The organism is Pseudomonas koreensis (genome assembly GCF_036668835.1).
GTDB classification, from domain to species: Bacteria; Pseudomonadota; Gammaproteobacteria; order Pseudomonadales; family Pseudomonadaceae; genus Aquipseudomonas; species Aquipseudomonas koreensis_I.
This window is the reverse complement of the sequence record NZ_JAZEVW010000001.1, coordinates 114,888-230,230: the sequence shown is the minus strand read 5'-3', so window position 1 is coordinate 230,230 and position 115,343 is coordinate 114,888. Positions and strand designations below refer to the sequence as shown.

At 60.6% G+C, this 115,343-nt stretch carries 72 protein-coding genes and 1 other RNA gene (2 of these 73 cut by a window edge); 34 read left to right on the top strand and 39 right to left on the bottom strand.

The genetic code is table 11. The features are described from left to right. The 5 genes from ligA to V6F91_RS00900 all read left to right on the top strand — a co-directional run. A protein-coding gene (ligA, locus tag V6F91_RS00920) for an NAD-dependent DNA ligase LigA (RefSeq protein WP_332761654.1) crosses the window boundary here: on the top strand, positions 1–278 show its end. 2,080 nt of this gene lie to the left of the window's left edge; 278 of the gene's 2,358 nt are visible here — the last part of the coding sequence; its start codon lies beyond the left edge, outside the window; the stop codon is at positions 276–278. 185 nt (positions 279–463) lie between these two features. Beyond that, a complete protein-coding gene (locus tag V6F91_RS00915; RefSeq protein ID WP_332761653.1) occupies positions 464–1,630 on the top strand; it encodes a zinc-binding metallopeptidase family protein in 1,167 nt (388 codons plus the stop codon). Positions 1,631–1,740: 110 nt separating this feature from the next. Further along, an RNA gene (gene ffs, locus V6F91_RS00910) (signal recognition particle sRNA small type) lies at positions 1,741–1,837 on the top strand. Positions 1,838–1,956: 119 nt separating this feature from the next. Then, entirely contained in the window at positions 1,957–2,454 is a 498-nt protein-coding gene (locus tag V6F91_RS00905) for a hypothetical protein (RefSeq protein WP_332761651.1), read from the top strand. Positions 2,455–2,620: 166 nt separating this feature from the next. Then, complete coding sequence (locus V6F91_RS00900; RefSeq protein ID WP_332761649.1) at positions 2,621–3,160, top strand: OB-fold protein; 540 nt, start codon at positions 2,621–2,623, stop codon at positions 3,158–3,160. A 23-nt stretch (positions 3,161–3,183) separates the two neighbouring features. Here V6F91_RS00900 and V6F91_RS00895 read toward each other — a convergent pair whose 3' ends face one another. Further along, the gene (locus tag V6F91_RS00895; RefSeq protein WP_332761647.1) at positions 3,184–3,960 is read right to left on the bottom strand and encodes a substrate-binding periplasmic protein; all 777 of its coding nucleotides are present in this window, start codon (positions 3,958–3,960) and stop codon (positions 3,184–3,186) included. 145 nt (positions 3,961–4,105) lie between these two features. On the opposite strand from V6F91_RS00895, the gene dnaX reads away from it, so the two are divergent. The 5 genes from dnaX (at position 4,106) to V6F91_RS00870 (ending at position 9,893) form a co-directional block, all read left to right on the top strand. After that, a complete protein-coding gene (gene dnaX / locus V6F91_RS00890) occupies positions 4,106–6,193 on the top strand; it encodes a DNA polymerase III subunit gamma/tau (RefSeq protein ID WP_332761646.1) in 2,088 nt (695 codons plus the stop codon). A gap of 67 nt (positions 6,194–6,260) precedes the next feature. Next, on the top strand, positions 6,261–6,599 hold the full coding sequence (locus tag V6F91_RS00885) for a YbaB/EbfC family nucleoid-associated protein (RefSeq protein WP_093103000.1): 339 nt from the start codon (positions 6,261–6,263) through the stop codon (positions 6,597–6,599). A gap of 259 nt (positions 6,600–6,858) precedes the next feature. After that, positions 6,859–7,893 (top strand): NADP-dependent oxidoreductase, encoded by a 1,035-nt coding sequence (locus V6F91_RS00880; RefSeq protein WP_332761643.1) that lies wholly within the window; start codon positions 6,859–6,861, stop codon positions 7,891–7,893. 65 nt (positions 7,894–7,958) lie between these two features. After that, on the top strand, positions 7,959–8,561 hold the full coding sequence (recR, locus tag V6F91_RS00875; protein ID WP_332761641.1) for a recombination mediator RecR: 603 nt from the start codon (positions 7,959–7,961) through the stop codon (positions 8,559–8,561). A gap of 183 nt (positions 8,562–8,744) precedes the next feature. Next, positions 8,745–9,893 carry an acyl-CoA dehydrogenase family protein gene (locus tag V6F91_RS00870; RefSeq protein WP_332761639.1) on the top strand — a complete coding sequence of 383 codons (1,149 nt, stop codon included), beginning with the start codon at positions 8,745–8,747 and terminating at the stop codon, positions 9,891–9,893. A gap of 127 nt (positions 9,894–10,020) precedes the next feature. Here the strand turns inward: V6F91_RS00870 and V6F91_RS00865 are convergent, their stop codons facing one another. Together V6F91_RS00865 and fnr are read right to left on the bottom strand one after the other, a co-directional pair. Next, entirely contained in the window at positions 10,021–10,569 is a 549-nt protein-coding gene (locus V6F91_RS00865) for an adenine phosphoribosyltransferase (RefSeq protein WP_024012326.1), read from the bottom strand. 78 nt (positions 10,570–10,647) lie between these two features. Beyond that, entirely contained in the window at positions 10,648–11,382 is a 735-nt protein-coding gene (gene fnr / locus V6F91_RS00860) for a fumarate/nitrate reduction transcriptional regulator Fnr (protein WP_332761635.1), read from the bottom strand. Positions 11,383–11,536: 154 nt separating this feature from the next. On the opposite strand from fnr, the gene V6F91_RS00855 reads away from it, so the two are divergent. Next, entirely contained in the window at positions 11,537–12,019 is a 483-nt protein-coding gene (locus tag V6F91_RS00855) for a hypothetical protein (protein WP_332761634.1), read from the top strand. Here the strand turns inward: V6F91_RS00855 and hemN are convergent. The 6 genes from hemN to ccoG all read right to left on the bottom strand — a co-directional run bounded on the left by hemN (position 12,016) and on the right by ccoG (position 19,137). Next, complete coding sequence (hemN, locus tag V6F91_RS00850; protein ID WP_332761632.1) at positions 12,016–13,398, bottom strand: oxygen-independent coproporphyrinogen III oxidase; 1,383 nt, start codon at positions 13,396–13,398, stop codon at positions 12,016–12,018. The two genes, V6F91_RS00855 and hemN, sit on opposite strands and share 4 nt — an antisense overlap. A 197-nt stretch (positions 13,399–13,595) precedes the next feature. Next, complete coding sequence (locus V6F91_RS00845) at positions 13,596–14,279, bottom strand: sulfite exporter TauE/SafE family protein (RefSeq protein WP_332761630.1); 684 nt, start codon at positions 14,277–14,279, stop codon at positions 13,596–13,598. Next, positions 14,272–14,484 carry a cbb3-type cytochrome oxidase assembly protein CcoS gene (ccoS, locus tag V6F91_RS00840; protein ID WP_332761628.1) on the bottom strand — a complete coding sequence of 71 codons (213 nt, stop codon included), beginning with the start codon at positions 14,482–14,484 and terminating at the stop codon, positions 14,272–14,274. Before ccoS ends, V6F91_RS00845 begins: the two co-directional genes overlap by 8 nt. Positions 14,485–14,506: 22 nt before the next feature. Beyond that, positions 14,507–16,957: a heavy metal translocating P-type ATPase gene (locus V6F91_RS00835; RefSeq protein WP_332761627.1), complete on the bottom strand. Its 2,451-nt coding sequence runs from the start codon at positions 16,955–16,957 to the stop codon at positions 14,507–14,509. Between the two features lie 213 nt (positions 16,958–17,170). Continuing rightward, a complete protein-coding gene (locus V6F91_RS00830; RefSeq protein ID WP_332761626.1) occupies positions 17,171–17,710 on the bottom strand; it encodes a FixH family protein in 540 nt (179 codons plus the stop codon). Between the two features lie 11 nt (positions 17,711–17,721). Continuing rightward, positions 17,722–19,137 carry a cytochrome c oxidase accessory protein CcoG gene (gene ccoG / locus V6F91_RS00825; RefSeq protein ID WP_332761624.1) on the bottom strand — a complete coding sequence of 472 codons (1,416 nt, stop codon included), beginning with the start codon at positions 19,135–19,137 and terminating at the stop codon, positions 17,722–17,724. A gap of 535 nt (positions 19,138–19,672) precedes the next feature. Between ccoG and V6F91_RS00820 the strand changes: the two genes are divergently transcribed. Then, the gene (locus V6F91_RS00820) at positions 19,673–20,677 is read left to right on the top strand and encodes a metallophosphoesterase family protein (protein ID WP_332761622.1); all 1,005 of its coding nucleotides are present in this window, start codon (positions 19,673–19,675) and stop codon (positions 20,675–20,677) included. A 38-nt stretch (positions 20,678–20,715) separates the two neighbouring features. On the opposite strand, the gene V6F91_RS00815 is transcribed toward V6F91_RS00820, so the two are convergent. From V6F91_RS00815 to ccoN (V6F91_RS00770), 10 genes are all read right to left on the bottom strand, one after another. Then, entirely contained in the window at positions 20,716–21,135 is a 420-nt protein-coding gene (locus V6F91_RS00815) for a type II toxin-antitoxin system VapC family toxin (RefSeq protein ID WP_332761621.1), read from the bottom strand. Next, positions 21,135–21,389, bottom strand: a complete 255-nt coding sequence (locus V6F91_RS00810; protein WP_332762839.1) for a type II toxin-antitoxin system Phd/YefM family antitoxin — start codon at positions 21,387–21,389, stop codon at positions 21,135–21,137. The genes V6F91_RS00815 and V6F91_RS00810 overlap by 1 nt, the downstream gene beginning before the upstream one ends. Before the next feature lie 530 nt (positions 21,390–21,919). After that, on the bottom strand, positions 21,920–22,903 hold the full coding sequence (gene ccoP / locus V6F91_RS00805; protein ID WP_332761619.1) for a cytochrome-c oxidase, cbb3-type subunit III: 984 nt from the start codon (positions 22,901–22,903) through the stop codon (positions 21,920–21,922). Then, positions 22,900–23,085 (bottom strand): CcoQ/FixQ family Cbb3-type cytochrome c oxidase assembly chaperone, encoded by a 186-nt coding sequence (locus V6F91_RS00800; RefSeq protein WP_003175465.1) that lies wholly within the window; start codon positions 23,083–23,085, stop codon positions 22,900–22,902. Before V6F91_RS00800 ends, ccoP (V6F91_RS00805) begins: the two co-directional genes overlap by 4 nt. Positions 23,086–23,090: 5 nt before the next feature. Next, positions 23,091–23,699 carry a cytochrome-c oxidase, cbb3-type subunit II gene (gene ccoO / locus V6F91_RS00795; RefSeq protein ID WP_007917161.1) on the bottom strand — a complete coding sequence of 203 codons (609 nt, stop codon included), beginning with the start codon at positions 23,697–23,699 and terminating at the stop codon, positions 23,091–23,093. Next, positions 23,699–25,141 (bottom strand): cytochrome-c oxidase, cbb3-type subunit I, encoded by a 1,443-nt coding sequence (gene ccoN, locus V6F91_RS00790; RefSeq protein ID WP_039763035.1) that lies wholly within the window; start codon positions 25,139–25,141, stop codon positions 23,699–23,701. The genes ccoO (V6F91_RS00795) and ccoN (V6F91_RS00790) overlap by 1 nt, the downstream gene beginning before the upstream one ends. Positions 25,142–25,640: 499 nt before the next feature. Beyond that, a complete protein-coding gene (ccoP, locus tag V6F91_RS00785; protein WP_332761611.1) occupies positions 25,641–26,597 on the bottom strand; it encodes a cytochrome-c oxidase, cbb3-type subunit III in 957 nt (318 codons plus the stop codon). Beyond that, a complete protein-coding gene (locus V6F91_RS00780) occupies positions 26,594–26,791 on the bottom strand; it encodes a CcoQ/FixQ family Cbb3-type cytochrome c oxidase assembly chaperone (RefSeq protein WP_332761609.1) in 198 nt (65 codons plus the stop codon). Before V6F91_RS00780 ends, ccoP (V6F91_RS00785) begins: the two co-directional genes overlap by 4 nt. A gap of 3 nt (positions 26,792–26,794) precedes the next feature. Then, positions 26,795–27,403, bottom strand: a complete 609-nt coding sequence (ccoO, locus tag V6F91_RS00775; RefSeq protein WP_090282591.1) for a cytochrome-c oxidase, cbb3-type subunit II — start codon at positions 27,401–27,403, stop codon at positions 26,795–26,797. A gap of 10 nt (positions 27,404–27,413) precedes the next feature. After that, positions 27,414–28,838: a cytochrome-c oxidase, cbb3-type subunit I gene (gene ccoN / locus V6F91_RS00770; protein WP_332761606.1), complete on the bottom strand. Its 1,425-nt coding sequence runs from the start codon at positions 28,836–28,838 to the stop codon at positions 27,414–27,416. Positions 28,839–28,930: 92 nt separating this feature from the next. On the opposite strand from ccoN (V6F91_RS00770), the gene V6F91_RS00765 reads away from it, so the two are divergent. Both V6F91_RS00765 and V6F91_RS00760 read left to right on the top strand, forming a co-directional pair. Further along, positions 28,931–29,611, top strand: coding sequence for an alpha/beta family hydrolase (locus V6F91_RS00765; RefSeq protein WP_332761604.1), 681 nt, complete (start codon positions 28,931–28,933; stop codon positions 29,609–29,611). Positions 29,612–30,754: 1,143 nt separating this feature from the next. Continuing rightward, positions 30,755–31,120: a DUF6124 family protein gene (locus tag V6F91_RS00760; protein ID WP_332761602.1), complete on the top strand. Its 366-nt coding sequence runs from the start codon at positions 30,755–30,757 to the stop codon at positions 31,118–31,120. Between the two features lie 211 nt (positions 31,121–31,331). Here the strand turns inward: V6F91_RS00760 and V6F91_RS00755 are convergent, their stop codons facing one another. The 6 genes from V6F91_RS00755 to inhA all read right to left on the bottom strand — a co-directional run bounded on the left by V6F91_RS00755 (position 31,332) and on the right by inhA (position 39,849). Beyond that, a complete protein-coding gene (locus tag V6F91_RS00755; protein ID WP_332761601.1) occupies positions 31,332–32,030 on the bottom strand; it encodes a hypothetical protein in 699 nt (232 codons plus the stop codon). Between the two features lie 739 nt (positions 32,031–32,769). After that, entirely contained in the window at positions 32,770–34,425 is a 1,656-nt protein-coding gene (locus V6F91_RS00750; protein ID WP_332761599.1) for an ABC transporter ATP-binding protein, read from the bottom strand. A 12-nt stretch (positions 34,426–34,437) separates the two neighbouring features. Continuing rightward, positions 34,438–35,118 carry a lasso peptide biosynthesis B2 protein gene (locus V6F91_RS00745; protein ID WP_332761597.1) on the bottom strand — a complete coding sequence of 227 codons (681 nt, stop codon included), beginning with the start codon at positions 35,116–35,118 and terminating at the stop codon, positions 34,438–34,440. Positions 35,119–35,132: 14 nt separating this feature from the next. Further along, positions 35,133–36,557, bottom strand: a complete 1,425-nt coding sequence (locus V6F91_RS00740; RefSeq protein WP_332761595.1) for an asparagine synthase-related protein — start codon at positions 36,555–36,557, stop codon at positions 35,133–35,135. Positions 36,558–37,241: 684 nt separating this feature from the next. Continuing rightward, a complete protein-coding gene (locus V6F91_RS00735; protein ID WP_332761593.1) occupies positions 37,242–38,807 on the bottom strand; it encodes a PAS domain-containing methyl-accepting chemotaxis protein in 1,566 nt (521 codons plus the stop codon). Positions 38,808–39,162: 355 nt separating this feature from the next. Then, positions 39,163–39,849: an isonitrile hydratase gene (gene inhA, locus V6F91_RS00730; protein ID WP_332761591.1), complete on the bottom strand. Its 687-nt coding sequence runs from the start codon at positions 39,847–39,849 to the stop codon at positions 39,163–39,165. A 91-nt stretch (positions 39,850–39,940) separates the two neighbouring features. Here inhA and V6F91_RS00725 point away from each other — a divergent pair, with 91 nt between their 5' ends. Next, entirely contained in the window at positions 39,941–40,924 is a 984-nt protein-coding gene (locus V6F91_RS00725; protein WP_332761589.1) for a GlxA family transcriptional regulator, read from the top strand. On the opposite strand, the gene V6F91_RS00720 is transcribed toward V6F91_RS00725, so the two are convergent. The 5 genes from V6F91_RS00720 to V6F91_RS00700 all read right to left on the bottom strand — a co-directional run bounded on the left by V6F91_RS00720 (position 40,893) and on the right by V6F91_RS00700 (position 46,316). After that, positions 40,893–41,780, bottom strand: a complete 888-nt coding sequence (locus V6F91_RS00720) for an alpha/beta hydrolase (protein ID WP_332761588.1) — start codon at positions 41,778–41,780, stop codon at positions 40,893–40,895. The two genes, V6F91_RS00725 and V6F91_RS00720, sit on opposite strands and share 32 nt — an antisense overlap. Before the next feature lie 96 nt (positions 41,781–41,876). Continuing rightward, positions 41,877–42,266, bottom strand: coding sequence for a hypothetical protein (locus V6F91_RS00715; RefSeq protein ID WP_332761586.1), 390 nt, complete (start codon positions 42,264–42,266; stop codon positions 41,877–41,879). A gap of 309 nt (positions 42,267–42,575) precedes the next feature. Then, on the bottom strand, positions 42,576–44,402 hold the full coding sequence (locus V6F91_RS00710; protein WP_332761585.1) for a glycoside hydrolase family 15 protein: 1,827 nt from the start codon (positions 44,400–44,402) through the stop codon (positions 42,576–42,578). Continuing rightward, positions 44,395–45,195, bottom strand: a complete 801-nt coding sequence (locus V6F91_RS00705; RefSeq protein ID WP_332761584.1) for a glucose 1-dehydrogenase — start codon at positions 45,193–45,195, stop codon at positions 44,395–44,397. The genes V6F91_RS00710 and V6F91_RS00705 overlap by 8 nt, the downstream gene beginning before the upstream one ends. Before the next feature lie 89 nt (positions 45,196–45,284). Then, a complete protein-coding gene (locus tag V6F91_RS00700) occupies positions 45,285–46,316 on the bottom strand; it encodes a family 2 encapsulin nanocompartment cargo protein terpene cyclase (RefSeq protein ID WP_332761582.1) in 1,032 nt (343 codons plus the stop codon). A 295-nt stretch (positions 46,317–46,611) separates the two neighbouring features. Between V6F91_RS00700 and V6F91_RS00695 the strand changes: the two genes are divergently transcribed. After that, positions 46,612–47,784, top strand: a complete 1,173-nt coding sequence (locus tag V6F91_RS00695) for an MFS transporter (protein WP_332761581.1) — start codon at positions 46,612–46,614, stop codon at positions 47,782–47,784. Between the two features lie 61 nt (positions 47,785–47,845). On the opposite strand, the gene V6F91_RS00690 is transcribed toward V6F91_RS00695, so the two are convergent. Then, positions 47,846–48,979 carry a cupin-like domain-containing protein gene (locus V6F91_RS00690; protein ID WP_332761579.1) on the bottom strand — a complete coding sequence of 378 codons (1,134 nt, stop codon included), beginning with the start codon at positions 48,977–48,979 and terminating at the stop codon, positions 47,846–47,848. Positions 48,980–49,108: 129 nt separating this feature from the next. Between V6F91_RS00690 and V6F91_RS00685 the strand changes: the two genes are divergently transcribed. From V6F91_RS00685 to V6F91_RS00665, 4 genes are all read left to right on the top strand, one after another. Next, positions 49,109–49,846, top strand: coding sequence for a thioesterase II family protein (locus V6F91_RS00685; RefSeq protein WP_332761577.1), 738 nt, complete (start codon positions 49,109–49,111; stop codon positions 49,844–49,846). A 1,012-nt stretch (positions 49,847–50,858) separates the two neighbouring features. Continuing rightward, complete coding sequence (locus V6F91_RS00675) at positions 50,859–63,179, top strand: non-ribosomal peptide synthase/polyketide synthase (RefSeq protein WP_332761575.1); 12,321 nt, start codon at positions 50,859–50,861, stop codon at positions 63,177–63,179. After that, entirely contained in the window at positions 63,179–78,163 is a 14,985-nt protein-coding gene (locus V6F91_RS00670; protein WP_332761574.1) for a non-ribosomal peptide synthase/polyketide synthase, read from the top strand. Before V6F91_RS00675 ends, V6F91_RS00670 begins: the two co-directional genes overlap by 1 nt. 50 nt (positions 78,164–78,213) lie before the next feature. Next, complete coding sequence (locus tag V6F91_RS00665) at positions 78,214–79,173, top strand: alpha/beta hydrolase (RefSeq protein ID WP_332761573.1); 960 nt, start codon at positions 78,214–78,216, stop codon at positions 79,171–79,173. A 1,195-nt stretch (positions 79,174–80,368) separates the two neighbouring features. On the opposite strand, the gene V6F91_RS00660 is transcribed toward V6F91_RS00665, so the two are convergent. From V6F91_RS00660 to pvdM, 5 genes are all read right to left on the bottom strand, one after another. Then, positions 80,369–82,831, bottom strand: a complete 2,463-nt coding sequence (locus V6F91_RS00660) for a TonB-dependent siderophore receptor (RefSeq protein ID WP_332761571.1) — start codon at positions 82,829–82,831, stop codon at positions 80,369–80,371. Between the two features lie 117 nt (positions 82,832–82,948). After that, positions 82,949–84,598 carry a cyclic peptide export ABC transporter gene (locus V6F91_RS00655; protein ID WP_332761570.1) on the bottom strand — a complete coding sequence of 550 codons (1,650 nt, stop codon included), beginning with the start codon at positions 84,596–84,598 and terminating at the stop codon, positions 82,949–82,951. A gap of 148 nt (positions 84,599–84,746) precedes the next feature. After that, a complete protein-coding gene (locus tag V6F91_RS00650) occupies positions 84,747–85,655 on the bottom strand; it encodes a formylglycine-generating enzyme family protein (protein ID WP_423815302.1) in 909 nt (302 codons plus the stop codon). 29 nt (positions 85,656–85,684) lie between these two features. Then, on the bottom strand, positions 85,685–86,965 hold the full coding sequence (locus tag V6F91_RS00645; RefSeq protein ID WP_332761568.1) for an aminotransferase class V-fold PLP-dependent enzyme: 1,281 nt from the start codon (positions 86,963–86,965) through the stop codon (positions 85,685–85,687). Continuing rightward, positions 86,962–88,332 (bottom strand): pyoverdine-tailoring dipeptidase-like protein PvdM, encoded by a 1,371-nt coding sequence (gene pvdM, locus V6F91_RS00640; protein ID WP_332761566.1) that lies wholly within the window; start codon positions 88,330–88,332, stop codon positions 86,962–86,964. The genes V6F91_RS00645 and pvdM overlap by 4 nt, the downstream gene beginning before the upstream one ends. Before the next feature lie 185 nt (positions 88,333–88,517). On the opposite strand from pvdM, the gene V6F91_RS00635 reads away from it, so the two are divergent. Further along, on the top strand, positions 88,518–90,137 hold the full coding sequence (locus V6F91_RS00635) for a PvdJ/PvdD/PvdP-like protein (protein ID WP_332761564.1): 1,620 nt from the start codon (positions 88,518–88,520) through the stop codon (positions 90,135–90,137). Between the two features lie 687 nt (positions 90,138–90,824). Here the strand turns inward: V6F91_RS00635 and V6F91_RS00630 are convergent. The 3 genes from V6F91_RS00630 to V6F91_RS00620 are packed head-to-tail and all read right to left on the bottom strand — an operon-like array spanning position 90,825 to position 95,370. Then, positions 90,825–92,216, bottom strand: a complete 1,392-nt coding sequence (locus V6F91_RS00630; protein ID WP_332761562.1) for an efflux transporter outer membrane subunit — start codon at positions 92,214–92,216, stop codon at positions 90,825–90,827. 7 nt (positions 92,217–92,223) lie between these two features. Then, positions 92,224–94,197, bottom strand: coding sequence for a MacB family efflux pump subunit (locus V6F91_RS00625; protein WP_332761560.1), 1,974 nt, complete (start codon positions 94,195–94,197; stop codon positions 92,224–92,226). After that, the gene (locus tag V6F91_RS00620; RefSeq protein ID WP_332761559.1) at positions 94,198–95,370 is read right to left on the bottom strand and encodes an efflux RND transporter periplasmic adaptor subunit; all 1,173 of its coding nucleotides are present in this window, start codon (positions 95,368–95,370) and stop codon (positions 94,198–94,200) included. It abuts the gene before it with no gap. A gap of 321 nt (positions 95,371–95,691) precedes the next feature. Here V6F91_RS00620 and V6F91_RS00615 point away from each other — a divergent pair, with 321 nt between their 5' ends. The 13 genes from V6F91_RS00615 to V6F91_RS00555 form a co-directional block, all read left to right on the top strand. Next, complete coding sequence (locus V6F91_RS00615; RefSeq protein ID WP_332761558.1) at positions 95,692–96,174, top strand: sigma-70 family RNA polymerase sigma factor; 483 nt, start codon at positions 95,692–95,694, stop codon at positions 96,172–96,174. 134 nt (positions 96,175–96,308) lie between these two features. Then, positions 96,309–97,643, top strand: a complete 1,335-nt coding sequence (locus tag V6F91_RS00610) for a lysine N(6)-hydroxylase/L-ornithine N(5)-oxygenase family protein (protein WP_332761557.1) — start codon at positions 96,309–96,311, stop codon at positions 97,641–97,643. Between the two features lie 559 nt (positions 97,644–98,202). Then, a complete protein-coding gene (mgtA, locus tag V6F91_RS00605) occupies positions 98,203–100,902 on the top strand; it encodes a magnesium-translocating P-type ATPase (RefSeq protein WP_332761556.1) in 2,700 nt (899 codons plus the stop codon). Positions 100,903–102,202: 1,300 nt separating this feature from the next. Further along, positions 102,203–102,736: a fimbrial protein gene (locus V6F91_RS00600; RefSeq protein WP_332761555.1), complete on the top strand. Its 534-nt coding sequence runs from the start codon at positions 102,203–102,205 to the stop codon at positions 102,734–102,736. 114 nt (positions 102,737–102,850) lie between these two features. Next, a complete protein-coding gene (locus V6F91_RS00595) occupies positions 102,851–105,265 on the top strand; it encodes a fimbria/pilus outer membrane usher protein (protein ID WP_332761554.1) in 2,415 nt (804 codons plus the stop codon). A 29-nt stretch (positions 105,266–105,294) separates the two neighbouring features. Then, on the top strand, positions 105,295–106,029 hold the full coding sequence (locus V6F91_RS00590) for a molecular chaperone (protein ID WP_332761553.1): 735 nt from the start codon (positions 105,295–105,297) through the stop codon (positions 106,027–106,029). Continuing rightward, on the top strand, positions 106,026–107,048 hold the full coding sequence (locus V6F91_RS00585; RefSeq protein ID WP_332761551.1) for a fimbrial protein: 1,023 nt from the start codon (positions 106,026–106,028) through the stop codon (positions 107,046–107,048). The genes V6F91_RS00590 and V6F91_RS00585 overlap by 4 nt, the downstream gene beginning before the upstream one ends. Before the next feature lie 113 nt (positions 107,049–107,161). Next, entirely contained in the window at positions 107,162–108,337 is a 1,176-nt protein-coding gene (locus V6F91_RS00580; RefSeq protein WP_332761549.1) for an EAL domain-containing response regulator, read from the top strand. Positions 108,338–108,499: 162 nt separating this feature from the next. Next, entirely contained in the window at positions 108,500–109,126 is a 627-nt protein-coding gene (locus tag V6F91_RS00575; protein ID WP_258449821.1) for a response regulator transcription factor, read from the top strand. Beyond that, a complete protein-coding gene (locus V6F91_RS00570; protein WP_423815301.1) occupies positions 109,127–112,762 on the top strand; it encodes a transporter substrate-binding domain-containing protein in 3,636 nt (1,211 codons plus the stop codon). A gap of 131 nt (positions 112,763–112,893) precedes the next feature. Next, positions 112,894–113,307 carry a DUF4398 domain-containing protein gene (locus V6F91_RS00565; protein WP_332761545.1) on the top strand — a complete coding sequence of 138 codons (414 nt, stop codon included), beginning with the start codon at positions 112,894–112,896 and terminating at the stop codon, positions 113,305–113,307. 10 nt (positions 113,308–113,317) lie between these two features. Next, a complete protein-coding gene (locus V6F91_RS00560) occupies positions 113,318–114,091 on the top strand; it encodes an OmpA family protein (RefSeq protein WP_332761544.1) in 774 nt (257 codons plus the stop codon). Positions 114,092–114,241: 150 nt separating this feature from the next. Next, positions 114,242–115,343 carry the 5' portion of an autotransporter outer membrane beta-barrel domain-containing protein gene (locus V6F91_RS00555; protein WP_332761542.1) on the top strand. The gene runs 1,115 nt beyond the window's last position, so 1,102 of the gene's 2,217 nt are visible here — the first part of the coding sequence; it begins with the start codon at positions 114,242–114,244; its stop codon lies off the right edge, out of view.

The window sequence follows — 115,343 nt, the reverse complement described above, 5'->3', positions numbered from 1 at the left end:
ACTGGCAGAGCGAGAAGAAAGTCGTCGAAGGCTTGCCGTTGTCCGGCGAGACCTGGGTGCTCACCGGCAAGGTCGAATTGATGAGCCGCGATGTCGCCAAGGAGCATCTGGAAAGCCTCGGCGCGAAAGTCGCGGGCTCGGTGTCGGCCAAGACCCATTGCGTAGTCGCCGGGCCCGGTGCCGGCTCGAAACTGACCAAGGCCAATGAGCTGGGCGTGAAGGTCATGGATGAAGAGGCGTTTATCGCGTTCCTCAAAACCCACGGTATATCCGTATGAACTAGACCTGATCGTTCCCACGCTCCGCGTGGGAATGCCGCCCCGGACGCTCCGAGTCCGCTGTGACGCAGAGCGTCACGGGATGCGTTACCACGCGGAGCGTGGGAACGATCAGTCGAGAAGGTGCGGGAACGATCTTCGCGTCAGGATGATCTAGTCTTGGCCAGTCCCAGGGAGAGATCGCCATGCACCGCTTCTTCGAGCAGCTCAGTTCCCGCATCATCGCGCCGTTCATGGCCGGGTCTTCACGCAACAGCAAAATCTGGCCGTGCCGCTGCGGCCAGTCGCTGTTCTTTCGCAACAGCCAGTGCCTGGCCTGCAATGCGTTGCTCGGCTATCAACCCGAAGAAAGCCGCCTGACTTCGCTGCAACCGGGGCCGCAGGTCGGCACCTGGACGCTGGATGCCGACCCTGACGCCGGATTGTTTCGCCGCTGCGCCAACCTCGATACACCCGCTGCATGCAACTGGCTGCTGCCGGCCAATGATCACGACAGCCTGTGCATCGCCTGCAGTCTCAATCGCACCATTCCCGACCTCTCCGTCCCGGAAAATCCGGAACGCTGGCGCAAAGTTGAAATCGCCAAACGCCGCCTCGTTGCGCAACTGATCACTCTCGGCCTGCCGGTCATCCCGAAAAGCGTCGACGAAGAAACCGGGCTGGCCTTCGACTTCATCGGCGTCGACCTCGAAGGCAACGCGCCGATGACCGGCCACGCCAACGGCCTGATCACTCTCGACATCAAGGAAGCCGACGACGCCCACCGCGAGCAGGTGAGGGCGCAGATGCACGAACCCTATCGCACGCTGCTCGGGCATTTTCGCCACGAAGTCGGCCATTATTACTGGGATCGCCTGATCGCGAACGGCCCGTGGCTCGGCGCGTTTCGCAGCCTGTTCGGCGACGAGCGCGCCAGTTACGCCGAAGCGCTCGATCACCACTATCAGCAGGGCGCCCCGCTGGACTGGCCGCAGCGCTACGTCAGCGCCTACGCGACCATGCACCCATGGGAAGACTGGGCGGAAACCTGGGCGCATTACCTGCACATGATGGACGCCGTGGACACCGCACTGGGCTTTGGCATGAGCGCGCGGGAAATGGACTTCGATTACCAGCCGTTTCCGTCGAGCACGTTGTACGATCCGGAGCATCCCGGTGGCGCGGCGTTTCTGTCATTCGTCAACGCGTGGATCGAACTGGCCGGCATGCTCAACGAATTGTCGCGCAGCATGGGTCAGCCGGATTTCTACCCGTTCGTCCTGCCGGCCGCGGCGATTGCCAAGCTGCACTTCATTCATCTGGTCATCCAGCAGGCGGGCGGCAGGGCTGACGAGGTGCTCCAGGCGCAATAGCAAGTGCTTGAGCCCCTTGATATTTTTAATCTGCAACCAGGGTTGTAACTTCGTCTCAGACAGGTACAATGGCGCGGCTCGCCGACAGGCAAGCGTCGTTATGGTGACCCCATCGGTCCCCCCGCAACGATTACCCGTGAACCTGGTCAGAGCCGGAAGGCAGCAGCCACAGCGGGAACATTGTGTGCCGGGGTGTGGCTGGTGGGGTTGCCACCTTAACGGACAATCGAACGCTTCAACCAGAACTGCATGGGTTTCGCCCACTGCGGTTTTTTTGTGTCTGTCGATCTCTCGCTTGATTCTTTGCCGTTGCCAGGAGGCTTCTCATGTCATTGCCAAAACTTTTCCTCTGCCTGTTGGCCTCTGCGATGCTCGTAGCCTGCGCCACACCGCTGACGCCTGAGCAACAAAAAGCTCAGGACGCGGAAACCGCAGCCGCCCGCGACTACTTTTCGCGCAAGGTGGAACTCACCGATGATGGTGGCGATACAGCGGGCTACACCATGCTGGAGCTGAAAAACTCCACGGCAGGTTACATTCTCGCGTACTACGGCGCCGATAAAACGACCCCGCTGTATATCGAAGAAGTCACTAAGTGCGTAGGCAAAATGGGTGCATTCCCTTCGCTCGAATGCGAGCTTTACGACGGCGTTCACCGTTGGGCGGGCTTTTCCTACACCGTGGCGGCTGAAGACACGGTCGTAAAGGATCCTCGACTGATTCCGATGCAAAGCCGGATCAATGTCAAAAAAGGCGACCTGATCGTCATGACTCGCCACTCGCCGCAACACTGGCGATTCGCGGGCCGCTTTGTTCAAAAATAAAAAGCCAAAATGAGTGGGCGAGGATCACAGCGGATTCACTTTGAAATCTCAGTCTCGTCGCTCGCTCCTCTGATCGAACCCGGCTTAGGGATGATGGCAACTTGCCTTGCGCTCGGCCTGCCTAATCTGGAGAATCGCGTTGCTTTGAGTTGCCGGGCAAGCATTGATGCTCGGCGGCGATGCAGTAAGGGAATTCGACTATCAGAGGAAGAAAGGCGTGAAAAAACTTTTCAAGTGGGTTGGCATCATCATCGGTGTCCTGTTCGTTATTGGGTTCATCAGCAACGCGATGAAGTCTCCAGAGCAAAAACAAGCCGAAGCCGTTGCGCTTGCTGAAGCGAGCAAAGCTCGTGCGCAAGCGGAACTGGAAAAGGTAAAACAGGAATTGGCAGCCACTCCTGCGGTCAGCGCCGGTGATATTGCTGTGGCTTACAACGAAAACACTGTTGCTGCGGATCAAAAGTTCAAAGGCAAAAAATTCAAGGTCTCGGGGACTGTTGCAGACATCAATACTGACTTCATGGGTAACCCGTACCTCACGCTGCGTGGCGGGGTGAATCAATTCATGGAGCCTCAATTCTCGTTCGATAAAAACGATGCCGGTTCCCTGGCATCCCTGAAAAAAGGAACCAAGGTGACACTGCTCTGTGTCGGCAAGGGTGATGTTGCGAAGATTCCAATGTCGGGCTCGTGCGCGTTGCTTTGATTTTCATCTCATGAATAAAGGACTCATTTGGATGGGTCCTTTTTTTCTTCTGAAAACTTTAATTCAGATCTGCCGGTATACAACCGGATAATTTCCTCAATCTCCCCCGACATCTTCATCCGCAACAACGTGCGCAATATCCGCTGCACCGGCACGCTCGGATCGTTTCTCACGTAACAGCCCACCTCCTGTTCCTGCAGCACCGCCACCGCTTGCAGCTGCTGGGCCGGCAGCAGGCGTTGATTGAACCAGTCCAGCGTCCACTGATTGCTCACCGCGTAGCGATAACGCCCGGCCAGCAGTTTTTCCAGCACTTGTTCCTGATTGCGCGCGTCTTCGCGCTGCAATTGATCGCCCTCGAACAGCGCTTGCAGGGTCGGGTAGCTGTAACCGCGGACGGTGCCGATGGTCTGGCGGGGCAGGTGGGCGGGATCGATGGCTGGAGGCTGATCCTTGCGGCCGATCAGCAGATCGCGCTGAAACAGCAGCGGGATGCTCCAGATGTAATCCCCCGACTGGTTCGGCAGCCATGACTGTGCGGCATAGCAGCGCACGTCGATCTCGCCATGTTCCATGGCGCTCTGCACGCGGGCGCGGGGCAGTACGTGAAACTCGGCCGGTACACCGACCTGAGTGGCCAGGCTGAGCATCAGGTCGTAGAGAATGCCTTGGGTCGGGCGGCCGCGTTCGTATTGCACCATGGGCATGGCCCAACTGTCGGGCATGGCAAAGCGCAACGGGGTTTGCGCTGCCGTCACGCTCAGACTGATTCCCAGCAATGCCCCCATGGCCCACCGCATAAACGCTCCGGTAATTCCCGATCCCGAGCTGATAAAAGCCTCTGCTGATGCAGCTTAGCCATTTTAGGCGCGGACACCGGATGCAATTTTGCCCTTGCTCCGCTAGCATTAGCCGCTTCAGCTTCCTTCGTTGCGACGGTTTTCGATGAGTTATCAGGTTCTTGCACGTAAATGGCGTCCGCGCTCGTTCCGCGAAATGGTCGGCCAGACCCATGTGCTCAAGGCTCTGATCAATGCCTTGGACAGCCAGCGGCTGCACCATGCGTACCTGTTTACCGGGACGCGTGGGGTGGGCAAGACCACCATCGCGCGGATCATTGCCAAATGCCTGAACTGTGAAACAGGTATCACCTCCAGCCCGTGCGGCGAGTGCTCGGTGTGTCGGGAAATCGATGAGGGCCGTTTCGTCGACCTGATCGAGATCGACGCCGCGAGCCGAACCAAGGTCGAAGACACCCGCGAGCTGCTGGATAACGTGCAGTACGCGCCGAGCCGTGGGCGCTTCAAGGTCTACCTGATCGACGAAGTGCACATGCTCTCCAGTCATTCCTTCAATGCGCTGCTGAAAACCCTCGAAGAGCCGCCGCCGTACGTCAAGTTCATCCTGGCGACCACCGATCCGCAGAAACTTCCGGCAACGATTCTCTCGCGCTGCCTGCAGTTCTCACTGAAGAACATGACGCCCGAGCGTGTGGTCGAGCATTTGACCCACGTCCTCAGCGCCGAAAACGTACCGTTCGAAGACGATGCGCTGTGGCTGCTCGGTCGCGCCGCGGACGGGTCGATGCGTGACGCCATGAGCCTGACCGATCAGGCCATCGCTTTTGGTGAAGGCAAGGTCCTCGCCACCGACGTGCGGGCGATGCTCGGCACGCTGGATCACGGCCAGGTTTTCGACGTCCTGCATTCGTTGATCGAAGGCGATGCCAAAGCGTTGCTTGAAGCTGTGCGGCATCTGGCCGAGCAGGGCCCGGACTGGAATGGCGTGCTCTCGGAAATACTCAACGTGTTGCACCGTGTCGCCATCGCCCAGGCATTGCCCGAAGGTGTCGATAACGGCCATGGTGACCGCGACCGCGTATTGGCGCTGGCCCAGGCGTTGCCGGCCGAAGACGTGCAGTTCTATTACCAGATGGGCCTGATCGGTCGCCGCGACTTGCCGCTGGCACCTGACCCGCGCGGTGGTTTCGAGATGGTCTTGCTGAGGATGCTGGCGTTCCGACCGGCCGATACGGCGGACGCCCCGAGGCAACCGCTAAAGCCAGTGGGGATCAGCCAGGCCACAGTTGATTCCGCAAACGCCGTGGCTGCCGCGCCCAAGCCTGCGCCGGTGGTCGCCGCGCCCATTGCGCCAGCGCCGACGCCAGTGGCTGCACCTGCACCGGCCGCCATGCCCGCGCCGGTTGCAGCGGCTGAACCGGAACCCGTGGCAGAGCCTGAGCCCGTGGCCGTCGAAGCGGTGGTTGATCTGCCGTGGAACGACCCGGTAGAAGCCGAGGCCGAGCCGGCCCCGGTGCAGCAACCCGCCGTCGAGCCGGTGCTGGAAACCGCCGCCGAGCAACCCGAGTTGCCGCCGATGCCGCTGCCGACCCCGGACAGCGTCGTCCCGGATGCGCCGGAGTGGGCCGCGGCGCCGATTCCCGAGCCGTCGGTTGCCGATGTCGATGCCGCCACGCCGGGTATCGACCTCGATGACGAGCCGCCGCTGGACGAGGATTACATCGAGCCGGACATGGATTCGGCCTACAGCTACCTCGACGAACTGGCCAGCGAACACGCCGCCGACCCCAAACCGGAACCCGAGCCTGAACCGGCTGCGGCCCCGGCCACCGGTCTGGCCGCACAATGGCTGGAGCTGTTCCCGAAACTGCCGATTTCCGGCATGACCGGCAGCATCGCCGCCAACTGCACGCTGATCGCGGTGGATGGCGACCACTGGCTGATGCACCTCGATCCGGCGCACAGTGCATTGTTCAACGCCACCCAGCAACGCCGTCTCAACGACGCACTGAACCAGTTTCACGGGCGCACGCTGAGCCTGACCATCGAGCTGATCAAGCCCGAGCAGGAAACCCCGGCCCAGGCCGCCTCACGGCGCCGTGCCAACCGTCAGCGCGAGGCGGAGGAATCGATCCACGGCGATCCGTTCATCCAGCAGATGGTTCAGCAGTTCGGCGCGGTGGTGCGACACGATACTATTGAACCTGTCGACGCCTTGGTCACCCAAGGCTAATAACTGAAGGTGTCCGGCCGACTTCGCCGGGCGCTGTTTTGATCCAAGTACATTTGAGGTGATTACCATGATGAAAGGTGGCATGGCCGGCCTGATGAAGCAGGCGCAGCAGATGCAGGAAAAAATGGCCAAGATGCAGGAAGAACTGGCCAACGCCGAAGTCATCGGCAAGGCCGGCGGCGATATGGTCACTGTGGTGATGACCGGCCGTCATGACGTCAAGAGCGTAACCATCGACCCGAGCCTGGTTGAAGGCATGAGCGAAGACGACAAGGAAATGCTCGAAGCCGTGGTCGCTTCCGCCGTCAACGACGCGGTGCGCAAGATCGAAGCCAACAGCCAGGAAAAAATGGGCAGCATGACCGCCGGCATGAACCTGCCAGCGGGAATGAAACTGCCATTCTGATTCGCCAACCGGCGGCAGATGAGCTACACAAGATGCCAGGCATTGCGCCTGGCATTCTTGTTTTTGCCCGATGGACATGTGCCGGCTGGACTGGCCTTCGCGAGCAGGCTCGCTCCCACGTTTGGAATGCATTGCCCTGTGGGAGCGAGCCTGCTCGCGAAGCAGTCGACTCGGTCTGGCTGAATAAACATCGAACGCCCCCATGCCACCACGGTCTGCTCCCTATACCGTCGAATTCCAATTCCCAGGAGACGCTGACATGTCCGACCCTCTCACCCTCAACCAACGCTTCGTCCTCGCCTCGCGGCCGACCGGTGCGCCGACCCCGGAGAATTTCCGTCTTGAGCGCGAAGCGTTGCCGGACCTCGAGGACGGTCAGGTGCTGTTGAAGACCCTGTACTTGTCGCTCGATCCGTACATGCGCGGGCGCATGAGCGATGCACCGTCTTACGCAGCGCCGGTGCAGATCGGCGAAGTGATGACCGGCGGCGCGGTCAGCCGGGTCGAGGATTCGCGTCATCCGAAATTCCACAAAGGCGATCTGGTGGTCGGCGCGACCGGTTGGCAAAGCCATAGCATCAGCGACGGCCGTAACGTCATTCCGATCCCCGCAGGCCTGCCGAGTCCGTCGATGGCCCTCGGTGTGCTGGGCATGCCTGGCATGACTGCGTACATGGGCCTGATGGACATCGGTCAGCCGACAGAAGGCGAGACTCTGGTAGTCGCCGCTGCTTCCGGTGCAGTCGGTTCGGTGGTCGGCCAGGTGGCGAAGATCAAAGGCTTGCGCGTAGTCGGTGTGGCCGGCGGTGCCGAGAAGTGCAAATACGTGGTCGAGGAACTGGGCTTCGACGCCTGCATCGACCACAAGGCGGACGATTTCGCCGAGCAACTGGCCAAGGCCTGCCCCGAGGGCATCGACATCTATTTCGAGAACGTCGGTGGTCACGTCTTCGATGCGGTGGTGCCATTGCTCAATCCCAAGGCGCGCATCCCGTTGTGCGGCCTGATTGCCGGGTACAACGCCTCGGAAGCGCCGAAAGGCCCGGATCGTTTGCCGTTGCTGCAACGCACGTTGTTGACCAAGCGCGTGCGCATTCAGGGCTTTATCGTCTTTGACGACTACGGTGACCGTCAGCCGGAATTCATCAGCCACATGGTGCCGTGGGTTCGCGATGGCAAGGTCAAGTTCCGCGAGGACGTGGTCGAAGGCCTGGAGCAGGCGCCTGAGGCGTTTATCGGTCTGCTGGAAGGGCGCAATTTCGGCAAACTGGTGGTGAAGGTCGCCGAGGACTGAGCATTTGACGCTGGCCGGAGGCGCGGGTATAAACCGCGTCTCGTTGTTTTGTCGGACTTTTCCCCATGAGCTTCAGCCCTTTGATTCGCCAACTGATCGACGCCTTGCGCACCTTGCCGGGTGTCGGTCAGAAAACCGCCCAGCGCATGGCGTTGCAGATGCTCGAGCGCGATCGCAGCGGCGGCATACGTCTGGCTCAGGCCCTGAGTCAGGCCATGGAAGGGGTCGGCCATTGCCGGCAATGCCGCACGCTGACCGAAGACGATCTGTGCCCGCAATGCGCCGATAATCGCCGCGACGACACGCTGTTGTGCGTGGTTGAAGGTCCGATGGACGTTTACGCGGTCGAGCAGACCGGTTTCCGTGGGCGTTATTTCGTGCTCAAGGGGCATTTGTCGCCGCTCGACGGTCTCGGGCCAGAGGCGATCGGCATTCCGCAATTGATGACGCGTATCGAAGAGGCGGGTACGTTTACCGAAGTCATCCTCGCCACCAACCCGACGGTGGAAGGTGAAGCGACCGCGCATTACATCGCGCAACTGTTGCAGAACAAAGGCCTGATCGCTTCGCGCATCGCTCACGGTGTGCCGTTGGGTGGTGAACTGGAACTGGTCGATGGCGGCACGCTGGCGCATTCGTTTGCCGGGCGCAAGCCGATTTCCCTCTAATCATGTATCGCCTGTTACGGCCTTATCGCGAGCAGGCTCACTCCTACATTTGGAATGCGTTCCCCTGTAGGAGTGAGCCTGCTCGCGATAAGGGCAACTCGGTTTAACTGACACCGCACAATTGAGTTGAAAACCAAGCAAGCGCTCGGTTAAGTTCGGCGAACCCCTCCGTGGAGTTCGCCCATGCCTGCCTTCCAGGAATACTTCGACCCCAGCCATCAATTGGTCCGCGACAGCGTCCGGCGTTTCGTCGAGCGCGAGATCCTGCCGGACGTTGACCAGTGGGAAGAAGCCGAAAGCTTCCCCCGTGAGCTGTACCTGAAGGCCGGCGCGGCGGGCATCCTTGGCATCGGTTATCCCGAAGCCCTCGGTGGCAGCCATGAGGGAGATCTGTTTGCGAAGGTGGCCGCCAGTGAGGAGCTGATGCGCTGCGGCTCTGGCGGCCTGGTGGCGGGGCTGGGCTCGCTGGACATCGGCTTGCCGCCGATCGTCAAATGGGCGCGGCCTGAAGTGCGTGATCGCGTGGTACCGCAGGTGCTCAGCGGGCAGAAGATCAGCGCCCTGGCGGTGACCGAGCCTGGCGGCGGTTCCGACGTCGCCAACCTGCAGACCCGCGCCGTGCGCGACGGTGACGGCTACCGGGTCAGCGGCAGCAAAACCTTTATTACCAGTGGCGTGCGCGCCGATTTCTACACCGTCGCCGTGCGCACCGGTGCGCCGGGTTTCGGCGGTATCAGCCTGCTGCTGATCGAGAAGGGCACGCCGGGCTTTACCGTCGGCCGCTCGCTGAAGAAGATGGGCTGGTGGGCGTCGGACACCGCCGAGCTGTTCTTCGACGATTGCCGAGTGCCGGTGGACAATCTGATCGGCGCGGAAAACATGGGCTTCGCCTGCATCATGGGCAACTTTCAGAGCGAACGCCTGGCACTGGCGCTGATGGCCAACATGACCGCGCAACTTGCACTGGAACAAAGCCTGAAATGGGCACGTGAACGTGAGGCATTCGGCAAACCGATCGGCAAGTTTCAGGTGATCAAGCATCGCCTTGCCGAAATGGCCACGGCGCTGGAGGTGTCGCGGGAATTCACTTATCGGCAAGCGGCGAAGATGGCCGCGAGGCAGAGCGTGATCAAGGAAATTTCCATGGCGAAGAACTTTGCCACGGACACCTCCGACCGGATCACCACCGAAGCGGTGCAGATTCTCGGCGGGCTCGGTTACATGCGTGAAAGTCTGGTGGAACGGTTGTATCGGGATAACCGCATACTGTCGATTGGCGGTGGCACGCGGGAAGTGATGAACGAGATCATCGCCAAGCAGATGGGGCTTTAGCCTTGCGGTGTAGCTGCGGGCGCCTTCGCGAGCAGGCTCGCTTCCACAGTTGATCGCGTTCCTACAGTTGGAATGCGGTCGAAGGTGGGAGCGAGCCTGCTCGCGAAAGCGGCCTCAAGGGCGACGCTTATTTATCGGTCAAGGCAAACTGCGTCAGGCAGAACGTTGGAATGCCCATGTCCTGCAGACGCTGCGAGCCTTGCAGCTCCGGCAGGTCGATAATCGCTGCGGCTTCATGCACGCGCGCACCCATGCGGCGGATCAGGTTGGCGGCGGCGATCAGCGTGCCGCCGGTGGCGATCAGGTCATCGAACATCACCACCGAATCGCCTTCGCAGAGGCTGTCGGCATGCACTTCCAGAAACGCCTCGCCGTATTCTGTGGCGTAGCCTTCGGCGAGCACGTCCGCCGGCAGTTTGCCTTGCTTGCGAAACAGCACCAGCGGCTTGTTCAGTTGATAGGCCAATACCGAACCGATCAGAAAACCACGGGCATCCATCGCACCGATGTGGGTGAAGTCGGCTTCGACGTAGCGGTGGGCGAAGCTGTCCATCACCAGGCGCAGCGCGGTCGGCGACTGGAACAGCGGGGTGATGTCGCGAAAGATCACGCCCGGCTTGGGGAAGTCGATCACAGGGCGGATAAGGGATTTGATGTCGAAGGAGTCGAAGACCATCGTCGAGGTGTCCTGGCAGGGCTGCAAACGGCGCAGTATACCCGCGGCTGAAACGATTCGCTCAACCGCGGGTCGTGATCAGCCTTCGATCGAGCCACCCGCCAGCGCACACAGCTGGATCGGATCGAGGATGTGAATTTCCTTGCCCTCGGCGGCGATCAGTTCGTTCTGCTGAAAACGCGTGAACACCCGCGACACGGTTTCCACCGCCAGGCCCAGATAGTTACCGATCTCATTGCGCGACATGCTCAGGCGGAACTGGTTGGCCGAGAAACCGCGGGCGCGGAAACGGGCGGAGAGGTTGACCAGAAACGTCGCGATGCGCTCGTCGGCGGTTTTCTTCGACAGCAGTAACATCATTTGCTGGTCGTCGCGGATTTCCCGGCTCATCACGCGCATCAACTGACGGCGCAGCTGCGGCAGTTGCAGGGCCAGTTCGTCGAGACGTTCGAAAGGAATTTCGCAGACCGAAGTAGTCTCCAGTGCCTGGGCCGATACCGGGTGTTTCTCGGTGTCCATGCCAGACAGGCCGACCAGTTCGCTCGGCAGGTGGAAACCGGTCAATTGCTCTTCGCCGCCATCGCTGAGGCTGAACGTCTTGAGGGCGCCGGAGCGTACTGCATAAACGGAATCGAACGTGTCGCCCTGGCGGAACAGGAATTCACCCTTTTTCAACGGGCGACCGCGTTTAACGATTTCGTCCAGCGCGTCCATGTCTTCCAGATTCAGCGAGAGTGGCAGACACAGCGGGGCCAGGCTGCAATCCTTGCAATGGGCCTGGGTGTGAGCGCGCAGTTTGACTGGCTCGGACATTTCTTCAATCCTTGTGGGAAAACACACATAAGACGTAAGGGTAACTCACCGAAGGACCTTCAGGCCAGCGCATGGCGATGTTGCCCCTCAGACATAAAGCCTGCGCAAACGCCGCCGATAAACAGGTATCAGACCGCATGAAAGGAAGGATCCGATGACTGCCATTGGCACGCTAGGCCCCGGTAGCAGCGGCGTTCCGGCATTGCCGGAGGTCGCCAGCAACGACGTCGCCAGCGAGCGCGACGCTGACGCGTTGAACAGCACAACCCCGACCTTGGTCGAGGGCGTCAAAGTGTCGCTGTCCGGTGCGTCGATCGCCAAGGCCGCCACTGTCGGCGGTGAAAACAGCGATATCGACAACAGCGGTCTGCCGGAAAACATCCAGCAGTTGCTGAAGATGATCCGCAAGTTGCAAAAACAGATTGCCGAGAAGAAGGCGCAGATGAACAAGGTCATGGCCGACAAGAGCCTGTCCAACGAAGAACGGATCAACAAGCTCGCCGCCCTGCGCGGGGCCATTGCCGCGCTGAACAGCGGCGTGGTCACCGCCAACCTGGCCCTGTCCAAAGTCATGGGCCAGTCGGCGATGACCCCGGACCAGAACCTCAAGGTCGGCGCCTTGCTCACCAAAAGCTAGATCACCCGTGAAAAGCGCTGACGGTTCTGCTGTTGCAGGTACGCGTCGAACACCATGCACACCGAGCGCACCAGCAAGCGCCCGGCCGGCGACACGCTGATCCGCTCGCGATCCAGTTCAATCAGGCCGTCATCGGCCATGCCCTGTAGCTGCGGCCACAGCTCAGCGAAATAGCCCTGAAAGTCGATGTTGAAACGCTGCTCGATGTCGGCGAATTGCAGGCTGAAATCGCAGATCAGTTGCTGAATCACTTCGCGGCGCAAGCGATCGTCGGCGTTGCACACCAGGCCACGGCTGGTTGCCAGCTGTGCGCTCGCCAGGGTGTTTTGGTATTGGTTCAGATCGCTGCTGTTCTGGCAGTACAGGTCACCGATCTGGCTGATCGCCGAAACGCCCAGGCCAATCAGGTCGCAATGGCCGTGGGTGGTGTAGCCCTGGAAGTTGCGTTGCAGGGTCTGTTCTTCCTGGGCAATCGCCAGTTCATCGTCGGGCAGGGCGAAGTGGTCCATGCCGATGTAGCGATAGCCGGCGGCGGTGAGCTGCTTAATGGTGCGTTCGAGCATTTCCAGCTTTTGCGCCGGCGCTGGCAGTTCGTGGCCATTGATCCGCCGTTGCGGCATGAACCGTTCCGGCAGATGCGCGTAGTTGAACACCGAGAGTCGATCCGGCTGCAGGCTGATCACTTCCTCGACGGTGCGCGCGAAGTTTTCCGGGGTCTGTTTAGGCAGGCCGTAGATCAGGTCGATATTGATCGAGCGAAATTGCAGGGTGCGCGCGGCATCGATCACTGCGCGGGTTTCTTCCAGGCTTTGCAGGCGATTGACGGCGCGCTGCACGGCCGGATCGAGGTCTTGCAGGCCGATACTGACGCGGTTGAAACCCAGCTCGCGCAGCAGTCCCATGGTCGACCAGTCGGCCTCGCGTGGGTCGATTTCAATACCGTAATCGCCGGAGTCGTCATCCAGAAGATTGAAATGCTTGCGCAGGTGCGCCATCAGTTGCCGCAGTTCGTCGTGGCTGAGGAAAGTCGGCGTGCCGCCGCCAAAGTGCAGTTGCTCGACTTTCTGGGCCGGGTCGAGGTGGCAGGCGATCAGCTGGATTTCCTGCTCCAGCCGTTGCAGGTACGGCGCGGCGCGTCCGCGATCCTTGGTGATGACCTTGTTGCAGGCGCAGTAGTAGCAGATGTTCGCGCAGAACGGCACATGCACGTACAGCGACAACGGGCGCAGGGCTTTGCGGCTGTCGCGCAGGGCATGGAACAGATCGAAGGTGCCGACTTCACCGTGAAATTGCACGGCGGTCGGATACGAGGTGTAGCGCGGCCCCGCCAGGTCATAGCGGCGGATCAAATCGGTGTCCCAACGAATGGCGTCGAGCATGCGGGCATTCCCCCGGATAGGCTGGCAGTGTGGGCGAGTCTAGGGGAGGGGGTTGCGGGGCATCTTGATTTGCATCAACAGGGGATTTGTATTGTTTGTGCGGGCCTCTTCGCGAGCAGGCTCGCTCCCACAGAAGATCTGTGGTGTTCATGCGATCAGTGTGGGAGCGAGCCTGCTCGCGAAGGCCGCACCGCCGATCAATGGCCCATGAGCCAATGCTGATGCGGGCCGGGTAATGTCCAGATCCCGAACACAATCACCAACAACCCGCCGGCCATACGCACACTGCGCTTGCGCAAGATCTCGGTAACCCGTTCCGCCGCCAGCCCGGTCGCCAGCAACACCGGCCAGGTCCCCAGGCCAAACGCAAGCATCAGCAAAGCACTGTCCAGCGCATTGCCCTGACTCGCCGACCACAGCAACGTGCTGTAAACCAGCCCGCACGGCAGCCAGCCCCACAGCGCGCCGAGCAATAATGCACGCGGCAGACTTGATACCGGCAGCAAGCGATTGGCGACCGGCTGAATGTAACGCCACAACCCACGCCCTAGCGACTCAATGCGCGTCAGCCCGCTCCACCAACCGGCGAGATACAAGCCCATGGCGATCAACAGCAACCCGGCCAGTACGCGCATGAACAGCGCCGCCGGACTGTTGGCGACCGCCCAACCGGCGAGGCCGATAAGCAAGCCGGCCGTGGCATAGCTGAGAATTCGCCCGAGGTTGTACGCCAGCAGCAAACGAAAGCGTCGGCTGCGCTGCTCCTTGGGAATCGCCAGGGTCAGTGCGCCCATCAAGCCGCCGCACATGCCCAGGCAGTGGCCGCCGCCAAGCAGGCCAAGAATCAGGGCGGAAACCAGCAACGGCGCCAGTTCAAGCATGCGGTGGCGCCTTGTCGTCCGCTTTGCCGCTCTTGGCTTCGTCCACGGCAGCGGTGTGGTTCGGGTCCTGATCGTCGAACAGGATGCTGTGCGCCGGACTATCGAGGTCGTCGTACTGGCCGCTGTCCACCGCCCAAAAGAAGATGTACACGGCGATGGCCACGATCAGCAGTGCAGCGGGGATCATCACGTAGAGAGCTGGCATCGGTACTCCAGGCCCGTGCGGCTCAGGCCGGCAACGGGCGGGTTTCTGCACGGGTGCTGACGTGCGGCGGACCCGGCAGGCGAGTCAGGCGCAGGGCATTGAGCACCACGGTCAGCGAACTGATCGACATGCCGACCGCGGCCCACACCGGAGTGATCCAGCCGAGGGCGGCGAACGGCAACATGAGGCCATTGTACAGCGCCGCCCACAGCAGGTTCTCGATGATCACCCGACGGGTACGCCGAGCCAATGTGAACGCTTGCACCAGAGCGTCGAGGCGGTTCGACAGCAGCACCGCGTCGGCACTGGTTTTCGCCAGATCGGTGGCCGAGCCCATCGCCACACTGATGTCCGCTGCTGCCAGTACCGGCACGTCGTTGACGCCGTCGCCGAGCATCAGCACTTTGCGGCCTTCCCTGTGCAGTTGTTGCAGCACTTGCAGCTTGTCATCCGGGCGCAAACTGCCGCGTGCCTCGTCAATACCCAGTTGCGCGGCGACGCTGGCGACCATCGGCGAGCTGTCGCCGGACAGCAGCAGCGTGCGCCAGCCGCGTGCCCTGCACGCGGCGAGCAGGGCGGGGGCGTCGTCGCGCAGGCGATCGTCGAGCACCAGCCATGCCAGGGGACCGGCTTCATCACCGAGCAGCAACCATTGGCCTGCCTCGTTTGGCATCGACGGGACGCTGGCATCGCTCAGCGCGCAAACGAAATCTGCCTGACCAATGCGCAAGCGCTGTTCGCCCACCGAACCTTCGAGGCCCAGCCCTGGCGTGCTGTGCACTTCATCCGCGGCCAACGGCGCACGGCCAAAGGCTCGGGCGATCGGGTGTTCGGAGCGGTTTTCCAGCGCAGCGGCGAGGCTCAGGCACCGCTCGCTGTCGAGCGCACCGAGGGGGCGGATCGAGCGCAGCACCAGGCGGCCTTCGGTGAGAGTGCCGGTCTTGTCGAAAATCACCGTGTCGATCTGGTTCAAACCTTCCAGTACATGCCCGCGCGTCAGCAGCAAGCCGAGTTTGTGCAAGGTGCCGGTGGCGGCGGTGAGGGCGGTCGGCGTCGCCAGCGACAGTGCGCACGGGCAGGTCGCGACCAGCATGGCGAGGACGATCCAGAACGCCCGCGACGCATCCAGTTGCCACCACAGCAGGCCGATGGCAGCGGCGGCGATCAGCGACAGCAGCAGGAACCATTGCGCGGCGCGGTCGGCGATTTCTGCCAGTCGCGGTTTCTCGGCCTGGGCGCGGTCGAGCAGGCGCACGATCGCCGACAGCCGGGTGTCGTGGCCCAGCGCCTGAACCTCGACGGTCAGCGCGCCTTCGACATTCAGCGTCCCGGCGGTTACGGCATCGCCGAGCGTGCGCGGTTGCGGCAGGTATTCGCCGGTCAACAGCGATTCGTCGATGCTTGACTGGCCGTCGATGATCTTGCCGTCCGCCGGCAGGACCGAGCCAGGCTGCACCAGAATCCGCTCGCCGACGCGCAGTTCGCTGAGCAAGATGCACTCGCTCTGGCCGTTGGCATCCAGCCGCAAACACGATGCTGGCAACAAGTTGACCAATTGCGCGGTGGCTGCAGCGGTGCGCTCGCGGGCGCGGCGTTCCAGGTAGCGACCGGCGAGCAGAAACAGCGCAAACATGCCGACCGCATCGAAATACAACTCGCCGACGCCGGTGATCGCCGTCCAGATTCCCGCGACGTAAGCACTGCCGATCGCCAGCGAAACAGACACATCCATGGTCAGATGACGTGTGCGCAGATCGCGCATCGCCCCTTTGAAAAACGGTGCGCAGCTGTAGAACACGATCGGCGTGGTCAGGAACAGCGCGACCCAGCGCAGGATCGTGTGCAGTTCGGGGCTGAGATCGATGTTGAATTCCGGCCATGTCGCCATGGTGGCCATCATCGCCTGAAACCACAGCAGCCCGGCAACGCCGAGCTGGCGCAGGGCACGGCGGTTTTCGCTGGCCAGTTGCTCGCTGGCGCGGTCGGCCTGATAGGGGTGGGCGGCGTAGCCGATGTGGCGCAGTTCAGTGAGGATCTGGCTCAGCGGTAATTGCGCATCGGCCCAGCGTACATGCAAGCGGTGGTTGGACAGGTTCAGCCGCGCCTCGGCGACGGCGGGCAGGGTGCGCAGATGTTTTTCGATCAGCCAGCCGCAGGCGGCGCAACTGATGCCTTCCATCAACAGCGTGGTTTCGGCCAGCTCGCCTTCATGGCGCACGAACGGTTGCTGGACGTCGGCGCGGTCGTACAGTGCCAGTTCGTCGGTCAATTGCACCGGCAGTGCTTCGGGGTTGGCCGAGGCTTCGCTGCGGTGTTGGTAATAGCTGTCCAGACCACCAGCGACGATTGCCTCGGCCACGGCCTGACAGCCCGGGCAGCAGAACTCGCGCGGTTGCCCGAGAACGACGGCGGTGAAGCGGCTGCCGGAGGGGACGGGCAGGGCGCAGTGGTAGCAGGGGAGCGGAGTGGTCATGGCATCGTTGAGGGGGTAAGCCCTTGCATTGGGTGTGTCCGCTTGCCCTCACCCCAGCCCTCTCCCAGAGGGAGAGGGAACCGATTGGTGTGAGCTGAAAAAGCGGTGTCAGTCGCCGACATTATTACGGTCATCCGCAAGGCCCCGAAGCGCTGAAGATCAGTCCCCTCTCCCTTTGGGAGAGGGTTAGGGTGAGGGGCTTTTGACCTTGATTCACTTTTTCAGGTCTTCCGCACCCTGCAACGGTTCATCGCCCAGCAGCAGTTCCTTGTCATGGCTGACCAGTTCTTCTTCGAACATGCGCCACACGTGCTCATCCTGGCTGCCCAGCAACTCGACAAACCGCCGACCTTCAACCTTGTCGTTCAACTGACCGATGTAACGCCCGGTCTCGCTCTCGCTGCGAGCCAGAACAATCTTGCGGTCCTTCTCCGGCTGCGTCGGCGAGATCAGATTCAATTCCAGCGTCTGCGGCTGACTGTCACCGCTCAAGCGCAAGTCGACCTCACCGGTAACATCGTCCAGATGCACTGCCGCGCGCATTTTCAAGGTTTGCGCCAGCAGTTCACGGTCCAGCGAACGGTTGATGCCTTTGCCGGCCTCGTAATAGTTGTCGTTGACCAGATTGTCCGGGTTGTTCACCGCAATCGTCACCATCGACAAGGTCAGCGCCACCGAGCAGGCCAGAATGCCGATGATGATCCACGGCCAGAGGTGCTTGTACCAGGGACTTGCAGCGTTTGCGGCAGACATATGCAGTTCTCTCAACGAATTTGCGGGCCGATGAATCGGCTCTTGGCTTCAATATGGACACTGTCGTCATCGGCGTCCTTGAGGATGAACTTCACCTCGTTGGTGCTCGATGGCAGTTGCTCCGGTGCGCTCGACAACTCGACCGGCATGCTGACGATATCGCCGGCAGCCACCTTGATCTCGCGCTTGCCTTGCAGGCGCAGGTCCGGCAGGCCGGCGGCTTCCAGCACGTAAGTGTGGTCGCGCTGATCCTTGTTCATGATTTTCAGGCTGTAGACATTTTCGATCCGGCCTTCAGCGTTTTCCCGGTACAGCACACGGTCCTTGCTGACGTCGAAACCGACCAGCGAGCGCATGAAGAATGCCGCGACCAACAGGCTGATCATCGCCAGCAATACCACCGCATAGCCGATGAGGCGGGGCCGCAGTTTATGGGTTTTCTGCCCGGACAGGTTGTGTTCGGTGGTGTAGCTGATCAGGCCGCGCGGGTAATCCATCTTGTCCATGATGCTGTCGCAGGCATCAATGCATGCGGCGCAGCCGATGCACTCGATCTGCAGGCCGTCGCGAATGTCGATGCCGGTCGGGCAGACCTGCACGCACATCGTGCAGTCGATGCAGTCGCCCAGGCCCAGCGCCTTGTAGTCGATGCCTTTCTTGCGCGGGCCACGGCTTTCGCCGCGGCGCGGGTCGTAGGAAACGATCAGCGTGTCCTTGTCGAACATCACGCTCTGGAAGCGCGCATACGGGCACATGTAGATGCACACCTGCTCACGCAACCAACCGGCGTTGCCATAAGTGGCGAGGGTGAAGAAACCGACCCAGAAGTACGACCAGCCATCGGCCTGGCCGGTGAAGAATTCAATGACCAGTTCGCGGATCGGCGAGAAGTAGCCGACGAAAGTCATGCCGGTGACAAAACCAATCAGCAACCACAGCGAGTGTTTGGCCGCTTTGCGCAGGAACTTGTTGGCGCTCATTGGCGCCTTGTCGAGTTTGATGCGCTGGTTGCGGTCGCCTTCGGTGACCTTTTCGCACCACATGAAAATCCACGTCCACACACTTTGCGGGCAGGTGTAACCGCACCAGACCCGCCCGGCATACACGGTGATGAAAAACAGGCCAAACGCGGCAATGATCAACAGGCCCGAGAGCAAGATGAAGTCCTGCGGCCAGAACGTCGCGCCAAAAATGAAGAACTTGCGCTCCGGCAGGTTCCACCACACGGCCTGATGGCCGCCCCAGTTCAGCCACACCGTACCGAAATACAACAGGAACAGCGCCGCACCGCCGAGCATCCGCAAATTGCGGAACAGGCCGGTGAAGGCGCGCGTGTAGATTTTTTCGCGTGAGGCGTAAAGGTCGACGCTGTTGTTCGGGTTTTTGCTCGGTGGTGTGACGTCGTGTACCGGAATCTGGTTGCTCATCATTGCATCCCACGGCAGTGGAAAAATGCCTTGGTCGATACGTGCCAACCAAGGTCAAAAAGGGCTGTTGCAGTGGCGCGATGATACGCCTGTCGCTCTGGCTCAAGGGTGCGACCTTTGGTCGCGTTGGGTAAAGGGTACGGATGGTGTAGCGATTGCATTAAAGCCTGACGCAGATCAATTGACTTGTTGAGTATGGACGGTTTTTGCCCAGCAGCTAGCGGACGATTCCACGGGGTAAGCGGTGCTTCGTCGCCGATGCCGTCTGACTTGAATCGGCTTGGCTCAATGAACCATTTGCAGGCTTTCAATGGCAGTAATCGTTATGTCTGGTTCAACAGCCTGTTGTTTGTATGGGTCGCGATAGTTTCCATCCTGCATAAAACAGCTGTTCTGCTATTTGTTGGTTTGCGTTTCTGAAATATAACTAATTGATTGTTGTTAATCAGTGCTTTGTGCTTTTTGTTTTTTTCGAATAAGTTTTGTCGGGGCGAAAGTGGTTCGCCTGGTCGCTAATTTAAATGGAGTTTAATGTATGTCTTTGAGTAAGTTTGCAAACACTGTGCTGGGTATTTGTTTATTGGCATCGGTTGCCTCGGCTCAAGCTGTAACGGCAACACCCAAGCACATGGTTTTTGCATCGGATACGCAATACCCGTGGACAGACAAGACGGATAGCGGGGACTTCGAACCTGATTCCGAATTCGACGCTCGTGCCAAGTGGCTGGTGGAAACGCAGCTGGCGAGCATCGCCGACTTCAGAAATCAGCATGGATCTCAAGCGCAGGTTCCTTTGATGATCAATGGCGATATAACCGCTTTTGGACATGGTTGGCAACGTTCGTTCATGAGGGGAATGTTGGACAAGCACTTCAAGGGTGAGTACTTGTACGGCTTGGGTAATCACGACTATGAAAATAACGTCGATGATTGTTTTACCAATAGTTGTGCGGCGGGAAGTATCGTCGAATTCAAAGAGCATCATGAAGGTCGAGTCGACAGCTTTGATCTGCAAATCACCGGTGGGTTTTTGAACAAGACCTATTCAGGCAGCCTTGCTTATTCGAAGAATATTGGTGACGTTCATATGGTTCAGCTCAATAACGATCCGGCGTATACCGCCCGAATTGCTCACCCGCTAAACCCGACGACATTTCAAATCAATGATGCGCTGGACTGGCTGGAAACCGACCTGCGACTCGCGCGGATCGCAGGTTACGCGATCATCATCAATATGCATAAACCGTTCGGCGATAAAGTCTCCCCGGAGCAAAACAGGCGTTTCCTGGACATGATCAGCAAATATCAGGTGACCGCCATTTTTGCCGGCCATTGGCATCGGGACGGCGGGGACGCTTACTGGAAGGGCAGCGTGCCGATGTTCTTGAGCGGCAGTACCTCTCAGCAGACGTATCTGACCGCCAGCTTCACCGATGACCGCAAGCAACTGGAAATCTATCTGGTGAAGAAAAACCAGTGGCGTGACCGGACGCTGATCGACACCGTTGCGGTGCATTCAATCTTTGCCCAACGCCCATGAAAAAAGCCCCGCCGGTGACTTGGCGGGGTATTCCTGTATCAGTTATTGGCGGCTATCCACGGGTTGATCAGAGGAGCGCCGCTGAGTTGAAAGTCCGCTATGTTGCGAGTCACCAGCGTAAGCCCGTGCACAAGCGCGGTGGCGGCGATCAAGGCGTCGCATTCGCTGCTGCGGTCAGGTACATGCAATCGTGCGCACCGGGTGGCGACGATGGTATCGACCGGCAGGATTCTTCCAGAGAACGCTGGCTTGACGTGATGCTCCAGCCAGTTGCGCAACAGATGCCCTTGTGAAAGGTCGCGACGTTCGATACGCATAACGCCGGTTTCCAGTTCCAGCACCGTGATTGCAGATATATACAGACTTGCCGGGGGGATGCTGTTTGCCCATGTCACTACATGCCGGTCGGCTTGGGGTTTTCGCAGCTCGGAAACTACGTTGGTATCCAGTAGGAACATCAAGAAAGGTCCACGCTACGAGGAGTGATGAGGGCGCGCTCGGGTTCGAACTCGATTTCAGGCGCATTCGGCATCACCAGCAGATCGGCGATGCTGGTCTGGCTGCCGGTCAGTTTGTGGTACTCCTCGATGCTCAGCAGTACATGGGCAGGCTTGCCCCGGTCGGTAATGATGACGGGGCCCTGGTGCGCGGCCTTTTTGGCAGCACTGGTGTCCTGATTGAATTCGCGGCTGGAAATGGTTGTGATGGCCATCATGTACGGCCTCCAAAAGATATCAGGTAGAAACGTTACTACTTCGGGTTTTCCCCGGCAATCGAAAAACTGGTTTGCGGACGATCGGTTTATCGCTGTCATATCGGCACCGGCGAAAGCCCACCCCTCGTCATAGGGGAGGGTTGCGAAGTGTGGGAGAGCATTCTGTGCGACTGGCTGGCCCGTCAGGGCAATCTGCCGCCGCCGAGGCCGTCCAGCCCGCCACCGTTACCCGGGGTGCTCAGGGTATTTTGCGATATTGATCGTTCGGGTTGTACCGGCGGCGTTGCGGGTTTTGGCTGATCATCTGGCTGGGGTTGTGGTTGCGTTTGCAGCGTACGTTCGTCTGTCATCGACATCCGGGCTTCATCCTTGAAGGTTCTCCGCGATGCGGCTCATCGCGGTGAAAAAAACCTACAGGGCAGCGCTGCAGCGGTCCATAAACCAAATGTCTCAAAGCGTGAATGCCAGCATGAAAAAGGCCCCGCCAATCGAAATGGGCGGGGCCTTTTTTGTGTCGAGCGTCGGCCTTATTCGGCGTTCGCCTCCGGTGCTTTTTCACCGTGGGACAGGCTGTAAACATACGCCGCGAGCAGGTGCACCTTGTCGTTGCCCTGCAGTTGTTCCTGCGCCGGCATCTGGCCCTGGCGGCCGTAACGGATGGTCTGCTGCAGTTGCGCGAAGCTCGAGCCGTAGATGAACGCGCCCGGATGGGTCAGGTCTGGCGCGCCCATGGCTGGAGTGCCTTTACCGGCCGGGCCGTGGCAGGCCACGCAGTTGGCCGCGAACAGTTTCTGCCCGCTGGCCGGGTCAGCCTTGGTGCCTTCCGGCAGTTTGCGCCCGTCGAGGTTGGTCACGACAAACGCTGCCACGTCGGCTACGCCTTGCTCGCCGATCACTTCCGCCCACGCCGGCATCACCGCGTGGCGGCCGCCCATGATGGTGGTCTTGATGGTTTCCGGCTCGCCGCCCCAGCGCCAGTCGGCATCGGTCAGGTTAGGGAAGCCATAGGCACCTTTGGCGTCGGAACCGTGGCACACCGAGCAGTTGGAGGCGAACAGCCGGCCGCCCATTTTCAGTGCTTGCGGGTCCTTGGCGACTTCTTCGATCGGCATCGCCGCGAACTTGGCGAAGATCGGGCCGAAGCGGGCGTCCGAGCGGGCCATTTCCTTTTCCCATTCGTGTACACCGGTCCAGCCGGTCTGGCCGTTGGCGAACGCGGTCTGCTTCTCGGTATCCAGATAGTTGTAACCCGGCAGCAGACCTTTCCAGTTGCCCAGACCCGGGTACAGCACCAGGTAGCCCAAGGCGAAAATGATGGTGCCGACGAACAGCATGAACCACCATTTCGGCAGCGGGTTGTCGTACTCCTCGATCCCGTCGAAGGAGTGGCCGACCGTCTCGTCCGTCTGTTCGCTGCGCTGGCCCTTGCGGGTCGACAGCAACAGCCAGGTCAGGGCGAAGATCGTACCGAGACTGAGGACTGTGACGTACAGACTCCAGAATGTAGTCATTCTTTGTTACTCCTAGAAGCTTGCTCGACGTGCTTGATGGCTTCGGGATCATCCGCAAAAGGCAACAAGGTCGCGTCTTCAAACTCCGACTTGCGCTTGGGGCTGAACACCCACAATGCCAGACCGATAAAGGCCACCATCACGACAACGGTGCCCAGGCCGCGAATCATCCCGATATCCATCAGATTCACCGTTTGCTTTTGATGATGGTGCCCAGGCCTTGCAGATAGGCCACCAGCGCGTCCATTTCGGTTTTGCCCTTCACGGCATCCTGTGCACCGGCGATGTCTTCGTCGGTGTAAGGGACGCCGAGGGTGCGCAACACTTCCATTTTCTTCGCGGTTTCCTTGCCGTCGAGCTTGTTTTCCACGAGGAACGGATAAGCCGGCATTTTCGACTCGGGCACCACGTTGCGCGGGTTGTACAAGTGCGCACGTTGCCAGTCATCGGAGTAACGACCGCCGACACGGGCCAGGTCCGGGCCGGTACGTTTGGAACCCCACAGGAACGGGTGGTCCCAGACGCTTTCACCGGCAACCGAATAGTGCCCGTAGCGTTCGGTTTCAGCGCGGAACGGGCGGATCATCTGCGAGTGGCAGCCGACACAACCGTTGGCGATGTAGACGTCGCGGCCTTCCAGTTCCAGCGCCGAGCGTGGCTTCATGCCCTCGACCGGTTTGTTGGTGACGTCCTGGAAGAACAGCGGAACAATTTGAGTCAAGCCACCGACGCTGACGGCGATGACCATGAAGAAGGCCAGCAGGCCAATATTCTTCTCGACAGCTTCATGCTTCATCAGTGAGCTCCAACGACGGCAATCTTGGCGGCGGCTTCGGCTTCAACCGGGTCCGACGCACGGACGGTGCGGTACACGTTGTACGCCATCAGCAACATGCCGCTGGCAAAGAACGCCCCGCCCAGCGCACGCACGATGAATCCCGGGTGGCTGGCCTGCAGCGCTTCGACGAATGAGTAGGTGAGGGTGCCGTCATCGTTGATTGCACGCCACATCAGGCCCTGGGTGATGCCGTTGACCCACATCGAGGCGATGTACAGCACGGTGCCAATAGTGGCGAGCCAGAAGTGCGCGTTGATCAGGCCGGTGCTGTGCATCTGCGCGCGGCCGAACAGTTTCGGAATCATGTGGTAGATCGCGCCGATCGAAATCATGGCTACCCAGCCGAGAGCACCGGCGTGTACGTGGCCGATGGTCCAGTCGGTGTAGTGCGAGAGCGAGTTGACGGTCTTGATCGCCATCATCGGCCCTTCGAAGGTCGACATGCCGTAGAACGCCAGCGAGACCACGAGGAAGCGCAGGATCGGGTCGGTGCGCAATTTATGCCAGGCGCCCGAGAGGGTCATCATGCCGTTGATCATGCCGCCCCAGCTTGGCGCCAGGAGAATGATCGACATTGCCATGCCCAGCGACTGCGCCCAATCCGGCAGGGCGGTGTAGTGCAGGTGGTGCGGGCCGGCCCAGATGTACAGGGTGATCAGTGCCCAGAAGTGCACGATCGACAGGCGATAGGAGTAGATCGGGCGTTCGGCCTGTTTCGGCACGAAGTAGTACATCATCCCGAGAAAACCGGTGGTCAGGAAAAAGCCCACGGCGTTGTGGCCGTACCACCACTGGATCATTGCATCGGTGGCGCCGGAGTAGGCCGAGTACGACTTGAACAGGCTGACCGGCAGCGACATGTGGTTGACGATGTGCAGCATCGCGGTCACGACAATGAACGCGCCGTAGAACCAGTTACCGACATAGATGTGCTTGGTCTTGCGCTTGGTGATGGTGCCGAAGAACACCAGACCGTAGGTGACCCAGACAATCGCCAGCAGAATCGCGATTGGCCATTCCAGCTCGGCGTATTCCTTGGTGGTGGTGTAACCCAGCGGCAAGGTCACGATGGCGCCGACAATCACCGCTTGCCAGCCCCAGAAGGTGAAGGCTGCGAGGCTGTCGGAAATCAGTCGCGTCTGGCAGGTTCGCTGCACGACATAGTAGGAAGTGGCGAACAGTGCACAACCACCGAAGGCAAAAATCACCAGGTTTGTGTGCAACGGGCGCAAGCGTCCAAAGCTCGTCCACGGCAGACCGAAGTTCAGTTCCGGCCAGACCAGTTGCGAGGCGATGAAGACACCGAGCCCCATGCCAAGGATCCCCCAGACCACCGTCATGATGGCGAACTGGCGGACTACCTTATAGTTATAAGCAGTCGGACTGATTGCTGTGCTCATTCTAAGGTTCCACGGTTTGGGTATTTTTATAGGGATAAAATCGGCCGCAAGTATGTATAAAGCAGGGGGTCATTGCAACGCGCCATGACCTGGGTCAATGCTTTCCAACGCTGATTCTGCGGCCTTTCCATGTGCCGCGTAAGGTCAAAAATGGCCTCTGACAAAATGTCGCAGTGGACGAAAAATCTGCGTGGTCCGGATCGCTGTCGACGGCGTCTGTTCCTGCGTCGTATTCGGGAGGATGAAGAGCAATCGGCGCAACAGCCGGTATCCATTGGCGTTGGCGGCGAATCCGTCTGCCGGTTCATCGAACGCATCGCTCAAAATCGTTCTGCGACCGCAACGAGCCGGTCCGCTTCGATGAAGCGTAGACCCGAATCCGGGGTTCCGAAAGGTGAGGGTAGAAGGGGTGCGACAAAAAGAAGCAGCTAAGAGCTACAAGCTGCAAGCGACTAGTAAATGCAAGTCGCCTGCAGAATTGTATACATGGATGTTGATTTTACTTGGAGCTTTCAGCTTGAAGCTTGCCGCTCAATTGCTCACTATTCTTTGAAAGGCTGTACACATAGGCAGCTAGCAATTGCACTTTATCGTTGCCCAGCAGCTCGTTCTGCGCTGGCATGTGTCCTTGCCGACCGTGGCGTATGGTCTGCTCCAATTGCGTCAGACTGGTGCCATAGATGAAGCCGGCCGGGTGCGTCAGGTTCGGCGCGCCCATCGCCGCAGTGCCTTGGCCGTTGGCGCCATGACAGGCGACGCAAGTAGTGCTGAACGCCTGCTGCCCGGCCTGCAGATCCGCCTTGCTGTCGGCGGGTAGCGGCAGGCCGGCCAGTTCGTGGCGCACATAGGCGGCAACGTTTTTCACTCCGGCCTCACCGAGTACTTCGCCCCAGGCTGGCATCGCTGCCATCCGCCCACCCATGATGGTGGTCTTGATGGTTTCGGCGTCGCCGCCCCAGCGCCAGTCACTGTCGGCGAGGTTAGGGAAGCCGAACGCGCCCTTGGCATCCGAGCCGTGGCACACCGAGCAGCTGGAGGCGAACAGACGGCCGCCCATTTTCAGCGCTTGTGGATCTTTGGCTACTTCTTCCAGCGGCATCGCAGCGAATTTGGCGAAGATCGGCCCGAAGCGGGCGTCAGCCTTGTTCATTTCCTTTTCCCATTCGTGCACGCCGGTCCAGCCATCCTCGTAACCGGGCAGGATGCCTTTCCAGTTACCCAGGCCCGGATACAGAATCAGATAGCCCACCGAGAACACCAGCGTGCCGGCGAACAGCATGAACCACCACTGCGGCAGCGGGTTGTCGTACTCCTCGATGCCGTCGAAGCTGTGGCCCATGGTCTGGTCGACGCTGCCTTTGGTCTCGCCCCGGCGGGTGCCGATCAGCAGCCAGGTCAGGCCGATCAGGCTGCCGAGGGTCAGTACGCAGATCCACGTACTCCAGAAGGTGGTCATGACCGGGTACTCCTTGTTTCAGGGGCTGAAGGTGTTTCGGGTAGTGGTTCGTCGGCGAACGGCAGCAAGCGTGCTTCGGCAAATTCCGCGGTGCGCTTGCGGTTGAACACCCACAAAGTCAGGCCGACGAAGGCGACGAACACCACGACCGTGCCGAGGCCACGGATGAGGCCAGTGCTCATTTCAATGACCATGAATCACCTCTTGCTCTTGATCGCAGTGCCGAGCACTTGCAGGTAGGCGACGAGGGCGTCCATTTCGGTCTTGCCCTTGAGGCTGGCGACCGCGCCGCTGATGTCGTCGTCGGTGTACGGCACGCCAAGGGTGCGCATGGTTTTCAGCTTGGTTTCGGTGTGGCTGCTGTCGACCGCTTGGGTGACCAGCCAGGGGTAGGCCGGCATCTTCGATTCCGGTACAACGTTGCGCGGGTTGTACAAGTGCGCGCGGTGCCAGTCATCCGAGTAACGCGCGCCAACGCGGGCGAGGTCCGGCCCGGTGCGTTTCGAACCCCACAGGAACGGGTGATCCCAGACGCTTTCACCGGCCACCGAGTAGTGCCCGTAACGTTCGGTTTCGGCGCGAAACGGGCGGATCATCTGCGAATGGCAACCGACGCAGCCTTCGCGGATATAGATGTCGCGCCCTTCCAGTTGCAGCGCGGTGTAGGGCTTCATGCCTTCCACCGGTTTGTTGGTGACGTCCTGGAAGAACAGCGGGACGATCTGGGTCAGGCCGCCGATGCTCACGGCGAACACCATCAGCAGCATCAGCAGGCCCACGTTCTTTTCAATCGTTTCATGTTTCATGGCGGACTCCTCAGGCCATCTGCGCGGCAGCGACGACGTCGGCAGGCTGCGAGGCCCGCACGGTGCGCCAGGTGTTGTAAGCCATCAGCAGCATGCCGCTCAGGAAAATCGCTCCGCCGATCAGCCGCACGACAAAGCCCGGATGGCTGGCCACCAGGGTTTCGACGAAGGAGTAAGTCAGCGTGCCGTCTTCGTTCACCGCACGCCACATCAGGCCCTGGGCAATGCCGTTGACCCACATCGACGCGATGTAGAGCACGGTGCCGATGGTCGCGAGCCAGAAATGCGCATTGATCAGGCCGATGCTGTGCATCTGCGCCTTGCCAAAGATTTTCGGGATCATGTGGTACAGCGCGCCGATCGAAATCATCGCCACCCAGCCGAGCGCGCCGGCGTGAACGTGGCCGATGGTCCAGTCGGTGTAGTGGGAGAGGGCGTTGACGGTCTTGATCGCCATCATCGGCCCTTCGAAGGTCGACATGCCGTAGAACGCCAGCGACACCACGAGGAACCGCAGGATCGGGTCACTGCGCAACTTATGCCAGGCGCCGGACAAGGTCATCATGCCGTTGATCATGCCGCCCCAGCTCGGCGCCAGCAGAATCAGCGACATCACCATGCCCAGCGACTGCGCCCAGTCCGGCAGCGCGGTGTAGTGCAAGTGGTGCGGGCCGGCCCAGATGTACAGGGTGATCAAGGCCCAGAAGTGCACGATCGACAAGCGATACGAATACACCGGACGCTCGGCCTGTTTCGGTACGAAGTAATACATCATGCCGAGGAAGCCTGCGGTGAGGAAAAAGCCCACGGCGTTGTGGCCGTACCACCACTGCACCATCGCGTCGGTTGCACCGGCGTACAGCGAATAGGACTTGGTGAAACTTACCGGCAACTCAAGGTTATTGACGATGTGCAGGATCGCCACGGTGATGATGAAACCGCCGAAGAACCAGTTGCCTACATAGATGTGCTTGGTCTTGCGCTGCATGATCGTGCCGAAGAACACGATCGCGTAGGCGACCCAGACGATGGTGATCAGAATGTCGATCGGCCATTCCAGCTCGGCGTATTCCTTGGAACTGGTGTAACCCAGCGGCAGGCTGATCGCCGCCAGCAGGATCACCAGTTGCCAGCCCCAGAAGCAGAACGCGGCGATTTTCGGTGCAAACAGTTGCGTCTGGCAGGTGCGTTGCACCGAGTAGAACGAACTGGCGAACAGCGCGCAGCCACCGAAGGCGAAGATCACCGCGTTGGTGTGCAGCGGGCGCAGACGGCCGAAACTGGTCCAGGGCAAATCGAAGTTGAGTTGCGGCCAGACCAATTGCGCCGCGAGAAAAACCCCGAGGCCCATGCCGACGATGCCCCACACCACCGTCATAATGGCGAATTGGCGGACCACCTTGTAGTTGTAGGCGGTACTGATAGAAGTGTTCATGGTTCCCCATCCACGGTTCAGCCGAAGTGAGCGCGCGCAAACGACGCGAATCCTTCGCCTGGAGTTATAGGCAGACTAAAAGCGAGGCAAGCATGGACAAACAGCACAAGGCCAGTATTGACGGGGATCAATGGGCGCAGTGTGTGCGTGATCATGGGTGGCTTTGGGATGCCGCTGTTGGTGAGGCTTCGGCGACGTTGATCCTGGCGCATGGGTCTGGGGCGCCGATGGATAGCGACTGGATGAACGACATGGCTGGGCGCCTTGCCGGGCTTGGGGTCAACGTGTTGCGGTTTGAGTTTCCTTATATGGCGCAGCGGCGGGTTGATGGGGTTAAACGGCCGCCGAATCCTGCGGCGAAGTTGTTGGAGTGCTGGCGGGAGGTGTTTGCGGTTGTGCAGCGTCAGGTCGCTGGGGTTTTGGCGATTGGCGGGAAATCGATGGGGGGGCGGATGGCCAGTTTGCTGGCGGATGAGTTGGGGGTGGATGCGCTGGTGTGTCTGGGGTATCCGTTTTATGCGGTGGGGAAGCCGGAAAAGCCGCGGGTTGAGCATTTGGCTTCGCTGCGCACGCGGACGTTGATTGTGCAAGGCGAGCGGGATGCGCTTGGCAATCGTGAGGCTGTCGAGGCTTACGATCTATCGCCGAGTATTGGGGTGTTTTGGTTGGCCTCCGGGGACCATGATTTGAAGCCGCTCAAGGCTTCTGGCTTTACGCATTCGGATCATTTGGCGAGTGCTGCGCAGAAGGTGGCTGAATTTCTTCGCGCCTGAGTTATAGCCGGGCCGGTATTTTGAATTGCATGAAGCTCTGCCCCCTTTCCCCCTCGCCCCCCTTGGGGGAGAGGGTTGGGGTGAGGGGGTTCGCTTTTGATCTTGGCTCTTGAGGACATATCCGTTGCTGCGGTAACGGCTGCTTAGGGTTCCGCCCTTACGGCGGGTCACCTTTTTCAAACGCCAAAAAGGTAACCCAAAACGCTTGCTCCTACGTACGGCCCTCGCAGGCTCGGGTCCCTTCGCTCCGGGATCGATCTGGGCGCAGCGGCTACGGTTTGCTTCGCTGCACCTCCTTGCGCTGTGTACGACTTCGTCGTACGGTCGCTGCGCTCCCTCGCCCGGATCGATCCCTCTACTCAGCCTTCCGACGTCGCCGGTGGATCAAGATCAAAAGCACTCGAGCTAACGCTCATTGTTGAGTGGTTAGAAGCGTCGCATGGCTTGGGATTTGTGGTGGATTCGCCCCTCACCCCAGCCCTCTCCCCCTGGAGAGGGAGCCGATTTTTGAGCGTTTCAAATTTTGCGTACGACTCGGTATTGCAGGTTGGTGTAGCTCTCGCATCGCCCACGGTCAGTCCCCTCTCCCTCTGGGAGAGGGCTAGGGTGAGGGGCTCTTGATTTTCAAACTCAAGTTCGACTCGGTATTTCATGTCGGCGCATCTCTCGCATTCACCTTGGTCAGTTCCCTCTCCCTCTGGGAGAGGGCTAGGGTGAGGGACAATTTCACTGACAGGTTAAAAAACTGGAAGCTCTCTCGGTCCGGCATTTTCTGTGCGTAAACATGATTTTTTGAGCGTGTTTAAAGTACACAGGCCGTTACGCCATAACGCCTACAACTCCTTGCGCCGTCGCCTACGCGTACGCCAGAATCCGCCGGCTTACACGGCTATGGGGCGGGCTATATCGTTTGTCGGTCACTGCAAATCAGTGACCGGGTTTGGTAGCCCGTCTGTAATAGCCGTGTGGCGACACCTGATTGAAGCTTCTCTATCGAGGCTCGATTTATGGTGGTCATGCGTGGGGCTCACTTGTGAGCGCCGGGTTCCTATTGCAGCCGGTCTACCAACCCGCGTATGGCCACCACCCACTCGTTTGGTAGCGAGCGTGATGGCTTCCTAAACTGCGATAGGAGTTTCATCCATGTTCAAAATCACACCCAATCCACCCGTCACCGACCAAATCCCCCACGATCCAGCGCATACCCCGCAAAAGATCAAAGAAGCCACCGACCGCGCCCTCGATTACTACCTCAAACCCGAAGACCTGGCGGCCGCGCCAAGCGCGCCGAAACACCGCCCGGTCTATCTCGTCGACCCGACACTGGATGACGAAACCCTGCTGGTCGAGGCGAGCGCGTCGCTTTCATATGCTCATGCCATGGCCGGCAACATTGCCCACTCGATAGGCGGCCCGGAGCGTAAACCGCTGCTGGCGCTGCAACAGGTGATCATGCTCAACGAGCTGCTGGTCAATCGACTGTTGGATAAGCTGAAGTTGCCTCAATAATTCCGCTGGTTGTTATAGCCTCATCGCGAGCAGGCTCGCTCCCCCAGGAGATTGGTGTCTGGCAAATAATCTGTAATCGCCGCAGATCCAATGTAGGAGTGGGCCTGCTCGCGATGACGGCTTGCCAGACTCCGTCGGTGACCCGTTGAGGAAATAGCGGGCCAGCAGCGTGGAATTGCGTGTGGCGCAGTTCAGTGCAGCGCCATCACCCTTACTCGTTCAAATCCTTGACCAGATAGTCGCCAACAATCTGCGAAACACCGGTCAACGCGGTGCGTACCAGTTCCGGTTCGGTGCGATAGCGCAGCGGCTCGTAACCGTAGGTGTTGGCGCCGTTAAACGGGGTGATCGGCTCGTTGCGCTGCCAGATCAATTCGTCGCCGCGCTTCATCACGCCGCTGACCGCAATGGTCGGGTAAACCACGCTGCTGAACCCCTGGGTCAGAGCGAAGCCCCAGTTGAATACGGTCAGTTCAATCTGCGCGTCCGCCGGTTCGTTGGCGCCGACGATTTTGAAGCGGCCGCTGGCGGCGAGTTTTTCTTCGAAGCTCTTTTTCACCAGGTCGCCGAGGTTGATGTTGGCGGTTTCCATGTTGTACAGGATCGCATCGACGGTCGACATGGAGGCCAGGTCGCCGGCCTTCAAACCAGCGGCAAAACCGGCACCGCCGAGTGCCGCCGTACCGATTTTGCCAGCGCCCGCCGCCAGACCTACGCCGGTGCCGACGCCCGCGCCAATGGCGGCGCCCCATGCTTGTTCGCGGCCCATATAGCTCATTTCCCGGGGTTTCCATGACACCGGGAGGATTTTCACGGTGTGGATCTGGGTACGGTATTCGGGCTTGAATTTCTGGTTGGCGCATCCGGCCAGGAACAGAACGGCGAACATCAGGACAGCGAACTTCTTCATGAAGGACTCACAACAAGGAACGGATTTGCGGAGGTTGTCGTCCGCATGCAGGAATTCTGAAGGGGGAGTGCATGCTAATGTGCCACTATCGCGGCGACACAGTCCCGCGCCTGAATTGCGCTGCTGCCAGAACGTGGAAGCGCGTATCGGAAAACTCGCTGAACACACACAGCCGCAAAGGCTAGCGTTTCGCGCTCTATTGCGAGAGACCTGTCATGGATGACCTGTTGGCTACATTATCCGGGCGCATGCAATATCTGGTGTGCACGTCGTTCGCGGCGCTGTCTGGAGCGTGAAGGATTTTCGTGATTCGCATGAATACAGGGTTGGTGTGATTGCGAAAAACCATAAACGGATGGTCGCTCGAAAATGCTCGGAAGCGACTGGACATGGAGTGACGATCCTGTGAGGCATAAAAGGCCTCGCGAGCAGGCTCACTCCTACAGGAAGCCGTGGCCGGACGCATAATTAGTGACAACGGCAGATCGAGTGTAGGAGTGAGCCTGCTCGCGATAGCGGTCTGCCAGACGTCACCAATCCCGGAACCAAGAAAACCGGGCAACTTTCACCGTCCGGGCCGGTCTGCGTGATTGAGTAGCGACCGGCAAACGATAGAACCTGACACCCACAAGCACCAATCGGCGCATTCCGGCGCAATTGTAGGCAATGTCTGCATTGTTTCAGGAGGGCGTCCCCGGTAGTGATAACACTCATCGCGGGCGAGGAACACGCTGAGCGACTATGTGCTCTGAGGGAAATGTTCGCTCAGCTCTATTGCCACGCCGTATTTTTTCTTCAAACCAGCATCATGAGTGACAATTATTAAGCAGGGTATGTTGGCGGCGAGCCAATCAATGATTTTGCGAGCTGTTATCCCGTCAAGTGAAGAGGTCGGCTCGTCTAGTATTAACGTATGTTTATCTCTTAGAATCGCTCGGCCAATAGCAATTCGTTGTCTTTCTCCCCCGCTCAGTTCATTGTTCGCGGCGCCTATCACGGTATCCAATAATTTTTCTGTATAAGAGTCGTCTTGTGAAAACCCCAGAAGTTCAATGACCCATCTTAGCTTTTGCGATGAGATATTCTTCGCTCCATAAAGCAGGTTGTCTTTGAGGGTGCCAGCTATGAGTATAGGTTGCTGTGGTGCAACGGAAACCTCAGAGAGTATGAATTCGCTCATGGCCTCGTTTATCAAGTGTCCTCTATAATGTACGGTTCCAGTGTGGTTTTCTTCGAGGCCTAAAAGCGTATTGATGAGTGTTGTTTTTCCTGCGCCAGAATTACCCGATATGATATTTACGCCTTGTTTGAATTGATAGTTGATTCTGGAAAATATAACGTTATTTTCCTTGGTGAGTGATAGGTCTCTAAGAACAAAACCTTGTCCGTTGTGAGAGGTGCTCGGGTAATGCGAAATATTGGTTTTTTCTTCGATATATTTAACGCCGTCATCCAGAGAAACAAGGTTTCCCTGAAGGTTTATCAGTGTTCCAGCCATTAGATGTAATTGCATCGTGAACATTGTAATATAGCCGGTGATCATGATGAAATCACCTGAGGTGAATATCGAATGATAATTCACTCCTGCCAGGATTACGAAAAAAGCTAAAACAGTTCCAATTGCAAGTCCTTGGGCGGCGATGCGAATGCCCATATGAAGATTGGCTTTCCTGATTGTCTTGACATAGTTGTCGAAAAAATTTCTGCCTGCATTGCACTCCTTAAGTTGGGTATTATTGAGCCTTATGTCATAAGTGCGGCCAAGTCTTTCGACTGTATAACTGGATAGTTTGGCGTCTGCCTCAAATAATTCTCGATGAACGCTGGAACTGGACCTGGCGACGTAAATTGATATGCATATAAGTACTAAGGAAGAGAAAAGGAAGAAGAATGCATAGGCGGGGCCCATGATCGCGTACAACACACTTATGGCGATGATGATTTCTACAACGATAGGAGTAATTGTCCAGAATACGCCTATGGTTATCATGCTGAAACTGCTTGCGGATCTGTTTATGTCGGCGACAACAAATCCGGGGTCCAGAGTTTTTTGTTTTTTATATGGATATTGAAAGATTCTGTTAATGATTGTTTCGTAGATTGTAGTGTCGCACTTTGCAAGTATCCAGGCAGATAATATTCCACGTATATTCGAAAGAACCTGCGAGAGAGTCCATATAGCCGAATAAGATGCTGCAAAAAACAGAAACTGTGTTTGCATGCTATTTGATTCGTGAATCGAGTTGGCAGCATTTCTCAATATAACCGGGAGAAGGGAGTTCAGGGCGCTGCAGAGGAGAAATATTGCTGATATTCCGACAAAGCTGGCGGTAAACCAGCGATAGTTTTTTGATATTATTTTAAAGATCTTTATGTATTGATGGAGCCAGTTCATTTTTGAGCAGCCTTATATTGTTAAGATTTTAGGGAGCTTGCGCGACAGGTGTGGATCATCGGCAATGACTTCTCCATTTATTTCAATCCAGGCGTGCGAAAGGAAATCATATAACTGAACGCCAATAAAGAAGTCACAGTTCTTATTGTTTCTCATGGTGTGTTTGAAAAGGCAGATAGAAGATTCGAGGCACTTGACCTTAAATGGCAATACAAACGAGGCGATGCGAATGCCTTGCGCATAGCTTTCAATACTTTCGTGCCAAGCTGATAAAGGGTTTCCTGATAGAGCTTTTTTTGAGGCTCTCATGCTATTTAGGCAGGTTTCCAGGCCACCAAGTGCGATTGTTAGCTTTAAGTGCAGGAGGTCCAGGCATGCCCGCATTGTTGGTAGCAATTTAAAGCGTTGACGAGGGTTTTGCCTTTTTATTCTCCACGTATAGTTATCAATACCTTCATAGTCATCATTCGCTTTTGTTAAAGGGATGGCGTTGTCAATAGAATCAGTGATGATGTTTAGAGAGGTGAGTTCGTGTCGAATCTCGTTGTATTCCTCGCAGTCGTTATCGCCGTTAGTCAGTGTTGCGGTTTGCGATTCGTTAAAAATTAAGTATGTGTCGAGCTTTTCATCTAGGACGACGAGTTGATTATCTATCAAGATGGCATGTGCGTGAGGCTGAAAAGTAAAATCCATTTTGCCTTTTCTCTTTAAGATTTTTTAATTAAGGAAGCGCATATAATGTTCAGCAGATTTTTTTCGACGCCTCCAAATCCCAGTGCTGAGCGATTTATAGAGTTTTCTATGTTGGGCATGTTAATTATATCTTCTTGGCTCATCCAACTGCTGCGGAGCTTGCTTATAATGTCTTTTTGATGAAATTTTAATGCTTTTTGATAGGCGCCTGTTATATGCCCCTTGTCACGTCGAAGTAGTATGTGTGGGTATTTTTTTCTGAAGGCTCGCTTTAATGGTAGTCTGGTTTCACTTTCATCGAACATGCTGTATGGGTCTTGTGTGAGTACATATTCAATGATTTTCTGGCTTGTGAATGGATAAATTATGTTGCCGAACTTGTTAAGGGTCGAACTCATCGAGTTCTGAAAAACGGCCTGAGCTATAGCTTGTACATGTTCCTCGGCCAGGCTCTTGGACTTTATTGCTTTCCTTTGCGGCAAACACTTCGTGTTGAAAAAATAACTTAACTGATCAGCCTCGTTGTTTTGTTTCCGCCTGTTTTGAGTAAGGGTTTGGTAGAGGTTTGACCCTGTCAGTTTGGAGATCGTTGCAGCTATACTGAAACCCTTGAAAAACCTCTTTTCTCTAATTAAATGTTGGAATGCAGCGGAGGGGACGGGGTCTAGAAACAAATGATCACCTCCATGCCCATCCAATACAATGAATTCGTCTCCCAGTTGGGAGAGGATAAAGTCTCTTTCTTTCTTGAATACTTGCTCTGAAGCCATGCTGGAGCTAATGTGGAAATGATCAGTCGGATTCACTTCCTGGAAAAAGTCTTCTGGTTCAAGTTTGAATAATATGTGGTTCACTTCAAGTGTTTTGCATAGAGCGGTGGCTGTGTTTTTATCATTATTTGCACTGCATTTTTCGTCGAACCAAGTGATGGCGGTAACGTGATCTTTCCCAGCGACTTCGATCGCTGCAAGTAGTAAGCACGTTGAATCGACACCTCCCGAGAAACGCACTACAAGCTTTTCATGTTTGTTTTTAATATGCTCTTTGGCGATGTAGTCAATTATCAATTCAAAAGGGTCTTGATTTGCGAATGGGTGTTGGTCTTGAAGGTGGGTGAGGTTGGTTTCAATGGTGCTGGTCTTTAATTTGGCATCGTATGTGTATGTGTGGGATGGAGGGAGCATTAGGAATCCCTGCCAGTAAGTGGGCATTAAAACAGGTTCGTCTTGGGTGAGTTGGCGAATTATTTGATATCTGTCCGGTTCTTTGTTGAATATGGATTGCTCGAAATTGCCACTCACAATACTGCCGATACTACTGTCGATTATTATCAACTTGCAGGATGATAAGGGGTTTGCATGCACTATTTTTTCTGCGGTGGGGTATTGTTGTGCTGAATTAGGGTTGTGCGCTTGATAGCGCTTTTCTTTGTTGTTCATGGCCACTCCTTGGCTTCATGTGAGCTGGACCGGTTATTGAGCGCCCTGTAGGGGTGCTCAATAATGACGTTTAGGCGTTACCTCGGGCTTGGGATTCTAGGGCCGCCGCAATCTGGCCGAAAAATAAAGTATTTGCCTTCCAGGACGCAGCCTCCACCGTAGCCATTTATCGTTGGGGACGCTTTGAACATCAAAGGGCGGCTTGTTTTATCGAGAGTGACGTACTTGTTTCTTTTTAACATGATGCAATCCTCTTTTCTAAGTTAGATGCCTTAATAAGCTGTGGATGATTGTTGAGAGTTGCGTATTGAGTAACGGGGGCAGATCAAGAAACATTTCTCGAACAGGCATTCCCCTGAGGGAACCTGTTCTCAAAATCGTTTCGCGGTTTTTTCAGAACAAGGTCACGATAGAGCCCGTGCGCCAGGCGTACAAGCCAGCGGATTCTGTCGTTGATGTAGGTAATGGCGAGGGGGTCTGTAGGCTTCAGGTGGTGTTGCGATGCGTGTTTTAAACGTGTTCTGGGTTGATCTTAAACATCCTCCGCGAAGTGATCTGATCGTCGAGATTCCTGCATGACCAGCGCCTGTTGGGAATCGGTCTGCCCACAACGTCCGTTTCATACAGGCAAAAAAAAACCCGGAAGCTCACGCCGTCCGGGTTTTTTTCGTTACAGCCATCCAATCAGCGGTTAAACCGCTCCACCAACGAATACTGGGTATTGGCCGTCTTCGTCAGCTCTTCACTGAGCAACGCCGAGTTATGCGCCTGTTCCGAGGTCTGGTCCGCCAGTTCCGAGATGTTGCTGATGTTGCGGCTGATCTCTTCAGCCACCGCACTTTGCTCTTCGGTTGCCGCAGCGATCTGCGTGGTCATGTCGGTGATGTTGGCCACTGCTTCGCTGATGCCGACCAGTGCCTGATCCGCTTCCAATACCCGCGCGACACCTTCTTCGGCCTGGCGATGCCCGGCTTCCATGGTTTGCACGGCGCTGGAGGCGGTCTGCTGCAGCTTGGCGATCAGCGCATGAATCTGCCCGGTGGATTCGCTGGTGCGTTGCGCCAGTTGACGGACTTCGTCAGCGACGACTGCGAAGCCGCGACCCATCTCGCCGGCACGCGCCGCTTCGATGGCCGCGTTGAGGGCTAGCAGATTGGTCTGGTCGGCGATGCCTTTGATCACGTCGACCACGCCGCCGATTTCGTCGCTGTCCTTGGCCAGTTGCGTCACGGTCAGGCCGGTTTCGCCGACGACCACCGACAGGCGCTGGATGGCTTCGCGGGTTTCGCCGGCGATGTCGCGGCCGCGACCGGTCAGGCGGTTGGCTTCCTGGGTGGCGTCAGCGGTGCGTTGTACATGGCTGGCGACTTCCTGGGTGGTGGCGGCCATCTGGTTGACGGCGGTGGCGACCTGTTCGGTTTCCACACGCTGGCGTTCCAGGCCGGTCGAGCTGTTGTGCGCCAGAACGTCGGACTGCCTGGCCTGATCGGTCAGGTGTTCGGCGGTGTCCTGCAGGCGGGTCAGGCAGGTTTTCAGGCGGGCTTCCTGGCTGAGGATCGACATTTCCAGACGCGCTTGCGCGCCGCGGCTGTCGGTGTACATCTGCGCGATCAGCGGGTCGGAAGTGGTCTGCTCGGCCAAGCGCAGCAGGCGCTTGAGCCCGCGTTGCTGCCATTGCAGGCCCATCAGGCCCAGCGGCACCGACAGCGCGGCGGCGAGGGCGAAGCCCCACTGCGAGGTCAGGGTCGCGCCGATCATGAAGCTCAACTGGCTGACCAGAATGAACGGCAGCCAGTCCTGCAGGATCGGCAGCCATTTATCGGTGGATGGAATCGCCGACTTGCCCTGGTTGATGCGTTGGTAGAGCGCTTCGGCGCGGCGGATCTGTTCGGCGGTGGGCTTGACGCGCACCGACTCGTAACCGATTACCTGACTGCCATCAAACACCGGTGTGACGTAGGCATTCACCCAATAATGGTCACCGGATTTGCAGCGATTCTTGACAATGCCCATCCATGGCAAGCCTTGTTTCAATGTGCCCCACATGTGCGAGAACACCGCCGATGGCACGTCAGGGTGACGGACCAGATTGTGCGGTGCACGGATCAGCTCCTCACGCGAAAACCCGCTGATTTCGACGAAAGCGTCGTTGCAGTAGGTGATCACGCCCTTGGCGTCGGTTGTGGAAATCAACCGTTGCTGTGCCGGAAAAGTCCGTTCGCGTTGTGTGATGGGCTGGTTATTACGCATGTTGTTCAATCCGCAAGGCTTTGAAAGGTTGTCGGCGCTGACAGGTTTTTATTGAAGTTTTTTTTCAAATTTAAGTACGGCGTCGCAAAACTGCGCTTGCATCAATTGGCCAGCATCGGATACGCATTGGCGATCCGCGACTGGTTTTCTTGAAGGATTTTTTACACGGGGCGGGGTCGAGGGAACAAGTGAAGGTGTGGCGGCAAACCGGGACAATCCCGAACATGGACAAGACAGTGTCCTGTGGGAGCGAGCCTGCTCGCGAAAGCGGTGGGTCAGACAACATCAATGTCGACTGATCCGCCGTCTTCGCGAGCAGGCTCGCTCCCACATGGGATTTGTGTAGGGATTGGGATCAGCGCTCGTTGAGTTTTGCCGCCGCCCGCTCGGTGATCTCTCTGCGCAACTTCAACGAAGGTGCGGCACGCAGGCGAGCTTCATCGATGATCGCACTCGGTGCGCTGTCCGGGCTGCCGGAGTTGAACGGCGGCGCCGGTGCGTATTCCAGTTGCAATTGCACCAGTTGCGCCGTGTCCGCATCCATCAGTTCCGCCGCCAGCACCAAGGCAAAATCGATTCCCGCAGTAATCCCGCCACCGGTAAACAGATTGCCGTCACGCACCACGCGATCCTTCACCGCAATCGCGCCCAGTGTCGGCAGCAGATCGTGGTACGCCCAGTGCGTGGTCGCGCGTTTCCCTTGCAGCAGGCCTGCCGCGCCGAGCACCAGCGAACCGGTGCAAACGGAGGTCACGTAACGCGCCTGCGCTGCCTGGCGTTTGATGAAATTCAGGGTTTGCTCATCTTCCATCAACGGCCCGACGCCACCACCGCCAGGCACGCAGATCACATCCAGATCCGGGCAATCGTCGAACGTGGTGGTCGGTTTCAACAGCAGGCCGGTGCTGGCGGTGACCGGCATCAGATCCTTCCAGATCAGATGCACCTGCACCCCCGGCAGCGAGGCGAGTACGTCGTAAGGGCCCGTCAGGTCGAGTTGCTGAACCTGGGGAAACAACAGAAAACCGATCTGCAAAGTCATCGTGTTTACTCTCATGAAAAGGGCTGGACGGCTTCACTGTAGGCGCGTAGGTTCTGGCGCATACGCCAATCACCCCACGAATTACGCCAAAATGCCCAAAGCCATTCACGTGCTCGCGTTTGCCAACATGCAGATCCTCGACGTCACCGGGCCGTTGCAGGTGTTTGCCTCGGCCAATGACCTGGCCCGCCAGCGCGGGATGCCTGTCCCGTATGCGCCGATGGTGATTGCCAGCGGCGGCGGGGCGGTGATGTCATCGGCGGGGCTGGCGGTGCTGGCTGAGCCCTTGCCGAGCGAGCCCAGCGATACCTTGATCATTGCCGGCGGCTGGGGCATCTATCCCGCTGCCGAAGACTTGCAACTGGTCGACTGGGTGCGCCAGCACGGCAATCATTGCCGGCGCGTGGCTTCGGTGTGTACCGGTGCGTTTCTGCTCGCGGCCAGCGGCTGGCTCGACGGTCGCCGCGTGGTGACCCACTGGACACGCTGCGAGCAACTGGCGCAGCAGCACCCGAATCTGCACGTCGAGGCCAACCCGATCTTTATCAATGACGGCCCGGTCTGGACTTCGGCGGGAGTCACCGCCGGCATCGATCTGGCATTGGCGATGGTCGAAGAAGACCTCGGCCGCGACATCGCCCTCGATGTCGCCCGGCATCTGGTGGTGTTCCTCAAGCGTCCCGGTGGACAATCGCAATTCAGCGTGACGCTGTCCCTGCAAAACCAGGGCAATCGCTTTGATGAGTTGCATGCCTGGATCGCCGAAAACCTCACCTGCGACCTCGGCATCGCGACGCTGGCCGAACAGGCCGGCATGAGCGAGCGCAGCTTCGTGCGCCACTACCGCGCCGACACTGGCCAGACCCCGGCGCGGGCGATTGAACTGATTCGCGTGGAAACCGCCAGGCGGCTGCTCAGCGACAGCGGCTTGCCGGTCAAACGCATCGCCGCCAATTGCGGGTTTGGCAGTGAAGAGACGCTACGGCGCAGTTTTCTGCGTGCCATTGGCGTGACACCGCAGGCGTATCGCGAGCGGTTTTCAGTCAGCGCTGCAACAGATCCAGTATTGCCTTGAGGGTTTGCTGCGGCGCCTCCTCGGGAATATTGTGCCCGACACCGGCCAAAATTCGCCGCTCGTAAAAGCCGCTGAAATGTTCGGCATCTTCATCCATAACCGTAGGCGGGCCGACGCCATCGTCGGCACCGTACAGTGAAATGGTCGGAACGCTGATCACCGGTTGTTCGGCAAGCGCCTCTTCCATCCACTCCAGTGCCGGATCGCCCGGAGCGTAGCCGAAGCGATGTCGGTAGGAATGAATCGCCACGTCGATGAAATCAGGATTATCAAAAGCAGTCGCGGTCAGCGGATAGCGCTCCTCCCTCCGCGGCCACGTCGGCGACCACAGCCGCCAGAGCAACTGGCATAACTCCCGGCGATTTTGCCTCAGACCTTCGGCGCCACGCGGCGTGTGGAAGTAATACTGGTACCAAAGCCGATGCTCGTCTTCGGGGGCCAACGGCTGATTCGAGTGGGCGATGTCCTGCAACAGGTAGCCGTCGCCGCTGACCAATCCGCGCACGCGTGCCGGAAAAAGCGCCGCGACAATGCACGCCGCCCGACCGCCCCAATCGTAACCGCAAAGCATCGCCTGCCCGATGCCCAGCGCATCCATCAGATCGAGCAGGTCTTGCGCCATGGCGGCTTGTTGGCCAGAGCGTAGCGTTTGTTCGCTGTTGAACCGGGTCGGCCCATAGCCGCGCAAGTACGGCACGATGACGCAATAGCCTTGTGCAGCAAGTGCCGGAGCGACTTCGTCATAGGCTCGCGGAGAGTACGGAAAGCCGTGGAGCAGAATCACCGCCGCACCGGCGGCCGGTCCATGCTGTTCGTAGGTGATGGTCAGGGTAGGGGTAAGCACGGTCTCGATCATGATTGACCACTCCGTTTGAATCGCATTGAAGAACTCTGGACCTGCGATCAGCCTGCCCGGCTCGACTCAACCGACGAGACGCACGCCAACCAGGCATTAAGCCTCGACTTCCGCCACCTGATTGAAATACTTCGTCCGATCCGGGGTAAACGTCACCACCATTTTCGTGCGCGTGCATGTCAGTGAATGTTCGGCGTTCAAATCGATATGCAGGTCTTCGCCGCGAAGCCCTTGCCATTGCGCCAGATATTTCAGCGAGCCGTACTTCTCGAGTTTTTTCAGGCTGCGGCTAACGCCACCTTTCCAGCCAAGTACCGGCAATTCGCCGTCCAGGCATTGCAGTGCCAGTTGCGGAAAACGTATGGCGCGCTGGCGGCCGACTTCCCAGCACTTGATCAGACCCTGGTCGGTGTCTTCCCAGAGTTCGCTGCGGGTCAGGCCGGTGCGAAGAGGGGAGTCGATGCTGCGTTGAATAGGTCGGGACATTCTGCTTCCTTGAATTTCGGGTTTTGTTGGACAGCTCCGCTGGCCCGTTGCGCTGGATGTTAGGGGCGGATGTAACGGCTGGCAACAAGGTATTTCGGGGTGTAAGTGCAAGTTACCGAGGAAGTCTTACCTACAATTTGTCAGTTTTCAGGCGGCCTCGTTTTACACACACTGCCGCCAAACGTCACCGCCGCGGGGAGCGGCGGTGACGTGCAGTGCTAGCAGGCGTTGATCGAGTGTAGGACGGACTTTGGCAAAATGCGTTCAAGCAGCGATTTGTCTGACGAACTGTAGCGAAGAATCGACTGGTTACGGCTGCCAGCTACTCTTTTCTCCGCTCAGCTTGCGATCGAGAAAGCTCGCCGCGCTGATCAACGCCAGATGCGTCAGTGCTTGCGGCGTATTGCCCAGATGCCGGCCATGGCTGTCGAACTCTTCGGCGTAAAGGCCCAGCGGGTTGGCGTAACGCAACAGTTGTTCGAACTCCAGATGGGCTTTTTCTACCTGACCGGCGCGGGCCAGGCATTCGACGTACCAGAACGAGCACGCAGCAAAGGCGCCTTCGGTGCCGGTCAGACCATCAATGTTGTCGTCATCGTTGCGATAGCGATAGACCATGCCGTCGCGCACCAGGCTTTTTTCGATCGCCTCGAGGGTCGACAGCCAGCGCGGGTCCTTGGCGCTGACAAACCGCACCAGCGGCATCAGCAGCATTGAGCCGTCGAGCGCAGTGCCGCCCATGTACTGCACGAAATGCCCGCGTTCTTCGTCCCAGAAGTTGTCCCAGATGTCGGCGTAGATCGCCTGCCGGGTCTTGTCCCATTGGGTGAAAGGCGCGGGCAGCGAGCGTTTTGACGCCAGCCGGATAGCCCGATCCAGCGCGACCCAGCACATCAGCCGCGAGTGCAGAAAGTGATGCTGCTCACCGCGCATTTCCCAGATGCCGACGTCTTTGGTCTGCCAGGTCTCACAGACCTGACCGACGACTTCGCAAACGTGCTTCCAGCCCTCATGAGAAATCGCATCGCCGTATTTGTTGACCAGATACACGGCGTCCATCAGCTCGCCAAAGATGTCGAGCTGGATCTGATCGTAAGCCTGATTGCCGATGCGTACCGGTTGCGCACCGCCGTGTCCAGACAGGTGCGAGAGTTCGGTCTCGGGCAATTCCTGTTGGCCGTCGATGGCGTAAAGAATGTTCAGCTTCATCGGTTTGCCGCAGCAATCGCTGACGCGCCCGCGCAGCCATTGCATGTAGTGGTTGGCTTCGTCGACGAAACCCAGGCGCATGAAGGCGTACACGGTGAACGAGGCGTCGCGGATCCACGTATAGCGATAGTCCCAGTTGCGCTCGCCGCCGCGTGACTCTGGCAGGCCGAAAGTGGCGGCGGCGAGGATCGCGCCGTGGCGTCGGGAAGTCAGTAACTTGAGCGCGAGGGCCGAGCGATTGACCATTTCGCGCCAGCGCCCGCGGTAGTTGGACTGGCCGATCCAGCCGCGCCAGAACTGCAAGGTGCGTTGCAGACACAACTGCGCCGCACCGTCCTGAAAGCGCGGATCGTCCTCGGCGCCGAGGATGAATTCGGCACTTTGCTGGTGGGTCAGGGTGAACGTCGCGACTGCCGCTTCTGTGTCGATACTCAGTGGCTGATCGGCGGCCAGGCGCAGTGACGGCTGACCCTCGGCGCGGAACACCACGGTTTGCCCGTCCATGTGCGCGCGGGTATCGGCGCGGGCATAGTCGTGGCGCACCGCGCAGCGCAGATGGAACGTCGCCTCACCACTGACCACCCGCACCCGGCGCAGCAACATGGGAAAATCGTCCGGGTTGTCGGCCACCGGCAGCAGGTCGGTAATTTCCACCACGGCGTGCTCGCTCAGCCAGCGGGTTTGCAGGACGTTGGTGTCGGGCAGGTAAATCTGTTCGCGACGCGCATCGGGCAGGTCCGGTGCGAGCTGGAAGATGCCTGCTTCGGGCGTGTCCAGCAACGCACAGAAAATCGACGGGCTGTCGAACTCCGGCCAGCAGAAAAAATCCACGCTGCCGCGATCGTTGATCAACGCCGCGCTGCGCATGTCGCCGATGATGCCGTGGGCGTCGATGGCGCTTTGTCGTTCCGGAAGATGCTCAGCCATTGCCGCGAAACTCCGGATAGAGGCTCATGCCGCCGTCGATGAACAAGGTAGTGCCGACGATGTAATCGGAGGCATCCGAGGCGAGAAACACCACGGCGTTGGCAACGTCTTCGACATCGCCAATCCGGCCGTAGGGAATCAGTTCAAGAAGCTTTTGCGCGGCGTCGTCGGCGGTGGCTTTTGCGTTGATCGCCGTGCGAATCGCCCCCGGCGCGATGCCGTTGATACGAATGCGCTGATGGCTGACTTCTTGCGCAAGGGTCTGCATCAACTGATCGACGCCACCCTTGGATGCCGCGTAATTGACGTGCCCGGCCCAGGGAATGCGCTGATGCACCGAACTCATGTGAATGATCTTGCCGGCCGCACGTGACACGCCTTGGCGAATGCCCTGGCGATTGAAAATCCGCAGGGCGGCGCGAGCGCAGAGGAACTGGCCGGTGAGGTTGACACCGATCACCGTATTCCAGTCATCGAGCGTCATGTCCACCGCGGGCGCATCCTTTTGCAACCCGGAATTGGCCAGCAGAATGTCCAGCGTACCAAAGGCGTCGAGGGTTTCGCTGAACAGCCGTTCGACCTCGTCTTCCTTCGACACATCGGCACCAATGGCGAGCGCCTGACCACCATCGGCAATGATCTGCCGGGCCAGTTCTTCGGCGGGCTCGGCGTTGCTGTTGTAGTTGATGACCACCGCGGCGCCGGCTGCGGCGAGGGCTTTGGCACAGGCATGGCCGATGCCGGAGCTGGCGCCGGTGACCATCGCCACCTGGCCTGCGAGGGAGATCTGCATGTCGAATCGCGCCTTGGGTCTGAGAGCTTATTTAGCTGACTGACGGACGTCGGCGAGAGTTCAGCGGCGATCATGAAAAGATCGACATTTCAAACCTGGTAGCGGCCGCTGCTGCGATGCCACTCGACATTGCCCGCCAGCCAGCTCTTGAGGCCGCGCAGATAGCGTTTGAGCAGCGGCGATGCCTGCGGCATTACATCGCCTTCTGCAACCTCGTACAAATGCATGATTTCATCGTGAATGGCTGCGCTTCGCATCATGGCTTCTTGCGGCGAGCACCGCTGCTCGCGCACCAGCAGCAACGGTAAATTGAAATCACCAATCCCGGCCTGCTGTTCCTTGCGTGCCGAGAACAGGTCATTGGCAATGATCGTGGCGCTGGCGGCCAGTGTCGTGACGCGCCGTACTGCCGGTGCGCTGTAGACATTGGCAGGCAGCTCATAGCCGCCCACGATATCGATCAACGACAGGCACGGCAGGAAGCTGTTGACCTGACGGTGGGCCAGGTATTCCCAGATCGCAGGCGTCAGGCCTTCGACGCGCCAGGCCGCCTCTGCCGTCATGGTGACGAACATGGCCACAATCTCGTGACGTACGCGTGCCAGTTGAGCCGGCGTAGCGAGCGTTTCGACCCGCTTCAAATAGGCACGCAAAGCGACCAGTACCGGATCGCTGTTCAGCGCGTGCTCAAGATCGGCGCGAAATGCCTCGCCCAGGTGAGCCGGTTCCAGAGCTGCCAGCGCAATCGACAGGCGCGGCCCGACCATTTTCGGTTCGGAGCCGGTGCGCTCATCGTCACAATAATAATCATCGACCGCGAACAGCGCGGCGAAGCATTGCGCCGCCAGCAGCAGACGATCCGGATCATCCGTATCGGTATGGCACAGCATGGCAAAGCGTCCGAAGCCCATGGCGCGGACTTTCTCGTGCTGCCCGGGGAAGATACCGGTTTGCTCGATCCATGACAGCAGACGCTCGTCCACTTCGGCGGCCAACGCGTGGGCAATGCGAAAAGGCGCCAGGCAATGCAGGGCGGGGGGCGCCCAGGGCGACGGCCCTTGCGCCATGGGGCGGCCCGACGATCCCTCCTTCAGTGCCTTCTGGACAGGCAACTCATCCATTGCACGCCTCCTGCATCTATTGCCAACGGTGGTGTTCCGAGCGCGGCTGCAGCGTTATGAAAACCCGATTGACGAAACAGCACACCTGTCAGGTCTGACAGTTCATTGAATTTTTCGACAGAAGGTTGTCGCCATTCATCAGCAGGGCCAGAGGTCCACACTCACCAGCTCGCATCGACGTCATCGGCAAGCCAGGTATTCGCTTGGCGCATCTTCACATTCCTCCAACAATTCCCCGCTTCCCCCGCGCTGCGAGCTTATGGCAACGTGTCGGCCCTTGATGAGGCTGCACCCGATGGCAAACCCTTACCGCGAATTGTTCAACGCTCCCGGCGCGCGAAATTTTGTGCTGGCCGGAATGATCGCGCGCATGCCGATCTCCATGACCGGTATCGGCGTGATCACCATGCTTTCACAACTCAAGGGAGGCTATGCGCTGGCCGGCGGTGTGGCGGCGACATTTGCCCTGGCCACGGCGTTTTGCGCACCGCAGGTATCGCGGCTGGTTGACCGTTTCGGTCAGGGGCGGATTCTGCCGTTGTCGGCGCTGATCGGTGGCGGGGCGCTGTTACTGTTGCTGCTGTGTACGCGGTTACAGGCACCGAGCTGGACGCTGTTCGTCTTTGCCGCCCTGGCCGGCTGCATGCCGAGCATGTCGGCGATGGTGCGGGCGCGCTGGACCGAAATCTATCGCGGTCAGCCGCAATTGCAGACGGCGTATGCGCTGGAGTCGGTGCTCGACGAGGTGTGTTTTATCGTCGGCCCGCCATTGTCAGTGGGGCTTTGCGTGGCGGTGTTTCCCGAGGCCGGACCGTTGGCGGCGCTGCTGGCGCTGGCAATTGGCGTGAGCGCATTCGTCGCCCAGCGCAGCACCGAGCCACCGGTGCATGCGCATGCGTCTGAACATCACAGCTCGATCATCGCCTCGACCGACGTGCAATTGCTGCTGGTCCTGATGATCGCCATGGGCGTGATCGTCGGCGTGGTCGATGTGGTCAGCGTCGCGTTCGCGCAACACCAGGGGCAACCGGCGGCAGCGAGCATTGTGTTGTCGGTGTATGCGATCGGCTCGTGTCTGGCGGGCATCGCCTTCGGCGCGATGCGTTCGAAACTGCCCTTGCCGCGCTTGTTTCTGTACGGCGGGGTGGCGACGGCGGTGACCACGTTACCGTTGTTGCTGGCGAGCAATATTGTCGGCTTGTCGGTGGCGATGTTTATCGCCGGGTTGTTCTTTTCGCCAACACTGATCGTGGCGATGGCCTTGATCGAGCGTATCGTGCCGCCAGCCAAATTGACCGAAGGCCTGACCTGGCTGGTCACTGGTCTGAGTATCGGCGTGGCGATCGGCGCGGCGGGCTCCGGAGCGTTGGTCGATGCGTTTGGTGCGCGCAGCGGATTCTGGCTGGCGATTGCCGCGGGGGCGGTGGTGCTCGGCGCTGCGGTGCAGAGCTTCCGCCATTTGAAATAGAGGACCTTTGCAGGAGCGAGCCTGCTCGCTCCAACATGGATGCCCCCTTGAATGTGTGCCGTTACCAGCCCCGGCCTGAATTCACCCAGAAATTCACTGACAGCGACGTCGACACCGACTCCACCTGATGAAACCAGCCCTCCGGCAGAAACAGCAGATCCCCGGCCTCCAGGGTCACCCGCAGAAACGGTACGTCGCGCGCGGCCGGGAAGCGCTGGTAATCCGGGGCGTCGGGATTGAAATCGCAACCATCCAGTCCGCCTTTCGGTGCCGTCGACCAGGTGCCCAGCGCTTGCCGATGATGCGGTGCAGCGAGGGTGAAGGTCTTTTGCCCCCAGACCTGCGCGAACAGATTATCGGTGTCGTCACGGTGCAGCGGGGTCAGCGTGCCTTTCGGGCCGATCCAGATGCGTGGTGGAATGAATTGCGCCGCATCGAAGTAGGGCGGGTACTTGATCTGTTGCAGCAGTTGCGCCGGGAGAATGTTGTTGCCCATGTAGGCGGGCGGCTCGCCATCTGCGTTTTTCGCCGCCGGTTGGTCCAGCGAGGCGATGAACTCGGCCATCGAGGTCGAGCGGAAATCCCGCTCGGTGGAGAAGGTCTTCTTCACATAATCACCGTGGCGGGTGATGCCCTGCAGCTCGGCGAAATGCACCAGCGATTCTTCGCGGCTGAGTTTGAACAGCGGCCAGTCGTGCAGGGCATTGCTGATGACCAGCGGAATGCCATTGGGCAGGTAACGGCTTCTGAATTCGGCCACCGACAGATCGCTGCGCGCAACACGTTCGACGCTGCGTTGCGTCGGCAGGCCGGCGGTGAGTTGTTCGCTGAAGCGCGGCGGCGTCGGGTAGCGCTTGTTCATGTCGACCTTTTCCACCACCGTGCCGCCGTGCATTGCATGCTCGATGATCTGCGGCAGCAGCGTCGCCAGGCCCATGTTGCCGCCGATCTTCAGGCGGCCGCTGGCGAACAGTTCTTCGACGTTGGCGATGCCGCCCATGATCCCGAGAAAATCCTGTTCCGCGACTTCGATGGTCACGTCCGGGCTGGCGTGGCGGCCCGGCAGCGTGCGGCTGACGGCCTTGACCTCGGACCAGTAGGCCTGCTGCGGACCGAACACGAATTGAAACACGCCTTCGATGCCGACAGCGCCGGCATTGGCGAACAGTTTGCCGAGAATGCTCTGCAGGTCCACGGTGATCCCTCGTTATTGGTTTTGGCCTAGACAGTTAACGAACAGCCGTTTGGGCAATTTACTGGCCGGCGACTAATTTGCCCGCCAGCGCATCCGTTTCTCTCTACAGATGAATTTTTCGAGGGAAGCGTGGTGACTCAGTTGACCCTGCTGTGCCTGCCGTACTCCGGCGCCAGTGCCATGGTCTACAGCCGCTGGCGGCCGAAGTTGCCGCAGTGGCTGCGCTTGCAACCGGTCGAGCTGCCGGGGCGCGGCGCGCGGTTTGGCGAACCGCTGCACACCGATATGCGCGTGCTGGCGATGCAACTGGCCAAGGAACTGCGGCCGACATTGCATGCGCCCTATGCGCTGTTCGGCCATAGCCTTGGCGCCTTGCTGGCCTGTGAAATGGCCCATGCCTTGCGCGCGCTCGGCTGCCCGGAGCCGGTGGCGCTGTTCGCTTCGGGCACGGCGGCGCCGACCCTGCGTGCCGATTATGATCGTGGCTTTGCCGAACCGAAGACCGATGCCGAGCTGATCGAGCAGTTGCGTACACTCAATGGCACCCGCGAAGAAGTGCTCGCCAATGAAGAACTGATGAGCCTGACCCTGCCGATCTTGCGCGCCGATTTCCAGTTATGCGGCAAGTTCGAGCCGGTGCAGCGCCCGCTGCTCAATTGCCCGGTGCACGTGCTCGGCGGCAAGGCCGACCGTACCACCACCGAACAGTTGATCGGCTGGAGCCAGGAAACCCACGGCAGCTTCTCGGTGGACATGCTCGCCGGCGGGCACTTCTTCATCCACGAACACGAAGCCAAAGTGCTCAAGGTGATCAAGGATCAGCTGGAAAGGCATCACCGCCGCCACACCATCGCCGCCACCGCCTGAGCAACACCAATCCCTGTGGGGGAGCCTGGTTATTCAGCAGGCCAAAAAATTCCGACCCATCCCCGATTCCCTGTGGGAGCGAGCTTGCTCGCGAAGGCGTCGGACCAGTCGATATTGATGTTGCCTGACACACCGCTTTCGCGAGCAGGCTCGCTCCCACACTGGTTATTCGCCAAGCCACAAATCTCCGCTCGTCCCCAAATCCCTGTGGGAGCGAGCTTGCTCGCGAAGGCGTCGGACCAGTCGATATTGATGTTGCCTGACACACCGCTTTCGCGAGCAAGCTCGCTCCCACACGGGTTATTCGCCAAGCCACAAATCTCCGCTCGTCCCAAAATCCCTGTGGGAGCGAGCTTGCTCGCGAAGGCGTCGGATCAGTCGATATTGATGTTGCCTGACACACCGCTTTCGCGAGCAGGCTCGCTCCCACACTGGTTATTCGCCAAGCCACAAATCTCCGCTCGTCCCAAATCCCTGTGGGAGCGAGCTTGCTCGCGAAGGCGTCGGATCAGTTGATATTGATGTCGCCTGACACACCGCTTTCGCGAGCAAGCTCGCTCCCACACGGGTTATTCGCCAAGCCACAAATCTCCGCTCGTCCCAAATCCCTGTGGGAGCGAGCAAGCTCGCGAAGGCGTCGGATCAGTCGATATTGATGTTGCCTGACACACCGCTTTCGCGAGCAGTCGATATTGATGTTGCCTGACACACCGCTTTCGCGAGCAAGCTCGCTCCAACACTGGTTATTCGCCAAGCCACAAATCTCCGCTCGTCCCCAAATCCCTGTGGGAGCGAGCCTGCTCGCGACGCCGTCGGATCAGTTGATATTGATCTCGCCTGACACACCGCTTTCGCGAGCAAGCTCGCTCCCACGGGGGGTGTTTGTATCCGCAATAGCTCTCGGTTGTCTTGTCTGACAGTTGTTCTCATTCGCTAATTTTTCCGGTCTGCATTCGTTTTACAGGGATGACGTGCCTTTGTGCTTCCTGCCTACTGATCCGGATGCTGAGAAATGAATGCTGAAGACTCCTTGAAACTTGCTCGCCGGTTTATCGGGTTGCCCCTGGAAAAGCGCCAGATGTTCCTCGCGGCCCTGCAAAAGGAGGGCGTCGATTTCGCCCGGTTCCCGATTCCGGCCGGCATCGAGGCCGAGGACCGTCAGGCATTGTCCTTCGCGCAGCGGCGCATGTGGTTTCTCTGGCAGCTTGATCCGCAGAGCGGCGCCTATAACCTGCCCGGCGCGGTGCGCCTGCGCGGTCGGTTGAATCTGCTCGCGCTGGAGCAGGCGTTTGCCAGTCTGGCCGAGCGCCACGAAACCCTGCGCACGGTGTTCCAGCGTCAGACTGACGACAGCCTGCTGCAAGTGCCGGCCACGGCGTCAGTGGTGATCAACCACGAAGATTTCAGCGCGCTGCCGCCGAGTGAGCGCGAGCAGGCGGTGATGCAGGCCGCCGAACAGCAATCGCTGTTGCCGTTCGATCTGGCGGTCGGCCCGCTGTTGCGCGTGACGTTGCTCAAGCTCGCCGAGCAGGAGCACGTGCTGCTGCTAACCCTGCACCACATCGTCTCCGATGGCTGGTCGATGAACGTGCTGATCGACGAGTTCATCCGTTGCTACGACGCGTTCGACGCCGGGCTGACGCCGCAACTGGTCCCGTTGCCGATCCAGTACAGCGACTACGCCCTGTGGCAGCGGCGCTGGCTGGAGGCGGGCGAGCAGGCGCGGCAACTCGAGTACTGGCAGGCGCAACTGGGCGATGAGCATCCGGTGCTGGAGCTGCCGCTGGACCATTCGCGCCCGGCGATGCCGAGCTATCGCGGTACGCGCTACGAATTCGCCATCGACGAAGCATTGGCCGGGCAACTGCGCCAGGCCGCGCAGCAGCATCAGGTCACCTTGTTCATGCTGTTGCTCGCGGCGTTCAACGCCTTGCTGCATCGTTACACCGGGCAGAACGATATCCGCGTCGGCGTGCCGATTGCCAACCGCAACCGTGGCGAAACCGAAGGGTTGATCGGCTTTTTCGTCAACACCCAGGTGTTGCGCACGCAGCTTGAAGGGCAGACCCGGGTCGACGCTCTGCTGCGCGCGGTCAAGGAAACCGCGCTCGGCGCTCAGGCCCATCAGGATCTGCCGTTCGAGCAACTGGTCGACGCGCTGAAACTGGAACGCAGCCTCAGCCACACGCCGTTGTTTCAGGTGATGTACAACCATCAACCGCACGTGGCCGATATCGCCAGCCTCAGCACCGCCTCGGGCCTGGTGCTCGACAGCCTCGACTGGCAGAGCCGCACCACCCAGTTCGATCTGACCCTGGACACCTACGAGCAGGGCGGCAAGCTGCGTGCTGCATTGACCTACGCCAGCGATCTGTTCGAGGCGCCGACCATCGAGCGCATGGCGCAGCACTGGTTGCGCCTGCTTGCGGCGATGGTCGCCGATCCGTCGCAACGCATCGGCGAATTGCCGCTGCTCGACGCCGACGAGCAACACACTCTGGTGCATGAGTGGAACAACGTTCAGGCGGACTACCCGAGCGGCACGCCGATCCATCAACTGATCGAAGCGCAGGTCATGCGCACACCGGATGCGCCGGCGCTGTTGTTTGCCGAACAGTCGCTGAGCTACGCCGAACTGGACGCCCAGGCCAACCGTCTGGCGCATCTGCTGCGCGAGCGCGGCGTGCGCGCCGACAGTCTGGTCGGTGTTTGCGCGTTGCGGTCGGTGGAAATGGTCGTCGCGCTGCTGGCGGTGCTCAAGGCCGGCGGCGCTTACGTACCGCTCGACCCGGAATACCCGCAGGAACGCTTGGCCTACATGATCGAGGACAGCGGCATCAGCCTGCTGTTGACTCAGGCTGCGCTGCGCTCAGCGCTGCCTGCCGACGCGGTGCAGGTGATCACGCTGGACCAGCCCGATCTGCTCGAAGACTATAGCGACCAGCGTCCTGACGTCAGCGTCGATCCGTTGAACCTGGCTTACGTGATTTACACCTCGGGCTCCACCGGTAAACCGAAAGGCGCCGGCAACAGCCACGCGGCATTGGTCAACCGCTTGTGCTGGATGCAGGAGGCCTACGGGCTGGACGCCAGCGATGCGGTGTTGCAGAAAACCCCGTTCAGTTTCGACGTTTCGGTCTGGGAGTTCTTCTGGCCGCTGCTCACCGGTGCGCGGCTGGTGGTCGCCGCGCCGGGTGCGCACCGCGATCCGTTGCAACTGATCGACACCATCAACCACTACGGCATCAGCACGCTGCACTTCGTGCCGTCGATGCTGCAGGCGTTCATTCACCAGCCCGGTGTGGAAAGTTGCAGCGGCCTCAAACGCATTGTTTGCAGCGGTGAAGCATTGCCGCTGGACGCGCAATTGCAGGTTTTCGCCAAGCTGCCACACGCAGGGCTTTATAACCTGTACGGCCCGACCGAAGCGGCCATCGACGTTACCCACTGGACTTGCGTCGATGAGGGCGCCGACAGCGTGCCGATCGGTCGGCCGATCGCCAACCTGCGCACCCACGTACTCGACGCCGAACTGCTGCCGGTGCCCAGTGGTGTGGCCGGCGAGCTGTACCTGGGCGGCGCCGGGCTGGCGCGCAGTTATCACCAGCGCCCGGGGCTGACCGCCGAGCGTTTCGTACCGTGCCCGTTCCATCCCGGCGCGCGCCTTTATCGCACCGGCGACCGGGTGCGCCAGCGTGGCGATGGGGTGATCGAATACCTTGGCCGTCTCGACCATCAAGTGAAGTTGCGCGGCTTGCGCATCGAACTGGGCGAAATCGAAACCCGTCTGATGCAGCACCCGCTGGTGCGTGAAGCGGTAGTGCTGGTGCCGGATGGCAAACAGCTGGTCGCCTGGCTGGTGCTGGAAAATCCGCAGCCGTCCGCTGACTGGCAGCAAGACGTCAAAGCCTGGCTGCTCGGCAGTCTGCCGGAATTCATGGTGCCGACCTGCCTGATCACGCTGGAGAAATTGCCGGTCACCGCCAACGGCAAACTTGACCGCAAGGCCTTGCCGCCAGCAGATGCCACGCCACAGCAAGCGTTCGTCGCACCGCAGGATGCGCTGCAAAAACATCTCGCGGCAATCTGGGAAGACGTGCTCGGCCGTGAACGCGTAGGTCTGGAAGACAATTTCTTCGAGCTGGGCGGGGACTCGATCATCTCGATTCAAGTGGTCAGCCGTGCGCGACAGGCCGGCATTCGCCTGAGCCCGCGCGATCTGTTCCAGTACCAGACCGTGCGTACCTTGGCGCGGGTGGCAAGTCTCGATCAACAGACCAGCGTGGATCAGGCTGCAGTGACCGGCGCCGCAGTGCTCGGGCCGATCCAGCAGCATTTTTTCAGTCAGGCGATGCCGGTGCGTGAACACTGGAATCAGTCGCTGCTGCTGACCCCGCGCGAAGCCATGAACGCGCAGTGGCTCGACGCGGCGCTGACGCAACTGATCAATCATCACGACGCCTTGCGCCTGCGTTTTATCGCAGGCGCTGAAGGCTGGCAGCAAAGCCATGGTCCGCTGATCGATAGCGCTGACCTGTGGGTGCGCGACGCTCAATCCGCCGAAGAATTGCAAGTACTGTGCAACCAGGCCCAACGCAGCCTCGATTTGCAACGAGGGCCGTTATTGCGGGCATTGCTGGTGAACATGGCGGACGGCAGCCAGCGTCTGGCGTTGATCATTCATCACCTGGTCGTCGACGGGGTTTCCTGGCGCGTACTGCTGGAAGATCTCCAGCAGGCGTACGAACAACGAGCGGCCGGTGGCGGCATTCAGTTGCTGGCGAAAACCAACGCGTTCCAGAGTTGGACGGCGCGTCTTGCTGGCGAGGCTTCGCGTTTCGATGAGCAGTTGGAGTACTGGAAAGCCCAGCATCAGGACGCCTGCGATCTGCCGTGCGACCGCCCGCAGGGCAGCCTGGAAAATCGCCACGGCGAGAAAATCGAATGGCGCCTCGACGCCGAGCGCACTCGACAACTGTTGCAACAGGCGCCAGCGGCGTATCGCACTCAGGTCAATGATCTGTTGCTCACGGCGCTGGCACGCACTGTCAGCCGCTGGAGCCAGCAGCCGGGCACGCTGATCGAACTCGAAGGGCATGGCCGTGAAGATCTGTTTGATGACATCGACCTGACCCGCACCGTCGGTTGGTTGACCAGTCTGTTTGCAGTCAAGCTGACGGCGGCCGAAGACCTCGACGCTTCGATCAAAATGATCAAGGAGCAACTGCGTGCGGTGCCGGACAAAGGTCTCGGCTATGGCGTGCTGCGTTATCTGGCGGCGCCACCGGTGCGCGCCGAACTGGCCGCGCTGGCGCCACCGCGCATCACGTTCAATTATCTCGGCCAGTTCGACCGCCAGTTTGACGAGGCGGCACTGTTGGTGCCGTCCGCCGAAACCAGCGGCGTCGCCCAGGATCCGGCGGCGCCGCTCGCCAACTGGCTGACCGTGGAAGGTCAGGTCTACGGCGGTGAGCTGTCGATGAGCTGGGGCTTCAGCCGCGAGATGTTCGACAGTGCAACGGTGCAGGCGCTGGTCGATCAGTACGCCATTGAGTTGCATGCGCTGATCGAGCATTGCTGTGCATTGCCGGTTGCGCAGGCGACGCCATCGGATTTCCCGCTGGCGCGCATCAGCCAGACGCAACTCGATGCGCTGCCGCTGCCGACAGGTCAGCTTGATGATGTCTATCCGCTGTCGCCGATGCAGCAGGGCTTGCTGTTCCACACGCTGTACGAACAAGCGGCGGGAGAGTACATCAACCAGTTGCGTGTCGATGTGCAAGGCCTTGATCCCGAGCGCTTCCGTGCTGCGTGGCAGGCCACGGTCGATGCGCAGGATATTTTGCGCAGCGCTTTCGTCTGGCAGGGCGAGCTGGCGCAGCCGCTGCAGATCGTTCACAAACAGGTGCAACTGCCCTTCACCACGCTCGACTGGCGTGACCGCGACGATCAACCGACGGCGCTAGCGGCACTGGCGGATGCCGAGCGGCAGCAAGGTTTCGATCTGACGCAGGCGCCACTGTTGCGACTGCTGCTGGTGCAAACCGGCGCCGAGCAATGGCATCTGATTTACACCCATCACCACATCCTCATGGACGGCTGGAGCAATGCGCAGTTGCTTGGCGAAGTGTTGCAACGCTACAGCGGTCGCGCGCCGGTAAACCACGGCGGGCGCTATCGCGATTACATCGCCTGGCTGCAACGCCAGGACGGCCAGTTGAGCGAGGCTTTCTGGACCGAGCAACTGGCTGCGCTGCACGAGCCGACTCGACTGGCGCGCGCGGCCACTATTGGCGAGCAGGAGAGCGGTCACGGCGATCATTACCTGACCCTGGACGCGCAACGCACGCAACGCCTGGAAGCGTTCGCGCGTCAGCAGAAAGTCACCGTCAACACACTGGTGCAAGCCGCGTGGCTGCTGTTGTTGCAACGCTACACCGGCCTTGACGCGGTGGCGTTCGGGGCGACGGTGGCTGGGCGTCCGGCCGATTTGCCGGGCATCGAGCAACAGGTCGGTCTGTTCATCAATACCTTGCCGGTGATCGGCGCGCCGCGACCGGATCACAGCGTTGGCGACTGGCTGCAAGCGGTGCAGGCACAGAACCTCAGCCTGCGCGATTTCGAGCATACGCCGCTGGCGGATATCCAGCGCTGGGCCGGGCAGGGCGGCGAAGCGCTGTTCGACAACATTCTGGTGTTCGAAAACTACCCGATTGCCCAGGCGCTGAGTCAGGCCGGGCAGGGTCTGCAATTCGGCGAGGTCGGTAACCTCGAACAGACCCACTATGCGCTGAGCGTCGCTGTCACCCTCGGCGAGCAACTGGCGCTGCACTACAGCTTTGATCGCGGCCAGTTTCCCCGCGAGGTGATCGAAGGCATCAGTGCGCATCTGCTGCAATTGCTCGAGCAGTTCGCGCTGTCAGCGACGCGTAACCTCGGTGAAATCGCCCTCGCAGACGCTCAGGAACAGGCTCGTCAGCAAGCCGAAAACCACCCGCAGCCGTACCCGGTGAATATCGGCGTGCAGCAGCGCATCGCGGCGCAGGCCGCCGAGCGTCCGCAGCGCACAGCGGTAATCTTCAATGGCAGGCATTTCAGTTACGGCGAGATCGACCAGCGCGCCAACCAACTGGCTCATGCGCTGATCGCCCGAGGCGTGGGCGCGGAAACCCGCGTCGGCGTGGCCTTGCCGCGCAGTGAGGCGGTGATCGTTGCACTGCTGGCGGTGCTCAAGGCGGGCGGCGCCTATGTGCCGCTGGATACTCATTATCCGCGTGAGCGTCTGGCCTATCTCATCGAGGATTCCGGGCTGGCGCTGCTGATCAGCGATTCGTCGGTGTCGGCGCAATTGCCGGTCGCCGCGTCGGTGCCGCTGCTGGAGCTGGATCGTCTGGATGTGAGCGAATGGCCGGTCGCCGCACCGCAGGTAAAGCTCGACCCGGATAACCTCGCCTATGTGATTTACACCTCCGGCTCTACCGGCAATCCGAAAGGCGTCAGCGTCGCCCACGGCCCGTTGGCCATGCATTGCCAGGCCATCGGTGAGCGCTATGAAATGCGCGACAGCGACTGCGAATTCCACTTCATGTCGTTCGCCTTCGACGGCGCCCACGAACGCTGGCTGACCAGCCTGACCCACGGCGCCTCGCTGCTGATTCGCGACGACACCTTGTGGACGCCGGAACAGACCTACAACGCAATGATCGAATACGGCGTGACCGTGGTGGCGTTCCCGCCGGTGTATCTGCAGCAACTGGCCGAGCATGCCGAGCGCGTCGGCAACCCACCGAAAGTGCGGATCTACTGCTTCGGCGGCGATGCTGTGCCGAGCGCCAGTTTCGAGCGGGTCAAGCGCGCGCTGGATCCGGATTACATCATCAACGGTTACGGCCCGACCGAAACCGTGGTCACGCCGCTGATCTGGAAGGCCGGCCGCGAAGAGCCGTGCGGCGCGGCGTACGCGCCGATCGGCAGCCGTATCGGCGACCGCAGCGCCTATGTCCTCGACGCTGCGCTGAACCTGCTGCCGCAAGGCATGGCCGGTGAGTTGTATCTGGGCGGCAGCGGTCTGGCACGTGGTTACCTGAATCGTCCGGGGTTGACTGCCGAACGCTTTGTTGCCGATCCGTTCAGCACCACCGGTGGCTTGCTCTATCGCACCGGGGATCTGGTGCGCCAGCGCGGCGACGGTACCTTCGACTACCTCGATCGCATCGACAATCAGGTGAAAATCCGTGGTTTCCGCATCGAGCTCGGCGAGGTCGAAGCCGCCCTGCAAGCCCTTGCCGGCGTGCGCGAAGCGGTGGTGATTGCGCAGGAAGGCAGTGGCGGCAGCGGCAAGCGTCTGGTGGCGTACGTGGTGAGTGATTCGAGCCGTGCCGACTTTACTGAAGAACTGCGCGCGCAACTCGCGGCCAGTCTGCCGGCGCACATGGTTCCGGCGTACGTTTTGCGTCTTGAGCGTCTGCCACTGACCCCGAACGGCAAACTCGATCGCAAGAACCTGCCGAAGCCGGATGTCAGCCAACTGCAACAGGCTTATGTGGCGCCGCAAACCGCGCTGGAGCAGCAACTGACGGCGATCTGGCAGGACGTGCTCAAGCTTGAGCGGGTCGGCATCAGCGATAACTTCTTCGAGCTGGGCGGCGACTCGATCATTTCGATTCAAGTGGTCAGCCGCGCGCGGCAGGCCGGGATTCGCTTCACCCCCAAAGACCTCTTCGAGCACCAGACCATTGCCGCGCTGGCCGTGGTCGCACAGACCGGTGAAGCGCTGCACCTGATCGATCAGCAAGCAGTGACTGGCAACAGCGCGCTGCTGCCGATTCATCAGGAATTCTTCGCCCAAGCGATTCCCGACCGCCATCACTGGAATCAGTCAGTGATGCTCAAACCCACGCAAACGCTGAACGCACGGGTGTTGGAGCAAGCGCTGGATGCGCTGGTCGTGCATCACGACAGCTTGCGTCTGCAATTTGTCGAGCAGGTTGACGGCTGGGCCGCGCACTATCGCGACGTCGCCATGCAGGCGGGCGAAACCGTCCTCTGGCAGGTTGAGGTTGCTGACCTGGAAGCTTTAGAGTCGCTGGGCGACAAGGCGCAGCGCAGCCTGCAACTGAGTGGCGGTTCGCTGATCCGCGCGGTGCTGGCCAACCTGGCTGACGGTTCGCAACGGCTGTTGCTGATCGTCCATCATCTGGTGGTCGATGGCGTGTCGTGGCGGATTCTGTTCGAAGACCTGCAAAACGCTTATCGGCAGATCAGCGCCGGTCAGGCTGTGCTGCTCCCGGCCAAGACCAGCGCGGTCAAGGACTGGGCGGCGGCCTTGCAGGACTACGCTGCCAGCCCTGCCTTGCAAGCCGAGCCGGGCTTCTGGCAGCAGCAATTGCAGGGTGCTTCGGCGGCGTTGCCGTATGACCGCGCGAACGGTGGGCAACGACACGATCAGGCGCTGACTATCCGCAGCAAACTGAACCAGACCCTGACTCGCCAGCTGTTGCAGGACGCGCCGCATGCCTATCGCACGCAAGTCAACGATCTGCTGCTGACCGCGCTGGCGCGGGCGTTGGTGCGCTGGACCGGTGACGACAAGGCGCTGGTGTTGCTCGAGGGTCACGGTCGCGAAGATCTGTTCGAGCACATCGACCTGACCCGCAGCGTCGGCTGGTTCACCAGCGTCTACCCGGCCTGCCTGACGCCGGCCGCCGAGCTGGGTGCCTCGCTCAAGCAAGTCAAAGAACAATTGCGCGCGATTCCGCACAAGGGCATCGGCTTCGGCGCGCTGGCGTACCTGGGCGATGAACAGGCACGCCAGACCCTGCAAGCCTTGCCGGTACCGCGCCTGACCTTCAACTATCTGGGTCAGTTCGACGGCAGTTTTGCCGAGGCCGATCACGCCTTGTTCGTGCCGACCGGCGAAGCCGCCGGTGCCGAAGTCAACCTGCAAGGCCCGCTCGGCAATCCGCTGGCGCTGAACGGCAAAGTCTTCGGTGGTGAGCTGGACCTGGCCTGGACCTACAGCAGCGGCCCGTTCGATGCAGCGACCATTCAGCGCCTGGCCGATGACTATGTGCAGGAATTGACGGCACTGATCGGCCATTGCTGCGCCAGCGGCAACCGTGGCGTGACGCCGTCGGACTTCCCGCTGGCGCAGTTGTCGCAAGCGCAACTCGATGGGTTGATGCTGGCGCCGCAGAGCATCGACGACATCTACCCGTTGTCGCCGATGCAGCAGGGCATGCTGTTCCACACCCTGCTCGAACACGGCAATGGCGATTACATCAACCAGATGCGCCTCGACGTCGACGGTGTCGAGCCACAGCGCTTCCGTGCAGCCTGGCAAGCGGCGGTGAATGCCCATGATGTTCTGCGCAGTGGCTTCTTCTGGCAGGGCGATCTGCCGCAACCGCTGCAAGTGGTGCAGCGTCAGGTCGAGGTGCCGTTCAGCGTTATCGACTGGCGCGACAAGAGCGACCTCGACGCGGCGTTGCAAACCCTCGCCGACGACGAACGCGCTTTGGGCCTGGACCTGAACAGTGCGCCGTTGTTGCGTCTGGTGCTGGTGCGCACGGCGACCGATCGGCACCACCTCATCTACACCAATCACCACATTCTGATGGACGGCTGGAGCAGCGCGCAGTTGCTTGGCGAAGTCCTGCAGCACTATCGCGGCGAAGCGGTCGCGCGGCCAGCGGGGCGCTATCGTGATTACATCGGCTGGTTGCAGCGTCAGGACGCGGCAGCGACTGAAAATTACTGGCTGGCAACGTTGCGCGAGCTGCACGAGCCGACGCGTCTGGCCGATGCGATTGCGCGGCCGAACGAGGCTTTGCCGAGCGTCGGTTATGGCGACCATTACCATGTGCTGGACGCCGACCTGACCCGGCGCCTGAGCGAATTTGCCCGGGCGGCGAAAGTCACCGTCAACACCGTGGTGCAAGCGGCGTGGCTGTTGCTCTTGCAGCGTTACACCGGAAAAGCCTGCGTGGCGTTCGGCGCAACCGTGGCCGGGCGGCCGGCTGATGTGCCGGGGGTCGAGGCGCAGATCGGCCTGTTCATCAACACCTTGCCGGTGGTCGCCGCGCCGCAGGCGCATCAGGGTCTGGCCGAATGGCTGCAAGCCGTGCAGGGGCAAAACCTCGCCTCGCGCGAATTCGAACACACGCCGCTGGCCGACATTCAGCGCTGGGCCGGGCAGGGCGGCGACGCGCTGTTCGACAGCCTGATGGTGTTCGAAAACTACCCGATCGCCGAGGCGCTGGAGCGTGGCGCGCCGCAAGGCCTGCGTTTTGGTGCGGTGGTCAATCAGGAACAGACCAACTACCCGTTGACCCTGCTGGTGAACCTGGGCGCACAGCTGTCGGTGCATTTCAGCTATCAGCGTGACTGTTTCGCCCCGGCCAGCGTGGCGCAGTTGGGCGTGCATCTGCAGCGTTTGCTGATGCAGATGAGCGAATCGAGCGAACGTACGCTTGGCGAGTTGCAACTGATCGAAGACGCTCCGTGCGTTGACACCTCGTTCGTCACTGAACAGTGCATTCATCAGGCGATTGCCGAGCAGGTGGCAGCGGTGCCTGATGCACTGGCGGTGACCTTCAACGATAGACAATTGAGCTACGCCGAACTGGAGGCACAGGCCAATCGCCTTGCGCACAAACTGATCGAAATGGGCGTCGGCCCGGAAACGCGCGTGGGCGTGGCGATGCCGCGTTCCGAGCAATTGCTCATCGCGCTATTGGCAGTGCTCAAGGCTGGCGGCGCCTATGTGCCGCTGGATCCGGATTACCCGGCGGATCGCATCGCTTACATGCTCGAAGACAGCCGCGCGCGAGTGTTGCTTACCGAGCAGGCGGTCGCCGCAACGCTGAGCGTACCGGCCGAAACCCAAGTGGTGCTGATGGATCTGGTTGATCTGAGCAACTACCCAACCGCTGCCCCGCAAACGAATGTGCAGCCGGACAACCTCGCCTATGTGATCTACACCTCGGGTTCCACCGGCAAACCCAAAGGCGTGGCGATTGCCCATCGCAACGTCATGGCATTGATCGACTGGTCGGCCAAGGTCTATAGCCGCGACGATATTCAAGGTGTACTGGCGTCGACGTCGGTGTGCTTCGATTTGTCGGTGTGGGAACTGTTCGTAACGTTGGCAAACGGCGGCTCGCTGATCATCGCGCGCAACGCGCTGGAGCTGGCGCAATTGCCGGCGCGTGATCAGGTGCGTTTGATCAACACCGTGCCGTCGGCCATTGCCGCACTGCAACGTGCCGGGCAGATTCCGCCAAGCGTACGGATCATCAATCTCGCCGGCGAACCGCTCAAGCAAGGCCTGGTCGAGGCGCTGTATCAACAGCCGAACGTTGAACACGTCTACGACCTGTACGGCCCGTCGGAAGACACCACCTATTCGACCTGGACCCGCCGCGTCGCCGGTGGCCAACCGCGCATCGGTCGTGCGCTGGAGCACAGCGCCAGTCATCTGCTGGACGCCGATCTGCAGCGGGTGCCACAGGGCGTTGCGGCGGAGTTGTACCTGTCCGGCGCTGGCATCACCCGCGGTTATCTTGGCCGCGCGGCGATGACCGCCGAGCGTTTCGTACCCAATCCATTCAGCGACAACGGCGCGCGCCTGTATCGCACCGGCGATCTGATTCGCCTGCGCGAAAACGCCGAACTGGAGTACCTGGGACGTATCGACCATCAAGTGAAAATTCGTGGATTCCGTATCGAACTGGGTGAGATCGAGGCGCGATTGCTCGCTCAAGCCGCGGTCACGCAAGCGGCGGTGCTGGCCGTCGACAGCGATAGCGGCGCGCAACTGGTGGCCTACGTGGTCGCTCCGCAATTGGACATGCAGGACGGTGAAGCGCAGCGGCAACTGCGCGACGGACTAAAGACTGGCCTCAAGTCTTCGTTACCTGACTACATGATTCCCGCGCACCTGCTGTTTCTTGAGCAGTTGCCACTGACCCCCAACGGCAAACTCGACCGCAAGGCCCTGCCGGCGGTGGATGCCAGCCAGATGCAGGCCGCCTGGGTGGCGCCGCAGAGCGAGCTTGAGCAGCAGGTCGCGGCGATCTGGCAGCAAGTGCTCGAGGTTGAACGCATCGGTTTGCACGATCACTTCTTCGAACTGGGCGGGCACTCGCTGCTGGCGGTCAACGTGGTGTCGCGCATGGCCCTTGAACTGGGCCTGACGCTGACGCCGCAACTGTTATTCCAGCACCCCGTCCTGAGCGATTTTGTCGCTCGACTCGATACAGGAGGCGGGGCAATCAACGAACAGAAACTGAGCAAGCTGGAAGCCCTGCTTGACGATATGGAGGAAGTCTGATGGACAAGAGTGTTGCTTTGAGGGTAGCCAAGCGCTTTATCACTCTGCCGCTGGACAAACGCAAGCTGTACCTGGAGAAGATGCTCGAAGAGGGCGTCTCTCCGGCCAATCTGCCGATCCCGGAGACGCGTTCCGGGTTCGCGGCGATTCCTCTGTCGTATGCGCAGGAACGCCAGTTGTTCCTCTGGCAAATGGACCCGCACAGCAGCGCCTATCACATCCCCAGCGCCTTGCGCCTCAAGGGCCAGCTGGACGTCGCGGCACTGCAGCGCAGCTTTAACGCCGTGGCGGCGCGGCATGAAAGTTTGCGCACCACCTTCACTGAGCACGGTGAAAGTTTTTGCCAGGTGATTCACCCGCAGTTGCCATTGAACATCGCCGTGGCAGCGCTGCCCGCAGGCCTTGACGTCGCCGCTAGCGAGGCGGCGATCAAGGCGTTCGTTGAAAGCGAAACCGCGCGCCCGTTCGACCTGCAGCACGGGCCGCTGCTGCGCGTGGCGCTGCTCGAAATCGGCGCGGACGACCATGTGCTGGTGTTGATCCAGCACCACATCATTTCCGATGGCTGGTCAATCAAGGTGCTGGTCAATGAACTGATCCAGCATTACGCCGCCGACACCGCCGGGCAGCCACTGAGCCTGCCGGCGCTGGAGGTGCAATACGCCGATTACGCGATCTGGCAGCGTCACTGGCTGGAGGCGGGCGAACGCGAGCGGCAACTGGCGTACTGGATCAAGACCCTGGACGGCGAGCAGCCGGTGCTCGAACTGCCGATCGACTTCCCTCGTCCAGCCGTGCAAAGCCTGCGCGGGGCACGCCTCGAACTGAACCTGCCGGCGGCGCTCGGTGATGCGCTCAAGCAACTGGCCCAGCGCGAAGGCGCGAGCCTGTTCATGGTTCTGCTGGCATCGTTCCAGGCATTGCTGCATCGCTACAGTGGCCAGGCGCAGATTCGCGTCGGCGTGCCGACCGCCAACCGTAACCGGGTCGAAACCGAAGGCCTGATCGGCTTTTTCGTCAACACTCAGGTGTTGCACGCCGAGATCAACGGGCAACTGCCATTCAACCAGTTGCTGGCCCAGGTCAAGCAAGCGGCGCTGGCGGCGCAGGCGCACCAGGACCTGCCGTTCGAGCAACTGATCGAAGCGCTGCAACCGCAGCGCAGCCTGAGTCACAGCCCGGTGTTTCAGGTGATGTTCAACCACCAGAGCAGCCGTGACCCAGGACGCAGCGCGGCCCGGTTGCCGCAACTGAGCGTCGAGAATGTGCAGTGGGAAGGGCGCACGGCGCAGTTCGACCTGACCCTCAATACGTACGAATCCAACGACGGTTTTGCCGCCGAACTGATTTACGCCACCGATCTGTTCAAGCCTGAAACGGTCGAGCGTCTGGCCCGTCACTGGCAAAACCTGTTGCAAGGCATTGTCGCCACGCCGACGCGACGTGTCGGCGAGCTGCCGCTGCTGGAACAGGCCGAGCATGGCGTGCTCCTGCAAGACTGGTTCCGCGTGGCCGAGCAAAGCGCGTACGGCGACTGCGTGCAGCAGGACTTCGCCTTGCAGGCGCAAAAGAATCCGCATGCCACAGCGCTGATCATCGGCGACGAGGTGTTGATCTATGGCGAGCTCGATGCCCGCGCCAACCAGCTCGCGCACAAGCTGGTCGAGGCCGGCGTGGGGCCGGACCGACTGGTGGGCATTGCAGTCGAGCGCAGTGCCGACATGCTCGTCGGCCTGCTGGCGATTCTCAAGGCCGGCGGTGCTTATGTGCCGCTGGACCCGGGGTATCCACAGGAGCGGCTGGCCTACATGATCGAGGACAGCGGCCTGCAATGGCTGCTGACCCAGACGCATTTGCAGGCGCAGTTGTCGATCCCGGCGGGTGTGCAAACCCTGCTGCTCGATCAGCCACCTGAGTGGCTGGCGACTTACCCACAGACTGCGCCGCAGGTTGCCGTCACTGGCGAGCATCTGGCCTATACGATCTACACCTCGGGCTCCACCGGTAAACCCAAAGGCGTGATGGTGCGCCACGCAGCGCTGAGCAATTTTGTCGCGAGCATGATCAAACAGCCGGGGATTGCTGCCGCCGATCGCATGCTCTCGCTGACCACGTTCTCCTTCGATATTTTCGGCCTGGAAATCTACGGCCCGCTGCTGGCCGGCGCTTGCGTGGTACTGACTGGCAAGGACGTGCATCAGGACCCGCACGCGGTACTCGAACTGATCGAGCGGCATGCCGTCAGCATTCTGCAAGCCACGCCGTCGAGCTGGCGCATGCTGCTCGATCACCAACACGCAGCGATCCTGCGCGGCCGCACGTTCCTCTGTGGCGGTGAAGCGCTGCCGCAGGAACTGGCCACGCGCATGCTGGCGCTGACGCCGAACGTGTGGAACCTGTATGGCCCGACCGAGACCACCATCTGGTCGGCGCAACATGCCCTGAGTGCTGACAACAGCGGGCCATTCCTCGGCACGCCGATCGACAACACCGCGTTGTACATCCTCGGAAGTGACCTTGAGCTGAATCCACTCGGCGCGCCGGGTGAATTGCTGATCGGTGGCGAGGGCCTGGCGCGCGGTTATTTTCAGCGTCCGGACCTGACCGCCGAACGTTTTGTGCCAGACCCGTTTTCCACAACCGGCGCGCGTCTGTACCGCACCGGCGACCTGACCCGTTATCGCGCCGAAGGCGTGATCGAATACATCGGGCGTATCGACCATCAGGTGAAGGTTCGCGGTTTCCGTATCGAGTTGGGCGAGATCGAAGCCCGCTTGCTCGCGCTCGACAGCGTGCGCGAAACCGTGGTGGTTGCGCAGGACGGCCCGACCGGCGCGCAACTGGTCGGCTATGTGGTGCCGTCTGCCAGCGCTATCGATGAAGCCGAACTGCGCGCCGCACTCAAGGCCAGCCTCAAGGCCGAACTGCCGGATTACATGGTACCGGCGCACTTGCTGTTTCTCGCACAACTGCCGCTGACCCCCAATGGCAAAGTCGACCGCAAAGCCTTGCCGGCGCCAGACGCCAGCCGGTTGCAGTCAACTTACGTTGCGCCACACACCGCCACCCAGCACGCCGTCGCCGAGATCTGGCAAGCGGTGTTGAAGCTGGACCGAGTAGGGCTCAGCGACAATTTCTTCGAACTCGGTGGCCACTCGTTGCTGGTGACCCAGGTGGTGTCGCGCGTGCGTCAGGTGCTGAATATGCAAGTGCCGCTGCGCAGCCTGTTCGAGCACAGCACGCTGGACGATTTCGTTGCCGCACTGGGCGTCGATCAGGCAACCGAAGAACCACCGATTGTCGCCTTGCCACGCCTGCAACCGCTGCCGCTTTCTTATGCGCAGGAACGCCAGTGGTTCCTCTGGCAACTGGAGCCGACCAGTACGGCTTATCACGTCCCTGCGGCGTTGCGTCTGCGCGGCGTGCTGGATTTGCCCGCGTTGCAGCAGAGCTTCAATGCGTTGATCGAACGCCACGAATCCCTGCGCACCTGCTTCGTCGAACACCAGGGCCAGACGCTGCAAGTGATTCAGGCTCAAGGCACGCTGGATCTGCAAGTGCAGGAGGTTACCGGGCTGGATGATGCGGCATTGCAAGCGCTGGTCGCGGCAGAAACCCTGCACCTGTTCGATCTCCTGCAAGGCCCGTTGCTGCGGGTGAAATTGCTGCGTCTGGCCGCCGATGATCACGCGCTGGTCATTACCTTGCACCACATCGTCTCCGATGGCTGGTCGATGAACGTCATGGTCGATGAGCTGGTGGCGTTATACGCCGCTTACAGCCAGGGCCAGGCTGCGCAATTGCCGGCATTGCCAGTGCAATACGCCGATTACGCGGTGTGGCAAAAACAATGGATGGACGCCGGGGAGCGCGAGCGTCAATTGAATTACTGGACGGCGCAACTCGGCGACGGTGAGCAGCCATTGCTGGAACTGCCGAGCGACCGTCCACGTCCCGCCGAACAAAGCTATCGCGGTGCCCGTCACGATGTCCCGCTGAGCCTTGAACTGGCGACGGCGCTCAAGCAGGTCGCGCAGCGTGAAAACGTTACCCTGTTCGCGCTGCTGCTGGCGTCATTCCAGACCCTGCTGCATCGGTACAGTGGACAGGCTGATATCCGCGTCGGCGTGCCGGTGGCCAACCGCAACCGGGTCGAGACCGAAGGCCTGATCGGGTTTTTCGTCAACACTCAAGTGCTCAAGGCTGAATTCGACAGTCAGCAGACCTTCCGCAGCCTGCTGCAACAAGTGAAAAACAGCGTGCTCAGCGCGCAAGCCCATCAGGATCTGCCGTTCGAGCAACTGGTCGACGCGCTGCAACCGGAACGCAGCCTCAGCCACAGCCCGCTGTTTCAGGTGATGCACAATCACCAGAGCCAGGCCCGACAGGGGCAGGGCGCAACCCGCCTGCCGCAATTGCACATCGAAGGCTTGCCATGGGCCTCGAACACCGCGCAGTTCGACCTGACCCTGAACACGTTCGAATCGACTGACAACGTCTGGGCCGAACTGACCTACGCCACCGATTTGTTTGATCTGGCGACCATCGAGCGCTTGGCGCAGCACTGGCTCAATCTGCTGCACGGCATCGTGGCCGACAGTGCTCAACGCATCGCTGATCTGCCGCTGCACACTGCCGCCGAGCGCGAGGCGACCCTGCTGCAATGGAACCCGGCGGTCGTCGATTTCCCCAGCGAACAGTGCCTGCATCATCTGATCGAAGCCCAGGCCGCCCGCGCACCAAACACCATCGCCGTGAGTTGCGCCGGTCAAACGCTGAGTTATGCCGCGCTCAACCGCCGCGCCAACCAATGGGCGCACCAACTGATTGCGCAGGGTGTCGGCCCGGATGTGCGCGTCGGCCTGGCAGTGGAGCGCAGCCTCGACATGCTGGTTGGTCTGTTGGCGATTCTCAAGGCCGGCGGCGCTTATGTGCCGCTGGATCCGAGCTATCCGCAAGAGCGCCTGAGCTACATGATCGGCGACAGTGGCATCGGTTTGCTGTTGACCCAAAGCCATCTGCTTGCGCAACTGCCGGTGCCGGATGCCGTGCGCAGTCTGTTGCTCGATCAGCAGGGTGAAAATCTCGAAGGCTGCAGCGACAGCAATCCGCAAGTCAGCCTGAGCGCCGACAACCTCGCCTATGTGATTTACACCTCCGGTTCGACCGGCCAGCCGAAGGGCACCTTGCTCGCCCATCGCAATGTGCTGCGTCTGTTCGAGGCCACCGATGCCTGGTTCGATTTCGGCGCGGACGATGTGTGGAGCCTGTTCCATTCCTACGCGTTCGACTTCTCCGTGTGGGAGATTTTCGGTGCGCTGCTGTACGGCGGCAAACTGGTCGTGGTGCCTTACGAGGTGAGCCGTGCGCCAGAAGATTTCTTCGCCTTGCTCTGCCGTGAAGGCGTCACCGTGCTCAATCAGACGCCTTCGGCGTTCAAGCAGTTGATGCAAGTGGCCTGCGCGCCGGAGCACGCCGCGCAACAGCCGGCGCTGCGTTACGTGGTATTCGGCGGCGAGGCACTGGAGGTCAAGAGCCTGCGGCCGTGGTTCGAGCGTTTTGACGATCAGGCGCCGCAACTGATCAACATGTACGGCATCACCGAAACCACGGTGCACGTCACTTACCGTCCGCTGTCGATGGCCGATTTGCAGGGCGACGCCAGCAGCCCGATCGGCGTGCCGATCGCTGATCTGTCGTGGTACCTGCTCGACGCTGATCTGAATCCGGTGGCCAAGGGTTGCATCGGTGAGTTGTACGTCGGGCGCGCCGGTTTGGCGCGCGGTTATCTGAAACGTGCCGATCTGACGTCACTGCGGTTCATTCCCGACCCGTTTGCCGCTGACGGCGGTCGCCTGTATCGCACCGGCGATCTCGCCCGCTATCGCGCCGACGGCGTCGTCGAGTACATCGGGCGGATCGACCATCAGGTGAAAATCCGTGGTTTCCGTATCGAACTCGGCGAGATCGAAGCGCAACTGCAGGCTCAGAAAACCGTGCGCCAGGCCGTGGTGCTCGCGCAAACGGGCCTCAGCGGTCAGCAACTGGTCGCGTGGCTGGTGCCGCAGGATGCTGCGTTGCTTGAGGCCAGTGCGGCCGAGCAGGCGCAGTGGCGCGACAGCGTGCGTGCCGAACTCAAGGCAAACCTGCCGGATCACATGATCCCGGCGCACCTGCTGCTGCTCGCGCAATTGCCGTTGACCGCCAACGGCAAACTCAACCGCAAGGCGCTGCCAGCGCCGGATGCGAGTCAGGCCCAACAGGCATTTCAGGCGCCGCAAAGTGGGCTGGAACAGCGCCTGGCGGCGATCTGGCAAGACGTGCTGAAGCTGCCGCAAGTCGGCCTTAACGATAATTTCTTCGAATTGGGCGGCGACTCGATCATCTCGATTCAGGTGGTCAGCCGCGCGCGTCAGGCCGGGATTGGCCTGAACCCGAAAGACCTGTTCCAGCACCAGACCATTGCGCGACTGGCGCTGGTCGCGCAATTGGGCGCTGAACCCTCGTCGATCGATCAACAAGCGGTGAGCGGGGCAGCGGTGCTGCTGCCGATTCAGCAGCAATTCTTTGAAGACGACATTCCCGAGCGTCATCACTGGAACCAGTCGGTGCTGCTCAAGCCGCGTCAGCCACTGGATGCGGACAAGATCGAGCAAGTGCTGCGGGCGCTGGTTGCCCATCACGATGCCCTGCGGCTGAGCTTCACTCAGCGCGATGGCGTGTGGCAGGCCGAACACCGCGCCGTTGGAAACCTGCCGGACAATTTGCTGTGGCAGGAGCAGGTCGCCGATGCCGCGGCACTGGAAGCCTTGGGCAACCGCGCCCAGCGCAGCCTCGACCTGCAAAACGGGCCGCTGCTGCGCGCGGTGCTGGCGCAACTGGCTGACGGCACGCAACGTTTGCAACTGGTTATTCATCACCTGGCAGTGGACGGTGTGTCCTGGCGGATTCTGCTCGAAGACCTGCAGAATGCGTATCAGCAATTGCTCGACGGCCAGCCACTGCGCCTGCCGGCGAAAACCAGCGCCTTCAAGGACTGGAGCGAACAGGTGCAGCGCTACGCCAACAGCGCGGCACTGCAGCAGGAACTGGCGTACTGGCAGGCTTGCCTGCGCGATGTCAGCACCGATCTGCCATGCAAACGCGTGGATGCTGGTCAGCACAATCGATTGGCGCAGACCGTGCAGACCAGGCTGGGCACGGAACTGACCCGACAGCTGCTACAAGAAGCGCCTGCGGCCTATCGCACCCAGGTCAACGACCTGTTGCTGACCGCACTGGCACGGGTGATCGGCCGTTGGAGCGGGCAACCGTCGACGCTGATTCAGCTCGAAGGCCATGGTCGCGAAGAATTGTTCGACGGCGTCGACCTGACCCGTACCGTGGGCTGGTTCACCAGCCTGTTTCCGGTGCGCCTGACCCCGGCGCAAACGCCCGGCGAATCGATCAAACAGATCAAGGAACAACTGCGCTCGATCCCCAACAAGGGCATCGGTTTCGGTGCATTGCGTCATCTCGGCAATGCTGATGTACAACAGAGCCTGCGCGCCTTGCCGACGCCGCGCATCACCTTCAACTACCTCGGCCAGTTCGACGGCAGTTTCGCCGCTGACGATGCTGCGCTGTTCGCCCCTGCGCCGGACAACGCCGGCCTCGACCAGAGCGCGGACGCGCCGCTGGGCAACTGGCTGACCCTCAACGGTCAGGTGTATGGCGGTGAATTACGCGTCGGCTGGACCTTCAGCACCGAGCGTTTCGACACGGCGGACATCGAAGCCCTCGCGGCGGATTACGCTGACGAGCTGACCGCGCTGATCGAGCATTGTCTGACCCCAGGCGTTGAAGGCCTGACCCCCTCGGACTTCCCGCTGGCCGGGTTGACCCAGGCGCAACTCGACAGCTTGCCAGTGCTGGCGCAGCAGATCGCCGATGTCTATCCGCTGTCGGCAATGCAGCAGGGCATGTTGTTCCACAGTCTGTACGAGCAGGCCAGCGGTGATTACCTCAATCAGGTTCGCCTCGATGTCGAAGGTCTCGATCCGCAGCGCTTCCAGCAGGCGTGGCAAGCGGCGGTGGACCACCACGATATCCTGCGCACCGGTTTTGTCTGGCAAGGCCAACTGACGCGGCCGTTGCAAGTGGTGCACAAACATTTGCAGATGCCCTTCAGCGTGCTTGACTGGCGCGAGCGCGGCGATTGCGCGAATGAACTCAATGCGCTGGCCGCGGCCGAGCAGGCGCAGGGTTTCGACCTGAGTCAGGGACCGTTGCTGCGTATGGTGGTGGTGCGTCTCGATGCGCAGCGCTGCCATTTGATTTACACCAACCATCACATCCTGATGGACGGCTGGAGCAACTCGCAGTTGCTTGGCGAAGTCTTGCAGCGTTACAGCGGTATTGCTCAGCCGACGCTGGCCGGGCGGTATCGCGATTACATCGAGTGGCTGCAAGGTCAGGATGTTCTGGCCAGCGAGCATTTCTGGACCGCGCAACTGGCGGACCTGGAGGCGCCGACCTTGTTGGCGTCGGCACTCCAGGCGCAGCGTGGCGACGCCCCGCAACACGGCCACGGCGAGCATTTCTGTGTGCTCGATCTGCTGCAAACCCGGCAATTGGGCGAGTTCGCCCGGCAGCAGAAGGTCACCGTCAACACGCTGATCCAAGCGGCGTGGCTGTTGCTGTTGCAACGCCTGACCGGGCAGGCGAACGTGGCGTTCGGCGCCACGGTGGCCGGGCGCCCGAGCGAGCTCAAAGGCGTCGAGCAGCAGATCGGCCTGTTCATCAACACCCTGCCGGTGATTGCCAGCCCGCGCGCGCAACTCAGTGTTGGCGAGTGGCTGCAAAGCGTACAGGCACAGAACCTGGCGCTGCGCGAGCATGAACACACGCCGTTGTTCGATATTCAGCGTTGGGCGGCGCGCAACGGTGAAGCGCTGTTCGACAATATTCTGGTGTTCGAGAACTACCCGGTGTCCGAAGCGCTGGCCCAGGGCGCGCCGCAGGAACTGCGTTTCGGCGAGATCGCCAACCACGAACAGACCAACTACCCGCTGACTCTGCTGGTGCATCTGAGCGACGAGTTGTCCATGCACTTCAGCTACCAGTGCGACAGCTTCGCTGCCAAGAGCGTGGAGCAACTAGGCGAATTCATGCAGCGTTTGCTCGGGCAGATGAGCGAATCGAGCGAACGTAAGCTTGGCGAGTTGCAACTGATCGAAGACGCTCCGTGCGTTGATTCCTCGTTCGTCACTGAACAGTGCATTCATCAGGCGATTGCCGAGCAGGTGGCAGCGGTGCCTGATGCACTGGCGGTGACCTTCAACGATAGACAATTGAGCTACGCCGAACTGGACGCACAGGCCAATCGCCTTGCGCACAAACTGATCGAAATGCGTGTCGGTCCGGAAGTGCGCGTGGGCGTAGCGATGCCGCGCTCCGAGCAGTTGCTGGTCGCGCTGCTGGCGGTGCTCAAGGCTGGCGGCGCCTATGTGCCGCTGGACCCGGATTACCCGGCGGATCGCGTCGCCTACATGCTCGAAGACAGCCGTGCGCGAGTGTTGCTTACCGAGCAGGCGGTCGCCGCAACGCTGAGCGTACCGGCCGAAACCCAAGTGCTGTTGATGGATCTGGTTGACCTGCGCAACTACCCAACCGCTGCCCCGCAAACGAACGTGTTGCCCGACAACCTCGCCTATGTGATCTACACCTCGGGTTCCACCGGCAAACCCAAAGGCGTGGCGATTGCCCATCGCAACGTCATGGCGTTGATCGACTGGTCGGCCAAGGTCTATAGCCGCGACGATATTCAAGGTGTACTGGCGTCGACGTCGGTGTGCTTCGATTTGTCGGTGTGGGAACTGTTCGTAACGTTGGCAAACGGCGGTTCGCTGATCATCGCGCGCAACGCTTTGGAACTGGCGCAATTGCCGGCGCGTGATCAGGTGCGTTTGATCAACACCGTGCCGTCGGCCATCGCCGCGCTGCAACGTGCCGGGCAGATTCCGCCAAGCGTACGGATCATCAATCTGGCCGGCGAACCGCTCAAGCAAGGCCTGGTCGAGGCGCTGTATCAACAGCCGAACGTTGAACACGTCTACGACCTGTACGGCCCGTCGGAAGACACCACCTATTCGACCTGGACCCGCCGCGTCGCCGGTGGCCAACCGCGTATCGGTCGTGCGCTGGAGCACAGCGCCAGTCATCTGCTGGACGCCGATCTGCAGCGGGTGCCGCCGGGCGTTGCGGCGGAGTTGTACCTGTCCGGGGCGGGTATCACCCGCGGTTACCTCGGCCGCGCGGCGATGACCGCCGAACGTTTTGTGCCCAATCCATTCAGCGGCAACGGCGAGCGCCTGTATCGCACCGGCGACCTGATTCGCCAGCGTGAACAGGGCAACCTCGAATACCTGGGCCGCATCGATCACCAAGTGAAGATTCGCGGCTTGCGTATCGAACTCGGTGAAATCGAAGCACGCCTGATTGCGCATGCCGAAGTGCGCGAAGCGGTGGTGATTGCCAGCGAAGTGACGGGCAGCCAGCAACTGATCGCCTATCTGGTACCGGCCGATCCGACAGTGATCGAGGCCAGCGCCGAGCTGCAAGGTGATCTGCACGACCGCATCGGCGCCTGGCTGGGCGCAACCCTGCCGGACTACATGGTGCCCAGCCATCGCCTGTGGCTGGCGCAACTGCCGCTGACCCCCAACGGCAAGATCGATCGCAAGCGCTTGCCGGCGCCGGAATTGAGCGCGGTGCAACAACACGTCGAACCGGCCAACGCCACTGAGCAGGCATTGGTGGAGATCTGGAAAGAGGTGCTGGGGCTGTCGCAGGTCAGTACTCACGACAGCTTCTTCGCGCTGGGCGGCGATTCGATCATTTCGATTCAAGTGGTCAGCCGCGCCCGTCAGCAAGGCCTTGAACTGAGCCCGAAAGACCTGTTCCAACACCCGACCATCGAGCAATTGGCCCAGCGTGTCGGCAGCAGCGATGCTGTGGTAACGGCGCTGATCGAGATGCCGCTGCATGGCCTGAGTGATGCGCAAATTGCCGATCTACCGCTGGCGCAGGATCAGTTGGCCGGGCTTTATCGTCTGTCACCCATGCAGCAGGGCATGCTGTTCCTCGGCTTGAACTCGCCGGAATCGGACCTCTACATCAACCAGTTGAGCACCGCCGTGCAAGGCCTGGAGCCGGCGCGTTTGCAAGCGGCCTGGGCCAGCGTCAGCCGGCGTCACGACATTCTGCGCACGGGTTTTCTCTGGCAGGACATGGCCGAGCCGCTGCAGTTCGTTCTCGCCGATCCGCAATTGCCGTTCCGCCTGCTCGACTGGCGTGACCAGGATCACTCAACCGAGGCGCTGCAAGCATTGGCGGATGCCGAGCGCGCCAAAGGCTTTGATCTCGATCAGCCACCGCTGCAACGCCTGACGCTGGTGCAGGTTGGCGCAGACAGTTATCAACTGATCTGGACCTATCACCACATTCTCATCGACGGCTGGAGCAGTTCGCAGTTGATCGGCGAAGTGCTGAGTCAGTACTCCGGCACACCGCTGGCCGAGGCGGTGCCGTACCGTCGCTACATCAACTGGTTGCAACAGCAGGACGACGCGGCCAGCGAAGGTTTCTGGCGCGAGCAATTGAGCCAGCTCGACGAGCCGACTTACCTCGCCGACGCGGTGTCGCGCACTGGTAGCGGTCGCGGTCACGAAGCGCTGTACAGTCGCTTGGGCGCCGCACGCACCGAACGGCTCAAGGCTTTTGCGCAAGCGCAGCAGGTCACCCTCAACACCCTGGTGCAGGGCGCGTGGCTGATGCTGCTGAGCCGCTACAGCGGCCAGCGCTGCGTGGCGTTCGGTGCGACGGTGGCGGGGCGCCCGGCGAGCCTGCCGGCGTCGGAGTCGATCCTTGGCCTGTTCATCAACACCTTGCCGGTGATCAAGGATGTGCCGGCCGAGCAAGCGGTCGGCGACTGGCTGCGTGACCTGCAGGGCTTCAACCTCGAACTGCGTGAGCGCGAATACACCCCGCTGACCGACGTGCAGCGTTGGGCCGGGCGCGCGGGGCAGGCATTGTTCGATAGCATCATCGTCTTCGAGAATCACCCGATCGACCAGGCGCTGCGCGAATGGCGCGACGACTCGCTGACGTTCGGCGAGATCAGCAACGCCGGCCTGACCAACTTCCCGATGGACTTGATGGTCACGCTCGAAGAGGGGCTGGTGATCGAATACATGTTCCTGCGTGAGCATTTCGATCTCGCAACCGTGGAAGGCATTCGCGCCAACATGGAAGGCCTGCTCGCTGCATTGGCCGACGATGCCACGCAACCGCTGGGACGGATCGGTTTGCCGAGCGCTCGGTCGGTGATCGCGCCGAGCCTGCCAGCCGCTTCGCCGGCGCTGGCGGTGCATCAGCGTATTGCGCAACGGGCGATGGAGCAGGGCGAGCAGACGGCGGTGATCTTTAACGGCCAGGCGTTCAGCTATGTGCAGATTGACGCTCGCGCCAACCGTCTGGCCCATGCGTTGATCGCTGAAGGGGTAGGGCCGGAAGTGCGCGTCGGTGTCGCGCTGCCGCGCAGCGAAAACCTGATCGTGGCCTTGCTCGCGGTGCTCAAGGCCGGCGGCGCTTACGTGCCGCTCGATGCGACTTATCCACGTGAACGTCTGAGTTACTTGATGGGTGATTCCGGCATCGCTTTGTTGCTCAGCGATTCCGGTCTGCGTGAGGTCATGCCGACGCAGGCGGGTCTGCCTGTGCTGGAGCTGGATCAATTCGATCTGAGTGGTCAGCCGGAGAGCGCACCGCAGGTCGCCGTGCATGCGGACAACCTCGCTTACGTCATCTACACCTCTGGCTCCACCGGCCAGCCGAAAGGCGTCGGCGTCGCCCACGGGCCGTTGGCGATGCACTGTGAGGCGATCGGTCAGCGATACGAAATGACCGCAGCCGATTGTGAATTGCACTTCATGTCATTCGCCTTCGACGGCGCCCATGAGCGCTGGTTGACCACGTTGACCCACGGCGCGCGTCTGCTGGTCCGCGACGACAGCCTGTGGACCGCCGAGCAGACTTACGAAGCGCTGCATGAATACGGCGTGACCGTGGCGGCGTTTCCGCCGGTGTATCTGCAACAATTGGCCGAGCACGCCGAGCAGCACGGCAACCCACCCGCGGTGCGCATCTATTGCTTCGGTGGCGATGCGGTGCCGGTGGCAAGTTTCGAACTGGCCAAACGCGCGCTGAAGCCGCAATACATCATCAATGGTTATGGACCGACGGAAACCGTGGTCACGCCACTGATCTGGAAGGCCGGCACTGACGACGTCTGTGCTGCGGCCTACGCGCCTATCGGCCGAGTGGTCGGCGAGCGTAGCGGTTATGTGCTCGACGCCGACCTCAATCCGCTGCCGCTGGGCCTTGCCGGCGAGCTGTACCTGGGCGGCGCGTTGGCCCGTGGTTATCTGGGCCGTGCCGGTGGCAGCGCCGAGCGCTTCGTCGCCAACCCGTTCAGCGTCGACGGCAGCCGTCTGTATCGCACCGGCGACCTGGTGCGCCGGCGCGCCGACGGCACCGTCGACTACCTCGGGCGCATCGATCAGCAAGTGAAGATCCGCGGTTTCCGCATCGAGCTGGGCGAAATCGAGGCGCGTCTCAAGCAGCAACCCGGCGTACGCGACGCTGCTGTGGTAGCCCGTGAAGGTGTCAGCGGCAAGCAGTTGCTCGGGTATGTCGTCGCTATGGCCGACGTCGCGGTGGACGGTTTCTGCGAACGCCTGCGCGACCAGCTCAAGGTCAACCTGCCGGATTACATGGTGCCTGCGCACTTGATGCTGCTCGAGCGTATGCCGCTGACGCCGAACGGCAAGCTCGACCGCAAGGCCTTGCCGAACCCGGATGCCGAACAGCGCCAGGCTTATCTGGCGCCGCGCACCGAGCTGGAAAAGGCGCTGGCGAAGATCTGGCAAGATGTGCTGAAAATCGAACGCGTTGGCCTCAGCGACAACTTCTTCGAACTGGGCGGCGACTCGATCCTCAGCCTGCAAGTGATCGCCCGCAGCCGTGTGCTCAAGGCTCAGGGTCTGAGTTTGAAACTGCGCGACCTGATGCAGAAGCCGAGCATCGCCGAGTTGGTGGCCAGCGTGCAGGGCAGCACCGAAAAGGCCAGCGCAATGTTGGCGATGAATGCTCACGTTGACGGTGTCGCGCCGCTGTTCTGCATCCACGCAGGCTTTGGCACGGTGTTCGATTACGAGCCGTTGGCGCGACGCCTGAGCGGCCGCCGCCAGGTGTTGGCGATCCAGTCGCGGATGCTCCTCGATCCGACGTTCCACGACATCTCGCTGCAGAGCATGGCCAGCGACTACGTTGCGCAGATTCGCGCAAAACAGGCGCACGGGCCTTACCACCTGTTGGGCTGGTCACTGGGCGGGACCCTGGCGATGCTGATGGCGGCGCAACTGGAGCAAGCCGGGCAGATGGTGAAATTTGTCGGTCTGGTGGACTGCTTCGTGCCGTCGGCCAGGGTCGACGAAGGCGCGGTGGACGACTGGCAGGCCGACCTGCGTGACTTCCTGCAGGTGACGCTGCCGGATGCCGTGCCGGATTTGCACATCGACGGCGAAGAAACCCCGCAGAACCTTCGCGCACTGTTCACCCGCGCCATGAGCAGCGAACGCGGGACTTCGACCTACGTGGCGCTGGGCGCCGATGAACTGGCACATGTGTTTAGCGTCGCCCGCCGACTCAAACAGCTGTCGCTGCAACTGGACCGCTGCACACCGTTGGCGATCACGCCGATGTGCTGGTGGACCTTGGGGCGCGAAGAGGAAGCCTTGCAATTGGCAGCGCAACTGGCGCAGCCGGGCATGGGCGGTGAATGGCTCGCTTGCGGGCACTTCCAGATACCGCGCGATGCAACGTTCCTGTCCGAGGCTGAAGAAATGCTCGGCGAGATCGTTGAACCTGTAGCCATGTCCTGAACTGAACAGCGGTCGGGCGCCTTTGGTGTTCGACCGCGCTGGAGATTTGAATGTCGTTGAACCCTGATATCGCTGCGTTTTTGCAACTGGTCGGCAACGGCCGGGCGAGTGGCAAGCGCGTGGGCATGCACCAGTTGAGTCCGGCTGAGGCGCGTGAGCAGTTCGATCAGTCTTCACTGTTGATGGACGCTGGCGGTGAAGAACTGCAAGTGGTGGATGAGCTGCAATTGCCGGTGCGCGATGGCGCGCTGCTCAATGCACGGATCTACAGTAACCAGCCTTTGAACGCGGGTGCTGGCCGGCCGGCGCTGTTGTATTTCCATGGCGGTGGTTATGTGGTCGGTAGCCTCGATTCCCATGATTCGCTGTGTCGGGCGCTGGCCGCGATGGCTGACTGCGTGGTGCTGTCGGTGGCGTATCGGCTGGCACCGGAGTTTCGCTTTCCCACCGCGGCGGATGATGCCCGTGATGCCTGGGACTGGTTGGTGGCCAGTGCTGCGGATTTCGGCGTGGATGCTTCGCGCCTGGCAGTTGCCGGTGACAGCGTGGGCGGCAGCCTGGCCACGGTGTTGGCGGCGCAACTGGCCGATGCCGTGGTGCGACCGCGCTTGCAGGTGCTGATCTATCCGGTTACCGATGCCAGTCGCAGCACACCTTCGATCGATCGATTTGCTGAAGGTCATCTGTTGGAGAAGGCGTCGCTGGAGTGGTTTTACAGTCACTATCAGCGTGAGTCGGGTGATCGTTTTGATCCGCGGTTTTCGCCGTTGCTCGGGGAAGTCTCGGCTGATGTTGCACCGGTGCTGCTGGTGTTGGCCGAGTGTGATCCGCTGCATGATGAGGGGGTGGCGTATGCGTGTCATCTGCGGGCGGCGGGGGTGGCTGTCGAGCTCAAGGTGTATGCGGGGATGACGCATGACTTTCTGCGCATGGGCGCGATTGTCGATGAGGCTGAGGAGGCGCAGTTGTTTATTGCCGGGCGTTTGGGGCAGGCGTTTGTTCGGAGGTGATTTTTTTTTGGCCTTGGCAGTCTTGGCGGCCTTTGGGCCGACCAGGCTGTGGTTTGGTGGTGTGAATATCCGTTTTTTTGGGGGTGGCGGCTGGCGGTTCCGCCCTTACGGCGGGTCACCTTTTTCAAACGCCAAAAAGGTAACCCAAAACGCTTGCTCCTACGTACGGCCCTCGCAGGCTCGGGTCCCTTCGCTCCGGGACTGATCCGGGCGCAGCGGCTACGGTTTGCTGCGCTGCACCTACTTCCGCTGTATACGACTGCGTCGTACGGTCGCTGCGCTCCCACGCCCGGATCAATCCCTCCACTCAGCCTTCCGATGTCGCTGGTTAGGCAAGATCAAGAGCACTCGAGCTGGCGCTCATTGTTGAGTGGTTAGAAGCGGCGCATGGCTTGGGATTTGCGGTGGATTTGCCCCTCACCCCAGCCCTCTCCCCCTGGAGAGGGAGCCGATCTTTGGGCTTTTCAGAATCGGAGTTCGACTCGGTATCTCAGTCGGCGTATTTCTATCAAACTACTCGGTCAGTTCCCTCTCCTTCCGGGAGAGGGGGCCGATTTTTGTGCTTTTCAAATTGTGCATTCAACTCGGTATCCAAGTAGGCGTAACTCTCGCATCCACCACGGTCAGTCCCCTCTCCCTCCGGGAGAGGGCTAGGGTGAGGGGCTTTTGATCTGCAGGGTCTGCACGCACGAATCGGTAATCCGCATTCATAACCATCAACTGTAATTTTCTACAACGAACCAAACCAACCCCAACCCAGACTCCCGCTCCCACCACTCATTACAATGAGCGCCAGCTCGAGTGCTCTTGACCTTGCCGTGCCGGCCCCTTCGGCAGGCTGAGTGGAGGGATCAATCCGGGCGTGGGAGCGTAGCGACCGTCTGGCGTAGCCAGACACAGCGGAAGTAGGTGCAGCGAAGCAAACCGTAGCCGCTGCGCCCGGATCGGTCCCGGAGCGAAGGAACCCGAGCCTGCGAGGGCCGTACGCCGGGGCCCAGACCTTTGGTTCCTTTGGGGCGTTTGCCAAAGGGACTCGCTGTAAAAGCGAAACCGCCAGCCGCCACACCCAAAAAAACGGATATACACCCAAAACCCCAAGAGCCTGGTCGGCCCAAAGGCCGCCACGCTCCAAAAAACAACCAAAAAAAACGCCAGCAATCGCCGGCGTTTTTCTTAACTCAAAGCGCTGAAAACCTTACCAGTTGTAAGTCACATCAGCCGTCATCGTCCGGCTCTCACCGTAGTAGCAGTCAAGCGTGCTATTGCACGCAGCCACATACTTTTCGTTGGTCAGGTTCTGCAGGTTGGCCTGCAACTTCACACCCTTGACATGCAGTGGCGATTTTTCCAGATCGTAAGAAACCATCGCGTCATACACGGTGTAAGACGGCACCTGGAAAGAATCCGACTCGTAGTCCGAACCGTAACTCTGCTGCACATAGCGCGCACCCAGACCCATGCCGAAACCGGCCAGCGCCGTGGAAATATCGAAGTCGTAATTGATCCACGCCGACGCGGTCAACGGCGGAGCCATGGCCACGGTGCGACCTTCGCGGCCATCATTGGCGCTGTGCCATTTGGTCTGGTTACGCGACACGGCGGCGAGTACGCGCAGGTTCTGGGTGACGTTGACCTTGCCTTCCAGCTCCACGCCACGCGAACGCACCGTACCGCTCTGCACGCTGAACCCCGGGTTGTCGAGGTCGGTGGTCAGCATGTTGTCCTGGTCGATCTGGTAAGCCGACAGTTGAATGAAGCCGTCGACGAAGGTCGGTTCGTACTTGATACCGACTTCGTACTGCTTGCCAGTGGTCGGTTCAAAAGCGCTGCCGCTCAGGTCGGTACCGGTTTGCGGCAGGAACGATTCGGCGTAGCTGACGTATGGCGTGATGCCGTTTTCGAACTCGTAGCCCAGGCCGGCGCGGCCGGTGAACTTCTCGTCCTTCTGGTTGCTGTGGCCACCGGTCAGCGGTTGCTTGTTATCGGTTTCGGCAAAGTCATAACGACCGCCGAGCGTCAGGAACCACTGATTCCAGCGCAGTTGGTCCTGGGCGTACAGGCCGGTCTGGGTGATGGTGTTGTCCCACTTGTAGGGCTGGCGGAAGTTGATCGCGCTGCCATATACCGGGTTGTACAGATCGATGCCCGGCGCGGTGCGGTCGTACAGGCCGAGGAATTTCGAGTTGAAATGGTAGTAGTCCACGCCCAGCAGTACGGTATGGTCGACTTCGCCGGTGTTGAACTTGGCCTGGGCGATGTTATCGATGCCGTAGACCTTGTTGTGCTGTGACCAGTCCACCGCGTAGCGGCTCTGGAAGCTGTTGTCGTCGAGGCCGGTCACCGGGTTGGTCGGGAATGAATAACCGTGCAGCGGCGCGACGTACTGGTCGTTGACGTCGGCGTAGCGCGCGTTCTGCTTGAAGGTCCAGATTTCGTTGAGTTCGTGTGCGATCTCGTAACCGACCACGAACTGTTCACGGTGGTACTTGTTGACGTCCGGCTCGCCGATGAACAGGCTGCGGCCGATGCGCCCGTTGGAGGTGCTCTTGACCGTGCCGAAGGCTGGCAAGCCCTGGGCTTCCGGTACGTCGTGGTCTTTCTGGTACTGGCCGAAAACGGTGATGGTGGTGCGGTCGTTCGGCAGCCAGGTCAGGCTCGGTGCGAGCAACATGCGGTTCTGACTGGCGTAATCGATCGCCGAGCCGCTGTCGTTGACCACACCGGTCAGGCGATAAAGGAATTCGCCCTGATCGTCGATCGGGCCGCCGAGGTCGAAGGCGCCGTATTTACGGTCATAGCTGCCGCCGCCGATTTTTACTTCGTGTAATGGAGTGGCGGTCGGGCGCTTGCTGACCATGTTGACGATACCGCCGGGCTGGTTCTGGCCGTACAGCACCGAGGCCGGGCCCTTGAGCACTTCGATGCGCTCCAGGGTGTACGGGTCGATCTGCAGCGAACCGCCGGTGCTGCCGCCACCATAGGGCATGTGCAGGCCGTCGAGGTACAGCGGGGTGGGCGAGAAGCCGCGCGAGGTCGGCTCGTCGAAAATCTTCACCCGGTCAGCGAAGCCGCCGCCGGTCATGCCCGGAGTGTAGCGCAGGGCTTCGGTGACCGATTGCGAGCCGCGCATCTTGATTTCGTCCTGGGTGACGACGTTGATGGTCTGCGGGATGACTTTGATTGCGGTGTCAGTCTTCGAGCCGGTGGCGCTGCGTTTGGCGACGATGCCGTCGACCGGTCCCCAGGCCGATTCGGCGGTGGCGGAAATGTTCGTCGGTGCGAGATCAAGGCTGGCGCCACTGTTGCTGCGCGAACGCAGGGCGACATTGTTGCCGTCGACGCTGTAGGCAATGTCGGTGCCTTTGAGCAACTGCGCGATCGCGGCCGTCGGTTCTAGGGTGCCGCTGACGGCGCTGCTGCGCAGACCACTGACTTCATCCGGGCTGTACAACACTTGCAGGTTGGTCTGGCGACCGAATTCCTGCAAAGCGCTCCCCAGCGACTGTGCAGGAATATTGATCGCCACGGCGGCAGCCTGTGCCTGCCCGATGATCGGCAGGGTAAGGGCCATGGCGCACAGCGCCGGCAAGGTGGAACGCAAGGAGCGGCGGATCAGCAGGGCCTTGGCGAGCGGGTGGAGTCCGTGCGGTGCGGGCATTATTCTTCTACTCTTCAAAGTGTTGACTGAGAACTATTTCTATTAACTGTAGATAAGACGTTGAGCCCTCTGAAAACCGGAAGGGCTCGACACAGTTTTTTTACAAATTTTTCACAATCAGGCCGGTTGCGGCTCGGTCAGCACTTTGCCGGCGTTCATCCGCACCAGTTGGTCGGCCACATCGAAGTAACGATCGTCGTGGGAAATGACGATGATGGTTTTGCCCAGACGCTTGAGGTCAGGCAGCAGCTCGGTATAAAAGATGCGTCGGAACGTCGGGTCCTGGTCGGCGGCCCACTCGTCGAACACCAGCACCGGGCGTTCTTCCAGCCACGCATTGACCAGCGCCAGACGCTTGCGCTGCCCGGTCGACAGGTCGGTGGTGGTGAAGGCGCCGTCACGCACGCTGACCTTGTGCGCGATCTCCAGGCGTTGCAGGTATTTGTTAGCGTCCTCGGGGATATGCGTGTCGCCCTGGACCACGTCGTCGAACAGGTAATAGTCAGCGAAGATCGTCGTGAACAACTGGCGGTAATCATCGCGATTCGCCGCGTCGATCAACTGCTCGTTGAGGCGGATCTCACCTTGCTGCGGCGCGTACAGGCCCAGCAGCAGTTTGATCAGGGTGGTCTTGCCGCAGCCGTTTTCGCCGACGATGAAAACGATGTCGCCCTGTTCGATCTTCAGATTCACCGGCCCGAGACGAAAGGGCGCCGCGCCTGCGACGGTCGGGAAACTGTAAGTGACATTGTTCAGTTCGAGGCTGTGTACGGCGTTGTTTTTCGGCGCCTGGTCGCTGAGCAGCAGGTGCGGTTCAGGCGAGGAGAACTGCTCCGACAGATCGGCGATGCGGCGGAAGGCGATCTGTGCGCGGCTGACAATCGGCAGCGTACTGATCAGGTGTTCCAGCGGACCTTTCATGTACAGCAATACCAGGACGAAACCGCTGATCACCGCTTTGTCCGCATTCGGCCAGAACGATTGCAGGACCAGCGCCAGGCCAATCACCACGAAAAACAGCATCGAGCCGAGCGTCTTGGCGATAACGAAAATGTTCACCGAGCGCACCTGGGTGTCGCAGATCTTGTTCGCCGTGCCTTCGATGCCCGAGACGAACATGCGATGGCGGCGCGGGCGGTGGATACGCAGTTCTTTTGCGCCTTCAGCCACGGCGTGGTAGTTCTTCTGCAGCTCGTCTTCGTAGTCGCGGGCCTTCATGAAGCCCTGCATGCCGCGGCCGCGGGCGATGTACTGGATGACCGTGCTCAGCGCAATCGCCACCACCACCATCAAGAACATCGGCCACGACAACATGGCCAGATAGCCCATGCAGCCGAGCGTGACGGTCATGGAAATCGCCAGCGGGGCAAAAGCAAACGCGAAGTCGCTGATGGTGTCGACGTCGTGGGTCAACACCGGGATCAGCCGGTGGCTGCGGTAGCGTTCGATCTGCTCGATGGGCGCCGACAGGACTTTCTCACCCAGCTCTTTGCGCAGTCTGGCAATGATGTGCTGGCCGACATGGTTGGTGCCGATGTCGGAGCAGATCGAACTGGTCAGGGCCAGCAGGCACAACCCGGCGAACACCGCGACCATGCTGTTGCTGACGGCGCCTTCGCTGTGCAGCACGCTGTTGATGGTCGCCAGCAATGCGGTGACGCTCAGACCGCCGAGCATGCCGAGCAGGGTCGAGACGATGACGATCAGCCGAAAGGGTTTGAGCAAGGCGAACAATTCGTTGATCACCCCGCGTGTTGGTTTGCTCATGGAGGTTCCTTGCTTGAAAGAGCGGCGAAGCCCGGCATGCCGGAGCGCGGGTTTCGCCTGGATGACGTAGAGGGCGGTGGTGCGCCGTGGCGGTTCGCGCTCACCTGTAGAACGGCTGGCAGGACGGCGAATTTAGCCGGGCGAGGGCTTACAGATCGCGGGCGACGCGAAAGCCGATCCAGTCGCCGCGGGTGTCGGTGTAGGTGGCGTTGCGGTTGCCCGAGCGGGAAAACACCGGCGCTTCACCCCAGTCGTTGCCACGGATGCGCCGTACTTCGCACTTGCCGCTCAGCCAGGCGCTGCCATCACTCGGCGCGCCGACGTAGTTCTCGTTGTAGCAATCGGCAGTCCATTCATAGAGGTTGCCGTGCATGTCGTAGACGCCGAAGGCGTTGGCCGGAAAACTGCCGGCCGGCGCGGTGAAGTTGTAGCCATCGGCGGCGCCATAGGTGTTGGCGTGTCGGGCGATGCTGTATTCCTTGCCTTCATCGAAGGGGAAGGGGAACGGGCCGCTGCTGCCGCCACGGGCGGCGTATTCGCGCAGGGATTCGCTGACCAGTCGATAAGCCTTGCCGGTCTTTTTCGACAGCCACGCCACATAGGCCTCGATTTCCGCAAAGTCCATGCACACCGCCGGATGCTTGTCGGTGTACTGTTTGCGCGGGTCGCTGCCCTGATAGTCGGGAACCCCGGCCTTGCACGCCCGGCCGGGGCGCGTGTCGCCATCGGGCATTTGATAGCCGGTGTCCTTGAGGTAGGCGTCCCACTGACCTTTGAGAATCTGGAAACGGCTGATCGCCAAGGGCTTGGCGAACGTCACCGGATGCATCGGGCCTTCGTCAGGCTCGCGTCCGACTTCGTCCTCCGGGGTGCCCATGGTGAACGTGCCGGTCGGCAGCACGACCATTTCCGGGCAGTCCTTGCAGTCTTTGAATACCTTGCCGGGTGCCAGCGGGGTGCTGGCCTGGGCCGCAGCCGGCGACAACAGGACGGCGAGGGTGCCGAACATCAGCGCCGGCAAAGGCTGCAGAAGAAAACGACGTGGTACGGGTTTCATGGCGGCTCTCACTAAAAGAAGAAGGGTGCTCACAGGGCCTGGTCGAGCACGGCCAGCAGGCGGTCGATCTGCGCTTCGTCGTTGAGCAGGCCGGGGGCGGTGCGGATCACCGGGCCGACGTCGCGGTGCACGGCATCGGCGACCACCCGATGGGCCATCAGATGCGCAGCGACCTTGTCGCTGTCCTTGCCCTTGACCCGAAAGAAGGTGAAACCGGCGGACAACTGCGGGCTCAGCGGTGTCACCAGCTCTATCTGCGGGCGTTGTTGCAGGCCTTGCTTGAGGTAGCTGTTGAGCGCATGAATCCGCGCTTCGACCTCGGCCTTGCCCAGTTGCAGATGCAACTTGAAGGCTTCGTCCTGCGCCCAGCGGTGCTCGAAGGCGTGATAACCGCCGGGCGTCATCGTGGTGGAGAACGCGGTGGCCTCGGAGAAGGTCGGAATCACCGGGGTGACGTACTTCACTTCTTCGAAGCGGCTGCAAATGATCCCGGTGCCCCGTGGGCCGAACATCCATTTGTGCGTGCCGGCGATAAAGAAGTCGCAGTTCATCTGCGCGAAATTCAGGTTGTCGACGCCGAAGCCGTGGACGCCGTCGACCACGTAGACGACGCGGTCGGCCTCGCTGCGGCCGCGATTGTGCTTGTCGACGATCGCGCCGATTTCACCGATCGGCAGTTTCAGGCCGCTGCCGGAATGCACCCAGCACATGCCCAGTACGCGGGTTTGCGGGCGGATTGCATTGTCGATGTTGGCGAGGATTTCAGCGTGGGTGGCGCTGAACACGTCCTTGAACAGCGCAATCTTGCGCACCCGCGTGCCGTCGCGTTCGCTACGCAGCGCAAGGGTGGTGTGGGTGGCGTAATGTTCATGGACGGTGGTGAGGATTTCCTGATCGGCGCGTACATGCACGCCACCGTAAATCGTCGCCAGGCCTTCGGTGGTGCTGCCGGTCAGCGCGATCTGTTTAGGGCTGGCCTCAAGGTAACGGCCGGCCCAGACCCGCACGTTTTCTTCACGCTGTTCGATCACCCCCAGATCCCAATCCATGGCCAGGCCGGGATTTTTATCCAAAACGGCGCGATGCCGGGCAATCGCCTCGCGCACCGGTCTGGGGTGCGAAGTGATGAGGAAGTTGGAGAAATGCAGATAGTCCGGATCCTGCTCGAACAGTTGCTGCAATTGCGCCCACTGGTTGCGCGGCGGTGGTGCACTGCTTGCCGCACGGGCGACATTCGGCAGGCTCGCCCCCAGCGGCAGCGCGGCGGCCAGAATTCCTGCCTGCTTGAGAAAGTCACGACGATTGCTCATGGCGTGGCGATTCCCGGCGCGGTGGCCAGTGCCGGTTTGGCGGCTTTCTCGACCTGATCCCATACGCGCAGGAAGTTGCCGCCCCACAGCTTGGCAATGTCCGCTTCGGAGTAGCCGCGCGAGATCAACTCGGCGGTGACGTTGCGAATCTCGCCCACATTTTCGAAGCCTTTGACGCCGCCGCCCTCGTTGAAGTCGGAACTGATGCCGACGTGGTCGATGCCGATCTTGCGGACCGCGTAATCGATGGCGTTGCCGAAGTCCTTGAGGCTGGCTTTCGGCTCCTCCTCGAGGATGCCGTAGAGGCGGCTGGCGTACTGGCCGAATTTCTGCTCGGACCACGCCGCGATGATCGGGTCGCCGGGCATCAAGGCCATGGCCAGGTTCGGCAGGGGTGGCAGGTCGAAGTCCTTGCGCATCTCGTTGAGCTTGTCTTGCGTGGCTTGGGTCAGCGGTCGCAAGTACTGCGAGAACGCGACGATCTGCACCACGCCGCCGCTGTTCTTGATCAGTTGCATTTCCTTGTCGCTGAGGTTGCGCGGAATGTCGACCATCGCCCGCGGCGCCGAATGCGAGGCGATCAGCGGGGTACGGCTGAGTTGCGCGACCTGCTCGAGGGCTTTGCTCGACATTTGCGACACATCGATGATCACCCCCAGATCGTTGAGACGCTTGACCGCTTGCTTGCCCAGCTCCGAGAGGCCGTCGAGGGCGTCCGGTGAATCGTTGAGAAACGGCAGCGGCCGCGACGAATCGGCCCAGTCGTTATTGCCGATGTAGCTGAAGCCGAACATGCGCATGCCACGCGCCGTCCACAGGTCCAGCAGGTTCAGGTCGTGGCCCAGCGGGTAGGCGTTGAGCATGCTGATGAAAATCGCGAATTTACCCTCGCCGTGCAGGCGACGAAAATCGTCCGGCGTGTAGGCGATGGCGACTTGATTGGGATAGTCGCGAACCATGCCGCTGATGATCCGGAAGCGGATTTCCTGCTGGTTGCGCGCCTCGTCGACGAAGCCGGGCGTCGGTTTGTGCGGTGCGTTCGGGCCGTTCCACATTTCCGGCCAGCCGAAGATGGTCAGCGCCGCACCGGACAGGCGCCCGCGATTGGCCTTGGCCAGGTCGAACTGACCGTCGCCATCCTTGTCGGCTTCGTGGCCATCGGTGCCGAAGTTCTGCATCAGGCTGACGTGGCTGTCGAAGGACAGCATGCGTTCGTGCAGTTCATCTGCCTGTTGCATTACTTTGACCGGGTAGCCGAGATCGTCCTTGAACCAGTGGTGCCACACGGCAAAGCCGGCGCCTGCGCTGATCGCCAGGGCTAACGGCAGGCCGATGAATAGAGCCTTTTTCGAACTTGGTTTAGTCATTGCCATCTCAGTCGGGTTCGCCAGTGAGGTGCAGGCGCGGCGGCCTTTGCTATCTGGGAAGAACGAGTGATCGGCGGGGAAATTTAGGCTGGCCGCGTGCCGGCGAACATGCCGCTTAAATTTGCCGGAGCAACAAACGTTCTAGCTTGGATAAAGCCTGCTTCATGGCTGACACAGGTAGGGCAATGAAGATTTCTCGACGATGGTTCATGGCCGGTCTGGCGCTGACCGGCGCGGCCGTGCCAGTGGCTTATTTCGGGCATCGCGAATGGACCAGACCGGACCCGACGATCACCCCGGGCGAAGCCTCTTTCGATGTGGCGGACGTGGCCGGGCAGCGCCTGGCGAACGCCTTGCGCGGGGTCTGGGATATCCGTTTCGAAGGCGCCGATGCCGGCCTTGAAGGCCTGCCGAACACCGGTCTGCAAGTGTTTCTCGATATCGGCCAGAAAGGCCGCGGCGTCTGTGGTTTCCTCGACGCGCCGCAGCGCTTGCGCTCTGGCGACACACCGCGTTACCGGATTCTAGGCGATCTGGCCAAGGCCGATGCAGCGAAACTCAGCTGGCGGCTGATCGGCGCCGATGGCCAGATCAGCTACGAGCTGGAAATGATCCTCGATGAAGTCTGGGCCGATTTCGCCAATGCTGGCAGCAGTACTCTCAGCGGCAGGGCGCTGCGTCTTGATTGGCCATTGAGTTCGCCCATGCAGGACAACCGTTTCGTTGCGGTCAAGCAACTGTTCCCCGAAGCCCGCGAGCGTACGCCGCTGAATCAAACATTGCTGGCGTGGCTGATTTCCCCCGAGCATCGCCTGTTCCACCAGTTGTGGCATGCAACCCGTGACAAGTGGCACAAACTTCCCGAGGACAAGCGCGAGGCATTGCGCGGCATCGGTTGGCAACCCGGCCCTCGCGATCACGAGCGCGATGCCCGTGGCCCGCGCAAGGATCGCAACGGTTCCGGCGTGGACTTCTTTTTCATGCACCGGCACATGCTGGGTACTGCGCGCTCGATGCAGGATCTGCCGTCGTGGGAGTATTTCCCGCTGCCGCAGCCGGAACTGATCCGCGACCGGCTCGGTTTTGCCCGCTATTTCGATAACCACGATGGCACCGCGTTACCGCCGACCTGGACCGCCGCCGGCGACGATGAATTCAGCCAGTGGGTCAGCGACATCAAAACCGCCGAAACCTATGAGAGCAACTTCCAGGTATGGGAGTCGCAGTACCGCGATCCGGCGTACCTGGCCAGACTGACCCTGGGCCAGTTCGGCTCCGAGGTCGAGCTGGGCCTGCACGACTGGCTGCACATGCGCTGGGCCTCGGTGCCGCGCGATCCGTCGAATGGCCAGCCGGTGCCGTTCGCACGCGATCCGGCCGACTTCGCCGCGCGCTGGTACCGCCCTGAAAACGACTTCCTCGGCGATCCGTTTTCCTCACACGTCAATCCGGCGTTCTGGTATTTCCACGGCTGGATCGATGACCGCATCGAAGACTGGTTTCGCGCCCACGAGCGTTTTCACCCGGGCGAAGTCAAGCGCCTGCAAATCAATGGTGTGCCATGGTTCGCCCCCGGGCGCTGGGTCGAAATCGACGACCCGTGGCTGGGCCCGATCACCCACGGCTGCAGCACCACGCCCGGCCTGCAGATGGGCAAAACGGTCGAAATGGACCCGGAAACCATGAAACTGGCACTGCGCATCACCTTCCTCACCGACGAAGAAAAACTCGCCGGCCTGTTCCGCCGCGTGCCGCAACGCCCTTGGTATGCGCGCAATCTGAAGGCTAAAACCAGCCCGGCTTGAGGGCTGGGTTATCGGTCATTCGCGAGCAGGCTCGCTCTCGCAAACGAATCGAGTAAAGCGTAAGAAAAGTCAAAAGCCCCTCACCCTAGCCCTCTCCCGGAGGGAGAGGGGACTGACCGCGGTGGATGCGAGGGCTACGCCGACGTGAAATACCGAGTCGAACTCAAGTTTCAAAACCAACAGAAATCTGCTCCCTCTCCCTCGGGAGAGGGGTGGGGTGAGGGGCAGCCACGCCACCAATCCAAAGCCAACCACCCGCTTCTAACCACTCAACAATGAGCGTTAGCTCGCGTGCCTTTGATCTTGATCTTGCCTAACCAGCGACATCGGAAGGCTGAGCGCAGGGATTGATCCGGGCGTGGGAGCGCAGCGACCGTCTGGCGCAGCCAGACACAGCGCAAGGAGGTGCAGCGAAGCAAACCGTAGCCGCTGCGCCCGGATCGGTCCCGGAGCGAAGGGACCCCGAGCTCGCGAGGGGCCGGACGCAGGAGCAAGCCTTTTTGGGTACTTTTTCGGCGTCTGGAAAAAGTGCCTCGCCGTAAGGGCGAAACCCTAAGCCGCCGTTACCGCAGCAACGGATATGTACCCCAAAAAAACAGCGCCTGAAAGAAAGCCATCGCTTGCAGGCAAGCTCCCACAGGAAAACTGCGTACACCGGTCCAAGGCTGGTCGCCTGAAAACGCCCAATCACAGCGCCCGCCACCCACCCCCCAACGCCTTGTACAACGCAATACTCGCCTGCACCCGCGCCAGCCGCAGCTGCACCTGCTGATCCTGCGCGGCATACAGCGTGCGCTGAGTCTCCAACACCGTAAGCAGATCCTCAGCGCCCGCTTCGTAACGGCTCTGGGCAATATTGAAAGCCGTCTGCGCCTGACTCAGCTCCTCGGATTGCCACTGCCGCTGCTCATCCAGACGACGAATACTGTTCAGGGCTTTTTCGACATCGGCAAAACCATTGACGATCGCACCGCGGTAGGTTTCCAGCAGTTCCTGCTGACGCGCCGTGGCCTTGTCGCGTTCAGCGCCGAGGCGACCGTTGTTGAAGATCGGCGCGACCAGGCCAGCGGTGAGATTGTAAAAAGGGCTGCGCAGCACATCATCGAACTGATCGGCACCGGAGCCGAGTTGCGCGGTCAATGTCAGCGTCGGCAGCATCGCCGCACGGGCGACCTTCACGTCGGCCTCGGCGGCGGCCAGTTGCGCCTCGGCGCGGGCGATGTCCGGGCGCCGGCTGAGCAGTTCGCTGGGGATACCGGCCGCAATCTCGGGCCATTGCAGGTCGTCGAATGAACCGGTTGGCGCCAGTTGTTGCACCGGTTGGCCGAGCAGGGCCGCGAGGCTGATCAACGCAGATTGGGCCTCCTGTTGCACGCGCGGTAACTGCCATTGCTGGGCGGCGACCAGACTCTTCTGCTGCGCCAGTTCCAGAGCCGTGGCCGAGCCTGAATCGAAGCGTGTCTGCACCAGTTTCAACACCCGTTGCGCGTTGGCCAGATTCAGTTCGGCGATGCGGCTTTGCTCGCGCAGCGCCAGGGTTTGCGCATACGTAGTGGCGACGCTGCTGAGCAGGGTCAGTTCGACCGTCGCGCGATCGAACTCGCTGGCCTGCAAAGTGAATTGTGCGCTGTCGCGGGAGGCGCGCTTACCGCCCCAGAAATCGACTTCGTAGGTAGCGCTCAGGCTGGCATCGAAATAGTCCACGGCCTGGTTGCTGCTGTCAGCATCGAGCTGGCTGTAGCCATTGCCGCGCAGCAGTTTTTGCCGATTGCCGTTGAGCCCGGCCTTGACTTCCGGCAACTGCGAGCCACCGGCAATCACCGTGCCGGCCTGAGCCTGGCGCACGCGCGCAACCGCAGCGGCGAGGTCGAAACTGCCGAGGCGGGCCTGTTCGATCAAGCGATCGAGTTCCGCGCTGGCAAATTGTGTCCACCACTGCCGATCACGATGGGCGATGCTGGCGGCGTGCGGCGCTTGCCAGGCCGCGGGAGCCTGCACGCCGCTGTCCGGGCGCTGAACGGGACTGCCGCAAGCGCTGAGCATCAGGCACACGGTCAACACACTGAGACGCGGTTTCATAGATCGATCATTCACTGGTAAGGGCCGTGACCGGGTCAAGCCGGGCAGCTTTGCGGGCCGGCATGAAGCCGAAGACGACACCGGTCACCAGGGCGCAGGCAAACGCGCCGAGCACCGCCAGCAACGAGAAAGCGACGGCGACTTCACTGAGAATCAGCGCACCACCGACGATCAGCGCCAGGGCGATCCCGGCGATACCGCCGACCACCGAAAGCATCACCGCCTCGGTGAGGAACTGGCGCAGGATGTCGCGTTGGCGCGCACCGGTGGCCATGCGGATACCGATCTCGCGGGTGCGTTCGCGCACGGTCATCAGCATGATGTTCATCACACCGATACCGCCGACCAGCAGCGAAATCGCCGCAATCGAACCGAGCATCAGCGACAGAGTGTTCTGCGTGCGCGCTTCGGCCTGGATCATCGCGGCATTGTTGGTCAGTTCGAAATCTTTCTTGCCGTTGTGCAGTTGCAGCATCAATTGCTCGATGGCCTGCTCGGCGTCCTTGACCTTGCCTGCGTCGGTGGCAGCAATGGCGACGTATTCCGGGTCACGCGTGCCGAACAGCCGCACGCTCGCTGCGGAGTAGGGGATGGCGATGCGGTTGTCGCTGTCGGAATCGCCGGAGCTGGCGCCTTTTTCCGCGAGCACGCCGACCACCTGAAACGGTACGTTTTCGATCAGGATGTACTGGCCGATCGGGTTGGCGATGTCCTTGAGCAGCTTGCTCCGTACCTTGTGGCCGATCACCGCGACGGCGGCCGCGTTGGCTTCGTCGGCCTCGGTGAAGTAGCTGCCTTGCACCACCGGCCAGTTGAAAATCGCCGGGAAGTGGGTGTCATTGCCGCCGACGTAACTCAAATGGTCGGCATTGCCGAAGCGTACGCCGGCCTCGGCGCCATTGACCGGCATGATTCTTTGCACTTGCGGCAGGCTCGCCAGCGCCTGCACATCATCAAGGGTGACGATCCCAGGCGGCGTGCGCGGATTGGGCGCCGAGCCGCTGAGGTAAATGATGTTCGAGCCGAATGCGCCCATCTGTGCCATGACCTGGCGCTTGCTGCCTTCGCCGACGGCGAGCATCACCACCACCGAGGCCACGCCGATGATGATTCCGAGCAGGGTCAGTGCGGTGCGGAAACGGTTGATCCACATCACCCGCCATGCCGCGTGCAGGGCGTCGACCAGTTCGCCTTTCCACGCGCCGGTGGCTTCGGCGCCTTCGCTCAGGCGCTTGCGCAGGTCGACCGCTTGCAAGGCGCCGGGGTTGGCGCTGGTCTGGGCTTCGGGGTTGTCCCTTGCGCTGTCACTGATGATCAGGCCGTCACTGATTTCGATGATGCGCTTGGCCCGCGCTGCCACTTCGCGGTCGTGGGTGATAAGAATTACCACATGGCCCTGACTCGCCAGCTCGTCGAGCAGGGCCATGACCTCTTTGCCGCTGTGGCTGTCGAGAGCGCCGGTCGGTTCGTCGGCGAGAATGATGTGGCCGCCGTTCATCAAGGCGCGAGCGATCGACACCCGTTGCTGCTGTCCACCTGAAAGCTGATGCGGACGGTTGCCGGTGCGCGAGGCCAGACCGAGACGGTCGAGCAGGGCGGCAGCGCGGGTATGACGTTCGGCGGCCGGGGTGCCGGCATAGATCGCTGGCATCTCGACGTTTTCCTGGGCCGAGCCGGACGCAATCAGATGGTAGCCCTGAAACACGAAACCGAACGCTTCACGGCGTAGCCAGGCCAGTTCATCGCTGTCCAGACCGGCGACGTTTTCTCCGGCGAAACGGTATTCGCCGCAAGTCGGCCGGTCGAGGCAGCCGAGGATATTCATCAGCGTCGATTTGCCGGAGCCGGACGCGCCGACAATCGCCACGAATTCGCCGGCATGGATCGACAGATCAATGCCGCGCAGCACGTGCACTTGCGGTGCGTCGCCGCCGCCATAGGATTTGCGGATGTCCTGCAGGTCGATCAGGGGCGTTTGCATTCAACCCCCACTGCCGCTGGCCGGGCCGATCAGCAGATGATCACCTTCGTTGAGGCCGTCGAGAATCTGCACCTTGAGCCTGTCACTGATGCCGGTGCGCACTTTACGGCGTTCGATCTTGCCGTTGGCGGCGACCACCTGCGCGGTCTGCCGATCGGCCTTGCTGCTGCCTTGCAGGGCAGCCACCGGCGCGGTGAGTACGTCTTTGGCCTGATCGGCGACAAAGAACACCTGGGTGGTCATCTCCGCCATCAGGGCGTTGTCGGCGTTATCGACATCCAGCAGCACGGTGTAAAGCACCACCCGGGCGCTGCCGCTTTTGCTGCTGCTGGCCGGGCTGCCACCGCCCTGACTGGTTTGATCCAGCGGTTTGGGTGGCACAGGCAGGATTTGCCGCACAGTGCTGCTCCAACGGCGATTGCCGCCGCTGAGCGTGGTGAAGTACGCGGTCATGCCCGGTTTGACGTGACCGATATCCGCTTCCGAGACTTCGGCCCACACGGTCATCGGCGACAGCTTGGCGATGCGCAAAATCAAAGGCGTCTGTTGCTGGGCATTGAGGGTCTGGCCTTCGCGTGCGTCGAGGGCGACCACGGTGCCGGCCATCGGCGCGTAGATCTGCGTGTAGCCGAGTTCGGCCTGATCGCTGCGCAGGCTGGCTTGTGCCTGACGGATCTGCGCCTGGAACATGTCAATGCGCGCTTGCGTGGCTTTCAGTTCGGCCCGGGCGGTCTGCACGTCTTCTTCGCGAGTCGCGCCGCCAGCCGCGAGATTCTGCTGGCGCTGGTATTTCTGCTGCGCCAGTTCGTGCTGGGCGCGCTGTTCCTGCCATTGCGCCTTGAGGTTTTCGATCGAGAAACGCCCGGCGTCGAGTTTGGCTTTCTGCGTCGACGGATCGATTTCCACCAGCAACTGGCCTTCCTTGACCACGTCACCGACCTCAACGTGGATTTTTTGTATCTGTCCGGAAGCCTGCGCACCGACGTCCACATAACGACGCGGTTGCAGGGTGCCGAGGGCAGTAACGCTGCTTTCTATGTCGCCACGCGACACTTGCACGGTGGCAAATTTTTCCCGACCCGGTGGCAGCATCTGCCACGCGGCATAACCGACAACCGGGATCAGACAAAGGACTACGAGCAGGGCGCGTCGGGCAGGGCGGGGACGTTTCATGCAGGGTTCCGGCCAGTGGAAATCGGCCCGTCGTCCGGCTGGCACACAGGTGGGGCCGTATCGAACGCTGTCACGGGGCGCGACAGACACGGGAAGCTGTCCTGTAAACGTGGCAAGGGCAGGGGAATTTAAGCGGGGACATACAAAGTTACAGCTATAGAACCGCACTATTTGTCGGTCAAGGCCAAACACTACTTTAAATCTATATGAGAATTACTATAAATTACGCCCCTCAAGTTGCCACTATCTTGCTACTGCCGTTTGCGGCATCGCCGATCAGTGCGCTCAAGGACAGAAACCGCAGATTTGCGGGCGGGAGTCATGTTGGAAAACTACTATCGAGAGCTGGTGTGTTTCCTGAACGCCAAGCTCGGCAACCGTCAGGTCGCCGAAGATGTGGTGCATGACGCTTATCTGCGGGTGCTCGAACGTTCCAGCGAAACCCCGATCGAACAACCCCGCGCGTTTCTCTACCGCACTGCGTTGAACCTGGTCATCGACGACCATCGGCGCAATGCCCTGCGCCAGGTCGAGCCACTGGAAGTGCTCGACAACGAAGAGCGCTATTTCACCCCGTCGCCGCACAGCACCCTCGACCACGGTCAGCGCCTGGACATGCTGCAGCGCGCCCTGGGCGAATTGTCGCCGCTGTGCCGCGACAGTTTTCTGCTGCGCAAGATCGAAGGTCTGTCGCACCCGGAAATCGCCGAGCAATTGGGCATTTCCAAGGCACTGGTGGAAAAACACATCGTCAACGCGATGAAGCATTGCCGCCAGCGGATCAAGCAATGGGATGCCCATTGAGCCGGCGCCGTTAAATTTTATTTCCCTGTCCTCGTTCCTACTCAACAGACGACCTGCTGTCCTGCTCAAGGCCAGTCGGGTCACTTAGGCTCTCCTTGCCCCTTGTTGAGGGGTTCATCCAGAGGACACTGGAAATGACTCAGGCAATTGCATCGCCCATCGTTCACGACCTGATCGGCGTCGGTTTCGGCCCTTCGAACCTGGCGCTGGCCATCGCTCTGCAAGAGCGCGGCCCGACCCACGGCGAGCTGGATGTGCTGTTCCTCGACAAGCAGGCCGATTACAGCTGGCACGGCAACACCCTGTCGACCCAGAGCGAATTGCAGATTTCCTTCCTCAAGGACCTGGTGACCCTGCGCAATCCGACCAGTCCCTATTCGTTCGTCAACTACCTGAAGTATCACGGCCGTCTGGTCGATTTCATTAACCTCGGCACCTTCTACCCATGCCGAATGGAGTACAACGACTACCTGCGCTGGGTCGCCGGGCAGTTCACCGCGCAGAGCCGTTATGGCGAAGAGGTGCTGACCATCGAACCGGTGCTGCACAACCAGCAGGTTGAAGCGTTGCGGGTAATTTCCCGGGGCAGCGACGGCCAGCAATTTGTGCGCACCACGCGTTCGGTGGTGGTCAGTGCCGGCGGTACCCCGCGTATTCCCGAGGCGTTCAAGGCGCTGAAGGGCGATCGCCGGGTTTTCCACCACTCGCAGTACCTGTCGCAAATGGCCAGACAACCGTGCGTCAACAACCAGCCGATGAGCATCGCCATCATTGGGGGCGGGCAGAGCGCGGCGGAAGCGTTCATCGATCTCAATGATTCATTCCCTTCGGTGCAGGTCGACATGATCCTGCGCGGCTCGGCGTTGAAGCCGGCGGACGACAGCCCGTTCGTCAACGAAGTGTTTTCGCCGGAATTCACCGACCTGGTGTTCCAGCAGAACAGCGCCGAGCGCGAGCGTCTGGTCAACGAGTATCACAACACCAACTATTCGGTGGTCGACATCGACCTGATCGAACGCATCTACGGCATCTTCTATCGCCAGAAGGTTTCCGGGATCGCCCGGCATGCCTTCCGCACCCTGACCACCGTCGAGAGCGCCACCGCGACTGGCAACGGTGTCGAACTGGCGGTGCGCAACAACGCCACCGGCGAAGTCACCGTGCGGCATTACGATGCGGTGGTGCTGGCCACCGGTTACGAGCGGCAGATGCATCGCAAACTGTTGGCGCCGCTGGAAGAGTATCTGGGCGAGTTCGAGGTTGACCGCAATTACAAGCTGATCACCGACGAGCGCTGCAAGGCCGGCATCTACATGCAGGGCTTTTGCCAGGCCAGCCATGGCCTGAGCGACACCTTGCTGTCGGTGCTGCCGATCCGCGCGGATGAAATCGCCGGTTCGCTGTATGAGCATGGCAGACACCGTGGGCAGCGCTCGGTGGCGGATCTGCTGTTGGCGACGGCCAGCTGAATCGGTATTGCCTGATACAGCGCTTTCGCGAGCAGGCTCGCTCCCACATTTGCCCTGTGTACAGAGCCATTGTGGGAGCGAGCCTGCTCGCGAAGGCGGCGTGGCAGACACTTCAGAATTTGAATCCTGAACCCTTCCTGAACATCCCTTACATCCCTTCCTTTCGCCGTTTACTCCCGACATATCCGGGGCGTAAGCTCCACGCGTTTTCATCAATAGCGGAGACCCACAGTGGGTACTTGTTCGAGTGACAGTTGTCGGCCGGTCTCGGTAACCGGCAGATGCTCGGCAAGATAACGCGCAGCCTTTCCCTGCCGTTGTCTCGCCGTAACAGCGAGCAGCGGCATCCCGTGCATGGCCCGTCCAGGGCATGCCTTGACGTCCCTCTCATCGACGCTGAACAGAGCGTGATTACGACTGCACCGTCGTGATCGCAGCCCTATCGACACGCCTGTCTTTTTGACCGGCGCGCCACGCCTTGCCGTGCCGGTTTTTCCGGCGGCTGCGGTGCGCTCGTACCTGCTTGACGGTTTCCCGGCTGACCACAGGGGCAACAGCCATGAAACTCACGCTCAAGGAATTTTTCGCAGGCTTCCTGCGCAACCGCCACATCGCCCGGCACTTCCGTCGTCTGGCGCTGCTGGAATCGCTCAACGACAGCACGGTCAGCCGTGAAGTCCCACCGAGCCTGGCCAGCACGCTGGCCGCTGCCGCGTATTGCGACAGCAGCGAATTGTTGTCATCGCTAGGCAGCCATTGCGAAGGCCTGCGCGATGTTGACGTCGACGCACTGCGCGCGCAACACGGCCTCAACGAAGTCGAGCACGAGCAACCGCTGCCAGGGTGGACGCACTTGTGGCACTGCTACAAAAACCCGTTCAACCTGCTGCTGACCTTGTTGGCGCTGATCTCGTGGCTGACCGAAGACTTGAAGGCCGCCGTGGTGATTTTTTCCATGGTGGTGCTGTCGACGCTGCTGCGCTTCTGGCAGGAAAGCAAATCCAACCAGGCCGCCGACGCGCTCAAGGCCATGGTCAGCAACACCGCCACGGTGCTGCGCCGTGAAGCGCCGCGCCGCGAATTGCCGATCAGGCAACTGGTGCCGGGCGAACTGATCGTGCTGTCGGCAGGCGACATGATTCCCGCCGATTGCCGGGTGCTCAGCGCCAAGGATTTGTTCGTCAGCCAGGCGGCGATGACCGGTGAATCGATGCCGGTGGAAAAATTCCCGCGCCAGGTCGACCGTGATACGCGCAATCCGTTGGAGCTGGACAACATTCTGTTCATGGGCACCAACGTCGTGTCCGGCACTGCCGTGGCGGTGATCCTCACCACCGGCAACCACACCTGTTTCGGCGCGCTGGCGCAGCGGGTCGGGGCGACTGATCGGGCGGTGACCTCGTTCCAGCAAGGGGTCAACAAGGTCAGTTGGTTGTTGATCCGCTTCATGTTCGTCATGGCGCCGCTGGTGCTGTTCATCAACGGCTTCACCAAAGGCGACTGGACCGAAGCGCTGCTGTTCGCACTGTCGATCGCGGTCGGCCTGACCCCGGAAATGCTGCCGATGATCGTCACCTCGACCCTGGCCAAAGGCGCGGTATTTCTGTCGCGCAAGAAAGTCATCGTCAAGCGCCTCGACGCGATCCAGAACTTCGGCGCCATGGACGTGCTGTGCACCGACAAGACCGGCACCCTGACCCAGGACAAGATATTCCTCGCGCGCAATGTCGACGTCTGGGGCGAAGACTCCGACGACGTGCTGGAAATGGCCTACCTCAACAGCTACTACCAGACCGGCCTGAAAAACCTGCTCGACGTGGCGGTGCTGGAGCACGTGGAAATCCGCCGAGAATTGAAAGTCGGCACAACGTTTCGCAAGGTCGATGAAATCCCGTTCGACTTCAATCGCCGGCGCATGTCGGTGGTGGTCGAAGGCCGTGGCCAGCCACATCAATTGATCTGCAAAGGCGCAGTGGAGGAGGTGTTGGCGGTGTGCAGCCGGGTGCGCCACGGCGAATTGGATGAAGCCTTGAGCGATGAGCTGCTGAGCCGGATTCGTCAGGTCACTGCAGCGTTCAACGCTGAAGGCTTGCGCGTGGTGGCGGTGGCGGCTCGCTCAATGCCAGAAGGTCGCGACGTCTACAGCCTTGCCGATGAACAGAACCTGACGCTGATCGGTTATGTGGCGTTCCTCGATCCACCCAAGGAAAGTACGGCGCCAGCGCTCAAGGCTCTGGCCGCACATGGCGTGGCGGTGAAAGTGCTGACCGGTGACAACGAACGGGTGACCGCGAAGATCTGCCGCGAAGTCGGCCTCGCTCAGCAAGGCCTGCTGATGGGCAACGATATCGAGCGCATGAGCGATGCCGAACTGGCCGTAGCGGTGGAGCAGACCAACGTCTTCGCCAGACTGACGCCGTCGCACAAGGAACGCATCGTGCGCCTCCTCAAAGGCAACGGCCATGTGGTCGGCTTCATGGGTGACGGCATCAACGATGCGCCGGCGCTGCGCACTGCCGATATCGGGATTTCCGTCGACAGCGCTGTGGACATCGCCAAGGAAGCAGCCGACATCATTCTTCTGGAAAAAAGCCTGATCGTGCTGGAGGAGGGCGTGCTCGAAGGGCGGCGCACCTTCGCCAACATGCTCAAGTACATCAAGATGACCGCCAGCTCCAACTTCGGCAACGTGTTCTCGGTGCTCGTGGCCAGTGCGTTCATTCCGTTCCTGCCGATGCTGCCGATGCACCTGCTGGTGCAAAACCTGCTTTACGACATTTCGCAGATTGCCATTCCGTTCGATAACGTCGATGAGGAGATGCTCAAACAACCGCAGCGCTGGCAGCCAGGTGACGTTGGGCGGTTCATGTTGTTTTTTGGCCCGATCAGTTCGATTTTCGACATCACCACGTTCGCGCTGATGTGGTACGTGTTCGATGCCAACACGCCGGATCACCAGACCCTGTTTCAGTCTGGCTGGTTTGTGGTCGGGCTGCTGACCCAGACGCTGATCGTGCACATGATTCGCACGCCGAAGATTCCGTTTTTGCAAAGCCGTGCTGCGATGCCGCTGCTGGTGATGACCGGGATTATCATGGCGGTCGGGATTTTTCTGCCGATGGGGCCGTTGGCGCATTACTTCAAGTTGCAGGCGCTGCCGTCGTTGTACTTTGTGTTTTTGCCGGTGATTTTGCTGGCGTATATGGGGCTGACTCAGGCTGTGAAGGGCTTTTATGTTCGGCGGTTTGGCTGGCAATGATTGTTCAGTGCTGTGTTGGTTTTTTGGGTACATATCCGTTGCTGCTGTAACGGCTTCTTAGGGTTTCGCCCTTACGGCGAGGCACTTTTTCCAGACGCCGAAAAAGTACCCAAAAAGGCTTGCTCCTGCGTCCGGCCCCTCGCGAGCTCGGGGTCCCTTCGCTCCGGGACCGATCCGGGCGCAGCGGCTACGGTTTGCTTCGCTGCACCTCCTTGCGCTGTGTCTGGCTGCGCCAGACGGTCGCTGCGCTCCCACGCCCGGATCAATCCCTGCGCTCAGCCTTCCGATGTCGCTGGTTAGGCAAGATCAAGATCAAGGGCACTCGAGCTAACGCTCATTGTTGAGTGGTTAGAAGCGGGGGGGTGGCTTTGGATCTGTGGTGTATTCGCCCCTCACCCCAGCCCTCTCCCGAGGGAGAGGGAGCCGATCTTTGGGCTTTTCAAATTTTGTGTTCGACTCGGTATCTCAGGTGGCGTACCTCGCCCAAACACCCCGGTCAGTCCCCTCTCCCTCCGGGAGAGGGCTAGGGTGAGGGGCTTTTGACGTTGCTTTTGATTTTCAGTCCTCCGTGAAGGCGCAACCCCAAGCGGCAGTTATTGCAGTGTCGAACATGTACTAAAAACACCGCCTGAAACAAAGCCATCGCGAGCAGATCCACACAAGAGCGGTGCAATCATCAGGCCGAGTGTCAGCTCGCCTGCTTTTGATCTTGCCTCACCGGCGACGTCGGGAGGCTGAGTGGAGGGATTGATCCGGGGGTGGGAGCGCAGCGACCGTCTGGCGCAGCCAGACACAGCGGAAGGAGGTGCAGCGCAGCAAACCGTAGCCGCTGCGCCCGGAGCGGTCCCGCAGCGAAGGGACCCGAGCTTGCGAGGGCCGTACGTAGGAGCAAGCCTTTTGGGTTACCTTTTTGGCGTTTGAAAAAGGTTACCCGCCGTAAGTGCGGAACCCTAAGCGGCCGTGACCGCAGCAACGGATATGTACACGGAACAAAAAACCATCGCGAGCAGGCTCGCTCCCACAAAGGAAGCGAATGCAGCGCTGAGAATTGTCCTACACAGCAGCAAGAAAGAACTTACATTTTCCACCTTGGGGCTCGACCACTATGCGTTCCGGAGCAGAGATGCCCGGCGTCCCGATCACTCGATGCGCGAACACGACCAGGCAACCGGCAACTGGCCAGTCCGGCAAGGAACCGCCGGAAAACGGGGAAGCCAGCCGTTGCACCGTCAAGCGCATCAATGCTCGGGAAAGCCCGGCCGCTGGGCCGAACACATAACTATCCCAAGAGATGTAAAACATGAAAAAGCTCGTCGCTGTTACCGCTGCTACCGTTGTCATGGGTCTTGCTTCTTTCGCCAACGCGGCGACGCCGGCTACCGGCAACCCGGGCACCGTGCGTTTCATCGGTGAAATCGTTTCCGGCGCCTGCGGTATCGACGCCAACTCGCTGGACCAGACCGTTTCCCTGGGTCAGGTGCCGTCGAACCAGTTCACCGCTGTCGGCAGCCGCTCGACTCCGGTCAAGTTCGACATCGTCCTGACCGACTGTGACACCACCACCCAGAAGAACGCCCGTTTCACCTTCAGCGGTGTGCAGGACCCAGCCGTTCCAGCGTTGTTCGCCACCACCGGTCTGGCGCAGAACGTCGGCATCCGTCTGCAGGCCAGCGCCGGCGAAATGCTCGACAACGGCAAAGAGCAGGTCGCGCCGGTGGTGCTGCAGGACGGCAACAACACCGTGACCTTCGCCGCCATGTACGAAGCCACCGCGGCCACCGTCACCACCGGTGAAGCCGACAGCGTGGCCAACTTCACCGTGGCCTACAACTGATCCGCCACCCTCGCGGGTTGTAAGGAAAAGGGGTGAAAGCCCCTTTTTTCTTTTCCGTCAAAGTTCTGATAAAGGCTCATTCCCGTGTACGGCCGAACACTTTTCGTGTCCTGCGTGTTGATCTCCTGTGCGCGCTATTCAAGCGCCGTTGAGTTCAATTCGGAGTTTCTGAATATCGATAAAAACGACGATATCAGCCTCGGACAGTTTGCCCATGCGCAATACACCGTGCCGGGCCGTTACTTGCTCGATATCAGCGTGAATCAGCGTTATTTCGGCTCGCGCACGATTGAGTTCATGGCCGGCGACAAGGCCGATGAAAGCTTCGCCTGCTTGCCCGAGGAGCTGGTGGCAACCTTCGGTCTCAAGCCTGAATTGATGAAAAACCTGCCGCGTCTCGCGGACGGTCAATGCGTGGACCTGCGCGGCATCGACAACGCCGCGATCAAATACTTGAAAAATCTGGGGCGTTTGTCGATCAGCCTGCCGCAGGCGACGTTCGAATACGACGACCCCAGCTACATCCCGCCCGCCGCCTGGAGTGACGGGCTCAACGGTGCGTTGCTTGATTACCGCGTGATCGCCAACAGCCGTGAAAGCACTGGCCCGTCCGGCGATTCACGGTCGTTGCAGAGTTACGGCACCGCCGGCGTCAACCTCGATGCCTGGCGCATCCGCGCCGATTATCAGGCGCGTCAGGAGTCGGGCAGCCAGAGCCAGAATCTGCACGGCGAGGCGTTCCAGTTGAACCGCTTGTACGCCTATCGTGCATTGCCTTCGATCCGTTCGAAGCTGTCGGTCGGTGAGGATTACCTGAACTCCGACGTGTTCGATACGTTCGCTCTGCGTGGCGCGACGCTGAGCAGCGATGACCGCATGTTGCCGCCGAACCTGCGCGGTTACGCGCCGCTGATCAGCGGTGTGGCACGCACCAACGCCACGGTCACGGTGTCGCAGCAGGGCCGCGTGTTGTACTCGACCACGGTGACGCCCGGCGCGTTCAGCCTGCAGGACCTCAACAGCAGCGTCCAGGGCACGCTGGACGTGACCGTGCGTGAAGAGGACGGCACCGAGCAAACCTTCACTGTCGCCACCGCCGCCGTGCCGTTTCTGTCGCGCGAAGGCGAGTTGCGTTACAAGGTCTCCGCCGGCCAGCCACGCCTGACTGGCAATGGCGGCTCCGAGCCGCAGTTCATCGCTTCGGAAGCCGCTTACGGTCTGGCCCGTGACTGGACGCTGTACGGCGGTCTGCTCGCCGCCTCGGGGTACCAGTCGAATGCGTTCGGTATCGGCAAGGACCTCGGCGTGTTCGGCGCGCTCTCTGGCGACGTCACCACCTCCCGCGCCAAATTGCGCTGGAGCGATAAAACCGTGGTCGGCAACTCCTACCGGATCAACTATTCCAAGCGCTTCGACGCGATCGGCACCGACCTGCGCTTTCTGGGCTATCGCTTTTCCGACAAGACTTTCACCAACTTTTCGCAGTTTGTCGGTGACGTCGATTCCTACGCGCTGAACTCCGGCAAGCAACGCTATTCGGTGACGGTGGCCAAGCATTTTCCCTGGCTGTCGACGAGTTTTTCCTACGACCATTCGACCTATTGGGATGCGCCGGCGGCCGATCGTTTTGGCCTGACCGTCGCGCGCAGTTTCTCGCTGGGCAACGTCAAGAACATCAACGTCAACGTTTCCGCCTACCAGACCCAGAACAGCCGGCAGAACGACTCGCAGATCTACCTCGGCGTGACCGTACCACTGGGCGGCAACTCGATGCTCTCAAGCAACGTGCAGCGCTCGGGATCGGGTGGCTCCTCGGGCAGTGTCGGCTACAGCCATGACGATGGCGAAGGCATGAACTATCAGGTGTACGGCGGCGTCGGCGACAACCGCTACGTCAACGCCTATGTCGGAAAACGTGCGTCGAGCTACCGCGCCAACGTCTCGGCGTCCACCGATGGCAGCACTTACCGCTCGTTGACCGGGGAAGTCGACAGTTCGCTGGTTGCCACTCGCTATGGCGTCTCGGCCCACGGCAATGGCAGCAACGGCGACACGCGCCTGCTGGTGTCCACTGACGGCGTGCCGGACGTGGCCTTCAGCGGCCAGACCCGCACCAACCGCGACGGTTACGCAGTGATGGATGGCTTGCCGTCGTTTCAGGCCTACGAAGCGCGGGTCAATGTCGAAAAGCTGCCGCTCAACACCGAAGTCTCCAACCCGATCCAGCGCCTGGCGCTGACCGAGGGCGCCATCGGCTATGTAAATTTTTCCACGGGGCAGGGCCACAACGCGTTCGTTGTGTTGAGCCGCCGCGACGGTAAACCGGTGCCGTTCGGCGCCTCGGTGCAAGACAAGAACACCAACAAGGAGGTGGGCATCGTCGGTGAGGCGGGCGTCACTTATCTGTTGGGCATCAAGGCAGGGGCTGAACTGGTAGCGCGTTGGGATGACGCCGGCCAATGCAGTCTGGCCAAACTCCCTGAGCAGGACGTGCTGACCAACGTCGCCACGCCCGCTCAGTGTCTGTAATTGCGTCACTCAACGAATCCGGAGTCAGCATGTCCCGTTCAACTTTGTCTATTGCTCAACGTCTGTTACTCGCAGGCAGCCTGTGCCTGCCCATCCTCGCCAGCGCCGCGGTGGTGCCGGATCGCACCCGCGTGGTGTTCGAAGAGAGCGCGCCCTCGGTCAGCGTTACGGTCAGCAACAAGAACCCGCAGTTGCCGTTCATCGTGCAGTCGTGGATCGAAAACGAGAGCGGCGTGAAAGTCACCTCGCCGTTCATGGTCTTGCCACCGTTGCAGCGCATCGAACCGAATGAAAGCAGCGTGCTGCGCATCGTCAAATTGCCCGAGCTGGCGCTACCGACCGATCGCGAATCGGTGTTCTACCTGAACATCCGCGAGATCCCGCCGAAAACCCAGGCGGTCAATTCGATGCAGATTGCGCTGCAGTCGAAAATCAAATTGTTCTACCGCCCGGCCGCGGTGAAACGCGAGCGCGGCGAGGACTTTGCCCTGGGCTTGACGTTGAAAATCGACCCGGCGGCGAAACAGCTGATCGTCGATAACCCGACGCCATTTCACATCACCGTGGTCGGTCTGCTCACCGGCCCGGAAAAAACCAAAATGCCGATCGACACGGTGATGATCGCCCCACGCGGCAGCGCTCGGATCGCCTTGAGCAACACCGCGTTCACCACGTTGCGGGTGTCGAACATGAACGATTTCGGCGGTCAGACCGACACCTTGTTCAATTGCGCGGCGAACCTCTGTCAGGGCGTCAAGCCATGAAGCCGTGGCGCGCTCTGAGCCGCCTGGTCCTCGCGGCGAGCCTGCTGACGGTGTCGCAGTTCGCCTCGGCGATGATCTGCAAAGCCATGGACGGCAGCGACAGTCTGAGCGAATACATCGGCCCGGTGTCGGTGCCCGATACGGTGCCGGACGGCACGATCATCTGGCGCTCGAAAACCCATGTGGTTACGGCCGAGTGCTGGAAGAAGCTCGACCAGCACCGTGCCGAGGACGATCCGATCTACTTTTACGGCAACCCGGCCGGGCTCAATGCGACGCCATGGGGCATCGAATTCGGCCTGGTCTATCGCGGTGTAACGGCGTGGGACGGCGACTGGAGTTCCAACCCGACGCAGGGCGTGAACAGCGGTTTTACGTCGCCCGGTTGCCCAGATGCCGTTAGCGAAGCCGACATGCTCGCCTGTTCGAAAGTCACCCCGACGATTGCCTTTCAGGTGGTGATCCGCAAACGCGGTTTGCTGCCGCTGCAACGGCCCTCACAAGACACTTACGATGTGTTCCAGTTCGACGGCCTCTACGGCCTCAACGGCGGGCCGAGCAACCCGGACGGCAACTTTCGCTTTCGCTTGAGCGGCTTGCAGAACATCGTCGGCACCGCCTGTACGGTCGACGTCACGGTCACGCCTGAACCGGGCATCGTCGATTTCGGCGTGGTGCAGAAAACCCCCACGGGGTTTTCCCCGCCCAACCCGAGCAAACCCTTCAGCCTTGCACTGGAGAAGAAGTGCAGCAGCGCCATCAACATCGGCGCGACGCTGGTCACCGCCAATCAACAGGGCCTGTACAACATTCTGCCGGCGGCGGACAGCCAGTTCGGCATTCAGGTACGCGATGCGCGCAATAACCTGGTGCAGGTCAACGAGCCGTTTGCACTGGCGAATTTTCCCGCGGACGTCAGCCATATCGACGTGCCGTTCAGCGCTTCGCTGGTATCGCTTGGCGATCCCGAGGTCGGCCGGTTCGAGGCGATCATGGTGGTGCAGATCGTGTACTACTGACGGCGGCTCTCGCTGGGAAATTTCCTACACGGACGCAGGATAAGTCCTTCGTTCATCCCGGCCGTTGCAGGCCAATATCCCGTTCCCCGGGTCGATTGAGTGATGACAGGACAATGGCCTTTCCACGAATTCTGGTGCTGGAAAATCATGAATTTACCCGCAACGTGCTGGTCAGGATGCTGCATCGCCTGACAGTCCCCGATGTGTTGCACGCGCCGGATGCCGAGCAGGCGATGGTGCAGATGCACCTGCAGGGCGGGGTCGATATCGTTCTCTGCGACCTGACCGATCGTGGCCTCGATTGCCTGGAGTTCCTGCGTATGGCCAGCCACAGCGGCATGGTGCGCGCGGTGGTGCTGTGCAGCGAATTGTCGCCGGACCTGAGTCGCACCCTCGGGCAGATGGCCTCGCTGGCGGGTCTGCAGTTGCTCGGCGTGCTTAACCGGCCGATTCAGTTGCGCGCGCTGAACCGGCTGTTGCAGCGCTACAGCCGCGGCCGCTCGGTGCCAACCCTGGAACCGTTGAATACAACGTTGCCCAGCGAGGACGAAGTGCGTCGTGGCCTCGCCCTGGGTGAGTTCCGCGCCTGGTTCCAGCCGCAATTCAAACTGCACAGTGGCGAGGTCAGCGGGGTCGAGGCCTTGGTGCGCTGGGAGCATCCGGCCCGTGGCACGCTGTTGCCCTGCGATTTTCTCGCGGCGGTGCTGGCCTACGACCTGATCGACCAGATGTTCAAACACCTGCTCGAACAGGGCTTGAGCCTGCTGGGCATTCTGCGCCGTCGTGGCGTTGCGCTGGAGCTGTCATTCAACCTGCACGCATCCCAACTCAACGACTGCGCCTTGGTCGAGCACATCAAGCAGACGCTCGAGCAGCATGCTTTCAAGGGCTCGGTGCTGATGTTCGAGGTGGCGGAAAACGGTTTGCTCGACTGTCCCTGCGGGCTCCAGGAAAACCTGCTGCGCTTGCGCCTGCTGGGCTGCGGCTTGGCGGTGGATGACTTCGGCGTGGGTTTTTCCTCGCTGAAACTGCTGTGCCAGTTGCCGTTTACCCAGATCAAACTCGACGGACGCTTCGTGCAGAACCTCGACCGCCAGCGTAACCGCGCAATGGTCGCCAGTACCCGGGTCATGGCCCGTTCGCTGGGCATGGACCTGGTGATCGAAGGCGTCAGCGGGCCGAAGGTGCTCGAGCGTTTGCTGGAGCTGGAATGCGAAATGGGTCAGGGGTATTACCTGGCGCGGCCGATGAACGGGCATGACCTGCTCAAATGGCTCGAAGCGCCCTAGGCGTTGTGCTGATCTTGTACATTTTTTAAGTGTTGTCCAAGAAATTTCCTACACTCCAGTGGCGCTCGTGTATTTTCGACACGCGGATCGTCTGGGTTGCTGTTCAATCGCTGTGCCTGGTGTTGCCGATGCTGCACATCGACGTTTCTTACAGGAGTTTTTATGCTTAAAGCGATCATCGTGGACGACCATCCGTTCATCCGCTCTGCCGTCAAAATGCTGTTGAAGCAGGAAAACTTCGAAGTCGTCGCCGAGGCGGATAACGGTGCCGACGCGGTCCAGCAGGCCCGCGAGCACAATCCAGACCTGATCATTCTCGACATCGCCATGCCCAAGCTCGATGGCCTGGAAGTGATTTCGCGAATCAGCGCGCTGAACCTGCACTGCAAGATTCTCGTGCTGACTTCGCAGTCGGCGCAGTTCTATTCGATGCGCTGCATGAAAGCAGGGGCGGCGGGGTACATCTCCAAGACCAACGACCTGGACGAACTGGTCAAGGCGATCAAGGTGGTCATCGACGGCTATACCTTTTTTCCCAACCTGGCCAGCAGTTCGGTGCGTCGCAGCGATGCCCAGGCCACCGATCTGGAACTGATCCAGAGCCTGTCCGACCGTGAACTGACCATCCTCCAGCAGTTGGCCAAAGGCCTGAGCAACAAGGAGATCGGCGAAGCGATGCTGTTGAGCAACAAGACCGTCAGCACCTACAAGACGCGGCTGATCGAGAAACTCAACGTCAAGTCGGTGGTGTACCTCGCTGATTTTGCCAAGCGCAACAACCTGCTCTAGATGATGACTTTCTTCAGAAGCTGTGTGGCCGCTGTGGTGCTGTTCAGCGTGGTGGGGGTGGCACACGCGGCGCCGGCAGTGGCCCCGGACACGCTGAAAGTGCTCGGCCGCTCCGACGTCGGCGAATACGCGGTGTCGCTGGACGAGCCGGACTGGCGCTGGCTGCGCCGCAAGGGCACGCTGTTGCTCGGCGACAGCAGCCCGGACTATTCGCCGTTCGCGATTACCGGTAACGGCAACGAATATGAGGGCATGAGCGCCGATTATGCACAGCTGATCGGGCAACTGCTGCGGGTCAACGTCGAGGTGAGGCGCTATGCGTCGCGTGGCGATCTGTTGGCGGCCTTGAAGAACGGCGAAATCGATCTGATCGGCACCGCCAACGGTTTCGAGGCCGCCGATCCGGAGTTGGCAATCTCCTTGCCGTACGCCGACGACAATCCGAGCCTGGTCACGCGCATCGACGAAAGCCACAACCTGCCGCAAGACCTCGCCGGCAAACGCGTGGCGATGCTCTATCACTACCTGCCACCGGCGACGGTCAAGGCGTTTTATCCCAAGGCCGATGTGCAACTGTATCCGTCGACACTGGCCGCTATCGGTGCGGTGGCGTTCGGTCAGGCGGACGTCTATCTGGGCGATTTGCTCAGTTCCAATTACCTGATCAAGAAGAATTACCTTAACAACGTCCAGCTCAGCGACTTTTCGCGCATGGAAACCCAGCCGTTCAGCTTTGCGGTCAAGCGTGACAACGAACAGTTGTTGCGCGTGGTCGATGCGGCGCTGACGGTCATTCCCGTCGAGGAGCGCATGAGCATTCGCCGCCGGTGGAGCGTTGGCGGCGTGGCGATTCCGGGGCAGCACGTGCTGCATTTCAGTATCAAGGAACAGCAGTGGCTGGACCGCCATCCGCGGATCAAAGTGGCGATCAACGAGAATTTCCTGCCGCTGACCTTCGTCGACGAGGCCGGCAAGTTTCGCGGCATCAGTGCCGACGTACTGGCCAAGATCAGCCTGCGCACCGGTCTGCAATTCGACATGCAGCGCGTCGATTCGGTGGCCGATCTGATCAGGCAAGTCAGCAGCGGCAAGGCCGACATGCTCGCGGCGTTCACGCCGAGCAGCGAGCGCGAAGGCGAGCTGCGTTTTACCCGTCCGTACCTGATCAACCCGTTCGTGCTGGTCAGCCGCCGCGATGGCGAACCGCAGACACTCGATCAGATGGCCGGCGAGCGTCTGGCGCTGATCACCGGCAACGTTTTGCGTGAATACCTGGTCGAGCAGTTTCCGAATATTCAACTGGTGCCGGCCAACAATGCTGCCGATGCCATGGAGATGGTTGCGCAGGGCAAGGTCGACGGTGCGATCAACTCCTTGATCAGCGCGCGTTACATGATCTCGCGCCAGTACCGCGAGACCTTGCAGATCTCCAGTACGGTCGGCACCCAACCGGCACGTATCGCCCTGGCGACCAATCGCGGCGCGCTTGAGTTGTACTCGATTCTCGACAAGGCGCTGCTGAGCATCAGCCCGGAAGAAATGGACGAACTGACCAACCGCTGGCGCAGCGAAGTGGTGGTCGATGACAGTTACTGGCTGCGTAACCGCGGCATGATCATTCAAGGCTTCGTGATTGCCGGTGTGTTGCTGCTGGTGGCGTTTGGCTGGATCGCCTATCTGCGCCTGCTGATGCGCAAGCGTCGCCAAGCGGAAATGGCCTTGAACGACCAGATGGAATTCATGCGCGTGCTGATCGACGGCACGCCACACCCGATTTATGTGCGCGACCGTGAAGGCCGCCTGGTGATCTGCAACAGCGGCTACCTGCAAGTGTTTGGCACCGAGCGTGACGCGGTGATCGGCAAAACCGTGACCCAGGGCGTACTGAGCGATGCACCGCAGGCTCAGGCCTATCACGACGATTACCTGCGCGTGATGGCCGACGGGCAGCCGAGCATCCAGGACCGCAGCCTGACCCTGGCCGACGGCCGACAGCTGACGATCTATCACTGGATGCTGCCGTATCGCGGCAGCGATGGCGCGGTCAACGGCATGATCGCCGGCTGGATCGACGTCAGCGAACGTCAGCATTTATTGCAGGAACTGCAGATCGCCAAGGACAGTGCCGACGATGCCAACCGCGCCAAGACCACGTTCCTCGCTTCAATGAGCCACGAAATCCGCACGCCGATGAACGCCATCATCGGCATGCTTGAGCTGGCCATGAAAAAGGCCGATCAAGGCGTGACCGATCGTTTTGCCATTGAAGTCGCCTCGGGTGCGGCGCGCGGTCTGCTCGACCTGATTGGCGATATTCTCGACATCGCTCGCATCGAATCCGGGCGCCTGTCACTGGCGCCGCAGCGGGCCAATCTGCGTGAACTGGTCGAATCGGTGGTACGGATTTTCGAAGGTCTGGCGCGGCAGAAACAGCTGCGCCTGCAACTGGATGTGGACGCCCTGAGCAACGTCGATGTGCTGATCGATCCGCTGCGTTTCAAGCAAGTGCTGTCGAACCTGCTGAGCAATGCGATCAAGTTCACCGACGCCGGGCAGGTGCAACTGAGCGTGCATGTCGACCCTGGCAGTGAAGAACGTCTGGGCTTGTGTCTGCGCGTCAGCGACAGCGGTCGCGGGATTTCCCATGAGGATCAGGCGCAGCTGTTCAGCCCGTTTTCCCAGGCCGGCAACCACGGTCAGTCGGCGCGCAGCGGCTCCGGGCTCGGTCTGGTGATCAGCCGTACGTTGTGCGAAATGATGGGTGGCAGCATGACCTTGTCCAGCGAGCTGGGGCAGGGCACGCAGATCGAGGTGCGCCTGAATCTGCCGAGCCTCGATCCGCTGGAGATCGCCCCGGTCGCAGAAATCGAAACCGTAAACAGCCAGAACAGCCTGAACATTCTGGTGATCGACGATTATCCGGCCAACCGCTTGCTGTTGACGCAGCAACTCAATTATCTGGGTCATCGGGTCACAGATGCCGAGGACGGCGCGCACGGCTTGCGCGCCTGGCGCAATCAGCTGTTCGACGTGGTCATCACCGATTGCAACATGCCGATCATGAACGGCTATCAGTTGGCCCGCGCGATCCGTGATGAAGAAGCGGCGCGCGGCCAGCCACGCAGCCTGGTGCTGGGCTTCACCGCCAACGCGCTGGCCGAGGAAAAGCAACGTTGCGCCGAAGCCGGCATGGACGATTGTCTGTTCAAACCGATCAGCCTCAAGGACCTCAATCTGCGTCTGGCCGGCATCGTTGCGCAGCCGCCGACAGTGGCGGCAGTGCCGGACAGCGAACCGACGCCGGGTGACATCGATCTGGGCAGTCTCGAGCAGTTGACTCGCGGCGATCAGGACTCGATCAAGAGCCTGTTGAACGATCTGGCCACCAGCAACGCGCAGGACATGGCGAAGCTGCTGCGGCTGTTCAGCGAACATGACATTGCAGGGCTTAGCGACCTCGCGCACCGGGTCAAGGGCGGTGCGCGGATCATCAAGGCGCAATCACTGATTCAGGCCTGTGAAGCGCTGGAAAGCGCCAGTGAAGGGCTGGACACGCAAGTGCTGACCGAAGCCGTCGATACGTTGCAGCAGGCGATGGAGCACCTCTCGGAGCAGCTGGACGAGCATCTGACGTAACTGATTTTTTTGCCTGCCTGGCTTCAATCTTGCGAATTTTCCTACATTCGCCACTGACTCTCTATCGCTAACGTGCAGGTGTCCCGGCGTCACGCCGGGCTCACTTGTTCAGTTAACGTTTGGAGTTGTTGATGACCCTTCCCCGTATGTCTTCTCGTGTGCGCCTGGCCGTCAGTGGACTGGCCGTCGCGGCGGCGTTGAGCGCCTGTGCCAGCGCGCCGATACCGGAGCAGCAGATCACGCTGGCCAAGGATGCGGTCAACCGCGCGGTCTCGGCCGAGGCGACGCAATACGCGCCGCTGGAAATGAAGTCGGCGCAGGACAAGATGTTCCAGATGGAACGCGCCCTCGGTGAGAAACAGTACCCGCAGGCGAGGCTTCTGGCCGAGCAGATCGAGGCCGATGCCAACCTCGCCGAGCGCAAATCCCGCGCGGTGAAATGGCAGAAGCAATTGACCGACGCCCGCAGCGGCATCCAGGTGCTCAAGCAGGAAATGCTGCAAGACCCGGTCACCGGTTTCAACCCGCCCGCCACCGCTCAATAAGGACACGTCCATGCCGAATTTCAAACTGTTGCCGGTCGCCGGCCTGTTCGCCCTGATGCTCGCCGGTTGCGCCACGCCCCCTGAAAACCCGCAGCTGTTGCAGGCGCGCGCGCAATTTTCGGCGCTGCAAAACAAGCCCGAATCGAACACCCTGGCCGCGATTGAAACCAAGTCGGCGTTCACCGCGCTGAACGCCGCCGATCAGGCCTCATTGCAGGATCGCAAAGCGCCGCAGATCGACCAGCTAGCCTATCTGGCCAGCCAGAAAATCGCCCTCGCCGAACAGACCATCGCCGGTCGGCAGGCGGAAGCCGGGCTGAAGAAAATCGATGCCGAGCGCACTCAGGTGCAACTGGACGTGCGCACCCAGCAGTTGAAGGCGCTGCAAGCGCTGAAGGCCAAACCGACCGATCGCGGTCAGGTCGTGACATTTGGCGACGTGCTGTTCGACACCGGTAAAGCCGACTTGAAATACGGCAGCCAGCGGCAGTTCCAGCAATTGGCTGACTTCCTCAACAACAACCTGGAGCGCAAGGTCCGGGTCGAAGGTTTCACCGACGATGTCGGCAGCGAACAGGCCAATCAACTGCTGTCCGAGCGGCGTGCGGCGGCGGTGGCTACGGCGCTGACGCAGTTGGGCGTCGATCGCCAACGCATCCTGACCCAGGGCTACGGCGAGGAATACGCCGTAGCCGATAACGGCAGCGCGACCGGGCGTCAGCACAACCGCCGTGTCGAAGTGATTGTGTCGAACGGTGCCGAGGCGGTCGGCCTGCGTCGCTGAAGCTGAATCGTCATCCCGCGTTCTCGCAATGAGGCGCGGGTTCATCACGCTGTTCGAGCAGGAAATTTCCTACAAATTAAAGGAAATTTCCTGCTCTCTTCTTCCTCCCCGATCTCTAAATTCGCTACCTCATCACTGAGGTACGCACCCATGAAGACTGTCCCTGCGACGCGCCATCCTGCACTGATCCTGACCCCTCTGGCATTGGCTATCGTCATGTGGCTGCCCGTCTCGGCGCAGGCGTTCACGACAACGGTAAAAAACGGCGCTATCGTTGATGGCGAAACCGTCACGGCTGGTCAGCAGAGCATCGGCGCCCAAGGTACCGCCAACAACACGTTGATTGCCGTCAGCGGCACCCAGGCGGTGTTTCTTGGCGGTGTTTCGAACGATGCGACGGTCATGGGCCGGCAACTGGTGCAGAGCGGCGTGGCCAACCGCACCCAGGTCAGCGCCGGCGGATCACAAATGCTTTCCATCAAAAGCACGGCCAACGGCACGGTATTGAACGGCGGTGTGCAAGACGTGCAATCGAGCAACAGCCGCGCCAACCAGACAGTCATCAATCGCGGCGGAGTACAGACGGTGCAACTGTCCGGCCGCGCGGTGGACACGCAGATCAACGACGGTGGCGTGCAAGTGGTCACCGATCTGGGCATGGCCGACAACACTCGAGTGCTCAGCGGTGGTGAACAGCGTTTGACGGTTACCCGGTTCGGTGGTGCAGTCGCCACCGATACCCATATCGAGGGCGGTGTGCAGCGCGTGTATGCGCTTGGTACAGCCAACAACAGCACGGTCAGCCGGGGGGGCGAGGTCAATCTGTACACGGGTGCACAGGCCAATGGTCTGGTGGCCGAGGCGGGCGGTACCGTCAACATCATGGAGAACGGCGTGAAAACCGTGGATTCGTTGCGCCTTGACGGCGGTCGTCTGGCCTTCGCGCCCAATCACGATGGCACGTTCAAGACGTTTACGGTCAATGCGCTGTCCGGCAGCGGCAGCGTGTTGATGAACACCGACATCGCCAGTCAGCAGCATGATCTGCTGGTGGTGCAGGGCGCCGGTCAGGCCAATGGTGATCACACCTTGATCGTCGCTGACTCAGGGCATGAACCGGCCACGGCGGACGGGGGGTTGCTGTTGGTCGACACCCACGGTGGCAGCGCGAAGTTCGCCCTGTACCGTGGGCATGTCGATGCCGGTGCGTTCCGTTACACCTTGCAGCAGCAGGGCGATGACTGGCTCCTGG

Excerpts from the sequence above, each read along its gene's own strand:
- V6F91_RS00695 (WP_332761581.1), top strand. The coding sequence starts at position 46,612 with ATGGCAAACCCTTACCGCGAATTGTTCAACGCTCCCGGCGCGCGAAAT.
- V6F91_RS00590 (WP_332761553.1), top strand. The coding sequence starts at position 105,295 with ATGTCCCGTTCAACTTTGTCTATTGCTCAACGTCTGTTACTCGCAGGC.
- V6F91_RS00665 (WP_332761573.1), top strand. The coding sequence starts at position 78,214 with ATGTCGTTGAACCCTGATATCGCTGCGTTTTTGCAACTGGTCGGCAAC.
- V6F91_RS00855 (WP_332761634.1), top strand. The coding sequence starts at position 11,537 with ATGACTGCCATTGGCACGCTAGGCCCCGGTAGCAGCGGCGTTCCGGCA.
- V6F91_RS00745 (WP_332761597.1), bottom strand. The coding sequence starts at position 35,118 with ATGGATTTTACTTTTCAGCCTCACGCACATGCCATCTTGATAGATAAT.
- V6F91_RS00880 (WP_332761643.1), top strand. The coding sequence starts at position 6,859 with ATGTCCGACCCTCTCACCCTCAACCAACGCTTCGTCCTCGCCTCGCGG.
- ccoN (WP_039763035.1), bottom strand. The coding sequence starts at position 25,141 with ATGAGCACAGCAATCAGTCCGACTGCTTATAACTATAAGGTAGTCCGC.
- V6F91_RS00870 (WP_332761639.1), top strand. The coding sequence starts at position 8,745 with ATGCCTGCCTTCCAGGAATACTTCGACCCCAGCCATCAATTGGTCCGC.
- ccoP (WP_332761611.1), bottom strand. The coding sequence starts at position 26,597 with ATGACCACCTTCTGGAGTACGTGGATCTGCGTACTGACCCTCGGCAGC.
- V6F91_RS00750 (WP_332761599.1), bottom strand. The coding sequence starts at position 34,425 with ATGAACTGGCTCCATCAATACATAAAGATCTTTAAAATAATATCAAAA.
- V6F91_RS00705 (WP_332761584.1), bottom strand. The coding sequence starts at position 45,195 with ATGCAGATCTCCCTCGCAGGCCAGGTGGCGATGGTCACCGGCGCCAGC.
- V6F91_RS00915 (WP_332761653.1), top strand. The coding sequence starts at position 464 with ATGCACCGCTTCTTCGAGCAGCTCAGTTCCCGCATCATCGCGCCGTTC.
- ccoS (WP_332761628.1), bottom strand. The coding sequence starts at position 14,484 with ATGCCAGCTCTCTACGTGATGATCCCCGCTGCACTGCTGATCGTGGCC.
- V6F91_RS00700 (WP_332761582.1), bottom strand. The coding sequence starts at position 46,316 with ATGGATGAGTTGCCTGTCCAGAAGGCACTGAAGGAGGGATCGTCGGGC.
- V6F91_RS00845 (WP_332761630.1), bottom strand. The coding sequence starts at position 14,279 with ATGCTTGAACTGGCGCCGTTGCTGGTTTCCGCCCTGATTCTTGGCCTG.
- V6F91_RS00620 (WP_332761559.1), bottom strand. The coding sequence starts at position 95,370 with ATGAAACGTCCCCGCCCTGCCCGACGCGCCCTGCTCGTAGTCCTTTGT.
- V6F91_RS00735 (WP_332761593.1), bottom strand. The coding sequence starts at position 38,807 with ATGCGTAATAACCAGCCCATCACACAACGCGAACGGACTTTTCCGGCA.
- V6F91_RS00560 (WP_332761544.1), top strand. The coding sequence starts at position 113,318 with ATGCCGAATTTCAAACTGTTGCCGGTCGCCGGCCTGTTCGCCCTGATG.
- V6F91_RS00800 (WP_003175465.1), bottom strand. The coding sequence starts at position 23,085 with ATGGATATCGGGATGATTCGCGGCCTGGGCACCGTTGTCGTGATGGTG.
- V6F91_RS00625 (WP_332761560.1), bottom strand. The coding sequence starts at position 94,197 with ATGCAAACGCCCCTGATCGACCTGCAGGACATCCGCAAATCCTATGGC.
- V6F91_RS00630 (WP_332761562.1), bottom strand. The coding sequence starts at position 92,216 with ATGAAACCGCGTCTCAGTGTGTTGACCGTGTGCCTGATGCTCAGCGCT.
- V6F91_RS00830 (WP_332761626.1), bottom strand. The coding sequence starts at position 17,710 with ATGTCTGCCGCAAACGCTGCAAGTCCCTGGTACAAGCACCTCTGGCCG.
- V6F91_RS00905 (WP_332761651.1), top strand. The coding sequence starts at position 1,957 with ATGTCATTGCCAAAACTTTTCCTCTGCCTGTTGGCCTCTGCGATGCTC.
- inhA (WP_332761591.1), bottom strand. The coding sequence starts at position 39,849 with ATGACTTTGCAGATCGGTTTTCTGTTGTTTCCCCAGGTTCAGCAACTC.
- V6F91_RS00675 (WP_332761575.1), top strand. The coding sequence starts at position 50,859 with ATGAATGCTGAAGACTCCTTGAAACTTGCTCGCCGGTTTATCGGGTTG.
- V6F91_RS00635 (WP_332761564.1), top strand. The coding sequence starts at position 88,518 with ATGAAGATTTCTCGACGATGGTTCATGGCCGGTCTGGCGCTGACCGGC.
- V6F91_RS00740 (WP_332761595.1), bottom strand. The coding sequence starts at position 36,557 with ATGAACAACAAAGAAAAGCGCTATCAAGCGCACAACCCTAATTCAGCA.
- V6F91_RS00655 (WP_332761570.1), bottom strand. The coding sequence starts at position 84,598 with ATGAGCAAACCAACACGCGGGGTGATCAACGAATTGTTCGCCTTGCTC.
- V6F91_RS00670 (WP_332761574.1), top strand. The coding sequence starts at position 63,179 with ATGGACAAGAGTGTTGCTTTGAGGGTAGCCAAGCGCTTTATCACTCTG.
- V6F91_RS00710 (WP_332761585.1), bottom strand. The coding sequence starts at position 44,402 with ATGGCTGAGCATCTTCCGGAACGACAAAGCGCCATCGACGCCCACGGC.
- V6F91_RS00820 (WP_332761622.1), top strand. The coding sequence starts at position 19,673 with ATGTCTTTGAGTAAGTTTGCAAACACTGTGCTGGGTATTTGTTTATTG.
- V6F91_RS00585 (WP_332761551.1), top strand. The coding sequence starts at position 106,026 with ATGAAGCCGTGGCGCGCTCTGAGCCGCCTGGTCCTCGCGGCGAGCCTG.
- ccoO (WP_090282591.1), bottom strand. The coding sequence starts at position 27,403 with ATGAAACATGAAACGATTGAAAAGAACGTGGGCCTGCTGATGCTGCTG.
- ccoO (WP_007917161.1), bottom strand. The coding sequence starts at position 23,699 with ATGAAGCATGAAGCTGTCGAGAAGAATATTGGCCTGCTGGCCTTCTTC.
- V6F91_RS00615 (WP_332761558.1), top strand. The coding sequence starts at position 95,692 with ATGTTGGAAAACTACTATCGAGAGCTGGTGTGTTTCCTGAACGCCAAG.
- V6F91_RS00570 (WP_423815301.1), top strand. The coding sequence starts at position 109,127 with ATGATGACTTTCTTCAGAAGCTGTGTGGCCGCTGTGGTGCTGTTCAGC.
- V6F91_RS00600 (WP_332761555.1), top strand. The coding sequence starts at position 102,203 with ATGAAAAAGCTCGTCGCTGTTACCGCTGCTACCGTTGTCATGGGTCTT.
- ccoG (WP_332761624.1), bottom strand. The coding sequence starts at position 19,137 with ATGAGCAACCAGATTCCGGTACACGACGTCACACCACCGAGCAAAAAC.
- V6F91_RS00815 (WP_332761621.1), bottom strand. The coding sequence starts at position 21,135 with ATGTTCCTACTGGATACCAACGTAGTTTCCGAGCTGCGAAAACCCCAA.
- dnaX (WP_332761646.1), top strand. The coding sequence starts at position 4,106 with ATGAGTTATCAGGTTCTTGCACGTAAATGGCGTCCGCGCTCGTTCCGC.
- recR (WP_332761641.1), top strand. The coding sequence starts at position 7,959 with ATGAGCTTCAGCCCTTTGATTCGCCAACTGATCGACGCCTTGCGCACC.
- V6F91_RS00760 (WP_332761602.1), top strand. The coding sequence starts at position 30,755 with ATGTTCAAAATCACACCCAATCCACCCGTCACCGACCAAATCCCCCAC.
- V6F91_RS00885 (WP_093103000.1), top strand. The coding sequence starts at position 6,261 with ATGATGAAAGGTGGCATGGCCGGCCTGATGAAGCAGGCGCAGCAGATG.
- V6F91_RS00610 (WP_332761557.1), top strand. The coding sequence starts at position 96,309 with ATGACTCAGGCAATTGCATCGCCCATCGTTCACGACCTGATCGGCGTC.
- V6F91_RS00835 (WP_332761627.1), bottom strand. The coding sequence starts at position 16,957 with ATGACCACTCCGCTCCCCTGCTACCACTGCGCCCTGCCCGTCCCCTCC.
- V6F91_RS00645 (WP_332761568.1), bottom strand. The coding sequence starts at position 86,965 with ATGAGCAATCGTCGTGACTTTCTCAAGCAGGCAGGAATTCTGGCCGCC.
- V6F91_RS00865 (WP_024012326.1), bottom strand. The coding sequence starts at position 10,569 with ATGGTCTTCGACTCCTTCGACATCAAATCCCTTATCCGCCCTGTGATC.
- ccoP (WP_332761619.1), bottom strand. The coding sequence starts at position 22,903 with ATGACTACATTCTGGAGTCTGTACGTCACAGTCCTCAGTCTCGGTACG.
- ccoN (WP_332761606.1), bottom strand. The coding sequence starts at position 28,838 with ATGAACACTTCTATCAGTACCGCCTACAACTACAAGGTGGTCCGCCAA.
- V6F91_RS00580 (WP_332761549.1), top strand. The coding sequence starts at position 107,162 with ATGGCCTTTCCACGAATTCTGGTGCTGGAAAATCATGAATTTACCCGC.
- V6F91_RS00720 (WP_332761588.1), bottom strand. The coding sequence starts at position 41,780 with ATGATCGAGACCGTGCTTACCCCTACCCTGACCATCACCTACGAACAG.
- V6F91_RS00575 (WP_258449821.1), top strand. The coding sequence starts at position 108,500 with ATGCTTAAAGCGATCATCGTGGACGACCATCCGTTCATCCGCTCTGCC.
- V6F91_RS00755 (WP_332761601.1), bottom strand. The coding sequence starts at position 32,030 with ATGAAGAAGTTCGCTGTCCTGATGTTCGCCGTTCTGTTCCTGGCCGGA.
- fnr (WP_332761635.1), bottom strand. The coding sequence starts at position 11,382 with ATGTCCGAGCCAGTCAAACTGCGCGCTCACACCCAGGCCCATTGCAAG.
- V6F91_RS00715 (WP_332761586.1), bottom strand. The coding sequence starts at position 42,266 with ATGTCCCGACCTATTCAACGCAGCATCGACTCCCCTCTTCGCACCGGC.
- hemN (WP_332761632.1), bottom strand. The coding sequence starts at position 13,398 with ATGCTCGACGCCATTCGTTGGGACACCGATTTGATCCGCCGCTATGAC.
- V6F91_RS00565 (WP_332761545.1), top strand. The coding sequence starts at position 112,894 with ATGACCCTTCCCCGTATGTCTTCTCGTGTGCGCCTGGCCGTCAGTGGA.
- V6F91_RS00895 (WP_332761647.1), bottom strand. The coding sequence starts at position 3,960 with ATGCGGTGGGCCATGGGGGCATTGCTGGGAATCAGTCTGAGCGTGACG.
- mgtA (WP_332761556.1), top strand. The coding sequence starts at position 98,203 with ATGAAACTCACGCTCAAGGAATTTTTCGCAGGCTTCCTGCGCAACCGC.
- V6F91_RS00725 (WP_332761589.1), top strand. The coding sequence starts at position 39,941 with ATGCCCAAAGCCATTCACGTGCTCGCGTTTGCCAACATGCAGATCCTC.
- V6F91_RS00660 (WP_332761571.1), bottom strand. The coding sequence starts at position 82,831 with ATGCCCGCACCGCACGGACTCCACCCGCTCGCCAAGGCCCTGCTGATC.
- V6F91_RS00765 (WP_332761604.1), top strand. The coding sequence starts at position 28,931 with ATGGACAAACAGCACAAGGCCAGTATTGACGGGGATCAATGGGCGCAG.
- V6F91_RS00650 (WP_423815302.1), bottom strand. The coding sequence starts at position 85,655 with ATGAAACCCGTACCACGTCGTTTTCTTCTGCAGCCTTTGCCGGCGCTG.
- V6F91_RS00780 (WP_332761609.1), bottom strand. The coding sequence starts at position 26,791 with ATGGTCATTGAAATGAGCACTGGCCTCATCCGTGGCCTCGGCACGGTC.
- pvdM (WP_332761566.1), bottom strand. The coding sequence starts at position 88,332 with ATGACTAAACCAAGTTCGAAAAAGGCTCTATTCATCGGCCTGCCGTTA.
- V6F91_RS00810 (WP_332762839.1), bottom strand. The coding sequence starts at position 21,389 with ATGGCCATCACAACCATTTCCAGCCGCGAATTCAATCAGGACACCAGT.
- V6F91_RS00900 (WP_332761649.1), top strand. The coding sequence starts at position 2,621 with ATGCTCGGCGGCGATGCAGTAAGGGAATTCGACTATCAGAGGAAGAAA.